Below are 102,840 nucleotides of genomic sequence, written 5' to 3' on the forward strand. Positions count from 1 at the left end.
GGCGGTGATGCGCAAGATGCTGGTGATTCTCAACGCCCGCGTGCGTGACGCTCAAGGCGGATCGATCCCCGCCTGAAGCCAGCCCCGTGCGCGCTGCAAGAGGCTGCCGGCCAGCGGCCGGCACTACCGTGCGTGGCTGCCGGAGGAGCCGAGACTCTGCCTCAACACAGTTGCTACAGGGACGTATTCACGGCGTCCCCCAGACAATCCACCCGCCCGGCCAAGCCAAGCATCGCTGAACCATCACCGCAGAGGGGGCTCAGCCCGTTGGCCGTGAAACCTCAGTACCCCGCCGCCTGCCCATCCTTGCGACTCTCCGAAGCTCCGTAATAAACCCCGGTCTCGGGATCGCGCATGATCGCCTGGTACCCGCCGTACGGGCCGTCGGCGAACACAATGCGATGCCCCTTGCGCATCAGCGCACGCACTGTCTCGTACGGGAATCCGGTTTCCAGATTCACTTCGCCACCATCGGTCATCGCCGTGGCCTGCCCGGTAGGTTCGGTCGAGCCCTCGTGCTGGATGCGCGGCGCATCGCCGGCTTCCTGCAGGTTCATGCCGAAATCCACCAGGTTCATCACGATCTGCGCGTGGCCCTGCGGCTGCATCGCGCCGCCCATCACGCCGAAGCTGGCGTAGGGCTTGCCGCCCTTGGTGATGAACGCCGGGATGATGGTCTGGAACGGGCGCTTGCCCGGCGCGTAGCCATTGGGATGGTTCTTCTGCAGCACGAACATCTCGCCGCGATCCTGCAGGATGAACCCCAGTCCCGGCGGCGCCATGCCGCTGCCCATGCCGCGGTAGTTGGACTGGATCAACGACACCATCATGCCGTCGGCGTCGGCCACGGTCATGTAGATGGTGTCGCCCTCTTCCAGCTGCTTCGGTGTGCCAGGCTGCACCTCCTTCAGTGCCTTGTCCATAGAGATCAGCGCGCGGCGCTGCGCGGCGTACTCCTTGGAAATCAGCTTCTGCACCGGCGCCGGCTGGAACGCCATGTCGGCGTAGAAACGCGCACGGTCGGCGAAGGCGAGCTTCTTCGCTTCAACGAACAGATGCACGTGTTCCGGCGAGCCGAACGGAATCTTCGAGAAATCGTAGCCTTCCAGCACGTTGAGGATCTGCAGGGCGGCGATGCCCTGGCTGTTCGGCGGCAGCTCCCACACGTCGTAGCCGCGGTAGTTGCTGCTGACCGGCTCGACCCACTCACCATGGTGGTCGGCCATGTCCTGGTAGCTGAGGTAACCGCCATTGGCCTTGAAGTAGTCGCCGATGGTGCGGGCGATATCGCCCTTGTAGAAGGCGTCGCGACCGCCATCGGCGATCTTCTGCAGGGTGCTGGCCAGGTTCGGGTTCTTCCACATCTCGCCCTTGCGCGGGGCGTGGCCGTTGATCGTGAACTGCTCCTTGAAACCCGGGTACTGCGACAGCTTGGGCACCGAGCGATCCCAGTAGTAGGCGATCACTTCGGCCACCGGATGGCCCTCGCGGGCGTAGCGGATGGCCGGGGCCAGGTTGTCGGCCATCGGCTTGCGGCCGAAGCGGTCGTGCAGCGCGAACCAGCCGTCGACGGCGCCGGGCACGGAGACCGGCAGGGGGCCGGTGGCCGGGATGTCCTTCAGGCCACGGCGCTGGAACTCGGCCAGGGTCAGCGACTTCGGCGAGCGGCCCGAGCCGTTGTAGCCGTACAGCTTCTGCGTCTTTGGGTCCCAGACGATGGCGAACAGATCGCCACCGACGCCGTTGCCGGTGGGTTCCATCAGGCCAAGCGCAGCGTTGGCGGCGATTGCCGCGTCCACCGCAGAACCACCGCCCTTCATCACGTCCAGCGCGATCTGGGTCGCCAGCGGCTGCGAGGTGGCCGCCATGGCGTGCGGGGCAATCACCTCCGAGCGGGTGGCGAAGGTGTGGCCGGTGATGCGGTCGGCGGCAGAGGACAGCGCGGGCACGGCGGCCAGGACGGCGGCGGGCAGCAGGGTACGGGCAAGGCGTCGGGACACGGTCGGGTTCCGATGGAAGGGTGGTTCCCCGATCTTCGCTGCTGCGGCCTTCACGTGGTATCCGGCAGAGGTCATGGGCGATGGTCTTCCGGTGGGTGCGGACCAAGGTGCGCCCCGCCCAAGCGAAACCGCTGCGGAATCTGCGCAAAAAACGCCCGGAAAAGAGTGAATTCGGGTTCACCGAAACGATTTCACCGGCAACCATCCTTGTGCCGCAAGCGATTGCGCTGGATGCAGCCGAAACCGCAATTATTTCTCCAGCGAGGGTTGACACCGCCGAAATGGCTGTGTTTCTCTCGATCACATGTTGCATCACAACACACCACCGCGAACCCACACCGAAGCCGCCGACACCGGCGCCGCATCGCTGCGTTCGATTCTTGTGCTCGTACTTATTACCCAACCCACAGGTGCGGGACGAGCCAGCGTGTAAGCAACAAACACACCGGAACTCATCAAAAACCCGCACCCGCCCCGGTGCGGGTTTTTTCATTTCAGGACCTGGTTTCAGACGCAACCACCATGAACACCGCCACCTTCAAAACCAGGACCTGCACCACCACGACGCCTCGTGGTGGCTGTGCCTGTGCGATGCGCGGCACCTCCTCCACCACTTTCCCCTGACCGGCCGGCATGTCACCTCGACGACCGGCCGTTCTTTTTTCTTCCCACCGCAAGGAACCTCCCCCATGAGCACCAACGACCTGCCCCAGACCAAGATCGCCGTCATCGGCTACGGCAGCCAGGGCCGCGCCCACGCACTGAACCTGCGCGAATCCGGCTTCGACGTGGTGGTAGGCCTGCGTCCGGGCGGCCCGACCGAGGTCAAGGCACAGGCCGACGGTTTCACCGTGAAAGCACCGGCCGATGCAGTGAAGGATGCCGACCTGGTCGCCGTGCTGACCCCGGACATGGTGCAGAAGAAGCTCTACGACGACGTGCTGGCGCCGAACATGAAACAGGGCGCGGTGCTGTTGTTCGCGCACGGCCTGAACGTGCACTTCGACATGATCAAGCCGCGCGAGGACCTGGACGTGGTGCTGGTCGCGCCGAAGGGCCCGGGCGCGCTGGTGCGCCGCGAGTATGAAATCGGCCGCGGCGTGCCGTGCATCTGGGCGGTCTACCAGGACAAGAGCGGCAAGGCCGCCGACTACGCCCTGGCCTATGCCGGTGGCCTGGGCGGCGCCCGCGCCAACCTGATCCAGACCACCTTCAAGGAAGAGACCGAGACCGATCTGTTCGGCGAGCAGGCGGTGCTGTGCGGCGGTGCCTCGGCACTGGTGCAGGCCGGTTTCGAGACCCTGGTCGAAGCCGGTTACCAGCCGGAGATCGCCTACTACGAAGTGCTGCACGAACTGAAGCTGATCGTCGACCTGTTCTACGAAGGCGGCATCTCGCGCATGCTGGAGTTCATTTCCGAGACCGCGCAGTACGGCGACTACGTCAGCGGCCCGCGCGTGATCGACGCCGGCACCAAGGCGCGCATGAAGGAAGTGCTGAAGGATATCCAGGACGGCACGTTCACCAAGAACTGGGTGGCCGAGTACGAAGCGGGCCTGCCGAACTACAACAAGTTCAAGCAGGCCGACCTGGAGCACCCGATCGAAAAGGTGGGCAAGGAACTGCGCGCCAAGATGGTCTGGTTGCAAGGACAGGCCGCGTAACCGCGCGGCCCTCCCCCACCCGCTTTGCAAGGTTCCCCCATGAACGCTTCCACACATCGCAGCACGCCGCCCAACGGCGCGCGCTGGCTGACCCAGGCGCTGGAGGCCGAAGGCGTCCGCACGCTGTTCGGCTATCCCGGTGGCACCATCATGCCGTTCTACGACGCGCTGGTGGATTCGTCGCTGCGCCACATCCTGGTGCGCCACGAACAGGGCGCGGCACTGGCCGCCAACGGCTTCGCCCGCGCCAGCGGCCAGGTCGGCGTCTGCGTGGCCACCTCCGGCCCCGGCGCTTCGAACCTGGTGACCGGCATCGCCGATGCGATGCTGGACTCGGTGCCGATGGTCTGCATCACCGGCCAGGTCGGCACGCCGCTGCTGGGCACCGACGCCTTCCAGGAGCTGGATGTGTTCGGCCTGACCCTGCCGATCGTCAAGCACAGCTGGCTGGTGCGCAGTGTCGATGACCTGCCGCGGGTCGTGGCCGATGCGTTCCGCATCGCCCGCGAAGGTCGTCCGGGACCGGTGCTGATCGATCTGCCCAAGGACGTGCAGCTGGCCGATGCCAGCCATCTGCCGGCGCATGTGCCGAGCAGCGTCGAGCCGCCCACCGCCCCCGCCGACACGGCCATCGCCGAAGCCATCGCCGCGCTGGCGGCAGCCGAAAAGCCAGTGGTGTACGCCGGTGGCGGCATCGCGCTGGGCGATGCGGTGCAGGACCTGCGCGATTTCGTCGAGGCCAGCGCCATCCCCACGGTGATGACGCTGCGTGGCCTGGGTGCATTGCCGGCGCATCATCCGCAGTCACTGGGCATGCTGGGCATGCACGGGACCCGCGCGGCCAACATGGCGGTGCAGGAAAGCGACCTGCTGCTGGTGCTGGGTGCCCGCTTCGATGACCGTGCCACCGGCAAGCTGGCCGAGTTCGCGCCGTTCGCCCGCGTCGTCCATATCGATGCTGACGCTTACGAGATCTCCAAGCTGCGCAGCGCCGATGTCGCCGTGCCCGGCAATGTCGGCCATGCGATCCGCGCGCTGGGTGCGGCCTTCCCCTCCCCCAAGGCCCACCAGGAGGCATGGCGCAAGCGCTGTGCGCAGCATCGCGATCGTTTCGCCGCCCGCTACGACGCACCGGGCCAGCACATCTACGCACCGGCCCTGCTGAAGCGCCTGAGCGAGCTGGCACCGGCCGATGCGGTGATCGCCTGCGATGTCGGCCAGCACCAGATGTGGGTGGCACAGCACTGCCGCTTCAACCATCCCCGCAACCATCTCACCAGTGGCGCGCTGGGCACCATGGGCTTCGGCCTGCCGGCGGCGATGGGCGCGCAGTTCGCCTGCCCCGATCGTACCGTGGTGCTGGTGTCCGGCGACGGCAGCTTCATGATGAACGTGCAGGAGCTGGCCACCATCGCGCGTTGCCGCCTGCCGGTGAAGATCGTGCTGCTGGACAACAGTTCACTGGGCATGGTGCGGCAGTGGCAGGAGCTGTTCTTCGCCGAGCGGTACAGCGAGATCGACCTGTCCGACAACCCGGACTTCGTGGCGCTGGCGCAGGTGTTCGGCATCGCCGCCACCCGCATCGACGCACGCGACGACGTTGAAGGCGGCCTGGCCGCGCTGCTGGCCGAACCCGGCCCGGCCCTGCTGCACGTAGCCATCGACGCACGCGCCAACGTGTGGCCGCTGGTGCCGCCGAACACCGCCAACAGCACGATGCTGGAAAGCAACCCCGCCCACGCCCGCCAGGAGACCCCCAATGCACTACCGGCTTGACCTGGTGCTGCACCCGGCCGAAGGCGCGCTGCTGCGCGTGATCGGCATGGCCGAACGCCGCGGTTTTGCACCGCGTGCGATCAGCGGTGCGCCGGTGGCCGCCGACGATGGCCGTTGGCATCTGCAGCTGGTAGTGGATGGTGAGCGCCCGGCGGAAACGCTGTGCCGGCAGATCGAGAAGATCTACGACTGCGTGTCCGTGCAGGTCACCGCCGTGGAAGGAGTATCGCCATGAACGCCCGTACCGTAGCGACCACGGTACCGGTACGGAGGCGTCTTCTTCGCCGCCCGTGCCCGCATGCGGTGGTCGCCTGCTCCGCGCTGGTGGCCCATGCCGGCCGCTGATGCCAGCCACGAAAGCGATGTCGGCGACGTAAGCGTTGCCGACGTACTGGCGGCGCAGGCCCGCCTGCGCCGCTTCCTGCCGCCCACCCCGCTGCACCATGCCGAGCGCTTCGGTACCTGGCTGAAGCTGGAGAACCTGCAGCGCACCGGTTCCTACAAGGTACGCGGCGCGTTGAATGCGCTGCTGGCCGGCCGCGAGCGCGGCGACACCCGCCCGGTGATCTGCGCCTCGGCCGGCAACCACGCCCAGGGCGTAGCCTGGGCCGCCTATCGCCTGGACGTGCCCGCCATCACCGTGATGCCGCACGGCGCCCCGGCAACCAAGATCGCCGGCGTAGCTCACTGGGGCGCGACCGTGCGCCAGCATGGCAACAGCTACGACGAGGCCTATGCCTTCGCGGTGGAACTGGCGCAGCGCCACGGCTATCGCTTTCTATCCGCGTTCGACGATGCCGACGTGATCGCCGGCCAGGGTACGGTCGGCATCGAGCTGGCCGCGCACGCGCCGGACGTGGTGATCGTGCCGATCGGCGGTGGTGGCCTGGCCTCCGGTGTCGCGCTGGCACTGAAATCGCAGGGCGTTCGCGTGGTGGGTGCCCAGGTGGAAGGCGTCGATTCGATGGCACGCGCGATCCGTGGCGATACCCGCGAGATTGCCCCCGTCGCTTCGCTGGCCGACGGCGTGCGGGTGAAGATCCCCGGCTTCCTGACGCGCCGCCTGTGCACCTCGCTGCTGGACGACGTGGTGATCGTGCGCGAGGCCGAACTGCGCGAAACCCTGGTCCGGCTGGCGCTGGAGGAACACATCATCGCCGAGGGCGCCGGCGCGCTGGCGCTGGCCGCCGGCCGCCGCGTCGCCGGCCGCCGCAAGTGCGCGGTGGTCTCCGGCGGGAATATCGATGCCGGCGTCCTGGCCGGCCTGCTCACCGACATCCGCCCGCGCCCGCCGCGCAAGCCACGGCGACGGCGCAGCGACACCAGCCGCACACCACCGCGCTCCCCCAGCAAGGCCAGCGCCCCCGCATCCCCTGCCTCTTCCCCTTCCCACCTGCAAGCCGTCGCACCCGCTGTCGAGGAGATTTCCCTGTGACCACCATCGAACGAATTACCACCCCGCGCATCCGCATCTTCGACACCACCCTGCGTGACGGCGAGCAGTCCCCCGGCTGCAGCATGAGCCCGCCGCAGAAGCTGGTGATGGCGCGTGCGCTGGACGAACTGGGCGTGGACATCATCGAGACCGGCTTCCCGGCCAGCTCGCAGTCCGACCGTGAGGCGATGGCCCTGATCGGCCGCGAACTGCGCCGCCCGAGCCTGAGCCTGGCGGTGCTGTCGCGCTGCCTGCAGGCCGACATCGAAACCTCGGCACGCGCACTGGAAGCGGCTGCCAACCCGCGCCTGCACGTGTTCCTGTCGACCAGCCCGCTGCACCGCGAGCACAAGCTGCGCATGACCCGCGAGCAGGTACTGGAGTCGGTACGCAAGCACGTATCACTGGCACGCTCGTACATCGACGATGTCGAATTCTCGGCCGAGGATGCCACCCGCACCGAGCTGGATTACCTGATCGAAGTTTCGCGCGCGGCCATCGCCGCCGGCGCCACCACCATCAACCTGCCCGACACCGTCGGCTTCACCACGCCGGAAGAGATCCGCGCGATGTTCCAGCAGGTCATCGCCGGCGTCGCCGACGTTCCCAACGCCGCCAACGTGATCTTCAGCGCGCACTGCCACAACGACCTGGGCCTGGCCGTGGCCAACTCGCTGGCTGCCATCGAGGGCGGCGCGCGCCAGGTCGAATGCACCGTCAATGGCATCGGCGAGCGCGCCGGCAACTGCTCGCTGGAGGAGATCGCGATGGTGCTGAAGGTGCGCCAGGCCTTCTACGAGCAGGACAGCGCGATCAACACCCCGCGTATCGTCGGCACTTCGCAGCTGTTGCAGCGCCTGGTCGGCATGCCGGTGCAGCGCAACAAGGCCATCGTCGGTGCCAACGCCTTCGCCCACGAATCGGGCATCCACCAGCACGGCATGCTGCGCCACCGTGGCACCTACGAAATCATGCGTCCGGAAGACGTGGGCTGGGAAGACTCGCAGATGGTGCTGGGCCGCCACAGTGGCCGCGCCGCCGTCGAGGCGCGCCTGCGCGCGCTGGGCTTCTGGCTGGACGAAGACGAACTGAAGCTGGTGTTCGAGCAGTTCAAGGGCCTGTGCGAACAGCAGCGCGTGGTCACCGATGCCGACCTGCAGACGCTGATGCAGGGCGGCTCCAATGCGCAGGGCTACCGCCTGGCATCGATGACCATCAGCGACGTCGGCAGCCGCGCCAACGCGCTGGTCGAACTGTCCGACCCCGATGGCAACCGGGTGGCCGAGACCGCGCAGGGCGACGGCCCGGTCGATGCCTTGTTCGGTGCGCTGTCGGCCGCCACCGGCGTGCAGCTGATGCTGGACAGCTACCACGTGCACAGCGTCGGCATCGGCGCAGATGCACGTGGCGAGGCCAACCTGAGCGTGCGCCACGAGGGCGTGGAGTACGACGGCACCGGTACCAGCAAGGACATCATCGAAGCCTCCGCGCTGGCCTGGCTGGATGTTGCCAACCGCCTGCTGCGCCAGCGCCAGGCCGCCGCCCACAGCAGCACCGACGTTCCCACCCCCGCGACCGCCTGAGGAACCCGACATGAGCGCCTTCGACACCCCCACCCCGGCCAGCGCCGCTGGCCAGCAGTGGAACGCCCAGGACTATGCGATCGACGCCGGCTTCGTGCCGCTGCTCGGCGGTGCGGTAGCGCGCCTGCTCGACCCGCGCGCCGGTGAACGCATCCTCGACCTGGGCTGTGGCGATGGCGTGCTCAGCACCGAACTGGCGCTCAGCGGCGCACGCATCCACGGTGTGGACGCATCGCCGGAGCTGGTAATCGCCGCGCGCGCGCGCGGTGTCGATGCGCAGGTGATGGACGGCCACGCACTGTCGTTCGACAGCGAGTTCGATGCCGTCTTCAGCAATGCCGCCCTGCATTGGATGGGCACGCCAGACCGCGTGCTGGAAGGCGTGCGTCGCGCCCTGCGCCCCGGCGGCCGCTTCGTCGCCGAATTCGGCGGCCACGGCAACGTCGCCACCATCATCGCCGCGGTGCAGGCCGCGCGCGTGGCGCATGGTCACGGTGCCAGTGCCTTCCAGTGGTATTTCCCCAGTGCCGATGCCTACGCCGACCGCCTGCGCCAGCATGGCTTCCAGGTGCAGCTGATCGAGTGCACGCCGCGCCCGACTGCGCTGCCAACCGGTATCGCCGGCTGGTTGCGGGTATTCGCTGCGCCGTTGCTGGACGACCTGCCCGCCGAGGCCCGCGCCACCGTGCGCGAGGCCGCCACCGCGTTGCTGGCCGATCTGCCACGCAACGCCGCCGGCCAGCCGTTGGCCGACTACGTGCGGCTGCGGGTGCTCGCCCGTCGCCGCTGACATGATCCGTTCGTTATCTTCCCCGATGTCCGCAACTTCGTACTTCTGCCAGGCACACGCATGACTTCCGCACCCCGCACCCTGTACGACAAACTGTGGGACGCCCACGTGGTGGTTCCCGAATCCGACAGCGCGCCCGCCGTGCTGTACATCGACCTGCACCTGATCCACGAGGTGACATCACCGCAGGCGTTCACCGAGCTGCGCGAGCGCGGCCTGTCGCCGCGCCGTCCGGACCGCACCAAGGCGACGATGGACCATTCGACGCCGACCCTGCCGGCCGCCGCCGACGGCACCCTGCCCTACGCCAGTGCCGCCTCCGAAGCACAGGTCGCCACGCTGGCACGCAACTGCGCCGAGCACGGCATCGAGCTGTTCGACATGGCCTCGGACAATCGCGGCATCGTTCACGTGATCGCCCCGGAACAGGGCTTCACCCAGCCCGGCATGACCATCGTCTGCGGTGACAGCCACACCTCCACCCATGGTGCGTTCGGTTCGCTGGCGTTCGGCATCGGCACCAGCGAAGTCGGTCATGTGCTGGCCACGCAGTGCCTGCTGCAGCGCAAGGCCAAGACCTTTGCGATCACCGTGGATGGCCCGCTGGCACCGGGCGTCGGCGCCAAGGACGTGGTCCTGCACATCATCGGCGTGATCGGCGTCAACGGCGGTACCGGCCACGTGATCGAGTTCCGCGGCAGCACCATCGAAGCGATGGACATGGAACAGCGCATGACCCTGTGCAACATGTCGATCGAGGCCGGCGCCCGTGCCGGCATGGTGGCGCCGGACCAGATCACCTTCGACTTCGTCGCGGGCACCCCGCGCGGCCCCAAGGGCGCCGAGTTCGACGCCGCCGTGGCGCGCTGGCAGCAGCTGCGCAGCGATGACGGCGCACGCTTCGACAGCGAAGTGCACATCGACGCCGCCGAGATCCGACCGACCCTGACCTGGGGTACTCACCCGGGCACCGCCATCGCGGTGGATGCGCCGATTCCCGCAGCCAACGATGCGGCCGCCCAGAAGGGCCTGGACTACATGCACTTCCAAGCGGGCAAGGCGCTGGCGGGTACTCCGGTGGACGTGGTGTTCGTTGGTTCGTGCACCAATGGACGCCTGAGCGACATGCGCGAAGTGGCGCAGGTACTGCGTGGCCGCCGCGTCGCCGAGCGGGTGCGCATGCTGGTGGTACCCGGTTCGGAGATCGTCAAGCGCGAGGCCGAGGCCGAGGGCATCCATGAGATCGTGCGCGCGGCCGGTGCCGAGTGGCGCGAGCCGGGTTGTTCGATGTGCATCGCCATGAACGGTGACCTGGTCGCCCCCGGCCAGCTGGCGGTGAGCACCAGCAACCGCAACTTCGAGGGCCGCCAGGGCCCCGGTTCGCGCACCCTGCTGGCGTCGCCGATGAGCGCGGCATGGGCCGCGGTGAACGGCCAGGTGGCCGATACCCGCGAGCTGTTCGCACAGGAGGTCGCGTAATGGCCGGTTTCCGTACCCTGAGCTCGGCCAGCGTAGTGCTGCGCCAGACCAACATCGACACCGACCAGATCATTCCGGCGCGGTTCCTGTCCACCACCGAGCGCGCCGGCCTGGGCCGCAACGCCTTCAATGACTGGCGCTGGCAGGCCGACGGTTCGCCGGTGGCCGACTTCGCCTTCAACCAGCCGCACAATGCCGGCCGCAGCATCCTGCTGGCCGGGCGCAACTTCGGCTGCGGTTCCTCGCGCGAACATGCACCGTGGGCGCTGACCGACCTCGGCCTGCGCGCCATCGTCAGCAGCGAGATTGCCGACATCTTCCGCGGCAATTCGCTGAAGAACGGCCTGCTGCCGATCGTGCTGGACGAGGCCGACGTGCAGGCGCTGATGCAGCGCCCGGACGATGAACTGACCATCGACGTGGCCACGCGCGAACTGCGCACGCCGGACGGCCGGGTCTATTCCTTCCCGCTGGATGGCTTCTCGCAGACCTGCCTGCTGGAAGGTGTCGACCAGTTGGGGTATCTGTTGGGCCGTGTCCCTGAAATCGAACGTTACGAGAGTGAGCATGCACGCTGAAATTGTTGTCCTGCCCGGTGATGGCATCGGCCCGGAAGTGGCCGCCGCGGCAGTTGCCGTGCTGAAGGCGGTCGCCGAACGCTTCAACCACACCTTTGCTTTCAGCGAACACGACATCGGTGGCATCGCCATCGATCGTCACGGCGAGCCGCTGCCGGCCGCCACCCTGGCCGCCTGCCAGGCCGCCAATGCCGTGCTGCTGGGCGCCGTGGGGGGCCCGAAGTGGTCCGACCCGAATGCCAAAGTGCGCCCGGAACAGGGCCTGCTGGCGATCCGAAAGGCGCTGGGCCTGTATGCCAACCTGCGCCCGGTGCGTACCCACGAGGCCGCGCTGCACGCCTCGCCGATCAAGGCCGAGCTGCTGCAGGGCGTGGACTTCGTGGTGGTGCGCGAACTGACTGGCGGCATCTACTTCGGCGACAAGACCCGCGACGCCGACAGCGCCAGCGACCTGTGCCGCTACACCGTGGCCGAGATCGAGCGCGTGCTGCGCAGTGCCTTCCGCCTGGCCCAGCAGCGCCGTGGCAAGGTCACCTCGGTGGACAAGGCCAACGTACTGGAGACCTCGCGCCTGTGGCGTGACGTGGCCGCACGCATCGGCCGTGAAGAATTCCCGGACGTCGCGTTGGAACACCAGCTGGTTGATTCGATGGCCATGCACCTGCTGGCCAAGCCGCGCGAGTACGACGTGATCGTGACCGAGAACATGTTCGGCGACATCCTCACCGATGAGGCCTCGATGCTGGCCGGCTCGCTGGGCCTGCTGCCGTCGGCCTCGCTCGGCGAGCCGGGCGCGGTCGGCATCTACGAGCCGATCCACGGTTCGGCGCCGGACATCGCCGGCAAGGGCATTGCCAACCCTTACGCGACGATCTTCAGCGCGGCGATGCTGCTGCGCCATTCGCTGGGCCTGGACGCCGAAGCCGCAGCGGTGGAAGCCGCGGTGCATGCCGTGCTGGACGAGGGCGTGTTCACCGCCGACCTGGCGGCCAAGGGCCAGGCGGTGAGCACCGCAGCGGCCACCGACGCGGTGCTCGCCAAACTCAACTGATCCGGCCTTTCCTTCGGACTTTGCGCGCAGCCACCCATGGGGTGGCTCTACTGTAGATCCACGCCATGCGTGGATGGTTCGAACCCCGCGAGTAGATCCACGCCATGCGTGGATGCAACCACATGCGTGGATGCAACCATCCGTGCCAATCCAGGTTGGCACCCACCACAGCGGTAGATCCACGCCATGCGTGGATGCAACCATCCATGCCAATCCAGGTTGGCACCCACCACAGCGGTAGATCCACGCCATGCGTGGATGCAACCATCCGTGCCAACCAAGGTTGGCACCCACCACAGCGGTAGATCCACGCCATGCGTGGATGCAACCATCCATGCCAATCCAGGTTGGCACCCACCACAGCGGTAGATCCACGCCATGCGTGGATGCAAGCATCCGTGCCAACCAAGGTTGGCACCCACCACAGGGGTAGCGCCACGCCATGCGTGGCTTCCTTACTTGGTGGTGTACCCACCATTGACCAGGATGGTCTGCCCGGTCATCCACCAGCCATCGGTGACCAGGAAGCGGATCCACGGCACGATGTCGGCGATGTCGGTCAGGCCGGTGCGGGTGAACGCCGAAAGCGCCGCTGCGGTCTTGTGGTACGCCTGCGCATCGGCACTCTCGGCCGGGTAGAAGAACGGCGTATCCATCGGGCCCGGTCCAATGGCCGTCACCGAGATGCCGCGCTCGCCGAATTCCTTCGACGCCGCACGGGTGAAGTGTTCCACCGGCGCCTTGGTCCCTGCATAACTGGAATAGAACGGCGTGTACGCACCCAGCAAGGAGGTGACCAGGGTGCAGATGCGGCCACCGTCGTTGACGTGGCGACCGGCTTCCTTGAGGAAGAAGAAGGCAGCCTTGGCATTGACCGCGCTCATCTCGTCGTACTCCGCTTCGCTGATCTCCAGCAGTGGCTTCTTCAGCACCTTGCCAACCGTGTTGATCGCAATGTCGGGGCGACCCACCGCTGCCACGGCATCGGCGAACAAGCGCTCCATTGCCGCCGCCGAGGTCAGGTCTCCCTGCAGGGCGACGGCCTTGCTGCCCGCGGCCTGCACCTCGGCGACGGTGGCTTCGGCATCGGCGTGGGCGGCGGCACTGTTGTAGTGGATGACGATGGCCTTGGCACCCTGGGCAGCGAAATCGCGGGCGAGCAGGCCGCCGAGATTCTTGGCACCACCGGCAATCAGCACGGTCTTGCCCTTGAGGGAATGGTCGGTCATGGCGTTGGTCTCGGGAGGAGGCTGCCCGGGGTGGCAACCCTGCCCTGACGACGATATCGTGCAGAAAATGCGGATAAAGCCCGCCACATTGACTTAACTTTCCAGAGCCAGCGAACAATGGACCGGATCGATCGCTTCCGCATCTTCACCCGGGTCGTGGAGTGCGCCAGCTTCACCCGCGCCGCCGACCAGCTCGGCCTGCCCCGCTCCACGGTGTCAGCGGCCATTGCGGAGCTGGAACAGCGGCTGGGCACGCGCCTGCTGCAGCGCTCGACCCGACGCGTCTCCACCACCCACGATGGCGACGTGTTCCATGCCCGTTGCCTGCGCCTGATTGCGGAGGTTGAAGACGCCGAATCGCTGTTCCGCCACGATGATGCGCAGCCGGTAGGCCTGCTGAAGATCGACGTGCCCAGCCGCGTCGGACGCCGCATCATCGCCCCGGCCCTGCCCGAGTTCTTCGCGCGCCACCCGCAGGTGGAGGTGGACCTGGGCATGACCGACCGCGCGGTGAACCTGATCGAAGACGGCTGCGATGCGGTACTGCGGGTCGGCCAGCTGGGTGACTCCAGCCTGGTGGCGCGCACGCTGGGCCAGCTCGACTTCGTCAACGTTGCCGCACCTGCTTATCTGCGCGAGCACGGCACACCACAACATCCTGCCGATCTGCATCTGCACCGTGCTGTGAACTACGCATCGCCGACCACGGCGCGGGTGGAACCGTGGGAATGGCAGGACGGCAGCCAGCTGCGCACGCTGCCGGTGCCCGGCTGGGTGCGGGTCAACAGCGCCGAGGCCTCGATCGCGTGCTGCGTAGCTGGGTTGGGCCTGCTGCAGATTCCGCGCTACGACGTGCAGGCCGAACTGCAGTCCGGTGCATTGGTTGAAGTGATGCCGCAGTACGTGGCGCAACCCTTGCCGGTGACCCTGTTGCAGCCGCACCGGCAGCACCGCGCGCAACGCGTGCAGGTCTTCATCGAGTGGTTGCTGCCGGTACTGCGAGCAGGCCTGCAATTGCGGTAGATCCACGCCATGCGTGGATGCATGCGTCAGTGCCAACCAAGGTTGGCACCTACCCGGGCAAATACCAGTTGCAGTAGATCCGCGCCATGCGTGGATGCATGCGTCAGTGCCAACCAAGGTTGGCACCTACCCGGGCAAATACCCGCTGCAGTAGATCCACGCCATGCGTGGATGCACGCGTCAGTGCCAACCAAGGTTGGCACCTATCCGGGCAAACACCAGTTGCAGTAGATCCACGCCATGCGTGGATGCATGCGTCAGTGCCAACCAAGGTTGGCACCTACCAGCGGCAGTCGCCGGAAAACCCGGGGCGTTACGCCGCGGATTCGTCGGGCTTGACCCGGAACCAGGCCGCGTACAGCGCCGGCAGGAACACCAGGGTCAGCACCGTACCGACGATCAATCCACCCATGATCGAGATCGCCATCGAGCCATAGAACGCGCTGCGCGACAGCGGAATCATCGCCAGCACGGCGGCGAGCGCGGTCAGCACGATCGGGCGGAAGCGGCGCACCGTCGCATCGATGATCGAATGCCAACGGTCGTGCCCGGCGTCGATGTCCTGCTGGATCTGGTCGATCAGGATCACCGAGTTGCGCATGATCATGCCCGCCAGTGCGATCGTGCCCAGCAATGCCACGAAGCCGAACGGCGCGCGGAACAGCAGCAGGAACAGGGTCGCACCGATGATGCCCAGCGGCGCAGTCACCAGCACCATCGCTGCGCGCGAGAAGCTGCGCAGCTGCAGCATCAGCAGCGTGGCCACCACCACCAGGAACAGCGGCATGCCGGCCTTGATCGAGTTCTGGCCGCGGGCCGAATCCTCCACCGTACCGCCGGTCTCCAGCAGGTAACCGCTGGGCAGTTCGGCACGGATGCCGTCCAGCGTCGGCAGGATCTGGTGGACCACGTCCAGCGGCTGCATGCCATCGCTGATGTCGGCGCGCACGGTCACCGTCGGCAGTCGGTTGCGGTGCCAGATGATGCCGTCCTCGAAGCCGTACTCCATCGTCGCCACCTGCGACAGGGTGATGCTGCCGCCGTTGGCGGTGGGCATCGACAGGCTCGACAGCAGCTCCAGCTGGTTGCGCTCATCGGCCGGACCGCGCAGCAGCATCTCGATCTGGCGGTTGCCCTCGCGGTACACGCTCACCGATTGCCCGGCCAGCGAACTGGACAGGAACTGGCTGACCTGGGCACTGCTCACGCCCAGCGCGCGGGCACGCTCCTGGTCGATCACCAGCCGCACTACCTTGCTCGGCTCGCTCCAGTCCAGGTTGACGTTCATCACGTGCGGGTTCTCACGCACCTTGGCCTCGACCTGGCGCGCGATCGCCTGCACCTTCTCGATGTGCTCGCCGGAGATGCGCATCTGCACCGGGTAACCGACCGGCGGGCCGTTCTCCAGCCGCGTCACGCGCATCTGCACATCCGGGAACTTCGGGATCACCTCGTGCAGCAGCCAGTCGCGGGTGCTCTCGCGCGATTTGATGTCCTTGGCCAGCACCACGAACTGGGCGAAGTTGGTCGCCGGCAGCTGCTGGTCCAGCGGCAGGTAGAAGCGCGGCGAACCGGTACCGACATAGGACACGTAGTTGGCGATGCCGTCGCGGCTGGACAGCAGCTTCTCCAGCTTCTCGGCCTGGGCCTGGGTCGAGCGCAGCGAGGCGCCCTCGGCCAGTTCGATGTCCACCATCAGTTCCGGCCGGGTCGAATCCGGGAAGAACTGCTGCGGCACGAAGCGGAACAGCATCAACGAAAACACGAACAGGGCAATGGTCGCGGCAATCACCCACCAACGCCGGCGCAGACAGGCGTCCAGGAAGCGACGGAAGCTGCGGTAGAACGGGCGCTGGTACGGGTCATGGTCGTGCCCATGCTGCGGCGGCGCAATCAGGTTGGCCAGCGCCGGGTAGCGGTCGGCCCATTGCTGGCGCTTGGCATGCCAGCGCGCGGACAGGCTGCCTGGCTTCGGCGGCTGTGGATTGAACAGGTCCGGCAGCATCTTGTCGCCCAGGTACGGGATGAACAGCACCGCTGCAATCCACGACACCACCAGCGCGATGGTCACCACCTGGAACAGCGAACGGGTGTACTCACCGGTGCTCGATGCTGCCGTGGCGATCGGCAGGAAGCCGGCCGCGGTGATCAGGGTGCCGGTCAGCATCGGGAATGCGGTTGACTCCCAGGCGAAGCTGGCCGCGCGCAGGCGGTCGTAGCCCTGTTCCATCTTGGTGGCCATCATCTCCACCGCGATGATCGCATCGTCCACCAGCAGGCCCAGCGCCAGCACCAGCGCGCCCAGCGAGATCTTGTGCAGGCCGATGTCGAAGTAGTGCATGACGAAGAAGGTCATCGCCAGCACCAGCGGAATGGTCACGCCCACCACCAGGCCGGTGCGCAGGCCCAGCGAGAAGAAGCTGACCAGCAGCACGATCACCACCGCTTCGGTCAGCACCTGCACGAACTCGCCGACCGACTCCTCCACCGACTGCGGCTGGTCGGACACCTTGCGCAGCTGCATGCCGGCCGGCAGGGTCTTCTGCAGCCGCTCGAACTCGGCATCGAGGTTGGCGCCCAGCTTGAGGATGTCACCGCCGTCCTTCATCGCCACCGCCAGGCCGATCGCCTCCTCGCCCATGAAGCGCATCTTCGGCGACGCCGGGTCGGCGAAGCCACGCTTGATCTCGGCGATGTCACCCAGGTGCACGGTACGGTCGCCGGCGCGGATCGGGAACTGGCGGATCGCCTCGATATCGTTGAACTGTCCGGTCACGCGCAGCTGCACGCGGTCGGTGGCGGTCTCGAAGAAGCTGGTGCCGGTGACCGCGTTCTGGTCGGCCAGCGCCTGCTGCACCTGCTGCATCGACACGCCCAGCGTGGCCAGGCGGGTGTTGGACAGCTCGATCCACACCTTCTCGTCCTGCAGGCCGACCAGGTCGATCTTGCCGACGTCGGGCACGCGCTGCAGTTCAAGCTGGATGCGATCGGCGTAGTCACGCATCACCGCGTAGTCGAAACCCTTGCCGGTCAGCGCATAGATGTTGCCGTAGGTGTCGCCGAACTCGTCGTTGAAGAACGGGCCGACGATCTCGCGCGGGAGCGTGGCCCGGATGTCGCCCACGCGCTTGCGTACCTGGTACCACAGGTCCGGAATCTGCTTGGAACGCAGGCTGTCGCGGGCCATGAAGATCACCTGCGATTCGCCCGGGCGCGAGTACGAGCGGATGAACTCGTACTCGCCGGTGTTCATCAGTGCCTTCTCGATCGGCTCGGTCACCTGCCGCGAGACCTGCTCGGCAGTGGCACCCGGCCATAGCGTGCGCACCACCATCGCCTTGAAGGTGAACGGCGGATCCTCGGACTGGCCCAGGTGCTTGTACGACCACGCGCCGATCAGCGCGAAGGCGAGCATCGCGAACAGCACCAGTGGACGGTTGGCCAGCGCCCACTCGGAAAGATTGAAGCGGCGCACCGGCTTACTCCTTGGCCTTGGCGGCGGCGGCTGGCGCGGCCGGCTTCAGCACCGGGCGGTTCTGCCGGTCCACCGCGATCACCGGCTGGCCTGCACGCAGCAGATGGCCACCTGCGGCGACCACCCAGTCACTCGCACCGACGCCGGAGAGCACCGGCACCGTCTCGCTGCCGTAGGCACCGGTGGTGACCGTCGCGGCCTTCAGCGTGCTGTTGGCCGGATCGACCACCCACACGCTGGCGGCACCGTCGGCACCGCGTTGCAGCGCGCCCAGCGGCAGCTGCAGGGTGCCGTGGCGGCCGGCGCTGCTGTAGACGCGTGCACTCTGGCCCAGTTCGACATCGGCCAGTGCGTCGGCCGCCAGGCTGACCCGGGTCGCATAGGTGCGTGCCTGCGGGTCGGCGGCGGCGGCAATCTCGCGGATCGTGCCCGGCAGGCGCTGGCCCGGGCGGTTCCACAACTCCACCTCCACCGGCTGGCCGACCGCATAGTCGCGGATGGTGGCTTCAGGCAGGTCGATCAGCACCTCGCGGCCACCGTCGGCGGCCAGGTTGAAGATGGTCTGGCCGGCGGACACCACCTGCCCGGCTTCGGCCTCGCGGCTGGCGATCACGCCGTCGGCCGGCGCGCGCAGCTGCGCGTAATCGGCCTGGTTGCGCAGCACATCGAGGTTGGCACGGGCGGCATTGGCCTGGCCCTGTGCGGCCTTGAACGCAGCGGACTGCTGGTCCAGCTGCGAGCGGCTGACCAGCTGCTGGTCGGCCAGCACCTGATAGCGCTTGAGGTCGTCGCGCGCGCGCGCCAGGTCGGCCTCGGCCGCGGCCAGCTGGGCCTGCGACGCACGGGCCTGGAGCGCGAAGTCGGCCACGTCCAGCTCGGCCAGCACGTCGCCCTTCTTCACCCGCTGGCCGGCATCGACATGGCGCTTGACCAGGTGGCCGCCGACGCGGAACGACAGCGGGCTTTCCTGGCGGGCACGCACCGTGCCTGGAAACGCCGCAGGCGCCTGCCCGGCCTGCTCACCGGGATGCACCACCAGCACCGGCACGGCCGCCTGCGGCGCCTGTTCCTGTCCCGAACAGGCTGCCAGCGCAGCCACCCACACCATACCGCCCATCCAGCGCACGATCTTCATCGGTCAACGTCCTGAAAACGCAGGGTCCAACAAGGGGGAGCCGCGACAACCGGCCCAATTTAATAAACCGGCCGGTATAGTATAAATATCGAACCGCTTGGTCTAGTATTGTTGCGATGAGTTCTCCCACTTCCCGCAAGCCGTCGGCCAAGCCCGCTGCCAAGGCCGCCGGACCCGGGCGCCCCAAGGACCTCGGCAAGCGCGCGGCCATCCTTGAAGCAGCCAAGGCCCTGTTCATCGAACAGGGCTATACCGGCGTGAGCATGGACAGCATCGCCGGCCAGGCCGGGGTCTCGAAGCTGACCGTGTACAGCCACTTCGGCGACAAGGAGACCCTGTTCTCCGAGGCCGTGCAGTCCAAATGCATTGAAATGCTGCCCGACGCGCTGTTCGTGGCCGACGCCGACGGCCCGCTGCGCGACCAGCTGATCGGCATCGGCCTGGCCTTCTTCAAGCTGATCACCTCCGATGCGGCGATCTCGATCCAGCGCATGATGATGGCGCCGGAGACCGACGAGCGCCTGCGCGAGCTGTTCTGGCAGGCCGGCCCGGAGCGCACCTGCGAGGCCCTGGCCGACTTCCTGCGCGCCCGCGGCGAACGCGGCGAGCTGGACATCCCCGACTACTACCTTGCCGGGCAGCAGTTCCTGACCCTGGTGAAGGGCGAGGTGCACATGCATATGATGTGCGGCATGCCACTGTCACCGGTGGAGTGCGACCCTCTCACCCACGTGACCGCCAGCATCGACTTCTTCCTGCGCGCCTACGCGCCGCGAGGGGCCGCAACCGGCTGAAACGGCAAACCTGAATGAACCGGAGGTCGCGATGACTTCCGGCACTGCGACCCCGGCCCCCCGAAAGCTGATGCTCTGGGCGCGCCGCCGGCCTCCGGCACCGGTAAAATGGCCGGCCCACTGCGCTGGATTTGAACCTCATGACGATTGATTACGCCCACGCCCGCGAACTGATGGTGGAACAGCAGATCCGTCCCTGGGACGTGCTGGACATCAAGGTGCTCGACGTACTGGCCCGCCTGCCGCGCGAGGCCTTTGTCGCCGACGCGCACCGGGCGCTGGCCTATGCCGACGTCGAACTGCCGATCGGCCATGGCCAGAAGATGATGAAGCCGGTCATCGAGGGCCGTACCCTGCAGGCGCTGGACCTGCAGCCGGGTGACGAAGTGCTGGAAATCGGCACCGGCAGCGGCTTCCTGGCCGCCTGCATCGGCGCGCTGGCGCGCGACGTGCTGAGCCTGGAGATCGACCCCGAGCTGGCCGCCGCCGCGCGCGCCCGCCTGGATGCATCCGGCCTGGGCACCAACGTCCGCGTTGAAGTGGCCGACGCCCTGTCGTGGCAGACCGAACGCCGCTTTGACGTGATCTGTGTCACTGGTGCGGTCGACGTGGTGCCGTCACAGTTCGCCTCGTGGCTGCGTCCGGGTGGCCGCCTGTTCGTGATCCAGGGCCGCTCGCCGGCGATGGAGGCCCTGCTGGTCAAGGCCGACGGCAGCACCGAATCGCTGTTCGAAACCGATATCGATTACCTGCGCGGTGCCGCCCCGGCACCCCAGTTCCACCTCTGAGTCCAAGGAAGCCGCAATGATCCGCCGATCCCTCGCTGTTGCGCTGGCCACTGCCCTGCTGCCGTTGTCCGCCCATGCCGCCGACCTGCTGCAGGTCTACGAGATGGCGCGCAACGGCGATCCGCAGCTGTCAGCCGCTGAATCGACCCGGCTGGTCGACAAGGAAGGCGCCGTGCAGGCGCGCGCTGCCCTGCTGCCGCAGATCAACGGCCAGGCCACGCTGAACCGCACGCGCAGTGAACCGAACGCCGATGTCAATTCGGGCTCGTTCACCAACAAGCGTCGCAACTACACGATCGACGGCAGCCAGACGCTGTTCAACTGGACCCAGATCAACAATCTGCGTTCGCAGCGCGAGCTGAGCAAGGCGGCGGACTTCACCCTCGATTCGGCCAACGACAGCCTGATCGTGCGCACCTCGGCGGCCTACTTCAATGTGCTGGTGGCGATCGAATCGCTGAACGCCGCACAGACCAATGAAGCGGCCGCGAAGAAGCAGTTCGACTTCGCCGACAAGCGCCTGGAAGTGGGCCTGGCGCCGATCACCGACGTGCACGAAGCCCGCGCCCAGTACGACCAGGCGCGCGCCAACACCATCGTTGCGCAGAACACCCTGGCCGATAACTACCAGGCCCTGACCGAACTGACCGGCCAGCCGGTGGTCAACCTGCGCGGCCTGCCGGCCGACTTCCGCCCGGAAGTGCCGGCCAACCGCGGCAACATCGACGAGCTGGTGCACCAGGCCTCGACCCAGAATCCGGCGCTGAAGGCGCAGGAACTGAAGGTCAGTGCCGCCGAGGCGAGCGTGCAGGCCGCCCGTGGTGGTCACTACCCGACCCTGTCGCTGGGTGGCAGCTGGGGCAAGAGCGCGACCTGGGGTGACAGCACCGGTTCCGGCTCGCTGTCGCCCGATGCGCGTACCAACAGCATCGGCCTGACCCTGAGCGTGCCGATCTTCGCCGGCGGTGCCACCCAGTCCGGCGTGCGCCAGGCGCTGGCCCAGCGTGACATCGCCCAGGACGGTTACGAGCAGCAGAAGCGCGCGCTGGACCGCAACACCCGCAATGCCTACCAGACCCTGGTGCAGGGCATCAGCGAAGTGGAAGCCCGCCGCCTGGCGGTGGTCTCGGCACAGAGCGCATACGACGCCTCGCAGGTTGGCCTGGAAGTCGGTACCCGTACCGTGCTGGACGTGATCCAGAACCAGCGCATCCTGTTCTCGGCGCAGCTGGATTACGCCAATGCGCGTTACACCTTCCTGCAGAACCGCCTGTTGCTGAGCCAGTCGCTGGGCGCGCTGGATGTGGCCGAGCTGCAGGACGTCAACCGCCTGCTGACCCAGGACGCTGGCAATCCGGCAACGACCACGCGCTGAGTCGTCGCTCTGCCTGCAACGAACAAGCCACCCGCAAGGGTGGCTTTTTTTTGTGGGGCCTCCAAGCGCAGCCATGTGCGCTGGCGTCAAACCGGCCAGGAGCGTATCCGGTCCACGGCGGCCAGCAGGCACAACGTCGCCGCCACTGGCGCCAGCAACGGCATCATGCGCGGCATCACCGCCTCCACGCGCAACGCGGCCAGGCACAGCGCCGCCATCACCAGCAGGGTCACGACACCCGGCAGCGCGGGCAACATGCCCATCGGCACCCACAACACCAACAGCGTCGCGCCCAGCACCAGGAACACGGTGGCGCGACGATGTCCATCGCGGCGCGGCCCTTCGCCTTTCGCCGGCCAGAGCGCGGTTGCCAGTGGTGCGGCCAGCAGCAACAGCACCAGCTGCAACGCCGCCAGGCCGGCGACCCCGGCCAACGGCAGCAACGGCAGCATCCACTGCAGCGATGGGTGGCCGTGCAGTGCCACTGACAACGGCCGTGTGCTGGCCAGCGCCGGGAATTCGACCAGTCCCGCCTGCAGCGCGGCCAGTGCGATCAACAGCAGCGTTGCCACCAGCACCACCGCCAGCAACACGTTTGAGTGGTGGGCCGATGCCTTCCGGCGCAGGCCGGGCAGTCCCAGCGCCAATCCGGCGCTGCCGAAGACGCCAAGCAGCGGCGGGGTTGCAGCGAGCACGCCGCCGATCCCGAAGCGATAGGGCGCGATCGCCTCCGGCAGCCAGGGAATCCAGTGCGCGTAGTGCACGTGGCGTGCCGCCAGGACCAACAGCAACGCGCCTACGCCGGCCTTCACCGTCACCAGCGCACACGCCACCAGTACGGCCCGCCGCGGCGGCAGCAGCGCGCACATGCCCCACAGCCACAGGCCCGCCGCGGCCATCACCGGGTCTGGTACGCCGTATCCCGGATCGAAGCCCCTCGTGGCCAGCAGCGCCTGCAGGTGAACGGCCATCGACTGCGCGGCGCCTGCCAGGGTCACCAGCAGTTCCAGCAGCAATGCCGCTCCCAACAGAACGGCAACCCTGCTTCCCCAGCCCGCCGCCAGCAGTCCGTACAGGCCAGCCGCCTCAGGCCGTTGCCGGTGCACCCAGCGTACGCAGCACAGCACCAGTGCTGCAGCCAGCGCCGCCAGCAGCAGGCTCAGCACGATCGCCGGCCCCGCCTGCGCCGCCGTGTGCTGGCCGACCAGTGCGATCACGCTGCCCCCCAGCAGCAGAGTCAGCGCCACCACCGCAAGATGATCGGTCCCGGGCCGGGCATGCCCCGTGTCGTCCAGGGCGCCACTGTCGCTGTCCATCGCAAGTTCCCTTGATGCCCGCCCAAGCGCGGTCGACAGCAGGCTGGCAGCCCGCGCTGCACGACGGTATCGAATTTGATGCCAGGCATGCCGGGATGTGATCGCCGGCACGCTGGACGGGTCAAATCCGGTCCAGCGACGACAGCAATCGGGTCGCTAAGCAGACTTGATACAGTCGTTCACGACAGTGCGGCGACGCGCCTGCGTGGCCTGCCGGCGGTATCAGCTCCGCGGGGGCGGCAGGTGCGGCGCCACCAGCGCCAACGTCCGCTGCAGCGCGCCGCGACCGTTGTTGATCAGCGTGCATCCCGCGTGCGCCATGTCTTCGCGTGCTTGCGGGCTGTCGAGCAGATGCAGCAGCAGATCACCGACCGCCTGCACGTCCTCGCCGATCAGCAGGGCACCGGCCTCGCGCATGCGCCGCGAAATCTCCGAGAAATTGTGCAGGTGCGGACCGGTCACCGCAGCGGTCCCCATCGCGGCCGGCTCCAGCAGGTTGTGGCCGCCGATCGGCTGCAGGCTGCCGCCGACGAACGCCACCTGCGCGCAGGCGTAGAACGGCATCAGCTCGCCCAACGTATCGATGACGAATACATCGGAGCTGGCCTCGGGCCACTGCTGCGCGCGCCGCGTCGCGACATTCCATCCCTGCTCACGCGCCAGTGCCTCCACCTTCGGGAAGCGTTCGGGGTGCCGCGGCGCCCACAGCAGCAGCAGCCCGGGGTGCTGCTGGCGCAGGCGCCGGTGCAGGTCGATCACCGCCTGCTCTTCACCGTCATGGGTACTGGCGGCGATCCAGACCGGTCGCCCCGCCGACACACGGGCGTGGAACTCCCCGACGAAGCCCTGCACCTCCGGTACCGCAATGTCGAACTTCAGGTTGCCCAGCGCCTGCACCTGCTCCGGTGCAGCACCCAGCTGCACGAAACGGTCGGCATCATCCTGGGACTGCGCGGCCACGCAGGTCACCGTGCGCAGCGCTCGGCGGATCAGCGCTGCCAGCAGGCGGTAGCCACGCAGCGAACGTGCCGACAGGCGTGCATTGAGGATGTAGACCGGGATACCGCGGTCGCGGCAGCCGAACAGCATGTTCGGCCACAGCTCGGTTTCCAGGATCAGCGCCAGGCTGGGCTGGAAATGGCCCAGAAAGCGGTTGACGCTGCCTGGCACGTCATACGGCAGGTAGACGTGGTCCAGCGCATCTCCCCACAGCGCGCGCACGCGCTCGGAGCCGGTCGGGGTGATGGTGGTGATGACCCAGCGGATGTCCGGGCGCTGCTGGCGCAGCGCGTTCACCAACGGCGCTGCCGCATTGACCTCGCCCACCGACACCGCGTGCAGCCAGACCCGCGGCTGGCCGGTCGGTTGCGGATAGGAGGCATAGCGTTCATCCCAGCGCCGGAAGTACTCGCGGACCCGGAAGCCACGCCAGACCAGGTGGTACACGGTGATCGGCAGCAGGATGTAGAGCACGACCGAATACAGGCCGCGCAGGATCCATTCGACAGGGTCTTTACGCATGCCGCAAGGATACGGGAGCCCCCCGGGAAAGACACGCGGCTGCCTTGGTAGAATGGGCCAATGTCCGATGCCACCACCGCCGTCCGCCCGTCACTGCGCGACCCCCGCAACTGGCCGATGTTCGCCGCCATGCTGGGCGCCTTCGCCATCGCCCGCCTGCCGTGGATGCTGCAGCGTGCACTGGGCCGGGGCGTCGGTTGGATCAGCTGGCGCCTGCTGGGCAGCCGCCGCCGCGCCGCCGAGGTCAACCTGCAGCTGTGCTTCCCCGAGAAGGACGATGCCTGGCGCCGACGCCTGGTGCGCGACAGCTTCGACGCCCTGGGTGTCGGCGTGTTCGAGTGCATCCGCGCGTGGTGGGGCAGCATCGAGCGCATCCGCCCACAGGTACGGATCGAAGGCCTGGAGCATCTGCGGCAGATGCAGGCCGAGGGCCGCGGCGTGCTGCTGGTGTCGGGTCACTTCATGACCCTGGAAATGTGCGGGCGCCTGCTGTGCGACTACGTCGACCTGTCCGGCATGTACCGCAAGCACAAGAACCCGGTGTACGAGTGGGCGGTGAAGTTCGGCCGCCTGCGCTACGCCAAGGCGATGTTCGCCAACGAAGACATCCGCGCCACCGTGCGCCACCTGAAGAAGGGCGGCTTCCTCTGGTATGCGCCGGACCAGGACATGCGTGGCAAGGACACCGTGTTCGTGCCGTTCTTCGGCCATACCGCGTCCACCATCACCGCCACCCACCAGCTGGCGCGGATGACCGGCTGCGCGGTGATCCCGTACTTCCACCGCCGCGAGGGCGGGAAGTACTTCCTGAAGATCGGCGCTCCGCTGGAGAATTTTCCCAGCGAGGATGTGGAAGCTGATACCACGCGGGTCAACCAGGCCATCGAAGAGATGGTGCGCGAAGCGCCCGACCAGTACCTGTGGATCCATCGCCGATTCAAGCGGCAGCCGGGTGGCCGGAGCGATTTCTACAAATGACGCGGGGCCGGGTTGGCTTCATCCACGCATGGCGTGGATCTACCACGGCGGCGTGCGTTCGGTGACCGCCCATCCACGCATGGCGTGGATCCACCACGGTGATGTGCGTTCGGTAGATCCACGCCATGCGTGGATGCGCTTCGATCCCGTACCGGGATCACAACGGCCAGCGGCACCAGGCGTACGGGTACTCCCCCACCGCGCACGCCAAGCCCGCGCGGACCGGGTTGGCCATGATGTACATCGCCTTCTCGTGAAGTGATTCGTCGGTCCGTACTGCATGGTCGTGATAGCCGTGCTGCCACAGCGTGCCACGTCGATCCAGACGCTGGTTCAACAGCCGGCTGCTGCGTGATTTGAGCAGGGACATGCACTCGGCCAGGGCTCCCTCACGCAGCTCCATCAGCCAGTGCAGATGATCGGGCATCACCACCCACGCCAGGCTGTGACTGAATCCGCTGCGTTCGACGAAGCGCAGTGCATCTACCAGGATCGCCACGTTGGCGGCATCGGCAAAGTGCGGCTCTCGGCCAAGCGTTGCCGTCGTCAGCAGATATACGTTCCCGGAGTGGGAGTAACGACCGTAACGGAGTCTGGGGCTGGCCATGACCCCAGCGTGCGATACGCAGGGAGGCACCGGTAGTGGAGGTTGGCGCATGTTGGCGTCGGGAAAGCGCCATCCACGCATGGCGTGGATCTACCACGGCGGCGTTCGTTCGCTGACCGCCCATCCACGCATGGCGTGGATCTACCACGGCGGCGTTCGTTCGGTGACTGCCCCATCCGCGCATGGCGTGGATCCACCACGGCGGCGTTCGTGCGGTGACCGCCCATCCACGCATGGCGTGGATCTACCACGACGGGGTACGTTCGGTGACCGCCTCATCCACGCACGGCGTGGATCCACCACGGCGGCGTTCGTTCGCTGACCGCCCCATCTGCGCACGGCGTGGATCCACCACGGGGATGTGCGTTCGGTAGATCCACGCCATGCGTGGATGCGCCGTTATTTCAGCGCCGGTGATTCATCCGCCTCGCGCGCCAGCAGGCTGCCGGCGAACAACGCTGCCAGCAACACGGTCAGGCCGCCCCAGAACGCTGAGTAGAACGCCAGGTGGGTGTTGAGCGGGAACACGGTGACCGCCAGCGCCAGCATCGCCGGGCGCGCGCGGGCGCGGGCGATGGCGGGCGCATAACGCCATGCGCGCCACGCCTGGGCAACCGCCGCCAGCCACAGCAGCAGGCCGATCACACCGGTTTCGGCAAGGATTTCCAGCACGATCTGATGGGCGTGCAAGGCTGGAGCGTCACCCCATACCGCCGGCCCCTCCCCGGCCACGCAGGCCGGATACGCGTCGCGGAAACCGCGTGCGCCGACGCCGTTGAACGGGTGTTCTTCAATCATGCAGACGGCGGCTTCCCAGATCCGTGCACGCCCTGACAGCGCTTCGTCGACGCCATGTTCGCCCCCGCCCCACGCCATCGCGGTACGCGCCACGCGCTCGCGCAGCTGTGGCACGCTGGCGGTGAGCACGCCGGCACCCAGCACCGCGAGCAGCGCCAGCAACAGCATCCGCTTCACGCCGAACTGGCGAAGGCCGCTGTAGGCCAGTACCAACGCGAAGGTGATCCATGAGGCGCGCGAACCGGCCAGCAGCAGCACGCCGCCCAGCGCGGCGGCGGCCAGCAGCCAGCCCACGTTGCCGAAGCGGCGCGCCGCTGGCAGCAGCAGGAACGGTGACAGGCTGGCCAGCACCTGGCCGAACTTCAGATTGCACGGCCCCAATGCGCCGCTGAGGCGGTCAGCCAGCGCGGCTTCATCGGCCGGGCACAGCGCGTGGCCGCTGACCGCCAGCTTCAGCTGCTCCAGCGACCAGAACCACGGGCTGGTTCCGGCCACCGCCTGCACCAGTGCATCCAGCGTCCACGCAGCGGTGATCAACGCCAGGCCGCCGAAGGTCAGCCGCCGCCGCTCCGGTGTCGCCACCGCGATCGCCACCAGCCACATGAAAGGCAGGTAGCGCAGGCCGGCTGCGGCCTTGGTCCACGATGCAGACGGATCGATGGCATCGAACGCGGAAATGGCCTGCGGCAGCCAGTAGCCGAGGAACAGGATCGAGGTCAGCGCCCACGCGGCCGTGCTCAACAGGTGCGGGCGGCGTTGCAGGCGCCGCATGACCATGCGTGCGGCGGCATACAGCGCACCGAGGCCGAGCACGGTTTCGGCGATGCCCGGCAACGGCCACATCGCCACGTACGCCAGCACCCACCAGGGCGCCCAGCGCCCGGCGCGGTCGTCGCGCACGGTGACGGCGGGATCAGCCGGCGAGGTCGGCATAGAGGCGGAGGGTGTCACGCTGCATGGCCTGCAGGGTAAACGGGATACGGCTCGGCAGGGACGGCGGCTGCGAAAGCAGGGCCAGCGCACGTTCACCCAGTGCGCGTGCATCGCCGAGCGCCACCGCACCACTGGGCTGCAACTGGCGCAGCAGTTCGCCGACGCCGCCGTGGTCCCAACCCAGTACCGGGCGGCCCACCGACAACGCCTCGACCACGGTGCGGCCAAAGGCTTCCGGCTTGTCCGACAGCTGCAGCACCAGGTCGCTGGCCGCATAGGCCTGGGCGATGCGCGCGGTGGGCGTGCTGATGTGCACGGCCTCGGCCACGCCAAGCGCGGCGGCCTGCCGGCGCAGATCGGCCACGTAGGCTTCGCGGCCCGGCTCCTCGGTGCCCAGCATCCACAGCTGGGCCGGCACGCCCGCCGCGCGGACATCGGCGAGCAGCTGCAATGCGTGGGCATGGCCCTTCAAGCGGGTGCCACGCCCCGGCAACAGCAGCAGCGGGCCGCCAACCTGGGCCAGCCACGGGTAATCAGCGGCCAGTGCCAAGCGTGGCCGTTGGTCAGCGCGCGCCACGCGCGGGAACTGGCCGACATCGACGCCACGCGGGATGACCTGCAGCGTTTGTTCCGGCACGGTCGGATAATGCCGCTGCACGTAGTCGCGCACCGTGTTGGACACGCAGATCACGCGTTCGCCGCTGGTCATCACCGCACTGTAGCGACTGGGCGAATTCAGGCCGTGCACCGTGGTGACCCAGTGCGGGCGCTGTGCGGTGGGCAGGGCGCGGATCGCATACAGGCCCAGCCAGGCCGGCAGCCGCGAGCGCGCATGCACGATGTCCGCGCCCACCTCGGCAAACAGGCGGCGCAGGGTCGGCAGATGGCGCAGGGTCAGCAGCGACTTGCGGCCGATGTCGAGGGTGAGGTGTTCGGCACCGCTATCGAGCAACGGCGGCACCAAGCGGCCACCGGCGGAAACCACCAGCGCGCGATGGCCGGCGGCGACCAGCGCCGAGGCGATTTCCAGGGTCGAGCGCTCGACACCGCCGGAGTGCAGCGCCGGCAGCAACTGCACCACGGTCAATCGGCGCATCGACGGGGCGGCCGCTTAGTCGGCCAGCACGAACACGGAACCGCAGTACGGACACTGCGCTTCGCCGTTGGGCTCGTCTTCGATCGGCAGGTACACGCGCGGATGCGAGTTCCACAGCGCCATTTCCGGGGTCGGGCAGCTCAGCGGCAGATCGCTGCGGTGCACGGTGTAGCGCTTCTCGGCATTGGCGGGCGCGGTGGCGGTATGGCTCATGGCGGGTGTCGGTGAACGGGTTGCGAGGCCTGTGATTCTAGCATCCGCGCCGCCCCGACATGGCGCCGCAGCGGGTTCGCGCGCGCTGCGGCACGATTCTGCATGCCTGGGCATGGTGGGCCGGCAGCGTCCCGCCTGCGCAATCTGCCGGCCGATCCGGAAGGTTCCCGCTGAAAATCGGCAACCTGCGTATTTTCCGCATTTGGATCGAACTAAATGGCACTTGTCAGGCCGCGACGGCTGTTGCAGGATCGGGCCAGGTCGCACCCCGACCTGCCCAATCCGACCCGATCGCATGGCCCGCCCCCACCGGACCGGCATCGCCTCTTCCACTGCCACTGCGGCGGGCGGAGCGATGCTGCCCGTGGTGTCCGCCGATGCGGGTTCTGCCCGCCGCCAGCCCTTCCGGGAGACCCCTGCATGACCCTGTCCGATCCTCGCCGCGCCCTGCTTCCGCTCGCCCTGGCCCTGGCCTGTGCGACCACTGCGATGCCGGTGCTGGCACAGGGGCTGCAGACGTCATTCGAACCCGGTGAGCCGGCCCCGGCTGCCGCCGCCGGTGCCTTGCAGGTCACCATCGGCAACGGCCCTGGCGCGCCCTACGCCGCCAAGCGCAACGCCGGCTACAGCAGCCTGCACGCCCTGCGCTACAGCAGCGAAGGCGGCAGCGCGCGGCGCGAACTGTTCAGGACCGACCTGCCGATCGAGGCCGACACCACGCTGTCGTGGCTGGTGCTGCCGGAGATCGTCGGAACCGACACCGTCGCCTCGACCTATGTCTCACTGGACCTGCGCCTGGACGATGGCAGCCGCGTCTCCACCGGCGCCGCACGCGACCAGCACGGCGTGGCCATCGGCGCACGCGCGCAGGGCGATTCGAAGACGCTGTACCCACAACAGTGGGCACGCAAGGCGGTGCGCCTGGGCGATGTGCCTGGATTGAAGGGGCGTCGGGTCGTGGCGATCGAGCTGGAGGTGGCCAGCGGCGACGGTGCGCCGGTCTCGGGCTGGATCGACGATGTGCGCCTGGATGCACAACCGCGGCAGCAGCCGCAGCGCGCCTCCGACTGGGTGCTGACCACCCGCGGCACCCAGGCCAACGGGACCTTCTCGCGCGGCAACAACTTTCCGGCCACGGCAGTGCCGCACGGATTCAACTTCTGGACCCCGGTGACCGATGCCGGTGCACTGAACTGGCTGTACCGCTGGAACGAACAGAACGACGCACAGAACCGTCCGCAGCTGCAGGCGCTTGCGCTGAGCCACCAGCCCAGCCCCTGGATGGGCGACCGCCAGACCTTCCAGGTGATGCCCTCGGCCAGCCGTGGCGTGCCCGATGCCGATCGCCGCAAGCGCGCGCTGTCATTCGATCGCAGCCATGAGAACGCGCGCCCCTACCGTTACGACGTGCGCTTCGACAACGGCATCGCCGCCGCGATCGCGCCGACCGACCACGCCGCGCTGTTCCGCTTTGATTTCCCTGAAGGCGGCGACGCCAACCTGCTGTTCGACAATGTCGATGCACGTGGCGGCCTGAGCCTGGATGCCGCCACGCAGACGCTGTCCGGCTATACCGATACGCGCAGCGGCCTGTCCAACGGTGCCAGCCGCATGTACGTGGTGGCCAGCTTCGACAAACCTTGGCGCAGCAGCGGTCGCCTCGACACCGGCCGTCCGACCGGCTACATCAAGTTCGACGCCGGCAACGCGCGGCGGGTGACCATGCGCATCGCCACCTCGTTGATCTCGCTGGAACAGGCGCGGCACAACCTCGCCCTGGAAATCGCCGCCGCCGACACGCTGGAGAGCGTGGCCGGCCGCGCACAGGATGCATGGGACGCGCGCCTGGCCCGCTTCGACATCGGCGATGCCAGCGACGACCAGAAGACCACGCTGTACTCCAGCCTGTACCGGCTGTACCTGTATCCGAACTCCGGCCACGAGAATGCCGGCAGCGCGGCAGCACCCGACTGGCGCTACGCCAACCAGGCCAGCGCCAGCGACGCCAACACCGAGGGCAGCGCCAGCCGCAGCTTCACCGGTGTGCGCGATGGCAAAGTGTTCGTCAACAACGGCTTCTGGGACACCTTCCGCACCACCTGGCCGGCCTATGCGCTGTTCACCCCCGACGATGCCGGGCAGCTGGTGCAGGGCTTCATTGAACAGTACCGCGCCGGTGGCTGGATCGCGCGCTGGTCGTCGCCGGGTTATGCGGATTTGATGGTCGGTACCAGTTCGGACGTGGCCTTCGCCGATGCCTGGCTGAAGGGTATCGGCGGCTTCGATCCGGCCGAAGCCTATGCTGCTGCGCTGAAGAACGCGACGGTGGTGCCGCCGGACCGCCACGTCGGCCGCAAGGGCATGGACCGTTCAACCTTCCGTGGCTACGCCAGCGCAGACGTGCATGAAGGCATGTCGTGGACGATGGAAGGCGCGCTCAACGACTTCGGCATCGCCAACATGGCCGACGCCCTGGCCACGCGCGCGACCACGCCGGCGCTGCGCGAGCGCTACAGCACCGAGGCCGACTACTTCCGGTACCGTGCGGCCAGCTACGCGACGATGTTCGATCCGGTCGCCGGTTTCTTCCAGGGCCGCAACGCCGATGGCCGCTGGCGCGTGGACAGCAGCCAGTACGACCCGCGCGTGTGGGGCCACGACTACACCGAGTCCAATGGCTGGACGTTCGCCTTCACCGCCGCCCACGATGGCGAGGGCCTGGCCGCGCTGTACGGTGGCCGCGACAAGCTGGCCGCCAAGCTGGATGCCTTCTTCGCCACGCCGGAGACCGCCGACCCGGCGCTGGCCGGCTCCTACGGCGGCACCATCCATGAAATGACCGAAGCACGCGACGTGCGCATGGGCATGTACGCGCACAGCAACCAGCCGGCGCACCACATTCCGTGGATGTACCTGTACGCCGGGCAGCCGTGGAAGACCCAGCAGCACGTGCGCGAGATCCTGTCGCGGCTGTACGTGGGCAGCGAGATCGGCCAGGGCTATCCGGGCGACGAGGACAACGGCGAGACGTCGGCGTGGTACGTGCTGGCCTCGCTGGGCCTGTACCCGCTGCGCATGGGCGCGCCGGAGTACGTGATCGGTTCGCCCGCGTTCCGCCATGCCCGCGTTGAACTGCAGGGCGGCGCGGTGCTGACCGTGAACGCGGCCAACAACTCGCGCGAGAACGTCTACGTGCAGTCACTGAAGATCAACGGCAAGCCCTGGGCCCAGACCTGGGTGCCGCATGAACTGATCGCCAAGGGGGCAACCCTGGACTTTGTGATGGGCCCGCAGCCATCGCGCTGGGGTAGCGGCGTGGACGACGTGCCGCGCTCGCTGACCGCGCGTGGCCAACGACCGCAGCTGCTGCACGACCTGCTCGGCCACACCGCGAAAGCGACGCTGGCCGATGGCCGCTCCCTGCCGGCGCTGGTGGATGACGATGCCGGCACCACGGTCGGCCTGGGCGGAGGGGCCACCATCGCGCTGACCGGGCTGGGCGATGGCACGCCGACGCTGTACACGCTGACCAGCGGTGACGGCAGCATCCATGGCGGTGCGTGGACACTGGAGGCGCGCACCGGCGGCGGCAGTTGGATCACGCTCGACCAGCGCAGCGCAGAAGACTTCGACTCGGCACGGCAGACCCGTCCGTTCCGCATCGCGAAGCCCGGCCGCTACAGTGAGTACCGCTTGCGCCTGGCGGCACGGGGACGCCTGTCGCTGGCCGAGATCGAACTGCTGGCAGCGACCCCGGTGCAATGAGCCGTCGTGGGGGCGCGGCTTCAGCGCGACCGTACGAAGCCGGCGTACAGCGCGAACAACTGCTGGAAGTACCGCCGGGTCACTCGATTGCGCATGACACTTTCGCCGATGGGGAGGTGGTCGGGCCCAGGGTGGGAAGGCCGGTCCGGTCCCTTCCCACGGCCGGGCCGCGTGGGCGTATTGGGCCGCAGCGGCGTTGCAGGGAAATGACCGGGGTGCGTAGCGCGTATGGCACGGACCCGCGGTAGAGTCGGCCGCTGGCCGGCTGCGGTGGTGGTGGACATGATTGCGGTTGCCGGCCAGCGGCCGGCACTACCCGTTTCCGCTGCGCGGAAACAGAAACGCGCCCCGTGGGGCGCGCTTCTGCAGCTGGAACCGGAAAGAAGGCTTATGCCTTCTTTTCCGCTTCCAGCTGCTTGCGGATCTGCGCATCGACCGCCGCGATGGCCGTCATGTTCAGGATCCGGCGCGAGGTCGCGCTGGTGGTCAGGATGTGCACCGGCTTGTTCACGCCCATCAGGATCGGGCCGATCGCCACACCGTCGGTGAACACACGCACCAGGTTGTAGGCGATGTTGGCCGCTTCCAGGTTCGGCAGCACGAACAGGTTGGCGCGGCCCTGCAGGGTCGAGCCCGGCAGCAGCTTCTGGCGCAGCGCTTCATCCCACGCGGTGTCGCCCTGCATTTCGCCGTCCACGTTCAGGCGCGGGTTGCGCTTGAGCAGCAGCTCGCGCACCTGGCGCATCTTCAGCGCGTCCTTGGAATCGTGGCTGCCGAAGTTGGAGTGCGACAGCAGCGCCACCTTCGGTTCGACACCGAACAGCTTCATGCGGTAGGCCGCCTGCAGGGTCGCCTCGCACAGCTGCTCGGCGGTCGGATCTTCCTGCACGTGGGTATCGACGAAGAAGAACACGCCCTGCTGGTTGATCACGCCGGTCATCGCCGAGGTCGAGGTGACCTTCGGCTCCAGCGGCAGCACGCTGCGCACGTAGCCCAGCTTCTTGTGGAAGCGGCCGACGATGCCGGTCAGCATCGCGTCGGCTTCGCCACGCGCCACCATCACCGCCGCGATCAGGGTCGGGCGCGAACGCATCAGGTTCTTCGCTGCGGCCACGGTCACGCCGCGGCGACCGGTCAGGCCATGGTAGTACTGCCAGTACTCGTTGAAGCGCGGGTCGTCGTTGATGTTGGTGACTTCAACGTTCTCGCCGATCTTCAGGCGCAGGCCGAGGCGCTCGATGCGCGATTCGATCACTTCCGGGCGGCCGATCAGGATCGGGTGCGCCAGGCCGTCATCAACCACGTTCTGCACCGCCTGCAGCACTACTTCCTCTTCGCCTTCGGCATACACCACGCGCTGCTTGTCGCTGCGCGCGCGGTCGTAGACCGGCTTCATCATCAGGCTGGTGCGGTAAACGAACTGGGCCAGCTTGTCGCGGTAGGCACCCATGTCGGCGATCGGACGCGCAGCCACGCCCGAATCCATCGCGGCCTGGGCCACGGCAGCCGACAGCTCCACCAGCAGGCGGCGGTCGAACGGGCGCGGAATCAGGTATTCACGGCCGAAGCTCGGGGTCTCGCCGCCATAGGCCGAGCCCATGTCGGTGGCGGCACGGCGTGCCAGCGCGGCGATGGCGCGCACGCAGGCGATCTTCATTTCTTCGTTGATCGCGGTCGCGCCCACGTCCAGCGCACCACGGAACAGGTACGGGAAGCACAGCACGTTGTTGACCTGGTTCGGGTAGTCCGAACGGCCGGTGCCGATGATCGCGTCCGGACGCGCGGCGCGCGCCACTTCCGGCATGATTTCCGGGGTCGGGTTGGCCAGCGCGAAGATCACCGGGTCCGGCGCCATGGTCTTGACCATCTCGGCGGTCAGGATGCCCGGTGCGGACAGGCCCAGGAAGATATCGGCGCCGTCGACGATCTCGGCCAGGGTGCGCTTGTCGGTGTCGCGCGCATAGCGCTGCTTTTCCGGGTCCAGGTCGGTGCGGCCGGTGTGGATCACGCCCTCGCGATCAAAGGCCAGGATGTTCTCCGGCTTCAGGCCCAGCTGCACCAGCATGTTGACGCAGGAGATGCCGGCCGCGCCCATGCCCGTGGTCGCCAGCTTCACTTCCTCGATCTTCTTGCCGGTGATCGCCATCGCGTTGAGCACCGCGGCGCCGACGATGATCGCCGTGCCGTGCTGGTCGTCATGGAACACGGGGATCTTCATGCGCTCGCGCAGCTTGCGCTCCACGACGAAGCATTCCGGGGCCTTGATGTCTTCCAGGTTGATGCCGCCGAAGGTCGGCTCCAGCGAGGCGATGATGTCGACCAGCTTGTCCGGGTCGGTTTCATCCACTTCGATGTCGAACACGTCGATGCCGGCGAACTTCTGGAACAGCACGCCCTTGCCTTCCATCACCGGCTTGCCGGCCAGCGCGCCGATGTTGCCCAGGCCCAGCACCGCGGTGCCGTTGGAAATCACCGCCACCAGGTTGCCGCGGGCGGTCAGCTCGCTGGCCTGCTGCGGGTCGGCCTTGATCGCTTCACAGGCGTACGCCACGCCCGGCGAATACGCCAGCGACAGGTCGCGCTGGGTCAGCATGGGCTTGGTAGCGGAAACCTTGATCTTGCCGGGCGGAGACATCCGGTGGTAATCGAGGGCGGCCTGTTTGAAATCTTCGTTGGACATCGATGTGGGTTACATGAATGGGCAGAAGGGACAGGGGATGATACCCCCGTTGGAGCGTCTGGACCTGTCGCTATCCTGTCGCAGGCATGCTGCGACCGCACAATTCCGTGCCGTATGCGACCAGACCTTGATACCAGCTTCGGCGCCTCGCGTGACAGCCGTGGGACGCCTTGAAACGCCGCGGGGCCGTACCACTCTCGTGATCGGCCCCGCGGTACCACACACCTGGATCAGCCCTTGGCCGGCAGCGCCTCGGGCAGCGCGTCCACCGGCGGCGGCAGCTCGCTTTCGCGGCCGTCCAGCGCCAGCTGCAGGCGATTGCGGTCCAGTGCACCTTCCCAGCGCGAAACCACCACGGTGGCCACGGCATTGCCGATGAAGTTGGTCAGCGAGCGGCATTCGCTCATGAAGCGGTCCACGCCCAGGATCAGCGCCATGCCGGCCACCGGCACTTCCGGCACCACCGCCAGGGTGGCGGCCAGGGTGATGAAGCCGGCACCGGTGACACCGGCCGCGCCCTTGGAGCTGAGCATGGCGACCAGCAGCAGGGCGATCTGGTGGCTCAGGGTCAGTTCGGTGTTGGTGGCCTGGGCGATGAACAGCGCGGCCAGGGTCATGTAGATGTTGGTGCCGTCCAGGTTGAACGAGTAGCCGGTCGGAACCACCAGGCCCACCACCGACTTGCTGCAGCCGGCGCGTTCCATCTTCTCCATCAGCGACGGCAGCGCCGACTCAGAGGAGGAGGTGCCCAGCACCAGCAGCAGTTCGGCCTTCAGGTAACGCGCCAGCTTGAACACCGAGAAGCCACACAGGCGGCAGACCAGGCCCAGGATGACCGCCACGAACAGGAACGCGGTGAGGTAGAACGAGCCCACCAGCCAGGCCAGGTTGATCAGCGAACCGACGCCGTACTTGCCGATGGTGAAGGCGATCGCACCGAAGGCACCGATCGGGGCGGCCTTCATCAGGATGTGCACCAGCTTGAACACCGGGGCGACCAGCGCCTCCAGGAAGTTCAGCACCGGCTTGCCCTTCTCGCCCACCATTGCCAGCGCGATGCCGAAACCGTGCGCGCCGGGCATGGTCAGGTCGAGCAGCACCAGGTCCACATCCGGGTGCGCGTCGAGGGCTTCGGCCAGGGCCTCGGCACTGGCCACCTCGCGCACCTGTGCCAGCGGCAGGCTCTGCCGCAATGACTGCACCACCGCCGAACGCAGCAGCGGGTGGTCGTCGGCGATCAGGATGGTGTATTCGCTCATGCCGCCATTGTACGGGCAGGCCGCCGCGTCAGCGCCCTGCCGGCTCCACGCTGCTGCGCCAGGCGTCGAGGAACTGGCGGCGCTTGAGTGCATCCAGGTACACCAGCAGGCCCGGGCCGAGCTGGATCGGACGGCGGCTGCGACCCGGCGCGTCATCGCTGCGCGCATTGCCGGTCACGATCGGCATCAGCCGCGCCTCGCGCGACAGCACCTGCTGGCCACGCGGCGACAGCAGGTAGTCGAGGAATCGCCGCGCTTCTTCAGGATGCGGGCCGGTGCGCGGAATCACCGCGGTCCGCAGCACCACCAGCGTGTAGTCCTCGGGCTCGACGATGGCCAGCGGCGCGCCGGCGTCGATGCGCGCCTGCGCATAGGAGCCGAGCACGTTGTAGACCAGCGACAGCTGGCCGCTGGCCACCTTGTCCAGCAGCACGCCGGTGCGCTCTTCGCGCACCACGTCGTTGTCGCCTAGAGCGCCCAGCAATGCGCCGGCAATACTGCCACGCTGCGCATCCTGGGTGGCCAGCAGGTAACCCACGCTGCTGCGCTCGATGTCATAGGTGCCGACCTTGCCGCGCAGCGGCGCACCTTCGGCACGCAACCGGTCCAGCAGCTGGCGGCGCGTATGCGGCACCTTTGCGGCCTGCAGCGTGCGCGTGTTGTAGACCATCACCACCGGTTCGTAGCTGATCCCGAACGCTTCGCTGCGCCACTGCGCCCACGCTGGCAATGCAGCGGTCTGCGCCGAGCGGTGCGGCAGCGCATGGCCATCGTTGACCAGCTTGGTCTGCAGGTCCATGCCGCTGGAAATCAGCAGGTCAGGCGACGCTGGCCCGGCACGGTCGTGCAGGTAACGCGCATACAGGTCCTGGGTGATGATGTCCTCGTAGACCACTTCGGTGCCGGGATGCAGGCGCTGGTAATCGGCGATGACCACCGCGAACACTTCGATGTCGGTGGTGCCGTGGATGCGCAGTTGCGCGGTGGCCGTTCCCTGCGCCGGGAAACGGCGCACGTCACCCGGCGCGGCCAGCGCTGGCAGGGCCAGCAGCAGGGCAACGGCCGTGGCGAACAGACGGATCATGAGCTACTCCGGGGCAGGCGGATGGTGGCGACCAGCCCACCCTGCGGGCGGTTGCTGAGGTCGATGCGGCCGCCGTGGCTGTCGACCACGCGCTTGACGATGGCCAGGCCAAGCCCGGCACCGCCGGACGGCGCACCTTCGCCGCGGGCGAAACGCTCGAACACGCGTTCGGCATCGGCGGGCGCGATGCCTGCACCGTGATCGGCAATGGTCAGCACCGCCTGCCCACCTTCCACGGTCAACGCAATCTGCAATGAACCGTCGCCGCCGTACTTCAGTGCGTTGTCGACCAGGTTCTTGATCGCCTCGCGCAGCAGCAGTGCATCCCCATGCACCAGCACCGGTTCAGCGGTCATCGCCAACTGCACGCGCGGCGCCGGGACGGCCTGCGGCAAGGCCTCGTGCAGGGCCTGGTGCACGGTCTCGGCCAGATTCACCGCAGCAAAGCGCTGCAGGTGGGAACGGTGGATCACGCTGGCGTCGCTGAGCAGCTGGTTGAGCAGGCGGCTCATATGCGTGGCATTGCGCTCGATCGCCTGCAGGCTGCGCCGCATGTCTTCCGGGTCGTCGTCATCCAGCGCCAGCTGTGCCTGCGCGCGCAGTGCGGCCAGCGGCGTGCGCATCTGGTGTGCGGCCTCGGCCATGAACGCGCGCAGGGTCTCATTGCTGCTGGACAGGCGTTCCATGAAGCGGTTCAACGCGGCCACCATCTGGTCCATCTCGCGCGGCACGCGTGCGTCCAATGGCTTCAGGTCGGAGGGCTCGCGACGCGACAGCTCGCGCTCCACCCGTACCAGCGGGCGGAACGCCCGATGCACGCCGAACGCCACCAGCGCCAGCAGCAGCCCGGACAGCACGCCAATGGCCAGCAGCGCACGGTTGACCATGTCCTGTGCCACGGCCTCGCGCGCGCGCCGGGTCTGGCCCACCTGTACCTGCACTTCGCCCTGCGCCGAGGCCGCCGCGAAGCTGCGGCCGACCACCACGAAACGCACAGTCTCGCCGCTGTAGGGAGCATCGAACAGCTGCGGCTGCGTGCCGGGCCGGCGCGGCGGCGCCGGCAGGTCGCCGTAGCCGGTGATCAGGTTGCCGCGGCTGTCGGCCACCCGATAGAAGACACGGTCTTCCGGTGCCATCGCCAGCAGGTCCAGCGCCGCATAGGGCAGATCGACCTGCCATTGACCATCGACCAGCGCCACCGAATCGGCGATGGACAGCGCCGAAGACACCAGCAGGTGATCGTAGGATCGGTTGGCGGCACGCTGGCCGTAGTCGCGCGCGGCGAACAGCAGCGCCACCGCGAACACCGCCAGCAACGCGCCGAGGTACAGCAGCAGCGTACGCCGCAGCGACCCCGGTGCGGCGTTCGCAGCGCGCGCGTCAACCATCGGCGTCGGCACTACCGTCACTGGCTTCCAGCAGATAGCCGACGCCGCGCACGGTAGTGATGCGCAACGGAGCGCCAGCAAGCTTCTTTCTCAGGCGCCCGACATACAACTCGATGGCATTGGGCCCGGCCTCGTCATCGAAGCCGAACAGGCCGTTGCCGATCTCGTCCTTGCCCACTACCTGGCCAAGGCGGCCGACCAGGATCTCCAGCAGCCGGTACTCGCGGTTCGGCAGTTCGATCGGCTCGCCGTCGAGGCTGACCCGGTGCGCGGCGTTGTCGAACTGGAAGCCGCCAATCTGCACCACTTCGCTGGCCTGGCCACGCGCGCGTCGCAGCAGCACGCGGCAACGTGCTTCGAACTCGCGGAAATCGAACGGCTTGCCCAGGTAGTCGTCGGCCCCCACATCCAGCGCCTGCACGCGGTCTTCGATACCGTCGCGCGCGGTCAGCATCAGCACCGGCGTGCTGTCGCCGCGCTCGCGCATGCCGGCCAGCACGCGCAGGCCGTCCAGCTTGGGCAGGCCGATATCCAGCACCACCAGGTCGAAGCTCTGGTAGCGCAGCACGCTGGCGGCGGCCAGCCCGTCGGCCTGCCAGTCCACGGCGTGCCCGCTACGACGCATGCGACGGATGATCGCATCGGCCAGATCCGGGTTGTCTTCGACCAGCAGCAGGCGCATGGGCACACGGGTGGGAGGGGAAACGAATGCTACCGCATGGCGCAGGGTGCACCCGCCGCGCCCTGCCCGGCGACCATTTACGCTGCACCGCACAAACCGTTGACAGGACGATGACAGCTACGGCGACCCAGACTGCGGCCGCGCACCGTCCGGTGCCCACGATTGCCGCGCGCCTGGCGCGCACCTGGGAGGGTTTGTGGAATTCACGTTTGCCTGGCGGCGTCCTGCCGCCATGATGGCGCTGGCTGCCCTGTCGGCGCCGGCCTTCGCCGAAGACGACCGTCCGGTCACCGCCACTCTCGGTGGCCGCCTGCACCTGGACTTCGCCACCTTCGACAACGACAACCGCGGCACGCCGAACAAGGACGATACCGAGATCCGCCGCGCCTGGGTGGACGTCTCCGGCAAGTTCTTCGTGGTCGACTACAAGCTGGAAGCCGATTTCTCCGGCGACCGTGTCGAGGCCAAGGACGTGTACCTGGCACGCAGCTTCGGCAAGGCGGGCAAGCTGACCGTGGGCCAGTTCAAGCAGTATTTCTCGCTGGATGACCGCACCAGCTCCAACTACGGCAGCTTCCTGGAGCGCGGCAACGCCGGCACCACGCTGGCGCCGCTGTACCGCCTGGGCGCGTCGTGGCAGGCCAATCCGGGTGATTTCACCTGGGCGGCCAGCGTCTACAGCCTGGAAAGCATCGACGCCTGGCAGGTGAAGGGCCGCGCGGCCGGTGGCCGCGTCACCTGGGCGCCCTCGCCCCGCGACGGCGACGTGCTGCACCTGGGCCTGTCGCTGGCCCGCGAGGCCTACGACAATCCGGGCGCCAACGGCGTTCCCGGCCTGAAGATCCGCCCGCGCCCGGCCGGCCATCTGTCCGACGAGAGCCGCCTGACCCTGGTCGACTTCTCCGCCGGCCGCGATACCGACGTCAACAAGTGGTCGCTGGAGTACGCGCAGGTGCGCGGCCCGCTGTCGTGGCAGGGCGAGTTCAGCGGCGCCACCTTCGATGACGGTGCGCAGCGCGGCGACGTGATGGCCGCCTACGGCATGGTCAGCTGGTTCGTCACTGGCGAAAGCCGCGCCTACGACCGCAAGACCGGCCGCTTCGCGCGGGTCAAGGACATCCGCCACAAGGCCGGTGCCTTCGAGGTGGCGCTGCGCTACGACCAGATGTGGGGCGCGCAGCATCTCGATGGTGCACCCGACCTGCGCCGTGGCAGCACCGAAGCGTGGACGCTGGGCGGCAACTGGTACCTGCGCGACAACCTGCGCTTCATGCTCAATGTGATCGAAAGCCGCAACCGCGACCGCCTGGCCGGGCTCACGGTGGACCGCACGCGCGCGGTCACCGGCCGCCTGCAGTACGACTTCTAAGCCCGGATTCCCGGGCATGCCGCCCGGGCCGCTTCCACTCCCCCACATCCTGTTTTCGCAAGGAGTCCGCAGATGATGCTGAGCATCCTCGGCTTTGGCATGGTCATTACGTTCATGTACTTGATCATGAGCAAACGCCTGTCGCCGCTCGTCGCCCTGATCACCATCCCGATCATCTTCGCCCTGCTGGGCGGCTTCGGCGCCAACATCGACGAAATGATGCTGGAGGGCATCAAGAAGATCGCGCCGACCGGCGTGATGCTGATGTTTGCCATCCTCTACTTCGGCGTGATGATCGATGCCGGCCTGTTCGATCCGCTGGTGCGGGTGATCCTGCGTTTCGTCAAGGGCGATCCGATGAAGATCGTGCTCGGCACCGCGGTACTGGCGATGCTGATCTCGCTTGATGGTGACGGCTCGACCACCTACATGATCACCGTCTCGGCGATGCTGCCGCTGTACCAGCGGCTGGGCATGAACGCGCTGAACATGACCTGCGTGACCATCCTTGCCGGCGGCGTGATGAACCTGACCCCGTGGGGCGGCCCGACCGCACGCGCGGCCACTGCGCTGCACGTGGACCCGGCCGATGTGTTCGTGCCGCTGATCCCGTCGATGGTGATCGCGTGTGCCGGCGTGCTGCTGCTGGCCTGGTACCTGGGCCTGAAGGAGCGCCGTCGCCTCGGCGTGGTGACCCTGCCCAAGGGCGGCAGCTGGATGGACAACAGCGTGTCCGACGACAGCAACCCGCTGCCGACCGTGGAAGATGCCGAAGACATCAAGCGGCCGAAGCTGCTGTGGGTGAACCTGGCCCTGACCGTGGCACTGATGACCGCGCTGATCATCGGCGTGCTGCCGATGCCGGTACTGTTCATGGTCGGCTTCGCCATCGCCCTGGTGATCAACTACCCGAACCTGGCCGAGCAGCGCCGCCGCGTGGTCAACCACGCCGGCAACGTGCTGTCGGTGGTGTCGCTGATCTTCGCCGCCGGCATCTTCACCGGCATCCTCAACAACACCGGCATGGTCGAAGCGATGTCGCACAGCTTCCTGGCGGTGATTCCGGAATCGTGGGGCCCGTACCTGGCGGTGATCACCGCAGTGGCGTCGATGCCGTTCACCTTCTTCATGTCCAACGACGCGTTCTACTTCGGCGTGCTGCCGATCCTGTCCGAGGCCGCCGGCAACTACGGCATCACCCCGGTGGAAATGGCACGCGCCTCGCTGGCCGGCCAGCCGGTGCATCTGCTCAGCCCGCTGGTGCCCTCCACCTACCTGCTGGTGGGCCTGGCCAAGGTCGAGTTCGCCGACCACCAGAAGTTCACCCTGAAGTGGGCCATCGCCATCTCGATGCTGCTGATGGTCGGCAGCCTGCTGTTCGGCTTGTACCCGCTCGCCGCCTGACCTCTTACCAAGGAGCCTTCTGCAATGACGCTTCGAATCGCTTACGTCACCAGCGGCATGGGCAGTGTCGGCACTGCCATCTGCCAGAGCCTGGCCCGCAGCGGCCACACCGTGGTCGCCGGCTGCGCACCGAATTCGCCGCGCAAGGCCAACTGGCTGCGCGAACAGCGCGAACAGGGTTTCGATTTCATCGCCTCTGAGGGCAATGCCACCGACTGGGCCTCGACCAGCGCCGCGTTCGCCAAGGTCCGCGCCGACGTCGGCGAGGTGGACGTGCTGGTCAACAATTCCGGTGGCAGCCGCGATCTGCTGTTCCGGCAGATGACGGTGGAAGACTGGAACGCGGTGATCGCCTCCAACCTCAATGCGCTGTTCAACCTGACCAAGCAGGTGGTCGACGGCATGGCTACGCGTGGTTGGGGCCGCATCATCAACATCGGTTCGGTCAGCGCACACAAGGGCCAGATCGGCCAGGTGAACTACGCCACCGCCAAGGCCGCGATGCATGGCTTCAGCCGCGCACTGGCCGCCGAAGTGGCCTCGCGCGGCGTCACTGTCAACACGCTGTCGCCGGGCTACATCGCCAGCCAGGCAATCAGCAGCTTCCCCCCGGATGTACTCGACCGGCTGGCCGCGTCGGTGCCGGTGCGCCGCCTGGGCCGCCCCGAGGAAGTGGCTGGGCTGGTGGCCTGGCTGGCGTCGGACGAGGCCTCGTACGTGACCGGCGCGGATTACCCGGTCAATGGCGGCCTGTACATGGGCTGAGCCCTCTTCCACGCAACGCGTGGACTGCCTCCCCCACGGAGTGCGCGGGGCCGGTGAACCTTCGCTTGCGAAGGGGATCCGGCCCCTTTTTTCTGCCTGCACCCCGCCCGTGCTATACCAGCCACGATCCAGGCACTGGGAGTGCGCGCATGCAGCGCTGGGCGTGGACAATCGCGGCGATCGTGTTGGCTGCGCCGTGCATGGCGGCAGCACCGGCCGCACTGCCGATGGCCAACGAGGTGCAGGCTGACCGGCTGGTGGAACTGAGCCGGCGCTGGGCGCCGCCATTGCCGCGCACAACGCGGCTTGCCGACCTGCAGGCAGTGATGCCTGCGCCAGCATCCCTTGCTGGGAAGCCCGGTACGCCACCGCAACTCACATTGCCTGCCATGGCGCTTTCACCGCCGCTGCAGGTCACCACGGGCGTGGTGACGCTGCACACGGATCGTCAACGCGTGCAGTCCGTGCGCCTGGACATCGGCGGTGCCTGCGTGACCCGACAGCAGATCAATCACCGCCTCGGCCGCCCCGATCGGGTGCTTCCACCCAGCGGCCATGCACCGGAACAGGCACTGACGCTGAGCTATGCCGAGGCCGACCGCTGGATGAGCTACCTGTTCCCCGGCGTGGATCACCGTTGTGTCTCGCAGGTGATTATCAAGCCGGTGGATGCGCCCGCTCCATGAGCGCCGCGCGTCATCGCCCGGCTGGAGGCTGCTTTTTCATAAAAGTCCTATAGACCACCGCAGTCACCAGATCGCACCCTGAGCCAAACATCCGCCAGGGAGGCACGCTGTAATGGACATGATGGTGAGGCCGGCAAGCACCGATCGACTGATCGACCTCTGCTGGGGTACAGGGGAACCCGCACCGTCAGTGTTCATCCAGTCTCTCGACTACCGTGATGCATTCAACGAGGACTTCACCCTCACCGCCGTTGGCCTGGTGCAGGGAAACCTCGCTGACGCACAGGCCCTGCAGGGCCGCCTCCTGGGCATGGGACTGGCCCAACCCGGCACCGGGCGCCGCTGGTTCTGCGGCATCGTCGATGCCGTCCGGTGTACCGCGCAGGAGGGGGCATGGCAGAACGTCACGCTGCAGGTGGTGTCAGCGCTGGCCCTGCTGGACCGGCGGACCGCCTGCCGGGTATTCCAGGACATGAGCGTGCCGGATATCGTCGCGTGCATCCTGGAGGAACATCGCCAGGGCAACGCCAGTATCGCCATGGCATTCGATCACCGTCGCTCCCTGCTGGCGCAGCATGATGTTCGCTCGTACTGCGTGCAGTTCAACGAGTCCGACAAGCAGTTCATCGAACGCCTGCTGGCCGAAGAGGGCATCAGCTACCGGTTCACCTCCGACCTGCTGGACGGCACGCCGCGCCACGTGCTCGTACTGAGCGACCAGCCGCTGTTCGATGCGGAACGCGCCATTGCGCTCCCGCACCGAGCGGCCGGTACGGATGACGGCGCGCCCCATCTGCAAGCGTGGCAGCTGCTGCACAGGCTGCCACCCTCAAGTCACACCCTGTCCAGCTTCGACTACGCGAGCGCACAGCAGCTGCGCGGCAGCGATGATCTTGCCCTGCCGGTGAGCGCGGACGTGGCCCGCAGCGTGCAGGGCCTGGAAAGCCATCACGCGCACACGTTGTACTACGGCAGCAACACCGCCGACATGAACCGCTACGCGCGCCTACGGATGCAGGCGCAGGAACTGAGGTCGCGAACCTGGCTCGGCGAAGGTGACTTCCGCGGGCTTGCGACCGCCGACAGCATCCAGGTGGAAGGACTTCCTGGCACTATCGAAGCGCTTCCGCCGGCAGGTTTCCTCATCAGTGGCGTGCATCTGCTGGCCACAAACAACCTTCCTGATGCGATGGCCTGCGCTGCTCCGGACGCAGGGCACATGCCGCCTGCAGGCCAATGCGTCACCCGTTTCCGTGCGATGCCCGGCAACGTTCCCCTGCTACCGATCCACGTGCACCAACTGCTACGCCCCAATGCGCCTGGCGTGCAGACCGCCACGGTGGTGGGACCGCCGGGCGAGACGGTGTACACCGATGCCTTGGGGCGCATCCGCATCCGCTTCCACTGGCAACGAGCGCAGGATCACCCCGGCGCACCGGATCCACAGGATGAGCGCTCCTCCACCTGGGTGCGCGTGGCCATGCCCAGCGCGGGTGACGGTTTTGGCCATCAGTTCCTGCCGCGGGTGGGCCAGGAAGTCGTCGTCGCCTTCCTCCACGGCGACATTGATCGCCCCCTGGTGATCGGTGGCGTCTACAACGGGCGCCACGCAACGCCACGCTTCGGCGGCATGGGCAGCCTGCCGGGTAATCGTGCTGTATCCGGCATCCGCAGCAACGAGCACGATGGCGAGGGGTTCAACGAACTCTCGATGGATGACACCGGCCAATCGGTGGGGATCACGCTGCGGTCCAGCCCCTTCGAAAGCGCTCTGCACCTGGGCCACGTGGCAACGCCACGCCGTGATGGCAGCGCGCAGGCGCGTGGACAGGGCGCGGAACTGCGCACCGATGCTGCGCTGGCCTTGCGCTCGGCCACGGGTTTGCTGGTAAGCAGCCACGCACAGCCCGGTGCGGGCGGCCCGCAGATGGCGTTGCCGGAGCTGCTGGAGGTGCTTGGCACCTGCCGTCAGTTGTTTGATTCTCTCGCCGAGATGGCCACACGCCTGCAGGCCGGCACACCGGAGGCCGATGCACAGGCGGCGCTGGATACGGCGCTGCAAGGCTGGTCGGCGGCTACCTGTGCAGCAAACGAGCCGATCATTGCCTTGGCTGCCGCTGCCGGTCTGGTCAGCGCCTCACCTGCCAGCCAGCTGCACGTCAGTGGCCAGCACCACGATGTCGTGGCGCAGGGCCGGGTGCAGCACACCAGCGGTGAACGCATGCAGCTGCTGGCCGGGGAAGGCCTGTCGATGTTCGTGGCCGAGGGCGGCCTGCAGGCCGTTGCCAACCAGGGCGACCTGCAACTGCAGGCACGCGACGGGCTGATCGATGGCCACGCGCTGTCCGGCCTTCAGCTGAGCAGCGAACAGGGAGAGATCGTGCTGTCCGGGCCCCGCATCCGCCTGGTGGCCGCCGATGGCAGCTTCATCCGCATCGGCGATGGGGTAACCGTGGGCAGCAACGGAGCACTGGCCTTTCATGGCGCCGAGCATCGCTGGGAAGGCCCGGCGAGCGACCACTGGAGCCGGACGCTGCCGACGGAACCGCCACCCGTCTGCCTTCCCTGCCTGGCCAAGGCTGCGGCCGCAGGTGGTGCCCGTGTGCAGCTGGCGGGCGCGGCATGAATCCGCTGCCGCCACAGTGGCGCGACTGCAGCGCGCAGCCCGGTATCGAGCCACTGGTGCTGGTGGACGGCGCGATGCAGCGCGATGTCGGCGCGCGCCTGGCAGGCCACGCAGGAGACGCCGTCTCGCTGTTTTCCGATCTACCCGAAGCGGCGCAGGCGCTCGGCCCCTGGCTGATGCGTCTCGCCCACGCCGCATCGCTGGGACTGGATGGCAGTGGCCCTGGGGTGAACTGGTTGGCCAGCCGCTGGACCGTGCCGGAGACGCTCGCGCACCTGCGCCATTGGCTGCGCGATGGCGACGCCTTCGGTATGCATTACACCCGGCTGGCAGACGGGCGCGTGCTGCGTGCGGCGATGCAGGTGTGGCGTCCTGCGCAGCTTGTCGCTTTCAGCCTGCCGTGGGCGGGGTGGTGGCTGGCAGACCGCGACGGACGGGCGCTACGGCTGGCGATTCCCCCGCTGCCTGTGGTGAACGCTGGTGAGGCTGCATCGCCCGGCTGGGATGAAGACCAGGCCACAGCGCTGGCCGAGCTGGAGCTGGCCGATGCGCTGCTGCAGTCGCTGAAATCCATGCTTCGCTCCACGGCATCGACAGCATGTCGCGAAGCGCGCCACAACATGGCGACAGCGCTGATTGCCGCGGCGCGGCAGCAGGGATACGTCGAGCCGACCGATCTTGCCAGTTGGATTGCCTGGGGGATGCGTCGCGGTGAGGGCGCCGAAGCCCTGCGAGGGCATCCCGTGCATGCGCAGGAACTGCGAGGCACTGCGCTGTGGATGGCGCTGGGCAATGCGGATGGAAATCGCCCAACTAACCCTTCCATCTGACCGATGAGGCTCTGGTCATTCGTGATGCACGTTCACCCAGTGACATCGGCGACTCCGGCCCGGAGTACCCGTATGAGAATCGCTTTGACAACGGAGGATCTGGCGAACATGAACAAGCAGTCGATCGAGAAGCTTCGCCAGAGCCTCATTTCCCATCAGCTCGCGACACGCACCCGACGTTGGCCTGCGCCGAGCCGGGCCCTGGCACTGACTGTGGTCGCAGCGCTCTGCGCATGCGCGCGTGGAGACAAGGCATACGAGCCACCGAAGTACATCGGCAGCAACCTGACCTCGATGGACTACGAGCCAACTGACACCTTTGTTCGGCCGGTCTATGTGAACGGGAAAGGGGGCGACATGGCCGGCGACGGCGCGAGCACCATGCTGGGCGTCCTCAGCCTACCGGCCCACTGGTATCCCGGACTGACGGTTCACGTGAGGTGGCGCCGTTGCAGGCGAAACCTGGACTACGTGCCGGGAGAGCCAAAGGACAAGGGCTGCCGCTGGGTGGAAAAGGACGTACCGGTCCAACCCTACACCTACGTAGCGGAGACCTGGGTGCACATCTTTGAGAACGATGAAGTGCTGGTCATTCCAAGCGCGCTCTTCCCGGGCGACGAAAATTATCCCGGCGCGCCCTACCCCTACAAGAATTTCATCAAAAAAAGAGGCATTGCAGAACATGAGTAAAAGGGAGATCGAGCTTGCCTGGCTTCCGGGTGATGCACCTGCGTCCGTGCGCTTCAACCCTGTATCTTCCCACCTGAACTCAGTTTCGGCACCTTGCCAGATCACAATGCAGTTCTCCATCTTCTTTGATGGCACTCGCAACCACGCGGATGAGGACAGGCCAACCGGCTCACACAGCAACATCGCGAGGCTTTTTAATACTTGTGAACTTGACGAAATCGTTCAGCAATTCCGGCTCTACATCCCCGGCGTCGGTACGCCGTTTCCGTCCATCGGCGAGCACGAACCGCACCCTCTTGGCGCGCGTGATGGCTTCTACGGCGATCGTCGCCTGCGCTATGCCTACCTGTACGTCGCCAATCGGATCGCCAAGCTCAGTGGCTACCCGCCCATTGTCGAAGAGAACGAGCAGGCGCTCATCCGCGCCATCGAAGACGAGGAGCAGGTAAAGGTCTGGACCACTACACTGGCTGGCATTCTCGCCCACCCCAAGCCCGCCGCACCTCACATTGCCGGCATCACCCTGGACTTGTTTGGCTTCTCTCGCGGCGCCACCGCTGCACGTACATTCCTCAATCAGCTCATCGAGTGGGCCGGCGACAACCAGCCCAATGTCTGTGGCATTCCGCTACGGGTGCGTTTCATGGGTCTGTTCGACACCGTGGCATCGGTGCACGTGGCCGACTCGGTGCCTGTACTACCCGGCGATGGTCACCTGAAGTGGGCCGAACCGCGCCACATGGGCATTCCTGGGTTCGTCGAGCAGTGCGTGCACATGATCGCAGCCCATGAGGCGCGGAACTCGTTTCCCCTTACCACCATCGGCGCACGGCAGGGTGAAGCGCCTCAGCGGTTGGAGATCATCTACCCCGGCATGCATTCTGACGTGGGCGGTGGCTACGGCCCCACTACCCAAGGCAAAGGCACGAACCAATCAGGCGCCATTCGCCAGCAGCAGCAGGACATGCTTTCGCAGATTCCGCTCAACGACATGTATCGCAGGGCACTGGCGGCGGGTGTGCCCTTGGCTGACTTCGAAAGCCTGAGCGAGCAGGGCATGGCAGATGACTTCACCATCTCCCCCCAACTCCAAAGTGCATTTGATGCACATCAAGGCCGCCTCGGCAGCTTCAAGGGCGGTGCGCCCTTGATGCAGCAGCTGCACCACCACTATCTCGACTACATCGGCTGGCGTCGCAGCGTGCTGCGCAGGAACGACTACATCGCCCAGCCCTTCGTCCGGCAGTGCAAGCCTGCCTTGATGCAGGACTACATCAATCTCGACCAGTCCAACGTCGAGTTTCATCAGGATGTCGAAGACTGCGAGGGCTTCGGTGGTGCCGTCCGCAGCCTGGTCAGCCGCTGGTCTGGAGCCTACAGCTACGCCACGGGGTTTCCTCCCATGCGCGAGATGTACCAACGCTATTGGAAGATCTCGCCCGCCCCCTCCCCCGCGGTCCGCACGCTGCTGGAAAACCATATCCATGATTCCCGGGCGGCCTTCGTGCTGACCGATCCCCAGTGCCAACGTGACTACGACACGATGCACAAGCAGCTGGAGGAGAAGGATCGACGCTACAGAGACGCGCGACGCCGGTACGACGAGCACACGCTGCCGGACTATCAGCGTCGGATGGAACAGAACCCGTCCCGCAATGAAGACCAACCACCGCCACCGGTCGACCCGTTGGGCATTGAGGACAGGCGAGCGTTGAAGATCTTCCGCGATGGCGGGCAGCCGATATTCACCGACGCAAAGCCGGCGTCGGCCATGGATGGCAAGATCGACGTCCTCGATGCTATCGCCAAGGTCACCCGCCGCGAGCCCCGATGGAGCTACCTGCGTCGCCGCCAGGTATTCCGCATCACCTCTGGCACAACGAACACCCTGACGCCCTCTGGCCCACTTGCGCAGCCGTCAGGGGTAAACCGGCCTTTCTGGGTCAGCCGGCGCCTCACGTACGCGGATGGTTTGTCATGAGCCGCTCTGTCTGGGCCCGCGGTTTTCTGCTGCTGACCTTGGTCTGGTCCGTACTGATGGTGCTCTACGCAACAGACCCGCTAGAGAGCGCTGGCGCTGCCGCGCTGGCACCGTGGCTGGCAGGCACGATCGTGGCCGCGCTTGCGTGTACGGCAGGTCATGCGCTGCATCAGGCGTTTGTGTCTTCGCCAGCACGCCCTTCCCCTCAAGCACCCGCGCGGGCACCATCAAGCATGGCCTCCGCACTCAACGTGCGCGCGTGTCACGCGTGGATTGCTGGCGGCCCCGCCGCTGAACTGGCATCCATGCTGGCGCTTGACCAGCACACCACGCCTGCCGAGGCAACGCCCAGCGGCGTTGACAACGATTCCGCTGAACATGGCATGCGACTGCAGGTGCAGCTGGCCTTGGCAATGGACATGCTGGCCTCTCACGCCCCGGATGGTGGCCCGTTGCCGATCCTGACGCTGGCACCGCCAGCTGCAGAGACCAGCCGCTATGCGGCCCGCCACTGGCCGGGCCTGATGAAGATGCAGTTTGATCAGCCTGCCCGGCTGCTGTTGCGCGAGCGCGATGTGGACGGGCCCTCCCTTGTGCCGCTGCTGCAGGACCTGCACAAGATGATGGATGAGACCCCCCTGCTGGACAGCATCGCGCTGCTCAGCGTCGATGGGCGCCTGATACGCAGCGACACGACGCAGCCGACGCCGCGCCAAGCTCCCGATGACAGCATCGTGCTGCTTTGGGTCAGCCGCGAGCAGCTGCCATCACGCATCCGCAATGAGTCCGTTGCCGGAGTGCGCGCTGACACGGACGCACTGCGTGTGCCCTACCAGTGGTGGCGACACGAAATGGAGTCGATGATTCCGCTACGCTTCGCCACACCCGAAACCCACGTCCACCCGAGCTCGACCTGGCAGCAAGCCATGTCTGGTGAAATGACCGACGGCGTTCCAGAGCGTGCCGCAGGCGCACATGACATGTGGTACCCCGCGCCCTGGACACACGAGCAGGTTGCGCAGTGGGACGCTGCTCCCGTGCTGGCATCACTGCCACCTCCGGTCTTCATCCCGATCCAGCGGCACACGGAGGCTCTGATGTCATCGGGGCCCCTTCAGCGGCGCATCAGAGAAGCGTGGATCGCACTTACCGCTCCCCTGCCCGGCGGCGCGCTACACATCTGGTACGACAGCCATTCTGAGCCTGGGTCCATCCAGGCTCTCCGGCTTGCCTTGGCTGGTCTGGCCGAACCCATCAATCTGGTCGATCCCGAACACGCCACGGACATCCATTCCCGGGTGGGAGCGCTGGGCAGCGGTGCAGGCGCCTCGATGCTGGCGTTGGCCATTCACAGTACGGGCAACCATGTGGTGGTCGTTGCATCCGTTGATGGACTGCTGCTGCAGCCGGTCCTTTCGCGCATCCCATCCAATGAGTCGCTACACGAGGAAACTGCATGAGGACCTACACCGCGCTGCTTCTGGCATGGGTACTACCGTTCACGCTGGCAGCCTGCAAGAAAGACGCCCCGCAGGCCGTTGAAGCCCCACCCCGCCCCTGGTACGCCCCGGAGCCCTGGCAGGCAGGCCCCGAAGCGCCGCAGCCTCTGCGTCACACCGTCTGGAAGCTGAGCCACCTTCCAGTTGACGACCATCACCCTGCGGTCCAGCTGGTGCCCAAATCCCAGGCTGGCTTTGTCATCTTTGAGGCGGACGGCCGCCGCCTCACCGGCTTCGCAGGCTGCCAGCCGCTGACTGGCGTCTACCACCTGCAAGGCGAAGAAGGCTTGGCCATTGAAGCTGTGGCCCGCACAGGTTCGCGGTGCCACAAGGCAGCGTTCGACACGATCGGTGACCGCTTTGCCACCGCACTCAGCACTGCAACCAGCTACCGGCTGGGCAAGGATGATGCGGTGCTGGAACTACTGAACGGTGAACGGGTGACCGCCACCCTGATCTACCGCACGCCACCTGCGGGCCGCTGGTGACGCCATGCCCTCACCCATCTGCCAGGGCGATTCCACGACGGGCGGCGGCGAAGTTACCCGTTGCCAGCTCGCTGCTACACACCGCATCAATGGGCACCCGTTGGCGGTGAAGGGCGATTACGCCCGCTGTTCCGTGCACCCCGGAGAGCACCGTTTCGTCGAGGGCAGCAGCACCCATCTGGCTGACGGTCTTCCGATCGTGCTGGAAGGCCATCTGCTCAGCTGCGGCTGCCATGCCATCGCCGGAAAGGCCGCGCATATCGAGGTGGGCTGACCACGGCCAATAGCTGGCCCGCCTCCCTCCCCGACGGCGTGGATCCACGGTCAAGTAGATCCACGCCATGCGTGGATGCTTCGCCCTACCCGATCAGAACTCCGCCGCCACCGTCATGAACACCTGACGCGGTGCGCTCGCGTGGATCGCATAGCGCGTGCCCTTCGGGTCGGTCGGTGCAAACGAGCTCAGCTGGCCGGCATAGCGCTTGTTGGTCAGGTTCGTCGCGTTCAGCGACACCCGCACGTTGCGCAGGCCGAAGCCCGGGCCGAAGTCGTAGCCTGCGCCGGCGTCGAAGGTGGTCACGCCCGGCACCGACTGGTCGTTGGTGTAGGTGTAGTAGCGCTTGCCGGTGTACTTGGCGCGCAGGCTGGCGAAGAAGCCATCGCGGTTCCAGCTGATTTCACTGGAGGCCATGCGCTGCGGCGTATCCACGGTGATCTTGCCGGCCACCGGCACGATCGCACCGCCCGAGGTGTAGTCATCCTCGTAGGTGGTCTTGTTCCAGGACAGCGCGTTGTACCACTGCAGGCCGTCGATCGGCTTGAGGATGAAGGTCAGCTCCGCGCCGTGGCTCTTCACCGAACCGACGTTGATGAAGCGCGTCACGCACTCCGGGCGCGTGCCGACTTCGATGCTCGAGCACGGGTTCAGCGACAGCAGGCGGTTGTCGAACTTCACGTTGTAGGCGGCAATCGAGGCCTGGTACTTCTCGCCGAAGGTGCGGAAGCCCGCTTCCAGGCTCTTCGACTTCTCCGGCTCCAGGCCGGCGCTGGCCGCGAACGATTCCGGCGACACCTGCAGCGGGCCGCCGCTGCCGCCGCCGACGAAGGCGGCAATGTTCTCGGCGTACGAAGCGAACAGCTCGTTGTTGGCGTTGAGCTTGAAGCCCAGGCCGACCTGCGGCAGCACCGATTCCTTGGCGGTCAGCGTGCCCGAAGCAATGCTGGTCTCCACGCCGGGCTTGGCGGTGGCGCGCATGCGCGTGTTCGGGCTCTTGATGCCGACGTCCACGGTCAGGCGCTGGTCCAGGAAGCGCATGCGGTCCTGCACGTAGAACTGGCGCGTGCGGATGTCGAAGTCCTGGTTGAACAGCAGGCGGTCCGGGTTCTTCAGGTACAGGTCGTCCAGGAACGGTCCGCTGATGTAGTAGAAGTTGCGCGAGACGTTATGGTCGTTCTGCTCGTACCACAGGCCGGCTTCCAGCTCGTGGATGCCCACCGTCCACGACAGTGCGGCGGTCAGGCCATCGCGGTTGATGGTGTAGTTGGTGCTGCGGATCGAGATCGGCAGCATCTTGTCGGTGCCCGGGTAGGACGGTTGGCCCGGTGCCCACCAGTGGCCCTGGCCACGGTTGTCGTGGTGATAGGCCAGCAGCTTCAGGCGGCCCTGCTCGCCCAGGCGCAGGTCGGCATCCACCGAATACAGGTTGTCGTCACGCAGCGCACGGCTCTGGTAGTAGGCATCGTCGATGCTGTTGACGCCACCACTGAAGGCACAGCGCGCCTTGTTGTAGGTGCCCGGCGCGCAGTACGCGGCGGCCACGGCGCGATCCCAGTCCGGGGCATAGATGTTCCAGTCATAGCCCAGGCCGCGGGCCAGCATGTCCTTGGACAGGTAGGCGTAGTTGGCCTGGCTGGCGCGCGAGGTCGCCACGAACGCACCGAAACGGTGCTCGCCGACATTCCACACCGCCTTGGCATTGAACTGGCGGGTGGTCTGGTTCTGGTGCGGCGCGGCCCACATGTCCTGGTCCTGGTGCACGCCGGACACGTAGGCCGAGAAGCCGTTGATGTCGCCGGTGTCCACGCGCAGGTAGCCGCGGCGCTGGTTGTTGTCACCCACGGTGACGCTGGCGCGGCCACCGAACTCGGTGGACGGGTCCATCGAGAAGTACTGGATGGTGCCGCCCAGGTTGCTGGTCGAGGCCACGCCCAGCGAGCCGATGCCCTGCGACAGTTCGGCGCCGGCCAGGTTCTCGGCGATGAGCGCGCGGGCGATGCTCAGGCCGTTGTAGTTGCCGTAGCTGTTGTCGCCCAGCGGGATGCCGTCCAGCGTGTAGCCGAGGCGGCTCTTGTCGAAACCACGCAGGCTGATCGTCTGCGATTCCTCGTTGGCGCCGAAGGCATCGTTGGACTGCACTGACACGCCCGGCAGGCGGTCGAGGATCTTCTGGCCGCTGGTACCCGGCGGCAGCACCTGCTTGTCGACCGCGGTGATGCGCTGCACCTGGCGGGTCTCGCCCTGGCCGATCACGGAGACGGTATCCAGCGTCTGCGCGCTCAGCGCGGCATCGGTGCTGGTGGTGGCGCCGGTATCGGCCACGGTGGCGGCCTGTGCGCTGGCGGCGGCGGAGAGCGCGATCGCTACGGCGATCGTCAGGTGTCGGGTCTGCATGGTGGTCCGTTGCATTGGGGGTGGTCACCGGCATGCATGCGCGGTGCACGGCCACTATGCGAACGGAACATGAAACCTTCTTTACGAAAAACCAACGAACGGTGCAGGGGCGTGGTGCGCATCTCATTGAAGGCGCCACAGGCCGCCAGCGGCCTTCATTCCGGTGCCAGCTGGTCCATCCGTATCCGGTTGGCGAACAGCGAGAACGCCAGCATCCCGGCCAGTCCGTTCGCCCGGCTCACCCAGTGCGGCAGCCAGCGCGGTGGCTTCAGCACGCCACTCTCGAACAGCGGCGCGAACGCAATCGCGTCGGTCAGGCTCATCTTGCCGGCGAACAACCAGCGGCAGACCTGCAGGCGATCCTCAGCCAGCATATGACGGAAGAAGGTGTGCACCGACACCAGTCCACGCAGGTACACCGTGTCCTTGGTGAAGGCCAGTCCACCGCTGGGCGGCACGCCGCGGAACACGCGCTGTGCCGAGGCGAAACTCTCTTCGGTGTTCTGCCCGGCGTCGCAGAAGTAGCGGAATACTTCGATGAAATCGGCACCTTCGCGCGCCATTGCAATCGCTTCGGTGCGCAGGCTGATGCGCTTCAGGCGCTCGATGTCGATGCTGCCGGTGATCTGTTCTGCAAACGTGGCCAACCCTTCCTGGGTCGCGGTCACCCGCGGCGACGACAGCGCCAGGCTAGGCAGCACCGGCTGTTCGCGGCCGTTCAACGCGGTCAGCGAATGCACCAGCGCTTCGTGGTGGAACAGCTGCGCGCGATCGTAGGCGCTGAAGCGCGCACTGGTGCGCAGGCGGATGCGGGTCGGGCCGGCGGCGGCCTTGGAGACCAGTTCCGGATCCAGTTGCACCTGGATGATCCGCGATTCGAAGAAGGCATCGAGGTCGTTCTGCAGCTGCAGTTGCAGGGCAATGGCCGAGACCGGCACCTGCTCTTCCGGCGCCAGCAGTTCGTGGTCCAGTTCGGCCGCGATCTGGATGAAGTGCCGCGCCGCTTCGCGTGTGCTCGGGCCATTGCCCGGCAGCGGCTGCTCGGGCGCGCCGAACAGCTGCACCGAACAGGTATCGACGGCGGCGGTGCCCAGCCCCTCCAGCAGCTGCGCGGCCAGGTCCCAGCTCTGCGCCGACTGCCGCACGTAATGACCGAGTGGATGGCTGTCGTCGCAGTCGGCGGCGATCGCGGCCAACGCGCGGCGCTCCTCGCTGAAATCCAACCGCGGATAGTCCACCTTCGGCAGCACCGGCTGGCCGCGCGCCACGCTGTCCAGGAACGGTGCCTGCACCGTCGCCGGCCAACTGGTCAGGCCCAGCAGGCGGATGCCACCCACGGCCTCGACCAGGCGCGCATCGAGCGCTGCATGGTGGGCCACCTCACGGTCCAGCGTCGCGGTCGGTTCCATGCGCGGACTATAACGCCCAGCCCGCGCGTTGGTAGCTGCCAACCTTGGTTGGCACCCACCGGCGACGGGCTTCGGACACATTCGTGCCAACCAAGGTTGGCACCTACCAAGGGCTGGCAAAGCCGGGCTTCGGAGCCCTTCGTGCCAACCAAGGTTGGCAACCACCAGGAACAGGTTTCCGACACCGCCGGATCAACGCCGGCGTGGCTTGCCCGCCGGGCGGAACTGCTGGCCCTTGCCCTTCTTGCCGCCGCGCTCCTGCGCGGTCTCGGCCTGGCGTACGGCCAGCTTGGCCGCTGCGGCAGCCACCTCTTCCTTCAGCTTGAAGTAGTTCAGCAGCCGGCTCTCTTCGATCTCGCCTGCGTCGATGGCAGCGCGCACGGCGCAGCCCGGTTCCTGCTGGTGCTTGCAGTCGTTGAAGCGGCACTGTGCCGCCAGCGCTTCGATATCGGCGAAGCCGCCTTCGGACAGCGTTTCTTCGCCGGTCGGCTTCAGCTCGCGCATGCCGGGGGTGTCGATCAGGCAGGCGCCCATCGGTAGCGGCATCAGCGCGCGATGGGTGGTGGTATGGCGGCCACGCGAGTCGTTGGCACGCACCGCATTGGTCTTCATTCGCTGCTCGCCGAGCAGCGTATTGGTCAGTGTGGATTTGCCTGCACCGGAGGAACCGACCAGCACCACCGTACGGCCCGGCCTCAGCCACGGTTCGAGCACGGACACGCTGTCGGCATCCAGACCATTGATCGCATGCAGCGCGATGCCCTGCATCTCCAACTCTTCCAGCACCGCCAGCGCGTCTTCGCTGTATTCGGTCTGGTCGGCCTTGGTCAGCACCACCACCGGCTCGGCACCACCGCCGCCGACCAGCAGCAGGTAGCGCTCGATGCGGCGCGGATTGAAGTCGGCATCCAGGCCGCAGACGATGAACACCGTATCGATGTTGGCCGCGATCACCTGCTGGTGGTAATGCTCGCCGGCCGCACCACGCTTGATCGCGGTGCGCCGCGGCAGCAGGGCGACGATGCGGATGCCATCGAGCAGTACCCAGTCCCCGACCGCCGGCCGTTCGTGGCTGGGGAAACGCGGGCGCTGCCATTCCGGCAGCGACTCGGCCTTGATCGCCGCGTCCGGGCCATCGGCCACTACATAGTGGGTGCGGTGCTGTTCGATCACCCGCGCAGGCCGGGCCTGCGGGTGCTCGGCCATCGAGGCCTGCCAGTCGGCCTGCTGCGCCGGGCCCGGCCAAGGCCAGCCGATGGTCTGCAGGGCGGTGAAATCGGGGGTCTGGGTCATCGCCGCCATTCTACCTGTGCCGATGCCCTCCCAGCCCAGCAACGGCAAGCCCTGCGCCCTTGCCATGCATTGCAGCAATTCCGGTAGGATGGAAGCCCCATGCCTTTTGACGGCCCATTCCCCATGTCCACCCCCTCGCCCAAGCCCCTGGCCATCCGCGAGCGCCTTTCCGAAGTGCGCTACGAAATCCGCGGAGAACTGGCCCGGCGAGCGCGGGAGCTGGAGGCGCAGGGCCGCAAGCTGATCAAGCTCAACATCGGCAACCCGGGCAATTTCGGTTTCCGTGCGCCCGAGCACCTGCAGCGCGCAATCGCCGATGACATGGGCCGCACCGACCCGTATACCCACCAGCAGGGCCTGCCGGTGGCGCGCGAAGCGATCGCGGCTTACTACGCCCGACGCGGCGCACCCGATGCGCATCCGGACCGCATGTTCGTCGGCAACGGCGTGAGCGAACTGATCGACCTGTCACTGCGTGCCCTGCTCAATCCGGGTGACGAAGTGCTGGTGCCCTCGCCGGACTACCCGTTGTGGTCGGCCTCGACCATCCTCAACGACGGCCGGCCGGTGTACTACCGCTGCGCGCCGGAGAACGGCTTCCAGCCGGACCCAAGCGAGATCGAGACACTGGTCTCTTCGCGCACGCGCGCCATCGTGCTGATCAACCCGAACAACCCCAGCGGCGCCAGCTACCCGCGCGAACTGCTGGAGCGCGTGGTCGAGATCGCGCGCCGCCACAACCTGCTGCTGCTGGTCGATGAGATCTACGACCAGATCCTGTACGACGATGCGGTGTTCCAGCCGGTCGCACCGCTGGCCGGCGACCACCCGTGCCTGACCTTCAGCGGCCTGAGCAAGGTGCACCGCGCCTGCGGCTGGCGCGTGGGCTGGGCCCACCTCAGCGGCGACGACGCGCGCCTGGGCGACTTCCGCGCCGCGCTGGACCTGCTCGGTGCGCTGCGCCTGTGCGCCAATGTGCCGGGCCAGTACGCCATCGAGGCCGCCGTGAACGGTCCGGACACGATTTCCGGGCTGTGCGCCCCCGGTGGCCGCCTGTATGAAACCCGCCGCGCGGTGATCGAGGCCTGCGAAGCCAGCGAACACCTGTCACTGGTCGCGCCCGCCGGCGCGCTGTACGCGTTCCCGGCCGTGGTCGGCGCCGCCGCCAAGGGCTTCGACGACCACAACTTCGCGCTGGACCTGATGAACAACGAAGGCGTGCTGGTGGTACCGGGTTCCAGCTTCAACGTGCCCTACCGCCACCATTTCCGCGTGACCCTGCTGCCGGAAGCCTCGGTGATGCGTGATGTGTTCGCCCGCATCGACCGCGTGCTGGCGCGCCGCGCCGAGGACGCGACCAAGGTTGTGCCACTGAAGCCGCGCCGCTCGGTGGCCTGAGCGTGGCGCTGTCCTACCTGGCGCTGGGCGACTCGTACACCATTGGTGAAGCGGTCGCAATCGAGGGCCGCTGGCCGCACCAGCTGGCCGCCGCGCTGCGCGCGCAGGGCGTCGGCCTGGCCGATCCGCAGACCATCGCCACCACCGGCTGGACCACCGACGAGCTCGATGCCGGCATCGATGCAACCGCGCCGCAGGGCCCGTTCGATTTCGTCAGCCTGCTGATCGGCGTCAACAACCAGTACCGCGGGCGCCCACTGGACGAGTACCGCGTGCAGTTCGAGGCCCTGCTGCAGCGCGCGATCGGCTTCGCCGCCGGCCGGCCCGAGCGGGTGCTGGTGCTGTCCTTCCCCGATTGGGGCGCCACCCCGTTCGGCGCCGGCAGCGGCCGCGACCTGGCGGCGATCGAGCTCGAGACCGACGAGTTCAATGCCGCCGCCGAGGTGATCAGCGCCCACTGCGGCGTGGCCTTCGTCGACATCACCGACATCAGCCGCGCGCAGGGCGACGACCCGGCGATGATCGCCGAGGATGGCCTGCATCCTTCGGCGCGGATGTACGCGCTGTGGAGCGCACGGGCGCTGCCGGTGGCCGCGCACCTGCTGGGCGGCACTGACTGACGCCCCGCCTGGGGGGCCACCGCCCCGGCCAGGATCAGACCCCGCTGCGACGCCCGCCCGTCACCGCCTCCCGCCGCCGCTGCGGCGCGCGACGCAATGTTCCTGCCCTGCTCATCCCGCATGGGGCCGCGGAGGTTAGAATTGGTGATTCGAATTCCCGGAACCCCGACGTCCATGTCCCTCGATCCTGCCCTGCGCTCGCGCATCGAATCCATCCTCAACGCCAACCGCGTCGTGCTGTTCATGAAGGGCCAGCCGTCGATGCCGCAGTGTGGTTTCTCGGCCAAGGCCGTGGGCGCGCTGCAGGACCTGGGCGTCGAGTTCGCCCACGTCAACGTGCTGGCCGACCAGGAAATCCGTGAGGGCATCAAGGCCTACGGTGACTGGCCGACCATCCCGCAGCTGTATATCGATGGCGAGCTGGTCGGCGGCAGTGACATCGTGCTGCAGATGGCCGCCAGTGGCGAGCTGAGCAGCGTGCTGGGACTGGCCGCACCGGACCGCACCCCGCCGAGCATCACCGTCACCCCGGCCGCCGTGGAAATGCTGAAGGGCGCGCTGGCGGATGCCCCGGGCGCTGCCCTGCAGCTGACCATCGACGCCGGCTTCCAGCCGAACTTCCAGCTGGCCCCGCACGACGAGGGCGCGATCGCCGCCGAGTCCAACGGCCTGCGCGTGCAGTTCGACCTGGCCAGCGCCCGTCGCGCCAACGGCATCACCATCGACTGGGTGGACGACATCCGCGGCAAGGGCCTGGCCATCGACAACCCGAACGCGCCCAAGCCGGTGCAGGAAATCAGCGTGCGCGATGCCGACGACCTGGTGCGCGCCGGCAACATCACCCTGGTGGACGTGCGCCCGGCCGACGAACGCGCCATCGCCGCGGTGGGCGTGCCGTTCAAGAGCTTCGACGGCAACGGCCGCGCCGCACTGGAAGCCCTGCCGAAGGACACCGCACTGGCCTTCATGTGCCACCACGGTGGCCGCAGCGCGCAGGCTGCCGAGCAGTTCCGTGCGCTGGGCTTCACCAAGGTGTTCAACGTCACCGGCGGCATCAACGCCTGGTCGGACGAGGTGGACAACGGCGTGCCGAAGTACTGATCGGCAGCGGTTGAAACCTAGGAAAAACGCCGGCGAACGCCGGCGTTTTTTTGCATCCACGCATGGCGTGGATCTACCCCGCAAACCCGCCTTCGGCCAGGTAGTCCAGCTCTTCCGGGCTGGGAATGCGGCCCAGCACGGCGTTGCGGTGCGGGAAACGCCCGAAGCGGCGGATGATGTCGCGGTGCAGTTCGGCGTACTGCAGGTATTCCTTGTCACCCAGCACGTCGAACATCGCCACCGAACGGTCCTGGTCCAGCGGATCCTCGGAGTGCTCGAACGGCAGGTAGATGAAGGCGCGCAGCTTCGGCACCAGCTGCAGGTCCAGCCCTTCCTCGATCGCACGCATGGCGTAATGCCGGGCCAGGCCATCGGTGGCGTAGGAATGGGCGGTGCCACGGAAGCAGTTGCGCGGGAACTGGTCCAGCAGCAGCATCAAGGCCAGCGCGCCCTCGGCGCTGCCCAGCCAATGCTCGCGCGCGCGCGACGCCGCAGCGAAATGCTCATCCAGGAACAACCGGCGGAACTGCGCGTCGAACGCATCGTCGCGGGCGAACCACTTTGCAGGGCCCGCCTCCTTCCAGAATTCCACCACTTGCGCGGCAACGTCCATCACCTACTCCCCAGGGCCGGCGCGCCGCGCCAGGCCATCATCATCATTCGTCAAAGCGCAGGTGGCGGACCGACTTGCCGTTGCGCCGGATAAGCTTAAGCGCCTCGATGCCGATCTGGATATGGTTTTCCACGAACTGGGAGCTGACCTTGGCGTCGGAGGCCTCGGTCTTGACCCCATCGGGGATCATCGGCTGGTCCGACACCAGCAGCAGCGCGCCGCTGGGAATGTGGTTGGCGAAGCCGGCGGCGAACACCGTGGCCGTTTCCATGTCGATGGCCATGCAGCGCATCGCCCGCAGCCGTTCCTTGAAGGCCTCGTCGTGCTCCCAGACCCGGCGGTTGGTGGTGTAGACGGTGCCGGTCCAGTAATCATGGCCAAGGTCGCGGATCATGGTCGAGACCGCACGCTGCAGCGCGAACGCCGGCAGCGCCGGCACTTCCGGCGGCAGGTAGTCGCCCGAGGTGCCCTCGCCGCGGATCGCCGCGATCGGCAGCACCAGGTCGCCCAGCTGGTTCTTGCGCTTGAGCCCGCCGCACTTGCCCAGGAACAGCACCGCCTTGGGCATCACCGCCGACAGCAGGTCCATGATGATCGCGGCATTGGGGCTGCCCATGCCGAAGTTGATCATGGTGATGCCGTCGATGGTGGCACTGGCCATCGGCCGGTCCAGGCCGATGACGGGCGCGCCGGTCAGCTCGGAAAAGGTGTGCAGGTAGCCGCCGAAGTTGGTCAGCAGGATGTGCTGGCCGAACTGGTCCAGGGGCACGCCGGTATAGCGCGGCAGCCAGTTGTCGACGATTTCCTGCTTGCTCTTCATGGGCGTAGGTCCGGCACGGCGGGGGACCGGCTATTTTCGGCCAGGCAGGCGATGCCGTCGAGCCGCCGCCGTCCAGCCTGTGAAGAAGGTCACTTGGCAAGCCCACCGCGCCCCGGCTAGCTTCGACGGTTGGATCAAGCCACACGGGGGAACTGCATGGCATCGACATTGTTGCGCGCCGGGGTGGCGCTGGCCCTGCTTTCATTGAGCACGGCACCGGCGGTGGGCGCCTCGCGCTTCGTCGCCGACCCCTACCCCAGCACCTACCAGGCACATCCCGATGCGCCGGTGCTGATCCAGAACGCCACCGTGCTGACCGGCACCGGGCAGCGCCTGGACAACGCCGATGTGCTGCTGCGCGAGGGGCGCATCGTCGCCGTCGGGCGCCAGCTGCAGGCCGATGCCGGCATTACCCGCATCGATGCGCAGGGCAAGTGGGTCACCCCCGGCCTGATCGACGTGCACTCGCACCTGGGCGTCTACCCCAGCCCGGGCGTCGGCGCGCACAGCGACGGCAACGAGGTCACCGCGCCGGTTACCGCCAATGTCTGGGCCGAGCACTCGGTATGGCCACAGGACCCGGGTTTTGCCACGGCGCTGGCCGGCGGCGTGACCAGCATGCAGGTGCTGCCCGGCTCGGCCAACCTGGTCGGTGGCCGTGGCGTGACCCTGAAGAACGTACCGGCCATCACCTATCAGGCGATGAAGTTCCCCGGCGCGCCGTGGGGCCTGAAAATGGCCTGCGGCGAGAACCCCAAGCGTGTCTACGGCGAAGGCAAGGGCGTGGCGCCGTCCACGCGCATGGGCAACGTGGCCGGCTACCGCGCCGCCTTCATCGATGCCGCCGACTACATCGCCAAGAACACGCCCAAGCCGGCCAAGCGCAAGGGCTGGTTCGGCAGCGACAAGGGCGACAGCGCCGGTGACGCCGGTGGCAAGCGCGATCTCAAGCTGGACACGCTGGCCGGCGCCATCGAAGGCGACATCCGCGTGCACATCCACTGCTACCGCGCCGACGAAATGGCCACCATGCTCGACCTGGCCAAGGAGTTCGGCTTCAAGGTGGCCGCGTTCCACCACGGCGTGGAGGCCTACAAGCTGGCCGACCGGCTGGCCGCCGACGGCGTCTGCGGCGCACTGTGGGCCGACTGGTGGGGCTTCAAGATGGAGGCCTTCGACGGTATCCCGGAGAACATCGCGCTGGTCGACCGGCCGAAGAACAGCTGTGCCATCGTCCACTCCGATTCGCCCGAAGGCATCCAGCGCCTGAACCAGGAAGCGGCCAAGGTGATGGCCTCGGCGCGACGTGCACGCATGCCGGAGATCACGCCCGAACATGCCATCACCTGGATGACCGCCAACGCCGCCAAGGCGTTGGGCATCGAGGGCCAGACCGGCACCCTGGAAGCCGGCAAGATGGCCGACGTGGTGGTGTGGAACGGCAATCCCTTCAGCTCGTATGCACTGGCCGAGCAGGTCTTCATCGATGGCCGCCGGCTGTACGACCGCAGCGCGCCGGCGGCCACGCCGCGTTCCGATTTCCAGCTTGGCCAGGAGGTGCGCTGATGCGCGCGTTGAATGAGCGTCGCCGGGCATGGTCCGGCGCTACGGTGGTTGCGCTGTTGCTGCTGGCAACCACGGCAACGGCGCAGGACCTGCTGGTGCGCAATGCCACGGTGCACACCGCCAGCGCGCGCGGCAGCCTGCAGAACGCCGATGTGCTGGTCCAGGGCGGCATCATCCGCGCGGTCGGCCCCGGCCTGTCCGCGCCGGCCGGTGCCACCGTGGTCGAAGCCAACGGCCGGCCGCTGACCCCGGCCCTGTTCGGTGGCATCACCGAGACCGGCATCGAAGAGGTCTCGGGTGAATCGAGCACGGTGGACAGTTCGCTCAAGCTCGGCGAGCAGCCGCTGCGCCCGGAATTCGACGTCACCCTGGCCTACAACCCGGCCTCGGTACTGATTCCGGTGACGCGGCTGGAAGGCATCGGCTTCACCGCGCTCGGTGCCGCCACCGGTGGCGGCTTCGTGGCCGGCCAGGGCGGGGTGATGCGGCTGGATGGCAGCGTCGACCCGATCGGCTCGCGCGCCCTGTTCCTGCGCATCGGCGCAGCGGCGTCGGAACTGACCGGCCATTCGCGCGCCGCGCAATGGATGCTGCTGCAGCAGATGGTGGACGAAGCACGCGGCCAGGTCGCAGCGGATTCGCCGCACGCGCTGTTGACCGCGGCCGGGCGCCGTACGCTCAGCCGCTATCTGGCCGGCCAGGGCCGCATCGTGGTGGAGGTCGATCGTGCCTCGGACATCCGCCAGCTGCTGCGCTGGGCCGCGCGCGAGAAGGTGAAGATCGCCATTGCCGGTGCCAGCGAAGCGTGGCAGGTGGCGCCGGAACTGGCCGCTGCCCACGTGCCCGTGTTCGTTGATGTGCTGGCCAACCTGCCGGCCAGCTTCGACCAGATTGGCGCTACCCTGGAAAACGCGGCGCGCCTGCAGCGCGCCGGCGTCGCGGTGTCGTTCGTGCAGCGTGGCGATGCCACCCACAACGCCCGCAAGATGCGCCAACTGGCGGGCAATGCGGTGGCCAATGGCCTGCCGTGGGCCGACGGCCTGGCCGGCCTGACCCGGGTCCCCGCACAGGCGTTCGGCGTGGCCGACCAGATCGGCAGCATCGAGCCGGGCAAGCGTGCCGACCTGGTGCTGTGGGAAGGCGACCCGCTGGACGTGGCGCACTATGCCGAACAGGTCTGGCTGGGCGGCCGCGCGATGCCGATGCGCTCGCGCCAGACCGACCTGCGCGACCGCTACCTGCAACGCAACGCGCAACCCTGATCGCATTGGAGCAGACACCCATGGCAACGCTGCGCTGGTATTTCGATTTCGTCTCGCCGTATTCCTACCTGCACTGGCAGAAGCTGAAGCAGCTGCCGCAGTTCGCACAGATCCAGGCCGTACCGATCGCCTTTGGTGCGGTGCTGCATCATCTGGGCAACCTGGGCCCGGCGGAGATTCCGGCCAAGCGGCGCTTCGCGTACCGCCACCTGCAGTGGACCGCGCAGGCCGAGGGCACGCCGATGCGCTTCCCGCCCGGCCATCCGTTCAATCCGTTGTCGGCGCTGCGCCTGTGCCTGGCCGCCGGCGCCAGTACACAGGCGGTGGACGTGCTGTTCAACTGGATCTGGCGCGATGGCCATGCCGGTGACAGCGCCGAAGCCCTGCGCGAACCGGGTGCGCAGCTGGGGATTGATGATGTCGCGGTCGCCATTGCCGATCCGGCGGTGAAGGAGCAGCTGCGCCGCAACACGGATGCCGCGATCAGTGCGGGCGTATTCGGGGTCCCGACCCTGGCCATCGACCAGGAACTGTTCTGGGGCAACGACGCCCACCCGTTGATGGCGGCCGTGCTGGCCGATCCCGCCCTGCTGCAGCAGCCCGAATGGCAACGCCTGGACCACCTCCCGGTCGCGGTGCAGCGCAATCGCTGAACAGGGCGTGGCGTGTTTCCCTTGCGCGCCACGCCAGGTTTTGAGATAGATTTCACGTTTCCGAACCTACAACCGCCCTGGAGGGGGAGCCGCGGATGCGCATCGGAATCGTCGTCGACTCGGCCTGCGACCTGCCGCAGGATTTCATTGCCGAGCACAACATCGTGCTGCTGCCGATCACCGTCCGCATCGGCGAAGCCGTGCTGGCCGATCACCGCGATGAGCAGGCCACACTGAGTTTCCTGCACGCCCATGTGGCCGAGCATGGCGCTGAAGCGGAGACCATCCCCTTCAGCGTCAACCAGATCCGCGACCTGTTCCTGCAGCAACTGGTGATCGATTACGACCACGTGTTCTGCATGACCATCACCAAGACCCGCAGCCCGATCCACGACAACGCGCTGCAGGCCAGCTTCGCCATCCTCAACGACTACAAGCCGGTGCGGCAGGCGGCGGGCTACAACTCGCCGTTCGCGCTGCGCGTGCTCGATACCCAGAACCTGTTCGCCGCACAGGCGGTGACCGCGGTGGAAGCAGTACGCCTGCGCGACAGCAACGCCAGCGTGCAGCAGATCCGCGAGCGACTGGAGGAACTGGCCGGCAACGTGCACGGCTACATGGTCACCCGCGATCTGTACTACATGCGCGCACGCGCGCGGCACAAGGGCGACCGCAGCGTCGGCCTGCTCAGTGCCGCGCTGGGCAGCGCGCTGGACATCAAGCCGGTGCTGCACGGCTACCGCGGCGAGACCGGGCCGGTGGCCAAGATCAAGGGCTTCGACAACGCGGTGCAGAAGCTGTTCGCCGTGGTCGGCCAGCGCGTGCGTGCCGGGCTGATGACCCCCACCGTATGCGTCAGTTACGGTGGCGAACTGGAGGAGCTGCGTACCCTGCCCGGCTATGCACAGCTCAAGGACGTCTGCGCCGGCCACGGCGTGACCGTGTACGAATCGGTGATGAGCCTGACCGGCATGGTCAATGTCGGCAAGGGCGCGGTCACCGTGGGCTTTGCCGATGGACCGCATCGGTTCGAATGAGGGCTGGCGACGACTGGAATCTGCACATCGATTCCACCGCGTTTGTGCCAGCCTTGCCACACTTCAAGGAGAACTCCATGCCTGCGCAGTACCACATCAGCCTGCCCGACCCGTCCAAGGCCCGCGGCAACGACCCTGACCTGTCCTTCCATTCGCAGGGCGCCGCCGGTTTCGCCGAAGAGCTGCAGGACGCCCTGCGCAACGGCACGCTGTTCGAGCGCTGGAAGGCCAAGCAACCCGATCCGGATGCGGTGGAACCGCAGTGGGGTGCCACCGACCCGGATGCCACCGTGACCGGTGAGCAGAAGGACCTGCGCATCAACCTGGTGGCCACCACCCGCATCGACAGTGACGTGTTCAAGCAGCGCCTGCGCCTGCTGGCCGGCCACCACTGGGAACTGCGCGACGTGCGTTGAAGCCTGGCTCGGGTAGATGCCAACCTTGGTTGGCAACTACCGGGTCACACGGTAGTGCCGGCCGCTGGCCGGCAACTGCAGAACCGATGAAGGTGCCGGCCAGCGGCCGGCACTACCAGCCACCGCCCAGCGCGCGGTAAAGCTCCACCCGTGCAATCGCCGCGGTGGCCTGGCTGTTGGCCAGCGCGGCCTGGTTGTCCAGCGCGATGCGCTGGATCGTCAGCACGTCCAGCATGTCGACCACGCCGGCCTGGTACTGCCGGCGCGCCGCACCCAATGCCGTCTCGCTTTCGTCCACCGCCACATGCAGCTGCACGCTGCGCTGCTGCTCGGCCGCGTAGCCATCGATGGCATCGTCCACTTCATGCCACGCCTGCAGCACGGTGCGGCGGAACTGCAACGCCGACTGTTGCTGCTGCAGCTTGCTCAACGCGAGGTTGGCCTTCAAGCGGCCGCCCTGGAAGATCGGCAGGCTGATCGACGGCCCGATGCTGAAACGGTGCGCATTCCAACCGTCCAGGTCATCCAGCTGCCTGGCCTGGAAACCGGCATCGCCATTCAAGGTGATGCGCGGCAGGAAGCTGGCCCTGGCCACGCCGATGCCCGCCGTCGCCGCATGCAGGGCGGCTTCGGCACGACGGATGTCCGGGCGACGTTCGGCCAGTTCGCTGGGCACGCCCACCGCCACCGCCGGCAACGCCGGCCAGTCACGGCGCGCGTCCTGCAGCGGTGCGTCCAGCGCCTGCGGTGGTTGTGCCAGCAGGAACGCCAGCGCATTGCGCAGCTGCGATTCACGATGCTGCAGCGGCGCGATGCGCGCCTGCAGCGAGGCCACCTGCGCCGCGGCGCTGGACACCTGCAGGGTGCTGGCCACGCCCTGGCGCTGGCGTGCCTCGGTCAGGCGCTTGATACCGTGGGCGATGCCCAGATTGTCCTCGGTGATCGCTCGCAACTGCCGCGTCGCCCGCAGTTGCAGATAGTCACGCGCGGTTTCCGCCAGCAGCGCGATGCGCACCGCATGCGCGTCTTCTTCAGCCATCTGCACGCGTGCATCGGCCGCTTCCACCTGGCGGCGCACACGCCCCCACAGGTCCAGTTCCCAGCTCAGGCCGATGCCGGCCTGGAACAGCCCGTAGTCCTCGCGCCCGCCGTTGCCGGACGGGTCGCTCAAGCCCACTTCGCTGTTGCGTGCACGCAGGCCGCTGGCGGTTGCGCTGACGCTGGGCAGGCGGTCGGCCGCGGTGACACCGCGTGCGGCGCGACTCTGCTGCACCCGGTTGGCGGCCAGCTGAAGGTCCAGGTTGGCCGCCAGCACCTGGCTGGCCAGCTGGCCCAGCAGCGGATCGTCGAAGCCGGCCCACCAGGCGGCGTCCTGATCAATCGTAGTGCCGATTACAACCTCGCCTTGCCAGTGGCTGGGCAGTTCTGCCTGCGGGCGTACGAAGTCCGGGCCCATCGTGCAGGCGGCCAGCGCCGTGCACAGGGTGGCCGCAACGAGGGTTCGGAACATGCTGCCAGCGCTCATGCGCCCTCCCCGCCCGTGCGTTCCTGCACGCGCTGTGCGCTCTGCACGCGCACGCGGCTGTCCAGGTCAACGCGGGCCTCCACCGACATGCCGGCACGCAGCTGCTCCAGCAGCGGCTGGCCCGGCTCCAGCACGATCTTCACCGGAATGCGCTGCACCACCTTGGTGAAGTTGCCGGTGGCGTTTTCCGGCGCGACGGCGGCAAAGGTAACCCCAGTCGCCGGTGCGATGCTGTCGATGTGGCCGCGCAGTGGCGTGCCCGGAAACACGTCCACCTTCAGTTCGACCTGTTGGCCGGCCTGCATGCGGGTCATCTGCGTTTCCTGGAAGTTGGCGACCACGAACGCACGCTTCAGTGGCACCACCGCGGCCACCGGCGTTCCCGGGGTCAGGTAGGCGCCGACGCGTACCGCGCGGCGGCCGACCATGCCCTCGATCGGCGCACGCAGCACGGTATGCGACAGATCCAGTTCGGCACGCGCCTGCGCGGCTTCGGCGCGTTGTACCGCGGCCTGCGCGGCCTGCACGCCGGCACTGAGGATGTCGGTGCGCTGGCGTGCGGTCGACAGTGCGGCCTGGCCCTGCTGCAGGTGCGCACTGGCCACCGCCTGCTTCGACTGCGCCTGCTGCGCGTTCTGTACGGTGCCGGCGCCATCGCGGGCCAGTTCGCGGTAGCGCTGCTGGTCGGCGCTGGCCAGGCTCAGTTCGGAACGGCTGACATCAACGCTGGCCCTGGCCTGTTCGATCAGCGAGCCCTGCTGGGCCAGTGCGGCCTGTGCGTTGGCCAGTTGCGCACGCGCGTTGGTGAGGTCGGCACGCGCCGCCTGCAGGGCGACCTGGTAGTCGCGGTCGTCGATGCGGGCCAGCACGTCGCCGGCCTTCACGGCTTGGTTGTCGTCCACCTCGACGCTGCTGACGAAGCCGGCCACCTTCGGTGCAACCACGGTGAAATCCGCATTGACGTAGGCGTTGTCGGTGCGCTGGTAGCGGCCGTCGCGCAGCAGCAGCCAGCTGCCGACGGCCAGGGCCAGCACGCCCAGCACAAGGCCGGTGTTGAGGGTTGTCTTGTTGAGGCTCATGGGGGAGTCCTTGCGGGTGAGGGTCAGGCCACGGCACGTGGCGGATGGACACGGGTGGCCCACGGCAGCAGCGGCAGGCAGCCCAGGGCCACCAGCGCGACCAGCCAGTACAGGTCCGCCGAGGTAAGCGCCTGCACCTGGGCATGCAGGCGCGCAGGCAGATCGGCGCTGGCGGGCAACCACGGCTGGTTGCCCAGGTGGTCGACCAGCGCAGTGGAATGGAGGTGGCGCCGTGACTGTCCGATCGCATCAAGCACGCCACCGGCAAACACCGCCGAAAAGCCTTTGACGGTGTTGAACCAGGCCGAAGCATAGGGCCCGTCCTGCGGCGCCAGGCCGGTGGTCGCCAGCAGCAGCAACGGCAGTACCGCCATCGGCTGCGCCACCACCTGCAGCAGCTGCACCCACAGGAACGTGTCGCGGTTCCACTGCACATCCAGCTGTGCGCCCATGAGGCACGCCGCCGCCAGCAGCAACAGCCCGGCCGCCTGCACCCAGCGGCAGTCCACCGCACGCTGGTTCATCAGCGCAGCCACCAGCGGCAACGCAATGGCCTGCGGCAGCGCCACCCACAACAACATCGGCGCGGTCTGCAGCGGGCGATAGCCCTGCACGCTGGCGAGGAAGCCGGAGGGGATGGAGATGACTGCCAGCAGTACGAACAGCACGCCCACGCAGGTGACCAGCGAATAGCCGAGATTGCGATGGGCCAGCAGTTGCAGCTTGAAGAACGGCAGCGGGTGGAACCACTCGTTGACGAAGAACAACACCAGCAGGCCGGTACCGCCGCCCAACAACACCGTAATCAACGGCGAATCGAACCAGTTCAGGCGCGCGCCCTGGGTCAGGCCCAGCACCAGCATCACCAGCGCCGGCAGCCCCAGGGCCAGGCCCACGCCGTTGAACTGGGCAAAGCGTTCCAGGCGCATCGGGTCCTGCGGCAGGCCCCAGCCGACCATCACCATGCCGGCCACGCAGAACGGCACGATCTGCCAGAACGCGAACTGCCAACCCGCGTGCTCGACCCACAGCGCGGCCAGCGGCGTGCCCATGCTCGGCCCGAACGTTGCGGTGAGCGCGTAGCCCGCCAGGCCGTACAGCTTGATGCCCGGCGGCAGGAAGCGCAGCGCCACGCTCATCAGCAGCGGCGGCAGCGCACCACCGGCCAGGCCCTGCAACGCGCGCAGCAGCAGGAAAGTCGGCAGGTTCGGTGCCAGCGGGCACAGCACCCCCAGCAGCATGAAGGCGGCGATCATCACCAGGCCGAAGCGGCGAAGCGAAAAGGTGGCCGCGCACCAGGGCGCGAAGGCCATCGCGCTGACCGACATGGCGCTGTAGATGCCGGTGATCCAATTGCCGTCATCGGCACTGAATCCCATCGCGCCGCGGATGTCGGCCAGCGCGACCTTGGTGACGTTCTCGTTGAAGCCGGACAGCAACACCACCAGCAGCACGCCGCACAGCCCGACCACGATGCGGCGATCGAACGCGGGGGCACGCGGGGCGGCCGGAGCCTGTGGCACGGTGATCGCGCTCATGGGCGCGGGCCGATCCGTGCAGCGCACGGCAGGTGAAGCGACATGGCGTGCGCTCCGAGAATGTGGGGAGCGCAGTCTAGGCAGGCCCACTGCTGCGAAAAATGGCGTGGATGCGATGCCAGGCGTGCGCTGGACGCACGGGGATGGGTGGGCGCCGACCGTTGGTCGGCAGACGATTACACAGCGTCGGCGTCGCACATGCTCTTGATCGCCCGGCGCAACCAGCGGTGCGCCGGGTCGTTGTCCATGCGCGGGTGCCAAGCCTGCACCAGCGCCACCGTGCGTACCGGCACCGGCAACGGGAACATGCGCAGTGGCAGCCCCATGTAGGCGATGCGATCGAGCATCACGCTGGGCATCTGCGGCAGCACCAGGTCCGAGGCGGCTGCAGCAAAGATCGCGCCATGGAAGGTGGGGATGACCATCGCCACTCGCCGCTGCAGGCCCAGCTGTGCCAGTTCGTCGTCGATCGGCCCATGCGCGATGCCGCGCCGCGAGACGGCGATGTGGTCGCAGGCAGCAAACCGTTCGGCGGTGATATCGCCGTCGAACAGCGGGTGATCCTTGCGCGCTGCGCCCAGCAGGGCCGTGGTGAACAGGTTCTGCACCTTGGTTTCCTGCGTGTGCTTGCCGGCGGTGCTGACATACAGGTCGATCCGGCCCTGCACCATCGCGTCATCGTCGGTATCGCCTTCGGGCATGAACCGCAGCGTGCAGCCTGGCGCCTGCTGGCGGAACACGTCCCGCAGGCGGCCGCCGTAGCTGCCGATGAACACGTCGTTGGCGCGGATGCTGAAGGTACGTTCCAAGGTCTGGATGTCCACCTCACGCCCTTCGTTGAACACCCGATGGGCCTGCTCGATCACGTCGCGCACCTGCTCGCGCAGTTCCAGCGCGCGCGGCGTCGGCGCCAGGCCGCGGCCGGCGCGTACCAGCACCGGGTCGCCCAACGCGTCGCGGATCCGCCCCAGCGTGCGGCTCATCGCGGGCGCGCTCAGATTCATGCGCCGAGCCGCTCCAGCGACGCTGCCTTCGTCCAGCAGGATATCCAGGGCCAGCAGCAGGTTGAGATCGGGCAAGGGCATGGCAGTCTCCTACGGGTGGAATGACTCTACGACACTCCACGTCAAAATCGATTGCGTATCACGCACGTATTGCCTGCACCGCACGGCATGGGTGCGCGCGGCGACATCGGCGACCATCCCCGGCCTGCCAAGGAGACTTCCATGTTCCATACCCTGCTGGTCGCCCTCGACGGCGGCCCCCAGCACGCACGTGTGCTGGATCTGGCGGCGGCCCTCGCCGGCCCACGCAGCCGCCTGCACCTGCTGTGCGTGCTCGACCCCGAGTTCGCGCTGGCCGCCGATGCCAGCGAGGCCGACCGCATCGAATACCCGGAAGCCGCACGCCAGCGCGCGCGCGCCGAAGCGGTGCTGTCCGAAGCCCTGGCCGAGCTGCGCGAACGCGGCGTCGATGCCATCGCGCAGATTCCCTCCGGCGAGCCCGGCGAAGTCATCAGCGAACAGGCCCGGCGCCTGCACTGCGACCTGATCGTGATCGGCCACCGCCACCTGTCCCGCCTGCAACGCCTGTTCGAGCCTTCGATCGGGCAATGGACCATCGACCACGCGCCCTGCCCGGTGCTGGTCGAAACCCGCGACGCGCAGTCCTAGCAACCCTGGCGCCTCGTTCCGCTGCGGCAGCGTTGACCGCGATGCGCCTTGGCGCGGTCCGCGTTGCGCTCAACAGTCCATCGTGCCGTGCTCGTTGCCTTCGTCATCCAGCACATGCGCGTGCAGCACCACCTGGTTGCGGCCGGCTCGCTTGGCGGCGTACAGGCCGGCGTCGGCATCGGCCAGCAACTGGTCGGCGCTGGCCAGCGCAGGGGGGTGCAGGTAACCCACGCCAACACTGATGCTGATCGACCCTTCCGGCAACGGCAGCACTTCCACCGCCTCGCGCAGGCGCTCGGCCAGCGCCAGCACGCCCGACAGCGCGCTGCCGGACACGATCACCGCGAATTCCTCGCCGCCGTAACGCGCAACACTGTCGCCTGCGCGGCCCGCGGTGGCCTTCAACACCGTCGCCACCGCCTGCAGGCAGCGGTCGCCGGCCGGATGCCCGTGCTGGTCGTTGAACGCCTTGAAGTGATCGATATCGACCAGCAGCAGGGCCAGCTCACTGCCGCTGCGGCGCGCGCGGTTCCATTCGGCCTGCAGGACCGCGTCGAACTGGCGTCGATTGGCCACACCGGTCAGGCCATCCTGGCGCGCAAGCTGGTCCAGCGATGCCTGCCGCTCCATCAGGTCGACCTGCAGCAGGATGCTGCGCAATCCGAAGCCCAGCGTCGCCACCACGAAGCTGCTGACCGCCAGCGGTCGCGCATGATCCACCACCAGCGTGCCGACCACCAACAGCAGCAGGGGCAGGATCATCGGGCCGGCGGCCTGCACCGTGCGCGCCAGGCGTGGATGCAGCACGAAGCTGGGCGCCGGCGCCTGGCTCAGCGCCATTAATGCCAGCAGCAGGAACGGCAGGTCGATCAGCAGATCGTTGTAAGCGCCGAACGACTGCTCTTCGGTGTAGTGATTGATGTAGTACGCCACCAGCAGATAGGCGACGGCGTACTTGGCCAGCGCGCGGAAGAAGGTGCGGCGCTCGGACACATCGCCGGCCAGCCAGCGCACCACGGCAAAGGCGGCGATGCACAGGTTCTGGATGTCGAACATGCGCTGCATGTTGGCCATCGCGTGATCGTCGATGTCGATGCGGCTGGCGAACGACTGCGTATGCACGAAGAACAGGACGCCCAGCAGCGCCGCCATCGCCGCATCGATCAGGCTGATGCTCAGCCGCTCACGCCGGGCACGGGCCAGGATGAACACCAGCGGCACGCCGTACAGCACATACAACAGCAGGCTGGCCCGCGGCGTGACATCGGCACGGCCGGCACCCAGCGCGTCGATCATGTTGAAGGCCATGCCGCCCGCCCACAGCAGCAGGGCCAGCGCGGTGGCGCGCCAGCCCAGCGCGGCACCGTCACGACGCGCCCGCCACAGGCAGGCGGCCGCGGCCAGCAGCGGTGCTGCGGTAAGGAACACGAACGATCCCGCGCCGGCAGCGCCCGGCCACAAGGCCAGGACCAGGCCGTGGCAGAGTACATACAGCAGCGCCAGCACTACCGGCATGCATCCCCCGATCCGCAAGGCTGTTGGGGCGCACGATAGCCCGGCGGGGCGCCACGATGGTGTGATCCACTGCGGCAAGACGACACGCCGCGTGCCCGCCATGGTAGTGCCGGTCGCTGGCCGGCAACCTGCAGCGCAGTGATTCGCCGGGATTGCCGGCCAGCGGCCGGCACTACCGAAAAGCCGTCAGCCGTGCAGGGCGCGCGCGTGGTGGGCGATGTGCTCGCCGATGAAGCTGGCGATGAAGTAGTAGCTGTGGTCGTAGCCCGGCTGCAGGCGCAGGGTCAGCGGGTGGCCGGCGGCATCGCAGGCCTGCTGCAGGCGCTCGGGCTGCAGCTGGGTCTGCAGGAATTCATCGGCCGCGCCCTGGTCGACCAGCAGCGGCAGGCGCTCTTCGGCAGTGGCCAGCAGCGCGCAGGCATCCCACGCTGCCCAGTCAGCCGGGTTGTCGCCCAGGTAGGCGGTGAAGGCCTTCTGCCCCCACGGCACCTGGCTGGGCGCGACGATCGGCGAGAACGCCGATACGCTGCGGTAACGCCCCGGGTTGCGCAGCGCAATCACCAGTGCGCCGTGTCCGCCCATCGAATGCCCGCTGATGGCACGCGCGCCGGTCGCCGGGAAGCGGACTTCGATCAGCGCCGGCAGTTCGTGCACCACGTAGTCGTGCATGCGGTAGTGCCTGGCCCACGGCTGTTCGGTGGCATTGAGGTAGAACCCTGCCCCCTTGCCCAGGTCGTAGCCTTCGGCGTCGGCCACCTCGTCGCCGCGCGGGCTGGTGTCAGGCACGACGAGGATCACGCCGTGCTCGGCCGCATAGCGCTGTGCGCCCGCCTTGGTGATGAAATTCTGTTCGGTGCAGGTCAGCCCGCTCAACCAGTACAGCACCGGCAGGGTCTGCGTCTCTGCCTGCGGCGGCAGGTACACGGCGAACTGCATGTCGCAGCCCAGCGTAGTCGAATGATGGCGGTAGACGTCCTGCCAGCCACCGAAACAGGCGCGATGTTCGATGCGTTCCATAAGGCTCTCCTGCGTGCCGGCTTCAGCCGCCACGCGTGTTGATCAATTCGTCCAGCTGCGACAAGAGACGCAGCAGCGGTTCGACACCGGGCTGGCCGTCCAGGTTTCGATACGCCGCCACCGCCACGTTGCTGCGCGGCGGCCACTGGCCGTCGGCACGGGCCTCGTGCAGGCGCGGTAGGAACACCTGCGCCAGCCAATGCTCGAACGGCATTTCCTCGATACCGAACGCTGAATCCACGGCACGCGGCGGGCCGACCGGCCCTTCGACCCAGCCCAGCGCACGCAGCGCCTGCTCGATCGGTCCGACCAGGGCCGCGCGCGGGTCCTCCGCGCGCGGCCTGCGCAGGGCATCCAGCCAGCCCATGCCGCGGCTCAGTAGTGGACCACCGAACGGATCGACTTGCCTTCATGCATCAGGTCGAAGGCGTCGTTGATCTTGTCCAGGTCCATGGTGTGGGTGACGAACGGCGCCAGTTCAATGTCGCCCTTCATTGCATCCTCGACCATGCCCGGCAGCTGGCTGCGGCCCTTCACCCCGCCGAAGGCAGTGCCCATCCACTTGCGGCCGGTCACCAGCTGGAACGGACGGGTGGAGATCTCCTGGCCGGCACCGGCCACGCCGATCACCACGCTCTGGCCCCACCCACGGTGCGCGCATTCCAGCGCCGCACGCATCACGCTGGTGTTGCCGATGCACTCGAAGCTGTGGTCCACGCCCCAGATGGTCATCTCAACGATGACCTGCTGGATCGGCTTGTCGAAGTCCTTCGGGTTGATGCAGTCGGTGGCACCGAATTCGCGGGCCAGTTCGAACTTGGACGGGTTGGTGTCGACCGCGATGATGCGGCCGGCCTTGGCCTGGCGCGCACCCTGGATCACCGCCAGGCCGATGCCGCCGAGGCCGAACACGGCAACGCTGTCGCCTTCCTGCACCTTGGCGGTGTTGTGCACCGCGCCGATGCCGGTGGTGACGCCGCAGCCGAGCAGGCAGACGTGTTCCGGGTTCGCGTCCGGATTGATCTTGGCCAGCGACACTTCGGCCACCACGGTGTACTCGCTGAAGGTCGAGCAGCCCATGTAGTGGTACAGCGGCTCGCCGTTGTAGCTGAAGCGGCTGGTGCCGTCGGGCATCACGCCCTTGCCCTGGGTGGCACGCACCGACACGCACAGGTTGGTCTTGCCGCTCTTGCAGAACAGGCACTCGCCGCACTCGGCGGTGTACAGCGGAATCACGTGGTCGCCCGGCTTGACGCTGGTCACGCCCTCGCCCACTTCCACCACGATGCCCGCGCCTTCATGGCCCAGCACCACCGGGAACAGGCCTTCCGGATCATCGCCGGACAGGGTGAACGCATCGGTGTGGCAGACACCGGTGTGGGTGATCTTGACCAGCACCTCGCCCTTCTTCGGCGGGGCGACGTCGATCTCGACGATCTGCAGCGGCTGGCCGGGACCAAAGGCGACGGCGGCACGGGACTTCATGGTGGCTTCTCCAAAGACAGGCAATGACAGGATGGGCGGCGCACTGTTGCGCCGTCGTTTATTTCAGGTACGAGCGGATCAACGCGCTCATGTCGCGCACGCGTTCGGCGCGTTGTTCGTCAGAGGCGGCGGGCTGGCCGAATTCCTCGCGCAGATGCGCCTCCATCACCTCGGACATCAGGCCATTGACCGCGCCGCGGATGGCGGCGATCTGCTGCAGCACCGGCCCACAGTCGGCGCCAGCCTCCAGCGCGCGGTCCAGCGCATCGCACTGGCCGCGGATGCGGCGCACGCGGGCCAGCACCTTCTTTTTCTCTTCGGGGGAGTGCGGCATGGCGGGGCCACCTCGGAACTATACTGGGGGATAGTATACACACCCCGCCACCGCACTCAATCCGCCGGGCTCAATCGAACAGCCCCTCACCCGCCAACCGGGTCAGTTCATCCACCACGTAGCGCACTTTCGGCCGCAGGTGGCGGGTTGGCGGCCACAGCGCGTGGATGTCGATGTGCCGCTGCATGTGCGCGTCCAGCAGCGATTGCAGCGCACCGGATTGCAGGTGACGGCGGACCAGCGACTCCGGCATCTGGCAGATGCCCAGCCCGGCGATGGCGCCGTCGATCACCGCATCGCCGTCGTTGAGCTGGTAGGCCGCGTTGGGGATGAAAGTTCCTTCGGCATCATCACTGCCGATGCGCCACGCCACCGGCTGGCCGTGGCGGAAACCGACGATGCTGCGGTGCTGTGCCAGTTCCTCCACGGTTTGCGGGGTGCCGTGCGCTTTCAGGTACTCTGGCGATGCACAGGTGACCAGGCGTTGGCGCCCCAGCCGGCGCGCCACCAGATGCTCGGCCTGGTGCAGGCCGCCAAAGCGGATCAGCAGGTCGATGCCTTCCTCGACGGGATCGACGAAGTGATCGGTGAAGGTCATCGTCAGCTGCAGGTCCGGGTAGTGCCGGCACAGGCGCAACAGCACCGGCAGCACCACCAGCCGCCCGAACGAGGATGGCATGTCGATGCGCAGCCGCCCACTGGGCAGGCCGGCCGAGCCCAGGCAGGCCTCGGCCGCGGAGATTTCTTCCAGCGCTGCCGCACACGAAGCGTAATAGGCCTCGCCATCGGTGGTCAGCGCAATGCGCCGCGTGGTGCGGTGGAACAGGCGCACGCCCAACCGCGCTTCGAGCCGGGCGATGGCCTTGCCCACCGCCGAGCGCGAGATGCCCAGCGCATCGGCGGCCTCGGTGAAACTGCCCGAGCGGGCCGTGGTGACGAACGTGACCAGGCCATTCAAGGATTCCAGCGGCAGCATCTTCAAGCCCTCATTAGGGACAAATAGTCCCGCACCGAGGGAAATCGAAGCGCTTTATGCGCCTGCATGTCAACTCCATCCTGTGTGCATGGCGCCGCTGGCGCCCCTCCCCCGCACCGAGATGACCGACATGACCGCTGCCCTGTTCCACCCGTTCAACCTGGCAGGCACCGCCCTGCGCAACCGCATCGCGATGGCGCCGATGACCCGTGCCCGCAACCCCGGATCGGTCGCCAACGACCTCACCGCGCAGTACTACCGGCAGCGTGCCAGCGCCGGCCTGATCATCAGCGAAGGCACGCCGGTCTCGCCTCAGGGCCAGGGCTACATCGACGTACCGGGCATCTGGTCGGCCGAACAGGTGGCGGGTTGGAAGCAGGTCACCGAGGCGGTACACGCCGTGCAGGGCACGATCTTCGCCCAGCTCTGGCACGTCGGCCGCATGTCACATGCCTCCTTGCAGCCCGACGGCGGCCAGCCGGTCAGCGCCGGCACCCGCCCGGTCGCCAGCGCACCGAAGAACACCTCGTTCGTGTACCTGGACGACGGCAGCCGCGGCCATGCCGATCCCACCCCGGCGCGTGCGCTGGATACGGCCGAGATTCCCGGCATCGTCGAGGACTTCGTGCGCGGCGCCGACAACGCGATCGCCGCCGGCTTCGACGGCATCGAACTGCATGCCGCCAACGGCTACCTGTTCGAACAGTTCCTCAACCCGCTCATCAACCAGCGCGAGGACCGCTACGGTGGCTCGCTGCCGAACCGTGCGCGGTTGATCCTGGAAACGGTGGATGCGATGGCCGAACGCATCGGCGCGCACCGCATCGGCGTGCGGCTGGCGCCGAACAACCTCACCTTCGACATGCCGTTCTACCCCGACAACGAAGCCACCTATCTGTACCTGGCCGAAGAACTGGGCAAGCGCGGGCTGGCCTACGTGCACCTCAACGACAACCTGCAGCAGGGTGAATCGGTGTTGGGCGAGGCATTCCTGCAGCGGTTCAAGCAGGCCTACGGCGGCACGCTGATCCTGGCTGGCGGCATGACCCGCGAGCGCGCCCTGCAGCTGGTCGAGGCCGGCACCATCGATCTGGCCGCATTTGGCCAGCCGTTCATCGCCAACCCGGATCTGGTCGAGCGCCTTCAGCACGACATTGCGCTGGCCACGCCGGACCGCAACACCTATTACGGCGGCGGTGAAGCCGGCTATCTCGATTACCCGCGCGCACAGTAGATCCACGCCATGCGTGGATGCGGGCTGGCCGAATGACCAGCCCGGCTTTCACCACGGCAACGGCACCGCCTCACCGTTGGCGCGCTCGCCGTAGTACAGCGACGGCAGCAGGCGCGAGAGGAAACTGAACTCGGTGTAGCAGTGCTTGAGCAGGCCCAGTCCGACCGCATCGCTGGCATCGCGCTGCGGCTCGGCGCTGTCCAAGCCGAGTACGAAGCGGCTGCGCAGCACGCAGCCGAACGACGTATCGCGCGCGACGTGCAGCATCTGGCCATCGCAGGGGTCGCCGTGCGCATCCAGGCGCACGTGATCACCAAAACCGATGCGTGCGGCGATCACCGCCGACACAGCACCAGCATCCTGCGCCACCTGCAGGCGCTCGGGCACCAGCAACGTGCGCGGGTCATGGAACTTCAGCCGCGCCGCCACCGGCGGAATGTCGGCCAGCGATTCCACCGCATGGATGCTGGCACCGTGATAGCTGCGCCCGCGCTGCCACATCTCGTCCCAACCGCGATGCTCGACATGGTCGACCGGATGCCACCAGCGGATGTGCTGGGTGGTCTCGAAGAAGGTGAACCACCAGTCCAGCATGCGGCCCTTGCAGCCGTGCAGATCGGTACGCACCGCCACCAGCAGGGTGCCGTCTTCGCGGCGCTGGATGCCGGTTTCCAGGCGCATCGGCGCCGGGTCCAGCAGATCGTGGTGGTCCAGCCAGGCGCGCGCGTTCACAGCGGTATCCATCGAAGTCTCCTGTGGGTTGGGGACTCGTAAATATGGAAACGCCGACCGTTTCGCAATTAATCGAATGCGGTAAGATGGGGCGCAATGAACAGCACCACCCTGCCCGAGCCCACAACGCCGCCCCGTCGCCGCGGCCGCCCCGCGCGACCGGAAGCCGAAGTCCGCCATGCGGTACTGCAGGCCACCCTGGAACTGCTGCTGGCACAGGGTTATGAGGCGACCACCATCGAAGCGGTGGCGGCGCATGCCGGGGTCGCGAAGAAGACCGTGTACCGCCATGCCAGCAACCGCGAGGCACTGGTGGGGTTGGCGGTGCGCGAGTGGACCGACGGCTTCGCGCCGCAGCTGCACCGTGATGCCCGCAACGCCGACGAAGTGCTGCCGCTGCTGCACGCGATCCTGCAGGCAGTCTGCGCACAGGCGCTGTCGGCGCAGGCGGTGCAGGTGTTCCGCCTGCTCGCCACCGACTTCCCCGGCAAGGACGCGCTGCTGCAGGCCTATCTGGACAACGGCATCGAACGTGGCCGCGTGCTGCTGGCCGACTGGCTGACGCGGCAACAACAGCGAGGGCTGCTGCGCGATGCAGACCCCGCGTGCACGGCAAGGCTGATCCTGGCGATGGCCGTGGCCGAACCGCTGCGCGAACGCGTGATCGGCGTGGTGGCCGAAGACGCACCAGTGGAGGTGCATCTGCGTGATTGCCTGGTGTTGTTGGCGCCGGTGTTGCAGCGCCCGTAGCCTGGCGCCATCCACGCATGGCGTGGATCTACCGTGTGCGACGGCGTCCATGCATCGCGGGGGGCAACATCTCCATGCGGCGATGGTCAGTAGATCCACGCCATGCGTGGATGCGATCCGCCACGACTCATTCGCGCAGCATGTCCACGAATGCGCGCAGCGCGCCTGGCATCTGCCGCTGCTTCGGGTAGTACAGCGCAAAGCCGGCGAACGGTTCGCTCCAGTCTTCCAGCACCGCCACCATCTGCCCCGATTCGATGTACGGCCGCGCGGTGTCTTCCAGCACGTAAGCCAGGCCGATGCCATCGAGCACGGCGCCGACCACGGTGCCCTGCTCTCCCAGCGTCAGCCGTCCCGGCACATCGATTTCCAGCGCTTGCCCCTCGCGCTCGAACTGCCACTTGTACAGATGCCCGCTGGCGAAGCGGAAGCGGATGCACTCGTGCGTGGCCAGGTCGCGCGGATGCTGCGGCGCTGGACGCCGCCGCAGATAGTCCGGCGCGCCGACGATCAGCCCGCGCAGCGGCGGCCCCATCGGCACGGCCACCATGTCCTCGGGGATGAACTCATGCAGGCGCACGCCGGCGTCGTAGCCTTCGGCAACGATATCGACCAGGCCATCGTTTTCGGTCAGTTCCACCCGCACGTCCGGGTGCGCGTGCAGGAAGCGCGCCAGCCGTGGCCCCAACTGGGTCGAAACTGCTGCGCGGGTGGCGTTGATGCGCAGCAGGCCGGCCGGGGCGGCGCGGAACTGGTTCATCTCTTCCAGCGCGTCGTGCACCTGGCCCAGGGCCGGCTGCAGCCGTTCCAGCAGGCGCTGCCCGGCCTCGGTCAGGGCCACGCTGCGGGTGGTGCGATGGAACAGGCCCACCCCCAGCCGTTCCTCCAGCGCGCGGATCGCATAGCTAACCGCCGAGGTCGACAGCGCCAGCTCGGCACCGGCGCGGCGGAAGCTGCGGTGACGCGCGACCGCGGCAAAGGCAGCCAGGTGGGAGAGATTGTCAGTGGCCACGATTGTGCAGTTTCACTTGATGAATCATGCCGATATCCGGGCTTCTTGCTGCTGGGTGCGGGGCGTATTGTAAAACGCCTTTCGACAAACCCTGCCAAGGATTCCCCATGTCCCTCGCCCGTGGTTACGCCGCCCATTCACATACCGACCCGCTGATTCCCTACGAATTCGAACGCCGCGCGGTCGGGCCGGACGATGTCCGTATCGAGATCCTCTACAGCGGCATCTGCCACTCCGACCTGCACCAGGCCCGCGACGACTGGGGTGGCTCGATCTACCCGATGGTGCCGGGCCACGAGATCATCGGCCGCGTCACCGAAGTCGGCAGCAACGTCACCCGCTTCAAGGTCGGCGACCACGCCGGCGTCGGCTGCATGGTCGACTCCTGCCGCCACTGCGACGCCTGCGAGCACGACCTGGAGCAGTACTGCGCAGAAGGCGCGACCTGGACCTACAACGGCCGCGAGCGTGAAAGCGGCGCACCGACCTACGGCGGCTATTCCGACCACGTGGTGGTCGAACAGCGCTTCGTGGTGAAGGTGTCCGATACCCTCGACCTGAAGGCCGCCGCGCCGCTGCTGTGTGCTGGCATCACCACCTGGTCGCCGCTGCGCCACTGGAAGGTGGGCCCGGGCCAGAAGGTCGGCGTGATCGGCCTCGGGGGCCTGGGCCACATGGGCGTGAAGTTCGCCAAGGCGCTCGGCGCGCACGTGGTGATGATCACCACCACGCCGGAAAAGGGTGCCGATGCCAAGCGCCTGGGTGCCGACGAAGTGCTGGTGTCACGCGATGCCGCACAGATGAAGGCGCACGCGGGCAGCTTCGACTTCCTGCTCAACACCATCCCGGTCGGCCATGACACCAACCCGTACATGGGCCTGCTCAAGCGCGAGGCCACCATGTGCCTGGTCGGCGTGCTGACCGAACTGGACCCGCCGCTGACCGGTGGCAGCGTGATCTTCGGTCGCAAGCACCTGACCGGTTCGGCGATCGGCGGCATGGCCGAGACCCAGGAAATGATGGACTTCTGTGCCGAACACGGCATCGTCAGCGACGTCGAGATGATCGACATCAAGAACGTCAACGACGCCTGGGAGCGTATGGCGAAGAACGATGTGCGCTACCGCTTCGTGATCGACATGGCGACGATGAAGAACGCCGCCTGATCCAAGGCAGATGTAAAAATGAAAAACCCCGGCAATGCCGGGGTTTTTTCCATCGCGTGCCGACCAAGGTCGGCACCCACCCAACATCATCAATAAGCGAACTCGCGGAACACCGGATCGACGTCGCCGTGCCAGCGGCCATGGAACAGCGCCAGCTTGCGCTCGGCCGGGGTCAACCCGGACTCGACGATTTCCTGCAGCACGTCCAGGAACTTGCTCTCGTCCTGGCCGTCGGCATTGCGCGCCGCGCGGCGCTTGAGGCCTTCCACCGAAATCTTCACCGCTTCGCGGGCCAGGTCGCGCACCGTGCCGGTACGGAACGGCAGGTTCATCGCATGCTTCGGCACGCCGTCGCGCAGCGCATGACGCTCAGCCAGGCTGAAGTCACGCACCAGATCCCAGGCCGCATCCAGGGCGGTGTCGTCGTACAGCAGGCCGACCCAGAACGCCGGCAGCGCACACAGCCGGCTCCACGGGCCACCGTCGGCGCCACGCATTTCCAGGTACTTCTTCAGGCGCACTTCCGGGAACGCGGTGGTGGTGTGGTCCGACCAGTCGCGCAGGGTCGGCAACGCACCCGGCAGCACCGGCAGCTTGCCCTGCATAAAGTCGCGGAAGCTCTGCCCGCTGGCGTCGTGGTAGATGCCATCGCGGTAGGAGAAGTACATCGGCACGTCGAGCAGGTAATCGACATAGCGCTCGTAGCCGAAGCCCTCCTCGAACACGAAGTCGAGCATGCCGGTACGGTCGGCATCGGTGTCGGTCCAGATATGCGAGCGATAGCTCAGGTAGCCGTTCGGCTGGCCTTCGGTGAACGGCGAATCGGCGAACAGCGCGGTGGCGATCGGCTGCAGCGCCAGCGACACGCGGAACTTCTTCACCATGTCCGCTTCGCTGGCGTAATCCAGGTTCACCTGCACGGTGCAGGTGCGGGTCATCATGTCCAGGCCCAGCGAGCCGACCTTGGGCATGTACGAACGCATGATCTTGTAGCGGCCCTTCGGCATCCACGGCATTTCATCGCGCTTCCACTTCGGCTGGAAGCCCATGCCGAGGAAACCCAGCTGCAGTTCGCCGGCCACCTGCGCCACTTCGTTCAGATGGGTGCCGGTTTCCACGCAGGTCTGGTGGATGGTTTCCAGCGCCGCACCGGACAGCTCCAGCTGGCCGGCCGGTTCCAGCGTCACCGAGGCACCGTCACGCAGCAGGGCAATGGTGTTGCCGTTCTCCTGCACCGGCTGCCAGCCGAAGCGGACCAGGCCCTTGAGCAGCGCTTCGATGCCGCGCTCGCCTTCGAAGGTCGGCGGACGCAGGTCATCCAGGCGGAACCCGAACTTCTCGTGCTCGGTACCGATGCGCCACTGCGCACGGGGCTTCTCGCCGGAGGCGATCTCCGCAACCAGCTGCGAGCGGTCGGTAATGGGCGTATCGGCGACGTGGCTGGGGCTCGACAAGGGGAGGACTCGCTGGACAGTGGCAGGGGATGTGGGGCCCAGGGCCTTCCATCGCAAGGGCGCACTATAGCGTGGCACTCCGCCGCGTCATGCGACGGTGACGGGTTTCAGCATCCTACCGACGCCCTCTTGACCCTCGTACACTCACGGCCATGAGTCGCCATTCACGACACCCCGAACTGCACCGCTCCGACCGTGTCGGCTGGCTGCGCGCCGCCGTACTGGGCGCCAACGACGGTATCGTCTCGGTGGCCGGCCTGGTGGTCGGCGTGGCCGCCAGCGGCGCTTCGGCCAGTACGATCCTGGCCACCGGGGTCGCTGGCACGGTAGCCGGCGCAATGTCGATGGCCGCCGGTGAGTATGTCTCGGTGCAGACCCAGGCCGACACCGAAGAAGCCGACCTCGCCGCGGAAAAACGCGAACTGCACGAAGACCCGCACAGTGAGCTGGAAGAGCTGAGTGCGATCTATCGCCATCGTGGCCTGGACCCGGCGCTGGCGCGGCAGGTCGCCGAGCAGCTCACCGCCCACGACGCGCTGGGCGCGCACGCCCGCGACGAGCTGGGCATCACCGACACCCTGCGCGCCCGCCCACTGCAGGCGGCGCTGGCCTCGGCCGGGGCATTCACCTGTGGTGCCGCGCTGCCGGTACTGACCGCCCTGCTCGCACCGGTCGACAAGGTGGTGATGATGACCACCGCCAGCACCCTGCTCGGCCTGTGCCTGACCGGCGCGATGGCGGCGCAGGCCGGTGGTGCGCCGCCCGTGCGCGGCGCTGTCCGGGTGATGTTCTGGGGCGCCTTGGCGATGGCTGCCGCCGGCGGCGTCGGCCGCCTGCTCGGCGCCCACGTGTCATGACCATCATGCTGCCGCCCGCCTCCGCGCTGCTGGCTGAAATGGCCAGCCTGGCCGGCTGCGAACGCGCCGAAGGCTATGCCTGCATCACCGCGCGCCGCGAGCATGGCGCCAGCTCGGTGGAGATTCCGCAACCGCAGTTCGCGATCCTGCTGGAAGGCCGCAAGCAGGTGCGCACCGCACATCAGTCGCTGGAGTTCGTGCCCGGCGACATCCTGCTGCTGACCCAGCGCTGCCGCATCGACGTGGTCAACAGCCCCGATCCGTGCAGTGGCCGCTACCTCAGCGCGATCGTGCCGCTGTGCGCCGAAGTGCTGGCAGCAGCGCGCACGTTGTGGAACGAGGAACTGCCCCGCCCTGGCCCGGCGATGGCGCGGTTGCCATTGATCGAACATGGCATGGTGCTGCGCCAGTGGCGGCAGTCGCTGCAGGAGGGCCGCTACAGCGAGGCACGTCTGGCCCTGGCCTCGCTGGTGCTGACCCTGTGCCGGCAGGGCCACGGCAACCTGCTGCTGCCGCAGGCACCGAGACTGGGCGAACAGATCCGCGACCGCATTGCCGCCGAACCGGCGCGCGACTGGCAATCGCGTGATGTGGAAGAACAGTTCGCGCTGAGCGGCGCAACCCTGCGTCGCCGCCTTGCTGCCGAGCACACCAGCCTGCGCCAGCTGCTTACGGAAGCTCGCCTGGCGCATGGCATGCAGCTGCTGTACACCACCGACCTGCCGTTGAAGACCGTCGCCGCGCGCGCGGGTTACCGGTCTGCGGCCAGTTTCAGCAAGCGCTTCGCCGAGCAGTACGGGTTGGCACCGACAGACATTTAAGGGGGTTCGGCAGGGCTGCGCCCTGCACCCGCCGAAGCAACAGCAAGAGCCAAAGCAACAGCCATGCATTCCGTGGGATGGCGGGGCGGTGCCGGAGTGCGGGGACGCCGTGAACCCATCCCTGGGGGCTTGGCAGCCGCATCCATGCGGCTGACACCCCGCACTCCGACACCGCCCCACCTCTGACGGATTCCGTGTGCTGTTGGTAGGTGTCGACCTTGGTCGACACATCTGTTCTGTCGGATATCGATAATCAAATTTGGGTCAGATCTACCGTGTCGACCAAGGTCGACACCCACCAGAGCAGAGCGCCATTCCGACAGATCGCAGAAATCTGTCGAAGGCGGGGTGGGTCCGGTTGCGGGAGTGTCCGCGGCATGGATGCCGCGGCCAAGCCCCCAGGGATGGGTTTACGGCGTCTCCCGCAACCGGACCCACCCCGCCTCCCCACAGGAAGCCCGCCGTTGCTTCGGCTGTTGCTGTTGCTGTTGCCTGCAGCAGGTGCAGGGCGCAGCCCTGCAGACAACACCCCTCCCTGAGCATTCCGCGCACTGCTTTGAGCGCCGCGCACACGCTGGCCACGGCACGCTGTCCGGCAACGGAACCGCCCGTCATCCATCGAGAACCGCCATGACCCTGCGTCACCTGCCGCTGCGCTCCGCCCTGCTGCTGGCCTTGTCCTCCCTGCCGCTGGCGGCACTGGCCGAAGCCACTTCGCCCGCCCCCACCCAGCAGGCGCCCGGCGTCTACCATCAGCGCGTCGGTACCCTGCAGGTCACCGCCCTGTTCGACGGCGTGGTCGCACTCGGCCGGCAGGAAGTGGTGGACGTGCCGCCAACGCTGGTCAGCCGCCTGCTTGAAGGGCGCTACGTGCCGGAAGACACGAAGGGGCTGCAGACCGCGGTCAACGCTTTCCTGGTACGCCAGGGCAATCATCTGACCCTGGTCGACACCGGTACCGCGCAGTGCTTCGGCCCGGGCCTGGGCCAGGTGCTCGGCAACCTGCGCGCTGCCGGGGTGGACCCGGCCGAGGTGGACGAGGTGCTGCTGACCCATGCCCATCCGGACCACTTGTGCGGCGTGCTCGACGCGCAGGGCAAGCCGGCCTACCCGAATGCCACGGTGTGGCTGTCCAGGGCCGATGCCGATTACTGGCTCGACCCGGCCAGCGAGGCCAGCGCGCCGAAGGGCGTGCGCTTCGCCTTCCCGCTGGCGCGCACCGCAGTAGCGCCGTACCAGGCCAGCGGCCACCTGCGCACCTTCAGCCCCGGCGATGCCCTGCCCGGTGGCGCGGTGGCGATGGATACCCACGGCCACACGCCGGGCCACGTCTCCTACCGGTTCGACAGCCAGGGCCAGTCACTGCTGGTGTGGGGCGATGTGCTGCACTTCCACGCCGTGCAGTTCGCGCACCCGGAGGCCGCGTTCGAGGCCGATTCGGACCGCAAGGCCGCCACGGCCAGCCGTCGCGGCCTGCTGCAGCAGGCCACCGCCAACGGTTGGTGGGTGGCCGGTGCGCACCTGCCCTTCCCGGGCCTGGGCCATGTGCGCAGCGAGGGCCAGGCCTATGCGTGGGTGCCGGCGGAGTATTCGCCGTTGAAATGATGTGCCACAGGACAGGGCGATGTTGCCGGCCAGCGGCCGGCACTACCAGGGAACAGGTCGATAGCGCCGGGCTGCCAGCCGGGCGACGGGGGAACGCTTATTCCAGCCCCAGCCAGCCGCCGATCACGCCGCGGGCTTCGTCCACGCCGGTGCGGTCCTCACCGGAGAACACCTGCACGCTGACGCTGTCGCCATAGGCCGAATGCAGTTCCTTGCGCACCTTCTGCAGGGTCTGCATCTGCTGGCTGCGGCTGAGCTTGTCGGCCTTGGTCAGCAGTGCGTGCGCCGGCATGCCGCGCTGTACGGCATAGGACAGCATCTGCCGGTCGTAGTCCTTCAGCGGGTGGCGGATGTCCATCACCACCACCAGGCCCTTCAGGGCTTCGCGGGTGCGGAAATAACGGTCGATGAAGGCCTGCCAGTGCGCCTGCAGGTCCAGCGGCACCTTGGCGTAGCCGTAGCCGGGCAGGTCGACCAGATGGGCCTCCGGGGTGACCTGGAAGAACACCAGCTGCTGGGTACGGCCCGGGGTCTTGGAGACGCGGGCCAGCGAATTCTGGCGGGTCAGCGCGTTGAGCGCACTGGACTTGCCGGCGTTGGAGCGGCCGGCGAAGGCCACTTCGGACCCTTCATCGGGCGGCAGCTGCCGCACGTTGTGGGCCGAGAGGTGGTAACGGGCGCGTTCGATGAGCAATGACATGTGCCTAGGATCGCATGTTGCGGCGCCGCGCGCCCGTGCCGGCGGCTGTTGCGGGCATTTTGCTGCACTGCTGCGTTGACCGTGCGCGGAAACGGCGTTGATAATCCGGGCGATGCCGGCGGCCACCGCCCGGCCCGGTCCATACGGAGCTTTAGCATGCGCCACGCTCGCGTTCTTGCCGTATCCGCTCTTGCCACCGCCGTCGTCGTTGCCGCTGCTGCGTTCGCGCAGACCACGTTGACCCCGCTGCCCGACAACGGGCCGATCAACACCGCCTCGCTGGAGGTGGACTTCAGCAAGACCGACTGGGGCGATGCCAAGGCCGGCCAGACCAAGGCCTCCGCCTGCGCGGCCTGCCATGGCGCCGACGGCAATTCCACGGTGGAGATGTACCCGTCCATCGCCGGCCAGAGCGAACGCTACGTGGCCCAGCAGATGGCCCTGATCGCCAACGGCCAGCGCAGCTCCGGCGCCGCGGTGGCGATGGTGCCGTTCGTGCAGAACCTTACCCCGCAGGACATGCGCGACATCGGCGCGTTCTTCGCTACCCAGAAGGCCACGGCCGGCATCGCCGACGATACGGCGGTCGCCGACGGCCCCTACAAGGGCATGAAGTTCTACGAGATCGGCCAGCAGCTGTACCGCGGTGGCGATGCCAAGCGCGGCCTGCCGGCCTGCATGGCCTGCCACGGCCCCAGCGGCGCGGGCAACCCGGGCCCCGCCTATCCGCATCTCGGTGGCCAACACGCCAGTTATGTCGCGCGCCGCCTGCAGGAGTACCAGGCCGGGCAGACCCATGAGACCGACAAGACCCATTTCCAGATCATGGCCACGGTCGCGCAGAAGCTGAGCGAACAGGAGGTGCAGGCGCTGTCGAGCTACCTGCAGGGCCTGCACAACAAGGCCGACGACGTCGCCGTTGCGGCCACGCCGACGCAACCGGCTGCCGCCCCCTGACCACCACTGGTCGGCCCGGGCCGCCACCGCGGCCCCCGCCTGCGGTATGTTTCCTTCACGCCGGCGACCGCGCCGGCGTTGCTTTTTTCAACGGAGATGCGTGTCGATGAGGTTGATTCCCCGCCTGCTGTTGTCCCTGCTGGTCCTGCTGCCGCTGGCCGCCAGTGCCGCCCCCCCTGCCAACGCACCGCTGGTGGAAGGCAAAGACTACGAACGCATCGCACAGCCGGGCCCGTTCCAGCCGCTGGCCGGGAAGATCGAAGTGGTCGAGGTCTTCGGCTACACCTGCCCGCACTGCGCCCATTTCGAACCGCAGCTGGAAGCCTGGGCGGCCAAGCTGCCGGCCGACGTGCGCTTCACCCCGGTACCGGCCGCCTTCGGCGGTGCCTGGGATGCCTGGGCACTGGCCTACTACGCCGCTGACGAAGTGGGCGTGGCCAAGCGCAGCCATGCGGCGGTGTTCAAGGCCCTGCACGAGCAGGGAACGCTGCCGATGCAGAACGTCTCGGCCGATGAGCTCGCCACCTTCTACAAGGCCTACGGCGTGACCCCGGACCGCTACCTGCAGGCGCTGCGTGGCGATGCGGTGCAGAAGAAGGTCGACGCCGCCCGTGCGTTCGCCCAGCGCACCAAGGTGCCGGGCACCCCGGCCATCATCATCAACGGCCAGTACCTGGTACGTGGCAACAGCTTCGACGACCAGCTGCGCATCGCCTCGGCGCTGATCGCCCAGGCCCGCGCGGCCCGCGGCCGCTGAACCAACACCCACCATCGACGCGGCGCTGTCGCTGCCGCATGTCATCATTTCCCCCTGGCCGGTGCCTGACGCCGGCCCCACCATTCCAGATGCTGGAGACGTTTCCATGAAGATCCGTTACGCCCTCGCCCTCGCAGCGCTGCTGCCGATCCTGGCCGCCTGCAAGGCCGACGACGGCAGCACCAACACCACTGCGGCTCCGGCCGAACCGGCGGCCGCGCCGGCAACCACCGAGCCGGCGGCTCCGGCGGCGGGCGCCGAGGGCGCTGCCCCGGCCGCTGCCGAGGGCGAGAAGGCTGCAGCCGAAGCCGCTCCGGCGACTGCTCCGGCCCCGGCCACCGCCGCACTGACCGGCCCGGCCCCGGTGGAAGGCACCGACTACCAGGCGATTCCGAACGGCCAGCCGTTCCAGCCGGCCGCCGGCAAGATCGAAGTGACCGAGATCTTCGGCTACGTCTGCCCGGCCTGCGCCGCGTTCCAGCCGCTGGTCGGCCCGTGGAAGGCTGGCCTGCCGAGCGACGTGAACTTCGTCTACGTGCCGGCCATGTTCGGCGGCACCTGGGATGACTACGCCCGTGCCTTCTACGCCGCGCAGACCCTGGGCGTGCAGGAGAAGACCCACGAAGCGCTGTACGCCGCCATCCACTCGCAGAAGACCCTGAAGGGCGAGCGCGGCCGTGACTCGGTGGAGGACATCGCCAAGTTCTACGGCGCCTACGGCGTGGACCCGAAGCAGTTCGCCGCCACCATGGGCAGCTTCGCGGTGAACGCCAAGACCAACTCGGCCAAGCAGTTCGCCCAGCGCAGCCAGATCAGCGGTACGCCGTCGATCATCGTCAATGGCAAGTACCTGGTGAAGGGCAAGAGCTTCCCGGACATGCTGCGCATTGCCGACCACCTGATCGCCCGCGAACGCGCTGCCGCCCAGGCCCACTGATCCAAAGGACGTCGTTCCCGGCCGTGAATTCCCCCCGTACACGGACCCTGCGCTTGCTGACGGCCAACATCCAGGCCGGCTCCAGTACCCGCCGCTACAGCGACTATGTGACCCGCAGCTGGTCACATGCGCTGCCGGCGGGTCGCAAGCGCAGCAGCCTGGACGCGATCGCCAGCCTGGCGCGCGAACATGACATCGTCGGCCTGCAGGAGGCCGACCCGGGCAGCCTGCGCTCGGGCTTCACCAACCAGACCCATTACCTGGCCCAGCGCGCCGGCTTCAATTACTGGAGCCACCAGCCGAACCGGCGCATGGGCGGGGTTGCCTCCAGCGCCAACGGCCTGCTGAGCAAGCTGGAACCGGTGGAAGTGCAGGACCACGCCCTGCCCGGCCGCATCGGCGGGCGCGGCGTGCTGCTGGCCAAGTTCGGCGACGGTGCCGATGGCCTGGCGGTGGCGGTGGCGCATCTGTCACTCGGTGCGGGCTCGCGGATGTCACAGCTGGGCTTCATCGCCGAACTGCTGTCCGACCACCCCAACGCGGTGCTGATGGGCGATTTCAACTGCCTGGCCGAACGCCCGGAAATGCAGGTGCTGTACCAGAAGACCCGGCTGCAGCCGCCAGGCTGCATCGTGCCGACCTTCCCCAGCTGGCGCCCCGATCGCGCCATCGACCACATCCTGGTCAGCAGCGGCCTGCTGACCCGCAGCGTCGAAGCCGTACCGGCCGCGTTCTCCGATCACCTCGCGCTGGCGATGGCGATCGACGTCCCGGCCGACGCCCTGCGCTGACCACTCCTGGTGAGTGCCAACCTTGGTTGGCACGCTCTCCGCCGGGCATGGCCCGGCGCTACCCGGCCTGCGCCACCGGCACCTTCAGCGTTCGCGCGGTCATCGTGCTGCCCACCGAGGCCAGCACGGTGCAGCCGATCGCCAGCCACTGCAAGCCATGCAGGTGCTCGTGCAGCAGCAGCATGGCCCACAGCGCGGCCACCGCCGGCTCCATGCTGATCAGGATGCCGAACGTCTCCTTCGGCAGGCGCTTGAGCGCCATCATTTCCAGCGACATCGGGATCGCGCTGGACACCAGCGCCACCAGCAGCCCCGCCGCCAGGATCTTCGGATCGAGCAGCGCCGCACCGGCGTGCACCACGCCCACCGGCACCACCACCAGCGATGCGGCCAGCAGGCCCAGCGACACCGAATGCCCGGCGTGCAGGTGGCCGGCACGCTTGCCGAACACGATGTACAGGCCCCAGCACGCCGCCGCGCCCATCGCATATAGCACGCCGGCCGGGTCCAGCGCTGGGCCGCCGCCAATCGGCAGCAACAACAGCAACCCCACCGCCGCGCAGCCCACCCAGACGAAGTCGATCGGTCGTCGCGACGACAGCATCGCCACCGTCAGTGGCCCGGTGAACTCGATGGCCACCGCGATGCCGAAGGGAATGGTGCGCAGGGCCATATAGAACAGCAGGTTCATCAGGCCCAGGGTGAGGCCGTAGCGCAGGATGGTGATCGCATCCGGACGACTGGTCTTCCAGCGCCACGGCCGCCAGAACAACAGCAGCAACAGCGCCGAGAAGCCCACGCGCAGCGCGCTGGTGCCCTGCGCGCCGATCAGCGGAAACAACTGTTTTGCGTAGGAGGTGCCGATGGCCAGCGAGGTGACCGAACCGAGCACCGCCAGCGCCGGCAACATCGGCGCGAATCGTGAGGTCTGCATGGGCAAAGTCTATTGCGCCGACGCCGAGCACTTGGCTCAATTGACAGCCCGTTCGTGCAATTTCTGCTCGCCATGGCCATCGCCCCCGTGCTCGACAGTTTTGACCGCGCCATCCTCGACCTGCTGCAGCGGGACAACACCCTGCCGCAACGCGAAATTGCCGAGGCCGTGCACCTGTCCACCCCGGCCGTGCAGCGCCGCATCAAGCGCCTGCAGGACAGCGGTGTGATCGCCGCCAACGTGGCGGTGGTCGCTGCCGCGAAGGTCGGGCGGCCACTGACCATCATCGTCGAGGTGCGCGTGGTCAGTGAACAGCGCGAGCGCGTTGCCCTGTTCAAGCGCCGCGTACAGGAAGACCCGGCCGTGCAGCAGTGCTACTCGATCACCGGCGACGGCGATTTCCTGCTGCTGCTTTCGGCCGCGTCGATGGAAGAGTACGAGGCGATCACCGAGCGCCTGTTCGGCGGCGATGACAACATCGAGCGGTTCCGGACCTCGGTGGCACTGGGCACGCTGAAGCGGAATTTCGAGGTGCCGCTGCTACCGCCCCTGTAGAGTCGAGCTTGCTCGACTGCCCTTTGACCACGAAGCAACAGCCGTCGAACATAGCTCGACGCTACAGTCCGAAGCCATGAGCACATCCACTTCCCCTGCCCGTCGACTGCGCTGCTGGCTGCTGCGTGGCCTGTGGCTGGCCCTCGCCATCGTTGCGGCGATGACCTTGTGGAACAGCCCGTGGGCGGCCGCGCCAAGAATGCTGTGGTCACTGGCACGGATGCCCGCCGCCACCGCGCTGCCGGTGCCGGTGGAGGGCGTGCGCCCCAGGCAGATCGCCGACACATTCGGCGCACCGCGCGGCCGTGACCGCTCCCACGCCGGCATCGACATCTTCGCCAGGCGCGGTACGCCGGTGCGCAGCGCCACCATCGGGGTCATCGCCGATGTCCGCGAGGGCGGGCTCGGCGGCCGCCAGGTGTGGGTGATCGGCCCGGCGCGCGAACGCTACTACTACGCGCACCTGGAGGACTGGGCCGAGGGCTTGGCGCGCGGCCAGATCGTCCAGCCCGGCGACCTCCTCGGTCATGTGGGCGACAGCGGCAACGCCAAGGGCACCCCGCCGCACCTGCACTGGGGCATCTACGGCGCCGCAGGCGCGCGCGACCCGCTGCCGCTGCTGCGCTGACCCACCGCCTGCGCGGGAAACGGGGTCCATTCGTTCATGATTTGTAAATAGGAATTGTTCGTATTACCATTTCTTTCGTTTCCGGTAGCGCCAGGACGGCCTGCCCGCCCCTCCCTACCCGTAGCGCCTCGCCTCCCGGATGCGGTCGAGCGCGCGTGCCCGTCCAGGACCCCCATGACCCGTTCCGCTTCCCGTCACCTGCAGCCGCAGCGGCTGTCCGTTGCCGTGCTCGTTGCACTCTGCGCCGTGGCGCCGGCCGCCTTCGCCGACACCGCTGCCGACCCGACCACCCTCGACAAGGTCGTGGTCAAGGGCGAGCGCGCCGAAGGCTATTCGGTGCGCCGTACCTCGGCCGGTACCCGCTTCGACCTGGCGCCGCGCGAGATCCCGCAGTCGGTCAGCATCATCAGCCACCAGCGCATCGAAGATCAGAACCTGGACGACATCATCGACGTGCTGGCCAACACCACCGGCGTGACCAGCACCCAGTCCGACAGCGAGCGCACCGAGTTCTACGCGCGCGGCTTCTACATCGACAACTACCAGTTCGATGGCATCCCGACCACCATGGCGCAGAACTGGAGCTACGGCGATTCCGGCCTGGACCTGGCGCTGTATGACCGCGTGGAGGTGGTGCGCGGCGCCACCGGCCTGCTCACCGGCGCCGGCAATCCGTCCGCGTCGGTGAACCTGATCCGCAAGCACGCCGACAGCGCCCAGCTGGCCGGCAGCGTGTCGGTGAACGTCGGCAGCTGGGGTCGCACCCGCACCACCGTGGACGTGGGCAGCGCGCTCAACGCCAGCGGCAGCGTGCGCGGCCGCGTGATCGGCAGCTATCTGGATACCGATTCGCAGGTCGACCGCTACAACCAGCGCAAGACGCTGGGCTATGCGGTCATCGATGCCGACCTCACCCCGGACACGCAGCTGAGCGTGGGCTACGACTACCAGCACAAGAAGGCCACCGCACCGACCTGGGGCGGCTTCCCGATGTGGTTCTCCGACGGCACCCCCACCAACTATCCGACCTCGTTCAATCCGTCGCCGGACTGGACCTTCTGGGACACCACCAGCAAGCGTGCGTTCGCCACCCTGCAGCACGCGTTCGGCAACGGCTGGAAGTTCAAGATCGGCGCGACCCATGACCGGACCGATGCCGACGACAAGCTGTTCTATCCGTTCTATGGCGGCGGCTTCAACAAGGCCACCGGCGCCGGCGTGCTGCCGATGGCCGGCTACTACAAGACCCACCGCAAGGTGGACGGCGTCGATGGCTACGTCGACGGTCCGTTCCAGCTGCTGGGCCGCGAGCACCAGTTCATGGCGGGCCTGAGCTACAACAAGCGCGAGTACGTGAACACCGGCGATTTCCAGTCGGCCTGGGCGCCGCTGGACAACTACCTCAACTGGACCGGCAGTTTCCCGGAACCGAACTGGGCGGCAACGCTGCCGACGCAGAGCCAGGGCACCATCAAGCAGAAGGCCGCCTACGCCGCCACGCGCCTGTCGCTGGCTGATCCGCTGAAGCTGATCCTCGGCGCCCGCTACACCGACTGGAGCCTGGACGGCACCGAAGGCGCAACCGTCAGCCGCTTCAGCCACAAGGTGACCACGCCGTATGCCGGCCTGGTGTTCGACATCAATGACACCTGGTCCACCTACGCCAGCTACACCGAGATCTTCCAGCCGCAGACCTACCGCAACCAGCAGGGTCGCTACCTCGATCCGGTGGACGGCAAAAGCTACGAAGTGGGCGTCAAGGGCGCATGGTTCGACAACCGCCTGAATGCCTCGCTGGCGGTGTTCCGCATCGAGCAGGACAACGTCGCCCAGCAGACCGGTGGCTTCGTCGATGGTTCGGCCAACGAGTACGCCTACGTTGCCGCGCGCGGCACGGTCAGCCGCGGCGTGGAGTTCGAACTGAACGGTGAACTGGCACCGGGCTGGAATGCCACCTTCGGCGCGTCCCGCTACGTGGCCAAGGACATCAATGGCAGCGACATCAACACCCAGCTGCCGCAGACCGCGATCAAGGCCTACACCAGTTACACTCCGCAGTCGCTGGACGCGCTGACCTTCGGCGGCGGCGTGAACTGGCAGAACGGCATCTACTACACCGACCCGGTGTACGGCCGCTTCAACCAGGATGCCTATGCCCTGGTCGGCGCCTTCGTGCGCTACCGCATCGCGCCGCAGTTCAGCGTACAGGCCAACCTCAACAACCTGCTGGACAAGAAGTACTACGCGCAGATCTACGGCTACGGCGGCTATGGCGAGGGCCGCAACGGCTCGCTGACCTTTACCTGGTCGTTCTGATGCAAACGGCGCCGGGGCAACCCGGCGCCGCGCCCACATCAGAACCGCAGGTCCGCGCGCAGGTACCAGTAGCGGCCACGCGGGATGTCGTAGGTCGAGGCGTCGTAGCCGTTCAACGAGCACGACAGGCAGATCGGCGGATCCTTGTCGAACACGTTGTTCAGGCCAGCGGTCAGCTGCAACCCCTTCATCCAGTCGATCTTGTAGCCCACCTGCATGTCGTGGAAGGTGGTGGCCGACAGCGTGTTGGTGCCGGCCGCCTGGTTGCTGCACACCGGGAACGCCGCGGCATCACCGCAGTTCTCGGTCAACTCGGAGATGTGGCGCACCGTCCAGTTGGCGCTCCAGCGGTCCATCGTCCAGGCGATGCTGGCGTTGCTGGTCCACTCCGGAATCGAACTGTCCGCCACTTCCACGCCGGGCTTCTGCGGCTGCTTCTGCCCGGCCGCGCCGGTGGCCTCGTAACGGCCGACGAAGGTGTTCTTCCAGGCCAGCTTGAACTGGCCGATGGAGGTCTGCGGCAGTGTCCAGAACAGATCCACGTCCCAGCCATCGGTCTTGATCGAGCCCAGGTTGGTCAGGCGGTTGTTGAAGCTGCTGACCGCACCGGTGCTGGCACGGGTGATGCCATTGCAGTAGATCGGGTCCAGCGTATCCACGCACAGGTCCAGCTGGGTCTGCGCGTTGATCGCCTGGATCGCGCCGTCGATGGCATGGCGGTAGAAGGTCACCTCCACATCGAAGCGCTCCGACCACGACGCGTTGTTGCCGAACCACGGGCTCCACACGAAGCCGGCGCTGAAGCTGCGCGAACGTTCCGGGTCCAGCTCGCGGTTGCCGCCGGTGGTCACCGAGATCTGCGAGTTGGCCTGCTGGAAGCCGGCCGGTACGCCCAGCGCGGCGCAGTTGGCTGCACTGCCACGCGGCGGCGTGCCACCCAGGCCTACCGAGCAGGGATCGAACAGCTGCAGGTCGGCGCGCGCCGCCGAGCCGTACAGTTCGCCGATCGACGGCGCACGGAAGCCCTCGGCATAGGTCGTGCGCAGCACGAAGTCGTCGGTCACCTGCCAGCGCAGGCCGTACTTGGGCGTGAACTCGCCACCGAAGGTGGAGTAATCCGAGTAGCGGCCGGCCAGGCTCAGGTCCAGCTTCTTGCCGAACGAGGAGTCGGCGAAGATCGGCACGCTCAACTCCAGGTAGGCCTCGTTGACATCATAGGAACCGGAGGTCGGCTGCGACGGTACGCCGTTGTAGTGGCCGATCACCGTCAGCGGATCGGGCTGGTAGGAACCCTTGTACCTGCGGTGCTCGAGGCCGGTGGCGAAGGACACCGGACCGGCCGGCAGCGAGAACAGCTCGCTGGACAGGTTGGCGGTGAACAGGCTCAGTTCGTTCTGGCTGCGGTCGCGCACCACCGGCTGGATCCACTTCAGCATGTCCGGGGTGATCGAGCCGACGCCGCCGAAGATGTTCAGCGGCACGCAGCCCGGGGTGGCCGCACACACCGCCGGATCGCCCAGCGCCATGTTCACCTTGTAGATGTCATAGCTGCCGTAGTTGGTCTGCTCGGCCTTGTTCTTGCTGTACATGCCGTTGACGTCCCAGTACCAGCTGCGGTCGGCGGCGTGGAAGTCACCGACCAGGCCGGTGGCGAAATAGGTGGTGTCCACCTTCTGCTTGAACACGCGCGCACCGCCTTCCACCGGCCGGCGGCCGATCAGGCTCATGTTGTCGCCGGACACCAGATCGAAGCCGAACGGGTTGTACGGGTTCAGGCGCGAGACCACGATGTTGTCGGCCAGCGGATTGCCGGTCGCACCGTCGGGACCGAAGAACAGCGGCTCCGGCCCGGCCTGGTTGGTCGACTCGCGGCGATTGCCCAGTGCCTTGACGTACCACTGCACATTGTCGGTGATGTCGAAGCGGAACTGGCCGAACAGGCCTTTGCGCTCCGACGGCGTCAGCACCATGTTGTATTCGGCGAAGTTGAAGCGGTCGGCGGTGGTGAAGCAATGGTAGTCATCGCTGCGGTTGCAGCCGGCACTGCCGTCGTAACGCGGATTGCTCACGCCGGTATTGGGCACGATGTTCTGCACGGCACCGGTGTTCGGGTCGGTGAACATGAAGCGGCCCTGCGGAATGCCGCCGCTGCCGAACGCCAGGCCGGTGCCGGGAATCGGGAAGCGCGACTGCTCGCGGTCCTTGGCGAACACCGGGTCCTGCTTGGTCCAGCTGGCACCCAGGAACAGGCTGAAGCGATCGCCACTCTTGCCCCAGGCCAGGTCTACGCCCTTCTGCGCGCCGTCACCCTTGCTGTATTCGCCATAGTTCAGCGTCACCTGGCCGCCATCGAAATCGCGGCGGGTGATGATGTTGACCACGCCGGCGATGGCGTCGGAGCCGTACAGCGACGACGCACCATCCTCCAGCACTTCGATGCGCTCGACGATGGCCAGCGGAATGGTGTTGAGGTCGGTGGCCGAGCCCACGCCGGACGCGGACGATTCATTGACCCAGCGGATGCCATCGACCAGCACCAGCACGCGCTTGGCGCCCAGATGGCGCAGGTCGACCTGCGCCGAACCGGCGCCCACGCCACTGCCATCGGGCGGGAAGCCGAAATTGCCGGACGAATTGAACTTGGCGTTGAGTGCCGAGCCGGACCCGGTGAGCTGCTGCAGCACCTCGCCGATCGAGGTCAGGCCGGTGCGCTCGATGTCGCCACGGGTCAGCGTCTGGATCGGCACCTGGCCTTCGACTTCAGCGCGCTTGATACGGGTACCGGTGACCTCCACCGCGTCCAGGTTTGTGGTGGATTGTGCAGCGGCACCCAGCGGTGCCAGGACCGTCACGCACAGCGCGACGGCAACCGCCAACGGGCGGTGATGCAGGTGAATCATTCGCTCTCTCTCCAAAGGAATGTCGGGACATGGACTGCCGCGTTCCCCCCTGCAGGGCGGCAGCGTCTCCTTTGTAAACAAGCGGTAAAACTCCCGGCGTGACGATCGACACTCTTTCACGTGGAATTGACGCAATTGCCAGCCGATTACGTCAAATGACTGAAGATAAAGACCGGACAGTACTGTTCGAGGCAGGGACCTTGGTGCCGAGCACGACAGGACGCGCCGGAATTTCCCGGCTGTCATCAAGCGCTCTTGCCGGTGCCGCCGTTAGTAAGCCTGCGCCGCGACGCGAAGGCCGCGCTGCTGGATGGCAAGCAGCACCCGCGCCATATCGCCGTAGTCAGTCTGGTCGGCAGTGGTGAGGTGCAGCGAGGGCTGCTGTGCCGGTGGCAACTGCCGCAGCTGGGCAAGCGCGCGCTGCAGCGCCGGGTCGTCCAGCGGCCGGCCATCCCAGAACACGCCACCGGCAGCGTCGACATGCAGCGCGATCGGTGCCGGCAGCGCGTGCCCCGGCCCCGGGGGACACGCGGTACGTTGATCGAGCGGCAGCACCGCCGCCTGCGCCATCGGCAGCGTGGCGATCACCAGCGCCAACAGCACCAGCAGCACATCCACCAGCGGCGCCAGATTGATGCCGGACATCGGCGCACGGTCGTGCAGAGACCCATAGCGCATACCACGCTCCTTCGCGGAAATGGCGGCCCACGCCGGGCAGGCCGCGCCGTGCCCGAATCATCGCACGATTGCGATACGCGCCAGGGTTGCCGCTTCCGCCACACCCTGCATGCGCTTCCTCACCCCGCCAAGATCCATCGCCTGTCCAATCCATTCGCGGCGTGCATGCAATGCGAAACTGAATTCAGCCAACGCCCGCTATGCTCAGCGCCATGACCCGACGCTCTGCAACCGCCCTGTCCCTGCTGCCCTTGGCCACCACGCTGCTGATCGGCTGCGCCAATGCCCAGTCCCTCGACGCCCAGAACGCGCAGCTGAAAGCCGCGATCGCTGCTGCCGAACGCGGCCAGTTCGATCCCGGCCAGGCCGGCGCGCTCAGCCGCCACCCCGCGTATGGCTGGCTGGAGTACGCCAACCTGCGCCGCAACATCGACACCGTCGATACCGCGCAGGCGCAGGCCTTCCTCAAGCGCTACGACGGCCAGGCGGTGGCCACCACCTTCCGCAGCGTGTGGCTGCCCTCGGTCGCACGCCGCCAGGACTGGCCGACGCTGCTGGCCAACTGGGCGCCCACCGACAACATCGGCCTGCGCTGCGCGCAGCTGACCGCACGCCAGGTGACCGGCAAGGTCGATCCGCAGTGGATCAGCGAAGCACAGGACCTGTGGCGCAAGAACGGCAAGTCGCTGCCGGATGGCTGTGACGCGGTGTTCGCCGTGCTGCAGGCACAGGGTGGGCTGAGCGACGCGCTGCGCTGGGAACGCATCGATGCTGCCGCCGACGCACAGCAACCGGCGGTGATGCGCAGCGCTGCGCGCGGCCTTCCCGCCGCCGATCTGGCGCAGGCCAACAGCTACGCCGCCTTCGTCGACGCGCCCAATGCCAGCGCGCTGAACTGGCCGCGTACTGATCGCAGCCGGCGCATTGCGACCGATGGCCTGGAAAAGCTGGCCAAGGCCGACCCGGGTGCGACCGAACAGCAGCTGCCGCAGTACGCGAAGGCGCTGGGCCTGAGCGCGGCCCAGCAAGGCCAGGTGCTGTACCAGATTGCGCTGTGGACCGTGGCCTCCTACCTGCCCGACTCGGCACGCCGCCTCAATGCGGTACCGGAATCGGCCTACGACGAGCGGCTGCACGAATGGCGTGTGCGCGAGGCGATGTCGCGCGGCGATTGGCCGGCAGCACTGGCTGCGATCCGCAAGATGGGCGGCAAGCAGCGCAGCGATTCGCGCTGGGCCTATTTCGAAGGCCGCATGCTGGAGAAGACCGGCCAGGCACAGCAGGCCCAGCCGCTGTTCCGCGACGCCGCACGTGCCCCCACCTTCCACGGCTTCCTGGCCGCCGACAAGCTGCAGCAGGGCTATACGCTGTGTCCGTGGAAGCCGAACGACAGCGCATCGGCCCAGGCCGCGATCGCGCGGGACCCGGCCATCCAGCGCGCGATGGCGCTGTACCAGATCGACCGCACCGGCTGGGCCGTGGCCGAATGGAACAGTGCGCTGTCGCGCTTCGATGACACCCAGCGTCGTCTCGCCGTGCGCGTGGCGCAGGACAACGGCTGGTTCGACCGCGCCGTATTCGCGCTCGGCAAGCAGCCGCAGGAGCAGCGCCTGTACGACCTGCGCTTCCCGCTGCACCACGACGCCACCATCCGCCGCGAATCGGCACGCAATGCCATCGACCCGGCCTGGGTGGCGGCGGAGATCCGCGCCGAGAGCACCTTCACCCCGCGTGCGCGATCGCCTGCCAACGCGATGGGCCTGATGCAGGTGCTGCCGGCCACCGGTGCCGGCGTGGCCAAGTCGATCGGCCTGACCGGCTACGGCGGCGCCGACAGCCTGTATGACCCGGATACCAACATCGCCATCGGTACGGCGTACCTGCGCCAGTTGATGAACAAGTACGACGGCCTGCCGTACGTGACCATCGCCGCCTACAACGCTGGCCCGACCCCGACGGCACGCTGGCAGGGCCAGCGCCCCGGCTTTGATCCGGACCTGTGGATCGAGACGATCAGCTACAAGGAAACGCGCGAGTACGTGGCCCGCGTGCTGGCCTTCAGCGTGATCTACGACTGGCGCCTCAATGGCGATGCGCTGCCGCTGAGCGACCGCCTGATGGGCCGCCTGGTGGACAAGCGCAAGAACTTCAGCTGCGCCGCCAACGCCGATCAGGGCGGGGATTGATCACAACACGGTCGTGCCGGCCAGCGGGCCGGCATC

The 102,840-nt window shown here is 67.5% G+C and carries 86 protein-coding genes; 49 read left to right on the forward strand and 37 right to left on the reverse strand.

Annotated elements, in window-relative coordinates; all coding sequences use genetic code 11:
- Positions 1 to 281: 281 nt before the first annotated feature.
- Complete coding sequence (gene ggt / locus ACMZPQ_RS18755) at positions 282 to 2,000, reverse strand: gamma-glutamyltransferase (protein WP_197583594.1); 1,719 nt, start codon at positions 1,998 to 2,000, stop codon at positions 282 to 284.
- 689 nt (positions 2,001 to 2,689) lie between these two features.
- Between ggt and ilvC the strand changes: the two genes are divergently transcribed.
- From ilvC to leuB, 9 genes are all read left to right on the forward strand, one after another.
- Positions 2,690 to 3,664 (forward strand): ketol-acid reductoisomerase, encoded by a 975-nt coding sequence (ilvC, locus tag ACMZPQ_RS18760; protein WP_197583592.1) that lies wholly within the window; start codon positions 2,690 to 2,692, stop codon positions 3,662 to 3,664.
- Between the two features lie 39 nt (positions 3,665 to 3,703).
- Complete coding sequence (gene ilvG, locus ACMZPQ_RS18765; protein ID WP_197583591.1) at positions 3,704 to 5,440, forward strand: acetolactate synthase 2 catalytic subunit; 1,737 nt, start codon at positions 3,704 to 3,706, stop codon at positions 5,438 to 5,440.
- Positions 5,424 to 5,675, forward strand: a complete 252-nt coding sequence (locus tag ACMZPQ_RS18770; protein WP_197583590.1) for an ACT domain-containing protein — start codon at positions 5,424 to 5,426, stop codon at positions 5,673 to 5,675. The genes ilvG and ACMZPQ_RS18770 overlap by 17 nt, the downstream gene beginning before the upstream one ends.
- A 96-nt stretch (positions 5,676 to 5,771) precedes the next feature.
- The gene (locus ACMZPQ_RS18775; RefSeq protein WP_197583588.1) at positions 5,772 to 6,875 is read left to right on the forward strand and encodes a threonine dehydratase; all 1,104 of its coding nucleotides are present in this window, start codon (positions 5,772 to 5,774) and stop codon (positions 6,873 to 6,875) included.
- Entirely contained in the window at positions 6,872 to 8,458 is a 1,587-nt protein-coding gene (locus ACMZPQ_RS18780; RefSeq protein WP_414486244.1) for a 2-isopropylmalate synthase, read from the forward strand. The genes ACMZPQ_RS18775 and ACMZPQ_RS18780 overlap by 4 nt, the downstream gene beginning before the upstream one ends.
- A 10-nt stretch (positions 8,459 to 8,468) precedes the next feature.
- Positions 8,469 to 9,248 carry a class I SAM-dependent methyltransferase gene (locus tag ACMZPQ_RS18785; RefSeq protein ID WP_197583586.1) on the forward strand — a complete coding sequence of 260 codons (780 nt, stop codon included), beginning with the start codon at positions 8,469 to 8,471 and terminating at the stop codon, positions 9,246 to 9,248.
- A 60-nt stretch (positions 9,249 to 9,308) separates the two neighbouring features.
- Entirely contained in the window at positions 9,309 to 10,727 is a 1,419-nt protein-coding gene (gene leuC / locus ACMZPQ_RS18790; protein ID WP_197583585.1) for a 3-isopropylmalate dehydratase large subunit, read from the forward strand.
- On the forward strand, positions 10,727 to 11,305 hold the full coding sequence (gene leuD, locus ACMZPQ_RS18795; protein WP_049456961.1) for a 3-isopropylmalate dehydratase small subunit: 579 nt from the start codon (positions 10,727 to 10,729) through the stop codon (positions 11,303 to 11,305). The genes leuC and leuD overlap by 1 nt, the downstream gene beginning before the upstream one ends.
- Positions 11,295 to 12,356: a 3-isopropylmalate dehydrogenase gene (gene leuB / locus ACMZPQ_RS18800; RefSeq protein WP_197583584.1), complete on the forward strand. Its 1,062-nt coding sequence runs from the start codon at positions 11,295 to 11,297 to the stop codon at positions 12,354 to 12,356. Before leuD ends, leuB begins: the two co-directional genes overlap by 11 nt.
- A 455-nt stretch (positions 12,357 to 12,811) precedes the next feature.
- On the opposite strand, the gene ACMZPQ_RS18805 is transcribed toward leuB, so the two are convergent.
- The gene (locus tag ACMZPQ_RS18805; protein ID WP_197582881.1) at positions 12,812 to 13,585 is read right to left on the reverse strand and encodes an SDR family oxidoreductase; all 774 of its coding nucleotides are present in this window, start codon (positions 13,583 to 13,585) and stop codon (positions 12,812 to 12,814) included.
- A 117-nt stretch (positions 13,586 to 13,702) separates the two neighbouring features.
- Between ACMZPQ_RS18805 and ACMZPQ_RS18810 the strand changes: the two genes are divergently transcribed.
- Positions 13,703 to 14,608: a LysR substrate-binding domain-containing protein gene (locus ACMZPQ_RS18810; RefSeq protein ID WP_197582882.1), complete on the forward strand. Its 906-nt coding sequence runs from the start codon at positions 13,703 to 13,705 to the stop codon at positions 14,606 to 14,608.
- Between the two features lie 313 nt (positions 14,609 to 14,921).
- On the opposite strand, the gene ACMZPQ_RS18815 is transcribed toward ACMZPQ_RS18810, so the two are convergent.
- Together ACMZPQ_RS18815 and ACMZPQ_RS18820 are read right to left on the reverse strand one after the other, a co-directional pair.
- Positions 14,922 to 18,083 carry an efflux RND transporter permease subunit gene (locus tag ACMZPQ_RS18815; RefSeq protein WP_197582884.1) on the reverse strand — a complete coding sequence of 1,054 codons (3,162 nt, stop codon included), beginning with the start codon at positions 18,081 to 18,083 and terminating at the stop codon, positions 14,922 to 14,924.
- Between the two features lie 4 nt (positions 18,084 to 18,087).
- On the reverse strand, positions 18,088 to 19,218 hold the full coding sequence (locus ACMZPQ_RS18820) for an efflux RND transporter periplasmic adaptor subunit (RefSeq protein WP_197582885.1): 1,131 nt from the start codon (positions 19,216 to 19,218) through the stop codon (positions 18,088 to 18,090).
- A gap of 116 nt (positions 19,219 to 19,334) precedes the next feature.
- Here ACMZPQ_RS18820 and ACMZPQ_RS18825 point away from each other — a divergent pair, with 116 nt between their 5' ends.
- The 3 genes from ACMZPQ_RS18825 (at position 19,335) to ACMZPQ_RS18835 (ending at position 22,175) form a co-directional block, all read left to right on the forward strand.
- Complete coding sequence (locus ACMZPQ_RS18825; protein WP_197582886.1) at positions 19,335 to 20,012, forward strand: TetR/AcrR family transcriptional regulator C-terminal domain-containing protein; 678 nt, start codon at positions 19,335 to 19,337, stop codon at positions 20,010 to 20,012.
- 140 nt (positions 20,013 to 20,152) lie between these two features.
- The gene (locus ACMZPQ_RS18830) at positions 20,153 to 20,800 is read left to right on the forward strand and encodes a protein-L-isoaspartate O-methyltransferase family protein (protein ID WP_006468193.1); all 648 of its coding nucleotides are present in this window, start codon (positions 20,153 to 20,155) and stop codon (positions 20,798 to 20,800) included.
- Between the two features lie 16 nt (positions 20,801 to 20,816).
- Positions 20,817 to 22,175 (forward strand): TolC family outer membrane protein, encoded by a 1,359-nt coding sequence (locus tag ACMZPQ_RS18835; RefSeq protein WP_197582887.1) that lies wholly within the window; start codon positions 20,817 to 20,819, stop codon positions 22,173 to 22,175.
- A gap of 86 nt (positions 22,176 to 22,261) precedes the next feature.
- Here the strand turns inward: ACMZPQ_RS18835 and ACMZPQ_RS18840 are convergent, their stop codons facing one another.
- Both ACMZPQ_RS18840 and waaA read right to left on the reverse strand, forming a co-directional pair.
- The gene (locus tag ACMZPQ_RS18840; protein ID WP_197582889.1) at positions 22,262 to 23,491 is read right to left on the reverse strand and encodes an amino acid transporter; all 1,230 of its coding nucleotides are present in this window, start codon (positions 23,489 to 23,491) and stop codon (positions 22,262 to 22,264) included.
- Positions 23,492 to 23,713: 222 nt separating this feature from the next.
- On the reverse strand, positions 23,714 to 25,012 hold the full coding sequence (gene waaA / locus ACMZPQ_RS18845) for a lipid IV(A) 3-deoxy-D-manno-octulosonic acid transferase (protein WP_197582890.1): 1,299 nt from the start codon (positions 25,010 to 25,012) through the stop codon (positions 23,714 to 23,716).
- A 60-nt stretch (positions 25,013 to 25,072) separates the two neighbouring features.
- Between waaA and ACMZPQ_RS18850 the strand changes: the two genes are divergently transcribed.
- The gene (locus ACMZPQ_RS18850; protein ID WP_197582891.1) at positions 25,073 to 25,990 is read left to right on the forward strand and encodes an LpxL/LpxP family Kdo(2)-lipid IV(A) lauroyl/palmitoleoyl acyltransferase; all 918 of its coding nucleotides are present in this window, start codon (positions 25,073 to 25,075) and stop codon (positions 25,988 to 25,990) included.
- Between the two features lie 157 nt (positions 25,991 to 26,147).
- Here ACMZPQ_RS18850 and ACMZPQ_RS18855 read toward each other — a convergent pair whose 3' ends face one another.
- The 4 genes from ACMZPQ_RS18855 to ACMZPQ_RS18870 all read right to left on the reverse strand — a co-directional run bounded on the left by ACMZPQ_RS18855 (position 26,148) and on the right by ACMZPQ_RS18870 (position 29,637).
- Entirely contained in the window at positions 26,148 to 26,597 is a 450-nt protein-coding gene (locus tag ACMZPQ_RS18855) for an REP-associated tyrosine transposase (protein WP_197582892.1), read from the reverse strand.
- 399 nt (positions 26,598 to 26,996) lie between these two features.
- On the reverse strand, positions 26,997 to 28,328 hold the full coding sequence (locus ACMZPQ_RS18860) for an O-antigen ligase family protein (RefSeq protein ID WP_197582896.1): 1,332 nt from the start codon (positions 28,326 to 28,328) through the stop codon (positions 26,997 to 26,999).
- Complete coding sequence (locus ACMZPQ_RS18865) at positions 28,309 to 29,424, reverse strand: glycosyltransferase (RefSeq protein WP_197582893.1); 1,116 nt, start codon at positions 29,422 to 29,424, stop codon at positions 28,309 to 28,311. The genes ACMZPQ_RS18860 and ACMZPQ_RS18865 overlap by 20 nt, the downstream gene beginning before the upstream one ends.
- Before the next feature lie 15 nt (positions 29,425 to 29,439).
- Positions 29,440 to 29,637 carry a zinc-finger domain-containing protein gene (locus tag ACMZPQ_RS18870; RefSeq protein WP_005410967.1) on the reverse strand — a complete coding sequence of 66 codons (198 nt, stop codon included), beginning with the start codon at positions 29,635 to 29,637 and terminating at the stop codon, positions 29,440 to 29,442.
- Between the two features lie 420 nt (positions 29,638 to 30,057).
- Here ACMZPQ_RS18870 and ACMZPQ_RS18875 point away from each other — a divergent pair, with 420 nt between their 5' ends.
- Positions 30,058 to 33,402: a GH92 family glycosyl hydrolase gene (locus tag ACMZPQ_RS18875; protein ID WP_312647000.1), complete on the forward strand. Its 3,345-nt coding sequence runs from the start codon at positions 30,058 to 30,060 to the stop codon at positions 33,400 to 33,402.
- 388 nt (positions 33,403 to 33,790) lie between these two features.
- Here ACMZPQ_RS18875 and ACMZPQ_RS18880 read toward each other — a convergent pair whose 3' ends face one another.
- The 5 genes from ACMZPQ_RS18880 to ACMZPQ_RS18900 all read right to left on the reverse strand — a co-directional run bounded on the left by ACMZPQ_RS18880 (position 33,791) and on the right by ACMZPQ_RS18900 (position 40,495).
- On the reverse strand, positions 33,791 to 36,082 hold the full coding sequence (locus ACMZPQ_RS18880; protein ID WP_197583957.1) for a phosphate acyltransferase: 2,292 nt from the start codon (positions 36,080 to 36,082) through the stop codon (positions 33,791 to 33,793).
- Between the two features lie 230 nt (positions 36,083 to 36,312).
- Complete coding sequence (locus tag ACMZPQ_RS18885; RefSeq protein ID WP_414485999.1) at positions 36,313 to 37,434, reverse strand: cation:dicarboxylate symporter family transporter; 1,122 nt, start codon at positions 37,432 to 37,434, stop codon at positions 36,313 to 36,315.
- Positions 37,370 to 38,425 (reverse strand): extracellular solute-binding protein, encoded by a 1,056-nt coding sequence (locus tag ACMZPQ_RS18890; protein WP_197582350.1) that lies wholly within the window; start codon positions 38,423 to 38,425, stop codon positions 37,370 to 37,372. Before ACMZPQ_RS18890 ends, ACMZPQ_RS18885 begins: the two co-directional genes overlap by 65 nt.
- Complete coding sequence (locus ACMZPQ_RS18895; RefSeq protein WP_197582351.1) at positions 38,422 to 39,813, reverse strand: sensor histidine kinase N-terminal domain-containing protein; 1,392 nt, start codon at positions 39,811 to 39,813, stop codon at positions 38,422 to 38,424. Before ACMZPQ_RS18895 ends, ACMZPQ_RS18890 begins: the two co-directional genes overlap by 4 nt.
- A complete protein-coding gene (locus ACMZPQ_RS18900) occupies positions 39,806 to 40,495 on the reverse strand; it encodes a response regulator transcription factor (protein WP_019662067.1) in 690 nt (229 codons plus the stop codon). The genes ACMZPQ_RS18895 and ACMZPQ_RS18900 overlap by 8 nt, the downstream gene beginning before the upstream one ends.
- Positions 40,496 to 40,727: 232 nt before the next feature.
- Between ACMZPQ_RS18900 and ACMZPQ_RS18905 the strand changes: the two genes are divergently transcribed.
- From ACMZPQ_RS18905 to ACMZPQ_RS18955, 11 genes are all read left to right on the forward strand, one after another.
- Entirely contained in the window at positions 40,728 to 41,864 is a 1,137-nt protein-coding gene (locus ACMZPQ_RS18905) for an OprO/OprP family phosphate-selective porin (protein ID WP_197582371.1), read from the forward strand.
- Between the two features lie 75 nt (positions 41,865 to 41,939).
- Positions 41,940 to 43,268 (forward strand): CitMHS family transporter, encoded by a 1,329-nt coding sequence (locus ACMZPQ_RS18910; protein WP_049456280.1) that lies wholly within the window; start codon positions 41,940 to 41,942, stop codon positions 43,266 to 43,268.
- 24 nt (positions 43,269 to 43,292) lie between these two features.
- On the forward strand, positions 43,293 to 44,033 hold the full coding sequence (gene phbB, locus ACMZPQ_RS18915; RefSeq protein ID WP_049456278.1) for an acetoacetyl-CoA reductase: 741 nt from the start codon (positions 43,293 to 43,295) through the stop codon (positions 44,031 to 44,033).
- 149 nt (positions 44,034 to 44,182) lie between these two features.
- Positions 44,183 to 44,719 carry a hypothetical protein gene (locus ACMZPQ_RS18920; RefSeq protein WP_197582352.1) on the forward strand — a complete coding sequence of 179 codons (537 nt, stop codon included), beginning with the start codon at positions 44,183 to 44,185 and terminating at the stop codon, positions 44,717 to 44,719.
- A gap of 190 nt (positions 44,720 to 44,909) precedes the next feature.
- Positions 44,910 to 47,345: a type VI secretion system Vgr family protein gene (locus tag ACMZPQ_RS18925; protein ID WP_197582353.1), complete on the forward strand. Its 2,436-nt coding sequence runs from the start codon at positions 44,910 to 44,912 to the stop codon at positions 47,343 to 47,345.
- Positions 47,346 to 47,401: 56 nt separating this feature from the next.
- On the forward strand, positions 47,402 to 48,175 hold the full coding sequence (locus ACMZPQ_RS18930; RefSeq protein WP_197582354.1) for a DUF4123 domain-containing protein: 774 nt from the start codon (positions 47,402 to 47,404) through the stop codon (positions 48,173 to 48,175).
- A 108-nt stretch (positions 48,176 to 48,283) separates the two neighbouring features.
- The gene (locus ACMZPQ_RS18935) at positions 48,284 to 48,865 is read left to right on the forward strand and encodes a DUF3304 domain-containing protein (protein WP_197582355.1); all 582 of its coding nucleotides are present in this window, start codon (positions 48,284 to 48,286) and stop codon (positions 48,863 to 48,865) included.
- Complete coding sequence (locus ACMZPQ_RS18940; RefSeq protein ID WP_197582356.1) at positions 48,858 to 50,846, forward strand: T6SS phospholipase effector Tle1-like catalytic domain-containing protein; 1,989 nt, start codon at positions 48,858 to 48,860, stop codon at positions 50,844 to 50,846. The genes ACMZPQ_RS18935 and ACMZPQ_RS18940 overlap by 8 nt, the downstream gene beginning before the upstream one ends.
- Positions 50,843 to 52,306, forward strand: a complete 1,464-nt coding sequence (locus ACMZPQ_RS18945) for a DUF2875 family protein (RefSeq protein WP_197582357.1) — start codon at positions 50,843 to 50,845, stop codon at positions 52,304 to 52,306. Before ACMZPQ_RS18940 ends, ACMZPQ_RS18945 begins: the two co-directional genes overlap by 4 nt.
- Positions 52,303 to 52,833, forward strand: coding sequence for an META domain-containing protein (locus ACMZPQ_RS18950; protein ID WP_197582358.1), 531 nt, complete (start codon positions 52,303 to 52,305; stop codon positions 52,831 to 52,833). The genes ACMZPQ_RS18945 and ACMZPQ_RS18950 overlap by 4 nt, the downstream gene beginning before the upstream one ends.
- A gap of 4 nt (positions 52,834 to 52,837) precedes the next feature.
- A complete protein-coding gene (locus ACMZPQ_RS18955; RefSeq protein ID WP_197582359.1) occupies positions 52,838 to 53,107 on the forward strand; it encodes a PAAR domain-containing protein in 270 nt (89 codons plus the stop codon).
- A gap of 93 nt (positions 53,108 to 53,200) precedes the next feature.
- Here the strand turns inward: ACMZPQ_RS18955 and ACMZPQ_RS18960 are convergent, their stop codons facing one another.
- From ACMZPQ_RS18960 to rsgA, 3 genes are all read right to left on the reverse strand, one after another.
- The gene (locus ACMZPQ_RS18960; RefSeq protein WP_197582360.1) at positions 53,201 to 55,504 is read right to left on the reverse strand and encodes a TonB-dependent receptor domain-containing protein; all 2,304 of its coding nucleotides are present in this window, start codon (positions 55,502 to 55,504) and stop codon (positions 53,201 to 53,203) included.
- Between the two features lie 155 nt (positions 55,505 to 55,659).
- Positions 55,660 to 56,913, reverse strand: coding sequence for a flavohemoglobin expression-modulating QEGLA motif protein (locus ACMZPQ_RS18965; protein ID WP_180879094.1), 1,254 nt, complete (start codon positions 56,911 to 56,913; stop codon positions 55,660 to 55,662).
- A 192-nt stretch (positions 56,914 to 57,105) separates the two neighbouring features.
- Complete coding sequence (gene rsgA / locus ACMZPQ_RS18970; RefSeq protein WP_414486000.1) at positions 57,106 to 58,215, reverse strand: ribosome small subunit-dependent GTPase A; 1,110 nt, start codon at positions 58,213 to 58,215, stop codon at positions 57,106 to 57,108.
- Between the two features lie 114 nt (positions 58,216 to 58,329).
- Here rsgA and ACMZPQ_RS18975 point away from each other — a divergent pair, with 114 nt between their 5' ends.
- The 3 genes from ACMZPQ_RS18975 to grxD all read left to right on the forward strand — a co-directional run bounded on the left by ACMZPQ_RS18975 (position 58,330) and on the right by grxD (position 61,325).
- Positions 58,330 to 59,604, forward strand: coding sequence for an aminotransferase class I/II-fold pyridoxal phosphate-dependent enzyme (locus ACMZPQ_RS18975; RefSeq protein ID WP_197582362.1), 1,275 nt, complete (start codon positions 58,330 to 58,332; stop codon positions 59,602 to 59,604).
- 2 nt (positions 59,605 to 59,606) lie between these two features.
- A complete protein-coding gene (locus ACMZPQ_RS18980) occupies positions 59,607 to 60,224 on the forward strand; it encodes an SGNH/GDSL hydrolase family protein (RefSeq protein WP_197582363.1) in 618 nt (205 codons plus the stop codon).
- A gap of 174 nt (positions 60,225 to 60,398) precedes the next feature.
- Complete coding sequence (gene grxD, locus ACMZPQ_RS18985) at positions 60,399 to 61,325, forward strand: Grx4 family monothiol glutaredoxin (RefSeq protein WP_197582364.1); 927 nt, start codon at positions 60,399 to 60,401, stop codon at positions 61,323 to 61,325.
- Positions 61,326 to 61,398: 73 nt separating this feature from the next.
- Here grxD and ACMZPQ_RS18990 read toward each other — a convergent pair whose 3' ends face one another.
- Both ACMZPQ_RS18990 and ACMZPQ_RS18995 read right to left on the reverse strand, forming a co-directional pair.
- Positions 61,399 to 61,938 (reverse strand): DUF924 family protein, encoded by a 540-nt coding sequence (locus ACMZPQ_RS18990; protein ID WP_197582365.1) that lies wholly within the window; start codon positions 61,936 to 61,938, stop codon positions 61,399 to 61,401.
- 43 nt (positions 61,939 to 61,981) lie between these two features.
- On the reverse strand, positions 61,982 to 62,758 hold the full coding sequence (locus ACMZPQ_RS18995) for an AMP nucleosidase (RefSeq protein ID WP_005414446.1): 777 nt from the start codon (positions 62,756 to 62,758) through the stop codon (positions 61,982 to 61,984).
- 156 nt (positions 62,759 to 62,914) lie between these two features.
- Here ACMZPQ_RS18995 and ACMZPQ_RS19000 point away from each other — a divergent pair, with 156 nt between their 5' ends.
- The 5 genes from ACMZPQ_RS19000 to ACMZPQ_RS19020 all read left to right on the forward strand — a co-directional run bounded on the left by ACMZPQ_RS19000 (position 62,915) and on the right by ACMZPQ_RS19020 (position 67,692).
- A complete protein-coding gene (locus ACMZPQ_RS19000; protein WP_197582366.1) occupies positions 62,915 to 64,324 on the forward strand; it encodes an amidohydrolase in 1,410 nt (469 codons plus the stop codon).
- Entirely contained in the window at positions 64,324 to 65,586 is a 1,263-nt protein-coding gene (locus ACMZPQ_RS19005; protein ID WP_197582367.1) for an amidohydrolase family protein, read from the forward strand. Before ACMZPQ_RS19000 ends, ACMZPQ_RS19005 begins: the two co-directional genes overlap by 1 nt.
- 20 nt (positions 65,587 to 65,606) lie before the next feature.
- Positions 65,607 to 66,239 (forward strand): 2-hydroxychromene-2-carboxylate isomerase, encoded by a 633-nt coding sequence (locus tag ACMZPQ_RS19010; RefSeq protein WP_197582368.1) that lies wholly within the window; start codon positions 65,607 to 65,609, stop codon positions 66,237 to 66,239.
- A gap of 95 nt (positions 66,240 to 66,334) precedes the next feature.
- Positions 66,335 to 67,276: a DegV family protein gene (locus ACMZPQ_RS19015; RefSeq protein ID WP_197582369.1), complete on the forward strand. Its 942-nt coding sequence runs from the start codon at positions 66,335 to 66,337 to the stop codon at positions 67,274 to 67,276.
- A gap of 77 nt (positions 67,277 to 67,353) precedes the next feature.
- Positions 67,354 to 67,692, forward strand: a complete 339-nt coding sequence (locus ACMZPQ_RS19020; protein ID WP_197582370.1) for a hypothetical protein — start codon at positions 67,354 to 67,356, stop codon at positions 67,690 to 67,692.
- A 112-nt stretch (positions 67,693 to 67,804) separates the two neighbouring features.
- On the opposite strand, the gene ACMZPQ_RS19025 is transcribed toward ACMZPQ_RS19020, so the two are convergent.
- The 4 genes from ACMZPQ_RS19025 to ACMZPQ_RS19040 all read right to left on the reverse strand — a co-directional run bounded on the left by ACMZPQ_RS19025 (position 67,805) and on the right by ACMZPQ_RS19040 (position 72,919).
- The gene (locus ACMZPQ_RS19025; protein ID WP_197582987.1) at positions 67,805 to 69,217 is read right to left on the reverse strand and encodes an efflux transporter outer membrane subunit; all 1,413 of its coding nucleotides are present in this window, start codon (positions 69,215 to 69,217) and stop codon (positions 67,805 to 67,807) included.
- Positions 69,214 to 70,296, reverse strand: coding sequence for an HlyD family secretion protein (locus tag ACMZPQ_RS19030; protein WP_197582986.1), 1,083 nt, complete (start codon positions 70,294 to 70,296; stop codon positions 69,214 to 69,216). Before ACMZPQ_RS19030 ends, ACMZPQ_RS19025 begins: the two co-directional genes overlap by 4 nt.
- A gap of 23 nt (positions 70,297 to 70,319) precedes the next feature.
- Positions 70,320 to 71,834, reverse strand: coding sequence for an MFS transporter (locus ACMZPQ_RS19035; RefSeq protein ID WP_197582985.1), 1,515 nt, complete (start codon positions 71,832 to 71,834; stop codon positions 70,320 to 70,322).
- A gap of 176 nt (positions 71,835 to 72,010) precedes the next feature.
- The gene (locus tag ACMZPQ_RS19040) at positions 72,011 to 72,919 is read right to left on the reverse strand and encodes a LysR substrate-binding domain-containing protein (RefSeq protein ID WP_197582984.1); all 909 of its coding nucleotides are present in this window, start codon (positions 72,917 to 72,919) and stop codon (positions 72,011 to 72,013) included.
- A 141-nt stretch (positions 72,920 to 73,060) separates the two neighbouring features.
- On the opposite strand from ACMZPQ_RS19040, the gene ACMZPQ_RS19045 reads away from it, so the two are divergent.
- On the forward strand, positions 73,061 to 73,507 hold the full coding sequence (locus ACMZPQ_RS19045; protein WP_197582983.1) for a universal stress protein: 447 nt from the start codon (positions 73,061 to 73,063) through the stop codon (positions 73,505 to 73,507).
- 69 nt (positions 73,508 to 73,576) lie between these two features.
- On the opposite strand, the gene ACMZPQ_RS19050 is transcribed toward ACMZPQ_RS19045, so the two are convergent.
- The 6 genes from ACMZPQ_RS19050 to ACMZPQ_RS19075 form a co-directional block, all read right to left on the reverse strand.
- The gene (locus ACMZPQ_RS19050) at positions 73,577 to 75,022 is read right to left on the reverse strand and encodes a GGDEF domain-containing protein (RefSeq protein ID WP_197582982.1); all 1,446 of its coding nucleotides are present in this window, start codon (positions 75,020 to 75,022) and stop codon (positions 73,577 to 73,579) included.
- A 186-nt stretch (positions 75,023 to 75,208) separates the two neighbouring features.
- Entirely contained in the window at positions 75,209 to 76,039 is an 831-nt protein-coding gene (fghA, locus tag ACMZPQ_RS19055) for an S-formylglutathione hydrolase (RefSeq protein ID WP_197582981.1), read from the reverse strand.
- A 22-nt stretch (positions 76,040 to 76,061) separates the two neighbouring features.
- A complete protein-coding gene (locus ACMZPQ_RS19060; protein WP_197582980.1) occupies positions 76,062 to 76,406 on the reverse strand; it encodes a YqcC family protein in 345 nt (114 codons plus the stop codon).
- Positions 76,407 to 76,414: 8 nt separating this feature from the next.
- On the reverse strand, positions 76,415 to 77,524 hold the full coding sequence (locus ACMZPQ_RS19065; RefSeq protein ID WP_197582979.1) for an S-(hydroxymethyl)glutathione dehydrogenase/class III alcohol dehydrogenase: 1,110 nt from the start codon (positions 77,522 to 77,524) through the stop codon (positions 76,415 to 76,417).
- Positions 77,525 to 77,582: 58 nt separating this feature from the next.
- Positions 77,583 to 77,858 carry a formaldehyde-responsive transcriptional repressor FrmR gene (gene frmR / locus ACMZPQ_RS19070; protein ID WP_005411009.1) on the reverse strand — a complete coding sequence of 92 codons (276 nt, stop codon included), beginning with the start codon at positions 77,856 to 77,858 and terminating at the stop codon, positions 77,583 to 77,585.
- 70 nt (positions 77,859 to 77,928) lie between these two features.
- Entirely contained in the window at positions 77,929 to 78,834 is a 906-nt protein-coding gene (locus ACMZPQ_RS19075) for a LysR substrate-binding domain-containing protein (protein ID WP_197582988.1), read from the reverse strand.
- A gap of 130 nt (positions 78,835 to 78,964) precedes the next feature.
- On the opposite strand from ACMZPQ_RS19075, the gene ACMZPQ_RS19080 reads away from it, so the two are divergent.
- On the forward strand, positions 78,965 to 80,068 hold the full coding sequence (locus ACMZPQ_RS19080; protein WP_197582978.1) for an alkene reductase: 1,104 nt from the start codon (positions 78,965 to 78,967) through the stop codon (positions 80,066 to 80,068).
- Between the two features lie 48 nt (positions 80,069 to 80,116).
- On the opposite strand, the gene ACMZPQ_RS19085 is transcribed toward ACMZPQ_RS19080, so the two are convergent.
- Positions 80,117 to 80,812 (reverse strand): DAPG hydrolase family protein, encoded by a 696-nt coding sequence (locus ACMZPQ_RS19085; protein WP_197582977.1) that lies wholly within the window; start codon positions 80,810 to 80,812, stop codon positions 80,117 to 80,119.
- Positions 80,813 to 80,896: 84 nt separating this feature from the next.
- Here ACMZPQ_RS19085 and ACMZPQ_RS19090 point away from each other — a divergent pair, with 84 nt between their 5' ends.
- Positions 80,897 to 81,550 carry a TetR family transcriptional regulator gene (locus ACMZPQ_RS19090; protein WP_197582976.1) on the forward strand — a complete coding sequence of 218 codons (654 nt, stop codon included), beginning with the start codon at positions 80,897 to 80,899 and terminating at the stop codon, positions 81,548 to 81,550.
- Between the two features lie 127 nt (positions 81,551 to 81,677).
- Here ACMZPQ_RS19090 and ACMZPQ_RS19095 read toward each other — a convergent pair whose 3' ends face one another.
- Positions 81,678 to 82,562, reverse strand: coding sequence for a LysR substrate-binding domain-containing protein (locus tag ACMZPQ_RS19095; RefSeq protein WP_197582975.1), 885 nt, complete (start codon positions 82,560 to 82,562; stop codon positions 81,678 to 81,680).
- Between the two features lie 107 nt (positions 82,563 to 82,669).
- Between ACMZPQ_RS19095 and ACMZPQ_RS19100 the strand changes: the two genes are divergently transcribed.
- The gene (locus ACMZPQ_RS19100; RefSeq protein WP_197582974.1) at positions 82,670 to 83,728 is read left to right on the forward strand and encodes an alcohol dehydrogenase catalytic domain-containing protein; all 1,059 of its coding nucleotides are present in this window, start codon (positions 82,670 to 82,672) and stop codon (positions 83,726 to 83,728) included.
- An 89-nt stretch (positions 83,729 to 83,817) separates the two neighbouring features.
- Here ACMZPQ_RS19100 and ACMZPQ_RS19105 read toward each other — a convergent pair whose 3' ends face one another.
- On the reverse strand, positions 83,818 to 85,182 hold the full coding sequence (locus ACMZPQ_RS19105) for a glutamate--cysteine ligase (RefSeq protein WP_008265020.1): 1,365 nt from the start codon (positions 85,180 to 85,182) through the stop codon (positions 83,818 to 83,820).
- Positions 85,183 to 85,334: 152 nt separating this feature from the next.
- Between ACMZPQ_RS19105 and ACMZPQ_RS19110 the strand changes: the two genes are divergently transcribed.
- The 3 genes from ACMZPQ_RS19110 (at position 85,335) to ACMZPQ_RS19120 (ending at position 88,465) form a co-directional block, all read left to right on the forward strand.
- Positions 85,335 to 86,039 (forward strand): VIT1/CCC1 transporter family protein, encoded by a 705-nt coding sequence (locus ACMZPQ_RS19110; RefSeq protein ID WP_197582973.1) that lies wholly within the window; start codon positions 85,335 to 85,337, stop codon positions 86,037 to 86,039.
- Entirely contained in the window at positions 86,036 to 86,860 is an 825-nt protein-coding gene (locus ACMZPQ_RS19115; RefSeq protein ID WP_197582972.1) for a helix-turn-helix transcriptional regulator, read from the forward strand. Before ACMZPQ_RS19110 ends, ACMZPQ_RS19115 begins: the two co-directional genes overlap by 4 nt.
- A 630-nt stretch (positions 86,861 to 87,490) precedes the next feature.
- Positions 87,491 to 88,465 (forward strand): MBL fold metallo-hydrolase, encoded by a 975-nt coding sequence (locus ACMZPQ_RS19120; RefSeq protein WP_197583354.1) that lies wholly within the window; start codon positions 87,491 to 87,493, stop codon positions 88,463 to 88,465.
- Between the two features lie 97 nt (positions 88,466 to 88,562).
- Here ACMZPQ_RS19120 and yihA read toward each other — a convergent pair whose 3' ends face one another.
- Positions 88,563 to 89,165 (reverse strand): ribosome biogenesis GTP-binding protein YihA/YsxC, encoded by a 603-nt coding sequence (gene yihA, locus ACMZPQ_RS19125; RefSeq protein WP_197583355.1) that lies wholly within the window; start codon positions 89,163 to 89,165, stop codon positions 88,563 to 88,565.
- A gap of 156 nt (positions 89,166 to 89,321) precedes the next feature.
- Here yihA and ACMZPQ_RS19130 point away from each other — a divergent pair, with 156 nt between their 5' ends.
- The 4 genes from ACMZPQ_RS19130 (at position 89,322) to ACMZPQ_RS19145 (ending at position 92,607) form a co-directional block, all read left to right on the forward strand.
- Positions 89,322 to 90,122: a c-type cytochrome gene (locus ACMZPQ_RS19130; protein ID WP_197583356.1), complete on the forward strand. Its 801-nt coding sequence runs from the start codon at positions 89,322 to 89,324 to the stop codon at positions 90,120 to 90,122.
- 106 nt (positions 90,123 to 90,228) lie between these two features.
- A complete protein-coding gene (locus ACMZPQ_RS19135) occupies positions 90,229 to 90,879 on the forward strand; it encodes a thiol:disulfide interchange protein DsbA/DsbL (protein WP_197583357.1) in 651 nt (216 codons plus the stop codon).
- Between the two features lie 106 nt (positions 90,880 to 90,985).
- Positions 90,986 to 91,816, forward strand: coding sequence for a thiol:disulfide interchange protein DsbA/DsbL (locus ACMZPQ_RS19140; protein ID WP_197583358.1), 831 nt, complete (start codon positions 90,986 to 90,988; stop codon positions 91,814 to 91,816).
- Positions 91,817 to 91,869: 53 nt separating this feature from the next.
- Positions 91,870 to 92,607 (forward strand): endonuclease/exonuclease/phosphatase family protein, encoded by a 738-nt coding sequence (locus tag ACMZPQ_RS19145; protein WP_197583366.1) that lies wholly within the window; start codon positions 91,870 to 91,872, stop codon positions 92,605 to 92,607.
- A 58-nt stretch (positions 92,608 to 92,665) separates the two neighbouring features.
- Here the strand turns inward: ACMZPQ_RS19145 and ACMZPQ_RS19150 are convergent, their stop codons facing one another.
- The gene (locus tag ACMZPQ_RS19150) at positions 92,666 to 93,541 is read right to left on the reverse strand and encodes an EamA family transporter (protein ID WP_197583359.1); all 876 of its coding nucleotides are present in this window, start codon (positions 93,539 to 93,541) and stop codon (positions 92,666 to 92,668) included.
- Between the two features lie 72 nt (positions 93,542 to 93,613).
- Between ACMZPQ_RS19150 and ACMZPQ_RS19155 the strand changes: the two genes are divergently transcribed.
- The 3 genes from ACMZPQ_RS19155 (at position 93,614) to fhuE (ending at position 97,040) form a co-directional block, all read left to right on the forward strand.
- Positions 93,614 to 94,096 carry an Lrp/AsnC family transcriptional regulator gene (locus ACMZPQ_RS19155; RefSeq protein ID WP_197583360.1) on the forward strand — a complete coding sequence of 161 codons (483 nt, stop codon included), beginning with the start codon at positions 93,614 to 93,616 and terminating at the stop codon, positions 94,094 to 94,096.
- Positions 94,097 to 94,172: 76 nt separating this feature from the next.
- The gene (locus ACMZPQ_RS19160) at positions 94,173 to 94,724 is read left to right on the forward strand and encodes a M23 family metallopeptidase (protein ID WP_197583361.1); all 552 of its coding nucleotides are present in this window, start codon (positions 94,173 to 94,175) and stop codon (positions 94,722 to 94,724) included.
- 174 nt (positions 94,725 to 94,898) lie between these two features.
- Positions 94,899 to 97,040, forward strand: coding sequence for a ferric-rhodotorulic acid/ferric-coprogen receptor FhuE (fhuE, locus tag ACMZPQ_RS19165; RefSeq protein ID WP_197583362.1), 2,142 nt, complete (start codon positions 94,899 to 94,901; stop codon positions 97,038 to 97,040).
- A gap of 38 nt (positions 97,041 to 97,078) precedes the next feature.
- Here the strand turns inward: fhuE and ACMZPQ_RS19170 are convergent, their stop codons facing one another.
- Complete coding sequence (locus tag ACMZPQ_RS19170) at positions 97,079 to 99,940, reverse strand: TonB-dependent receptor domain-containing protein (protein WP_197583363.1); 2,862 nt, start codon at positions 99,938 to 99,940, stop codon at positions 97,079 to 97,081.
- 270 nt (positions 99,941 to 100,210) lie between these two features.
- Complete coding sequence (locus ACMZPQ_RS19175) at positions 100,211 to 100,618, reverse strand: ExbD/TolR family protein (protein WP_312646567.1); 408 nt, start codon at positions 100,616 to 100,618, stop codon at positions 100,211 to 100,213.
- Between the two features lie 200 nt (positions 100,619 to 100,818).
- Between ACMZPQ_RS19175 and ACMZPQ_RS19180 the strand changes: the two genes are divergently transcribed.
- Complete coding sequence (locus tag ACMZPQ_RS19180) at positions 100,819 to 102,804, forward strand: transglycosylase SLT domain-containing protein (RefSeq protein WP_197583365.1); 1,986 nt, start codon at positions 100,819 to 100,821, stop codon at positions 102,802 to 102,804.
- Positions 102,805 to 102,840: the final 36 nt, after the last annotated feature.

The sequence above is a fragment of the Stenotrophomonas maltophilia genome (genome assembly GCF_047497515.2).
Classification (GTDB): Bacteria; Pseudomonadota; Gammaproteobacteria; order Xanthomonadales; family Xanthomonadaceae; genus Stenotrophomonas.

Coding starts and splice junctions, on each gene's coding strand:
- leuD (WP_049456961.1), top strand. CDS start 10,727: ATGGCCGGTTTCCGTACCCTGAGCTCGGCCAGCGTAGTGCTGCGCCAG.
- frmR (WP_005411009.1), bottom strand. CDS start 77,858: ATGCCGCACTCCCCCGAAGAGAAAAAGAAGGTGCTGGCCCGCGTGCGC.
- ACMZPQ_RS18855 (WP_197582892.1), bottom strand. CDS start 26,597: ATGGCCAGCCCCAGACTCCGTTACGGTCGTTACTCCCACTCCGGGAAC.
- ACMZPQ_RS18965 (WP_180879094.1), bottom strand. CDS start 56,913: ATGGAACCGACCGCGACGCTGGACCGTGAGGTGGCCCACCATGCAGCG.
- ACMZPQ_RS18850 (WP_197582891.1), top strand. CDS start 25,073: ATGTCCGATGCCACCACCGCCGTCCGCCCGTCACTGCGCGACCCCCGC.
- ACMZPQ_RS19010 (WP_197582368.1), top strand. CDS start 65,607: ATGGCAACGCTGCGCTGGTATTTCGATTTCGTCTCGCCGTATTCCTAC.
- ACMZPQ_RS19110 (WP_197582973.1), top strand. CDS start 85,335: ATGAGTCGCCATTCACGACACCCCGAACTGCACCGCTCCGACCGTGTC.
- fghA (WP_197582981.1), bottom strand. CDS start 76,039: ATGGAACGCATCGAACATCGCGCCTGTTTCGGTGGCTGGCAGGACGTC.
- waaA (WP_197582890.1), bottom strand. CDS start 25,012: ATGCGTAAAGACCCTGTCGAATGGATCCTGCGCGGCCTGTATTCGGTC.
- ACMZPQ_RS18865 (WP_197582893.1), bottom strand. CDS start 29,424: ATGCGCCGATTGACCGTGGTGCAGTTGCTGCCGGCGCTGCACTCCGGC.
- ACMZPQ_RS19005 (WP_197582367.1), top strand. CDS start 64,324: ATGCGCGCGTTGAATGAGCGTCGCCGGGCATGGTCCGGCGCTACGGTG.
- ilvG (WP_197583591.1), top strand. CDS start 3,704: ATGAACGCTTCCACACATCGCAGCACGCCGCCCAACGGCGCGCGCTGG.
- ACMZPQ_RS18820 (WP_197582885.1), bottom strand. CDS start 19,218: ATGAAGATCGTGCGCTGGATGGGCGGTATGGTGTGGGTGGCTGCGCTG.
- ACMZPQ_RS18900 (WP_019662067.1), bottom strand. CDS start 40,495: ATGCGCCTGCTGCTGGTCGAAGACAACCCGGATCTGGCCGATGCGATC.
- ACMZPQ_RS18805 (WP_197582881.1), bottom strand. CDS start 13,585: ATGACCGACCATTCCCTCAAGGGCAAGACCGTGCTGATTGCCGGTGGT.
- ACMZPQ_RS19015 (WP_197582369.1), top strand. CDS start 66,335: ATGCGCATCGGAATCGTCGTCGACTCGGCCTGCGACCTGCCGCAGGAT.
- ACMZPQ_RS18880 (WP_197583957.1), bottom strand. CDS start 36,082: ATGTCCAACGAAGATTTCAAACAGGCCGCCCTCGATTACCACCGGATG.
- grxD (WP_197582364.1), top strand. CDS start 60,399: ATGTCCCTCGATCCTGCCCTGCGCTCGCGCATCGAATCCATCCTCAAC.
- ACMZPQ_RS19040 (WP_197582984.1), bottom strand. CDS start 72,919: ATGCCCTTGCCCGATCTCAACCTGCTGCTGGCCCTGGATATCCTGCTG.
- ACMZPQ_RS18940 (WP_197582356.1), top strand. CDS start 48,858: ATGAGTAAAAGGGAGATCGAGCTTGCCTGGCTTCCGGGTGATGCACCT.
- ACMZPQ_RS18810 (WP_197582882.1), top strand. CDS start 13,703: ATGGACCGGATCGATCGCTTCCGCATCTTCACCCGGGTCGTGGAGTGC.
- ACMZPQ_RS18825 (WP_197582886.1), top strand. CDS start 19,335: ATGAGTTCTCCCACTTCCCGCAAGCCGTCGGCCAAGCCCGCTGCCAAG.
- ACMZPQ_RS19090 (WP_197582976.1), top strand. CDS start 80,897: ATGAACAGCACCACCCTGCCCGAGCCCACAACGCCGCCCCGTCGCCGC.
- ACMZPQ_RS18860 (WP_197582896.1), bottom strand. CDS start 28,328: ATGCCGACCTCGCCGGCTGATCCCGCCGTCACCGTGCGCGACGACCGC.
- ACMZPQ_RS19175 (WP_312646567.1), bottom strand. CDS start 100,618: ATGCGCTATGGGTCTCTGCACGACCGTGCGCCGATGTCCGGCATCAAT.
- ACMZPQ_RS19180 (WP_197583365.1), top strand. CDS start 100,819: ATGCTCAGCGCCATGACCCGACGCTCTGCAACCGCCCTGTCCCTGCTG.
- ACMZPQ_RS18960 (WP_197582360.1), bottom strand. CDS start 55,504: ATGCAGACCCGACACCTGACGATCGCCGTAGCGATCGCGCTCTCCGCC.
- ACMZPQ_RS18785 (WP_197583586.1), top strand. CDS start 8,469: ATGAGCGCCTTCGACACCCCCACCCCGGCCAGCGCCGCTGGCCAGCAG.
- yihA (WP_197583355.1), bottom strand. CDS start 89,165: ATGTCATTGCTCATCGAACGCGCCCGTTACCACCTCTCGGCCCACAAC.
- ilvC (WP_197583592.1), top strand. CDS start 2,690: ATGAGCACCAACGACCTGCCCCAGACCAAGATCGCCGTCATCGGCTAC.
- ACMZPQ_RS18875 (WP_312647000.1), top strand. CDS start 30,058: ATGACCCTGTCCGATCCTCGCCGCGCCCTGCTTCCGCTCGCCCTGGCC.
- ACMZPQ_RS19130 (WP_197583356.1), top strand. CDS start 89,322: ATGCGCCACGCTCGCGTTCTTGCCGTATCCGCTCTTGCCACCGCCGTC.
- ACMZPQ_RS18990 (WP_197582365.1), bottom strand. CDS start 61,938: ATGGACGTTGCCGCGCAAGTGGTGGAATTCTGGAAGGAGGCGGGCCCT.
- ACMZPQ_RS19100 (WP_197582974.1), top strand. CDS start 82,670: ATGTCCCTCGCCCGTGGTTACGCCGCCCATTCACATACCGACCCGCTG.
- ACMZPQ_RS18870 (WP_005410967.1), bottom strand. CDS start 29,637: ATGAGCCATACCGCCACCGCGCCCGCCAATGCCGAGAAGCGCTACACC.
- ACMZPQ_RS19140 (WP_197583358.1), top strand. CDS start 90,986: ATGAAGATCCGTTACGCCCTCGCCCTCGCAGCGCTGCTGCCGATCCTG.
- ACMZPQ_RS18840 (WP_197582889.1), bottom strand. CDS start 23,491: ATGGACAGCGACAGTGGCGCCCTGGACGACACGGGGCATGCCCGGCCC.
- ACMZPQ_RS18910 (WP_049456280.1), top strand. CDS start 41,940: ATGCTGAGCATCCTCGGCTTTGGCATGGTCATTACGTTCATGTACTTG.
- ACMZPQ_RS19045 (WP_197582983.1), top strand. CDS start 73,061: ATGTTCCATACCCTGCTGGTCGCCCTCGACGGCGGCCCCCAGCACGCA.
- ACMZPQ_RS19085 (WP_197582977.1), bottom strand. CDS start 80,812: ATGGATACCGCTGTGAACGCGCGCGCCTGGCTGGACCACCACGATCTG.
- ACMZPQ_RS18835 (WP_197582887.1), top strand. CDS start 20,817: ATGATCCGCCGATCCCTCGCTGTTGCGCTGGCCACTGCCCTGCTGCCG.
- ACMZPQ_RS18950 (WP_197582358.1), top strand. CDS start 52,303: ATGAGGACCTACACCGCGCTGCTTCTGGCATGGGTACTACCGTTCACG.
- ACMZPQ_RS19020 (WP_197582370.1), top strand. CDS start 67,354: ATGCCTGCGCAGTACCACATCAGCCTGCCCGACCCGTCCAAGGCCCGC.
- ACMZPQ_RS19135 (WP_197583357.1), top strand. CDS start 90,229: ATGAGGTTGATTCCCCGCCTGCTGTTGTCCCTGCTGGTCCTGCTGCCG.
- ACMZPQ_RS18945 (WP_197582357.1), top strand. CDS start 50,843: ATGAGCCGCTCTGTCTGGGCCCGCGGTTTTCTGCTGCTGACCTTGGTC.
- ACMZPQ_RS19060 (WP_197582980.1), bottom strand. CDS start 76,406: ATGGGCTGGCTGGATGCCCTGCGCAGGCCGCGCGCGGAGGACCCGCGC.
- ACMZPQ_RS18920 (WP_197582352.1), top strand. CDS start 44,183: ATGCAGCGCTGGGCGTGGACAATCGCGGCGATCGTGTTGGCTGCGCCG.
- ACMZPQ_RS18955 (WP_197582359.1), top strand. CDS start 52,838: ATGCCCTCACCCATCTGCCAGGGCGATTCCACGACGGGCGGCGGCGAA.
- ACMZPQ_RS18975 (WP_197582362.1), top strand. CDS start 58,330: ATGTCCACCCCCTCGCCCAAGCCCCTGGCCATCCGCGAGCGCCTTTCC.
- ACMZPQ_RS19115 (WP_197582972.1), top strand. CDS start 86,036: ATGACCATCATGCTGCCGCCCGCCTCCGCGCTGCTGGCTGAAATGGCC.
- ACMZPQ_RS18905 (WP_197582371.1), top strand. CDS start 40,728: ATGATGGCGCTGGCTGCCCTGTCGGCGCCGGCCTTCGCCGAAGACGAC.
- leuB (WP_197583584.1), top strand. CDS start 11,295: ATGCACGCTGAAATTGTTGTCCTGCCCGGTGATGGCATCGGCCCGGAA.
- phbB (WP_049456278.1), top strand. CDS start 43,293: ATGACGCTTCGAATCGCTTACGTCACCAGCGGCATGGGCAGTGTCGGC.
- ACMZPQ_RS19030 (WP_197582986.1), bottom strand. CDS start 70,296: ATGAGCCTCAACAAGACAACCCTCAACACCGGCCTTGTGCTGGGCGTG.
- ACMZPQ_RS18995 (WP_005414446.1), bottom strand. CDS start 62,758: ATGAAGAGCAAGCAGGAAATCGTCGACAACTGGCTGCCGCGCTATACC.
- ACMZPQ_RS19075 (WP_197582988.1), bottom strand. CDS start 78,834: ATGCTGCCGCTGGAATCCTTGAATGGCCTGGTCACGTTCGTCACCACG.
- ACMZPQ_RS18775 (WP_197583588.1), top strand. CDS start 5,772: ATGCCGGCCGCTGATGCCAGCCACGAAAGCGATGTCGGCGACGTAAGC.
- ACMZPQ_RS18770 (WP_197583590.1), top strand. CDS start 5,424: ATGCACTACCGGCTTGACCTGGTGCTGCACCCGGCCGAAGGCGCGCTG.
- ACMZPQ_RS19050 (WP_197582982.1), bottom strand. CDS start 75,022: ATGCCGGTAGTGCTGGCGCTGCTGTATGTACTCTGCCACGGCCTGGTC.
- ACMZPQ_RS19080 (WP_197582978.1), top strand. CDS start 78,965: ATGACCGCTGCCCTGTTCCACCCGTTCAACCTGGCAGGCACCGCCCTG.
- ACMZPQ_RS19065 (WP_197582979.1), bottom strand. CDS start 77,524: ATGAAGTCCCGTGCCGCCGTCGCCTTTGGTCCCGGCCAGCCGCTGCAG.
- leuC (WP_197583585.1), top strand. CDS start 9,309: ATGACTTCCGCACCCCGCACCCTGTACGACAAACTGTGGGACGCCCAC.
- ACMZPQ_RS18885 (WP_414485999.1), bottom strand. CDS start 37,434: ATGCACTCAAGCGCCGCCAGTTCCTCGACGCCTGGCGCAGCAGCGTGG.
- ACMZPQ_RS19170 (WP_197583363.1), bottom strand. CDS start 99,940: ATGATTCACCTGCATCACCGCCCGTTGGCGGTTGCCGTCGCGCTGTGC.
- ACMZPQ_RS19035 (WP_197582985.1), bottom strand. CDS start 71,834: ATGAGCGCGATCACCGTGCCACAGGCTCCGGCCGCCCCGCGTGCCCCC.
- ACMZPQ_RS18935 (WP_197582355.1), top strand. CDS start 48,284: ATGAACAAGCAGTCGATCGAGAAGCTTCGCCAGAGCCTCATTTCCCAT.
- ACMZPQ_RS18895 (WP_197582351.1), bottom strand. CDS start 39,813: ATGGTTGACGCGCGCGCTGCGAACGCCGCACCGGGGTCGCTGCGGCGT.
- ACMZPQ_RS19155 (WP_197583360.1), top strand. CDS start 93,614: ATGGCCATCGCCCCCGTGCTCGACAGTTTTGACCGCGCCATCCTCGAC.
- ACMZPQ_RS19025 (WP_197582987.1), bottom strand. CDS start 69,217: ATGAGCGCTGGCAGCATGTTCCGAACCCTCGTTGCGGCCACCCTGTGC.
- rsgA (WP_414486000.1), bottom strand. CDS start 58,215: ATGGCGGCGATGACCCAGACCCCCGATTTCACCGCCCTGCAGACCATC.
- ACMZPQ_RS19160 (WP_197583361.1), top strand. CDS start 94,173: ATGAGCACATCCACTTCCCCTGCCCGTCGACTGCGCTGCTGGCTGCTG.
- ACMZPQ_RS19000 (WP_197582366.1), top strand. CDS start 62,915: ATGGCATCGACATTGTTGCGCGCCGGGGTGGCGCTGGCCCTGCTTTCA.
- fhuE (WP_197583362.1), top strand. CDS start 94,899: ATGACCCGTTCCGCTTCCCGTCACCTGCAGCCGCAGCGGCTGTCCGTT.
- ACMZPQ_RS19120 (WP_197583354.1), top strand. CDS start 87,491: ATGACCCTGCGTCACCTGCCGCTGCGCTCCGCCCTGCTGCTGGCCTTG.
- ACMZPQ_RS18830 (WP_006468193.1), top strand. CDS start 20,153: ATGACGATTGATTACGCCCACGCCCGCGAACTGATGGTGGAACAGCAG.
- ACMZPQ_RS18890 (WP_197582350.1), bottom strand. CDS start 38,425: ATGATCCGTCTGTTCGCCACGGCCGTTGCCCTGCTGCTGGCCCTGCCA.
- ACMZPQ_RS19150 (WP_197583359.1), bottom strand. CDS start 93,541: ATGCAGACCTCACGATTCGCGCCGATGTTGCCGGCGCTGGCGGTGCTC.